At 65.5% G+C, this 115,343-nt stretch carries 81 protein-coding genes and 2 pseudogenes (2 of these 83 running past the window's edge); 45 read left to right on the forward strand and 38 right to left on the reverse strand.

The genetic code is table 11. The features are described 5' to 3' along the window. A protein-coding gene (locus ABCR88_RS22330) for a cyclase family protein (RefSeq protein ID WP_350403563.1) crosses the window boundary here: on the reverse strand, nt 1-53 show its start. 946 nt of this gene lie to the left of the window's left edge; 53 of the gene's 999 nt are visible here — the first part of the coding sequence; it begins with the start codon at nt 51-53; the stop codon falls past the left edge of the window. Nucleotides 54-151: 98 nt separating this feature from the next. Here ABCR88_RS22330 and ABCR88_RS22335 point away from each other — a divergent pair, with 98 nt between their 5' ends. Then, on the forward strand, nt 152-1,042 hold the full coding sequence (locus ABCR88_RS22335) for a LysR family transcriptional regulator (RefSeq protein WP_183001698.1): 891 nt from the start codon (nt 152-154) through the stop codon (nt 1,040-1,042). 3 nt (nt 1,043-1,045) lie between these two features. Here ABCR88_RS22335 and ABCR88_RS22340 read toward each other — a convergent pair whose 3' ends face one another. Next, the gene (locus ABCR88_RS22340) at nt 1,046-1,516 is read right to left on the reverse strand and encodes an Lrp/AsnC family transcriptional regulator (RefSeq protein ID WP_011062321.1); all 471 of its coding nucleotides are present in this window, start codon (nt 1,514-1,516) and stop codon (nt 1,046-1,048) included. A gap of 241 nt (nt 1,517-1,757) precedes the next feature. On the opposite strand from ABCR88_RS22340, the gene ABCR88_RS22345 reads away from it, so the two are divergent. Further along, complete coding sequence (locus ABCR88_RS22345) at nt 1,758-2,909, forward strand: MFS transporter (RefSeq protein WP_350022994.1); 1,152 nt, start codon at nt 1,758-1,760, stop codon at nt 2,907-2,909. 256 nt (nt 2,910-3,165) lie between these two features. Here ABCR88_RS22345 and ABCR88_RS22350 read toward each other — a convergent pair whose 3' ends face one another. The 4 genes from ABCR88_RS22350 to ABCR88_RS22365 form a co-directional block, all read right to left on the reverse strand. Further along, nucleotides 3,166-5,604 (reverse strand): TonB-dependent siderophore receptor, encoded by a 2,439-nt coding sequence (locus ABCR88_RS22350; RefSeq protein WP_350403564.1) that lies wholly within the window; start codon nt 5,602-5,604, stop codon nt 3,166-3,168. A 97-nt stretch (nt 5,605-5,701) separates the two neighbouring features. Beyond that, a complete protein-coding gene (locus tag ABCR88_RS22355; protein ID WP_350403565.1) occupies nt 5,702-6,685 on the reverse strand; it encodes a FecR family protein in 984 nt (327 codons plus the stop codon). A 43-nt stretch (nt 6,686-6,728) separates the two neighbouring features. Next, nucleotides 6,729-7,229 (reverse strand): sigma-70 family RNA polymerase sigma factor, encoded by a 501-nt coding sequence (locus tag ABCR88_RS22360; RefSeq protein ID WP_011062325.1) that lies wholly within the window; start codon nt 7,227-7,229, stop codon nt 6,729-6,731. Nucleotides 7,230-7,322: 93 nt separating this feature from the next. Next, a complete protein-coding gene (locus ABCR88_RS22365) occupies nt 7,323-7,475 on the reverse strand; it encodes a hypothetical protein (RefSeq protein ID WP_011062326.1) in 153 nt (50 codons plus the stop codon). Nucleotides 7,476-7,599: 124 nt separating this feature from the next. On the opposite strand from ABCR88_RS22365, the gene ABCR88_RS22370 reads away from it, so the two are divergent. The 3 genes from ABCR88_RS22370 to ABCR88_RS22380 all read left to right on the forward strand — a co-directional run bounded on the left by ABCR88_RS22370 (nt 7,600) and on the right by ABCR88_RS22380 (nt 9,179). Next, nucleotides 7,600-8,175 (forward strand): XRE family transcriptional regulator, encoded by a 576-nt coding sequence (locus ABCR88_RS22370; RefSeq protein WP_350022997.1) that lies wholly within the window; start codon nt 7,600-7,602, stop codon nt 8,173-8,175. Nucleotides 8,176-8,244: 69 nt separating this feature from the next. Then, nucleotides 8,245-8,691: a hypothetical protein gene (locus ABCR88_RS22375; protein WP_015636386.1), complete on the forward strand. Its 447-nt coding sequence runs from the start codon at nt 8,245-8,247 to the stop codon at nt 8,689-8,691. 41 nt (nt 8,692-8,732) lie between these two features. Beyond that, nucleotides 8,733-9,179, forward strand: coding sequence for a GNAT family acetyltransferase (locus ABCR88_RS22380; RefSeq protein ID WP_011062328.1), 447 nt, complete (start codon nt 8,733-8,735; stop codon nt 9,177-9,179). 17 nt (nt 9,180-9,196) lie between these two features. Here ABCR88_RS22380 and ABCR88_RS22385 read toward each other — a convergent pair whose 3' ends face one another. Both ABCR88_RS22385 and ABCR88_RS22390 read right to left on the reverse strand, forming a co-directional pair. Next, complete coding sequence (locus ABCR88_RS22385) at nt 9,197-9,613, reverse strand: hypothetical protein (protein WP_011062329.1); 417 nt, start codon at nt 9,611-9,613, stop codon at nt 9,197-9,199. 202 nt (nt 9,614-9,815) lie between these two features. After that, nucleotides 9,816-10,631, reverse strand: a complete 816-nt coding sequence (locus ABCR88_RS22390; RefSeq protein ID WP_011062330.1) for a helix-turn-helix transcriptional regulator — start codon at nt 10,629-10,631, stop codon at nt 9,816-9,818. A gap of 540 nt (nt 10,632-11,171) precedes the next feature. Here ABCR88_RS22390 and ABCR88_RS22395 point away from each other — a divergent pair. From ABCR88_RS22395 to ABCR88_RS22415, 5 genes are all read left to right on the forward strand, one after another. Then, the gene (locus ABCR88_RS22395) at nt 11,172-11,489 is read left to right on the forward strand and encodes a YXWGXW repeat-containing protein (RefSeq protein ID WP_350022999.1); all 318 of its coding nucleotides are present in this window, start codon (nt 11,172-11,174) and stop codon (nt 11,487-11,489) included. Between the two features lie 48 nt (nt 11,490-11,537). After that, the gene (locus tag ABCR88_RS22400) at nt 11,538-12,119 is read left to right on the forward strand and encodes an RNA polymerase sigma factor (protein ID WP_015636390.1); all 582 of its coding nucleotides are present in this window, start codon (nt 11,538-11,540) and stop codon (nt 12,117-12,119) included. After that, a complete protein-coding gene (locus ABCR88_RS22405; protein ID WP_011062333.1) occupies nt 12,116-12,547 on the forward strand; it encodes a hypothetical protein in 432 nt (143 codons plus the stop codon). The genes ABCR88_RS22400 and ABCR88_RS22405 overlap by 4 nt, the downstream gene beginning before the upstream one ends. Further along, nucleotides 12,544-13,023, forward strand: a complete 480-nt coding sequence (locus tag ABCR88_RS22410; RefSeq protein ID WP_232643506.1) for a periplasmic heavy metal sensor — start codon at nt 12,544-12,546, stop codon at nt 13,021-13,023. Before ABCR88_RS22405 ends, ABCR88_RS22410 begins: the two co-directional genes overlap by 4 nt. Before the next feature lie 90 nt (nt 13,024-13,113). Further along, complete coding sequence (locus tag ABCR88_RS22415; protein ID WP_011062335.1) at nt 13,114-13,332, forward strand: YXWGXW repeat-containing protein; 219 nt, start codon at nt 13,114-13,116, stop codon at nt 13,330-13,332. A gap of 3 nt (nt 13,333-13,335) precedes the next feature. Here ABCR88_RS22415 and ABCR88_RS22420 read toward each other — a convergent pair whose 3' ends face one another. Then, a complete protein-coding gene (locus ABCR88_RS22420) occupies nt 13,336-14,211 on the reverse strand; it encodes a LysR substrate-binding domain-containing protein (protein WP_232643507.1) in 876 nt (291 codons plus the stop codon). Nucleotides 14,212-14,438: 227 nt separating this feature from the next. Between ABCR88_RS22420 and ampC the strand changes: the two genes are divergently transcribed. The 3 genes from ampC (at nt 14,439) to ABCR88_RS22435 (ending at nt 17,449) form a co-directional block, all read left to right on the forward strand. Next, the gene (ampC, locus tag ABCR88_RS22425; RefSeq protein ID WP_232643508.1) at nt 14,439-15,611 is read left to right on the forward strand and encodes a class C beta-lactamase; all 1,173 of its coding nucleotides are present in this window, start codon (nt 14,439-14,441) and stop codon (nt 15,609-15,611) included. Nucleotides 15,612-15,907: 296 nt separating this feature from the next. Beyond that, a complete protein-coding gene (gene pcsA, locus ABCR88_RS22430; protein ID WP_011062338.1) occupies nt 15,908-16,624 on the forward strand; it encodes a phosphatidylcholine synthase in 717 nt (238 codons plus the stop codon). Nucleotides 16,625-16,753: 129 nt separating this feature from the next. Continuing rightward, a complete protein-coding gene (locus ABCR88_RS22435) occupies nt 16,754-17,449 on the forward strand; it encodes a hypothetical protein (protein ID WP_350403566.1) in 696 nt (231 codons plus the stop codon). A 9-nt stretch (nt 17,450-17,458) separates the two neighbouring features. On the opposite strand, the gene ABCR88_RS22440 is transcribed toward ABCR88_RS22435, so the two are convergent. Further along, the gene (locus ABCR88_RS22440; RefSeq protein ID WP_041119219.1) at nt 17,459-19,906 is read right to left on the reverse strand and encodes a PAS domain-containing protein; all 2,448 of its coding nucleotides are present in this window, start codon (nt 19,904-19,906) and stop codon (nt 17,459-17,461) included. A 203-nt stretch (nt 19,907-20,109) separates the two neighbouring features. On the opposite strand from ABCR88_RS22440, the gene ABCR88_RS22445 reads away from it, so the two are divergent. Next, nucleotides 20,110-20,730 (forward strand): LysE family translocator, encoded by a 621-nt coding sequence (locus ABCR88_RS22445; RefSeq protein ID WP_041119221.1) that lies wholly within the window; start codon nt 20,110-20,112, stop codon nt 20,728-20,730. Nucleotides 20,731-20,746: 16 nt separating this feature from the next. Here ABCR88_RS22445 and ABCR88_RS22450 read toward each other — a convergent pair whose 3' ends face one another. Beyond that, complete coding sequence (locus ABCR88_RS22450; protein ID WP_011062341.1) at nt 20,747-21,529, reverse strand: sulfite exporter TauE/SafE family protein; 783 nt, start codon at nt 21,527-21,529, stop codon at nt 20,747-20,749. 331 nt (nt 21,530-21,860) lie between these two features. On the opposite strand from ABCR88_RS22450, the gene ABCR88_RS22455 reads away from it, so the two are divergent. Then, nucleotides 21,861-24,458 carry a hypothetical protein gene (locus ABCR88_RS22455; RefSeq protein WP_350403567.1) on the forward strand — a complete coding sequence of 866 codons (2,598 nt, stop codon included), beginning with the start codon at nt 21,861-21,863 and terminating at the stop codon, nt 24,456-24,458. A 28-nt stretch (nt 24,459-24,486) separates the two neighbouring features. Here ABCR88_RS22455 and ABCR88_RS22460 read toward each other — a convergent pair whose 3' ends face one another. Next, nucleotides 24,487-25,017, reverse strand: coding sequence for a DUF3087 domain-containing protein (locus tag ABCR88_RS22460; RefSeq protein WP_011062343.1), 531 nt, complete (start codon nt 25,015-25,017; stop codon nt 24,487-24,489). A gap of 221 nt (nt 25,018-25,238) precedes the next feature. On the opposite strand from ABCR88_RS22460, the pseudogene ABCR88_RS22465 reads away from it, so the two are divergent. Next, nucleotides 25,239-25,679 (forward strand): annotated as a pseudogene (locus ABCR88_RS22465) (helix-turn-helix domain-containing protein); the annotation flags it as partial. Between the two features lie 14 nt (nt 25,680-25,693). Here ABCR88_RS22465 and ABCR88_RS22470 read toward each other — a convergent pair. The 3 genes from ABCR88_RS22470 to ABCR88_RS22480 all read right to left on the reverse strand — a co-directional run bounded on the left by ABCR88_RS22470 (nt 25,694) and on the right by ABCR88_RS22480 (nt 29,054). Beyond that, complete coding sequence (locus tag ABCR88_RS22470; protein ID WP_350403568.1) at nt 25,694-26,605, reverse strand: universal stress protein; 912 nt, start codon at nt 26,603-26,605, stop codon at nt 25,694-25,696. Nucleotides 26,606-26,697: 92 nt separating this feature from the next. Further along, complete coding sequence (locus ABCR88_RS22475) at nt 26,698-27,771, reverse strand: NAD(P)-dependent alcohol dehydrogenase (protein WP_026020156.1); 1,074 nt, start codon at nt 27,769-27,771, stop codon at nt 26,698-26,700. Between the two features lie 149 nt (nt 27,772-27,920). After that, nucleotides 27,921-29,054: an MFS transporter gene (locus ABCR88_RS22480; protein ID WP_350403569.1), complete on the reverse strand. Its 1,134-nt coding sequence runs from the start codon at nt 29,052-29,054 to the stop codon at nt 27,921-27,923. A 99-nt stretch (nt 29,055-29,153) separates the two neighbouring features. Between ABCR88_RS22480 and ABCR88_RS22485 the strand changes: the two genes are divergently transcribed. Beyond that, nucleotides 29,154-29,918, forward strand: coding sequence for a helix-turn-helix transcriptional regulator (locus ABCR88_RS22485; protein WP_041119235.1), 765 nt, complete (start codon nt 29,154-29,156; stop codon nt 29,916-29,918). A 351-nt stretch (nt 29,919-30,269) separates the two neighbouring features. Here the strand turns inward: ABCR88_RS22485 and ABCR88_RS22490 are convergent, their stop codons facing one another. The 3 genes from ABCR88_RS22490 to ABCR88_RS22500 all read right to left on the reverse strand — a co-directional run bounded on the left by ABCR88_RS22490 (nt 30,270) and on the right by ABCR88_RS22500 (nt 33,494). Further along, nucleotides 30,270-31,712: a mechanosensitive ion channel family protein gene (locus ABCR88_RS22490; RefSeq protein WP_015636404.1), complete on the reverse strand. Its 1,443-nt coding sequence runs from the start codon at nt 31,710-31,712 to the stop codon at nt 30,270-30,272. A 133-nt stretch (nt 31,713-31,845) separates the two neighbouring features. Beyond that, nucleotides 31,846-32,472, reverse strand: coding sequence for an isochorismate family cysteine hydrolase YcaC (gene ycaC, locus ABCR88_RS22495; protein WP_011062354.1), 627 nt, complete (start codon nt 32,470-32,472; stop codon nt 31,846-31,848). A gap of 146 nt (nt 32,473-32,618) precedes the next feature. Then, entirely contained in the window at nt 32,619-33,494 is an 876-nt protein-coding gene (locus ABCR88_RS22500) for a pirin family protein (RefSeq protein ID WP_011062355.1), read from the reverse strand. Nucleotides 33,495-33,591: 97 nt separating this feature from the next. On the opposite strand from ABCR88_RS22500, the gene ABCR88_RS22505 reads away from it, so the two are divergent. After that, nucleotides 33,592-34,500, forward strand: a complete 909-nt coding sequence (locus tag ABCR88_RS22505; protein WP_026020155.1) for a LysR substrate-binding domain-containing protein — start codon at nt 33,592-33,594, stop codon at nt 34,498-34,500. Nucleotides 34,501-34,721: 221 nt separating this feature from the next. Next, a complete protein-coding gene (dkgB, locus tag ABCR88_RS22510) occupies nt 34,722-35,525 on the forward strand; it encodes a 2,5-didehydrogluconate reductase DkgB (RefSeq protein WP_053152844.1) in 804 nt (267 codons plus the stop codon). Nucleotides 35,526-35,601: 76 nt separating this feature from the next. On the opposite strand, the gene ABCR88_RS22515 is transcribed toward dkgB, so the two are convergent. The 5 genes from ABCR88_RS22515 to ABCR88_RS22535 form a co-directional block, all read right to left on the reverse strand. After that, nucleotides 35,602-36,048, reverse strand: coding sequence for a response regulator (locus tag ABCR88_RS22515; protein ID WP_015636408.1), 447 nt, complete (start codon nt 36,046-36,048; stop codon nt 35,602-35,604). Nucleotides 36,049-36,375: 327 nt separating this feature from the next. Then, on the reverse strand, nt 36,376-37,092 hold the full coding sequence (locus tag ABCR88_RS22520; protein WP_015636409.1) for an MgtC/SapB family protein: 717 nt from the start codon (nt 37,090-37,092) through the stop codon (nt 36,376-36,378). Between the two features lie 204 nt (nt 37,093-37,296). Further along, complete coding sequence (gene mgtA, locus ABCR88_RS22525) at nt 37,297-40,062, reverse strand: magnesium-translocating P-type ATPase (RefSeq protein ID WP_350403570.1); 2,766 nt, start codon at nt 40,060-40,062, stop codon at nt 37,297-37,299. Between the two features lie 548 nt (nt 40,063-40,610). Then, entirely contained in the window at nt 40,611-41,948 is a 1,338-nt protein-coding gene (locus ABCR88_RS22530; protein ID WP_041119239.1) for a SidA/IucD/PvdA family monooxygenase, read from the reverse strand. Between the two features lie 149 nt (nt 41,949-42,097). After that, nucleotides 42,098-42,580 (reverse strand): sigma-70 family RNA polymerase sigma factor, encoded by a 483-nt coding sequence (locus ABCR88_RS22535; protein WP_026020154.1) that lies wholly within the window; start codon nt 42,578-42,580, stop codon nt 42,098-42,100. Between the two features lie 326 nt (nt 42,581-42,906). Between ABCR88_RS22535 and ABCR88_RS22540 the strand changes: the two genes are divergently transcribed. The 5 genes from ABCR88_RS22540 (at nt 42,907) to ABCR88_RS22560 (ending at nt 48,308) form a co-directional block, all read left to right on the forward strand. Beyond that, nucleotides 42,907-44,079 carry an efflux RND transporter periplasmic adaptor subunit gene (locus tag ABCR88_RS22540; RefSeq protein WP_011062362.1) on the forward strand — a complete coding sequence of 391 codons (1,173 nt, stop codon included), beginning with the start codon at nt 42,907-42,909 and terminating at the stop codon, nt 44,077-44,079. Next, nucleotides 44,080-46,053: a MacB family efflux pump subunit gene (locus ABCR88_RS22545; protein WP_350403571.1), complete on the forward strand. Its 1,974-nt coding sequence runs from the start codon at nt 44,080-44,082 to the stop codon at nt 46,051-46,053. 7 nt (nt 46,054-46,060) lie between these two features. Continuing rightward, complete coding sequence (locus ABCR88_RS22550) at nt 46,061-47,452, forward strand: efflux transporter outer membrane subunit (RefSeq protein WP_325985037.1); 1,392 nt, start codon at nt 46,061-46,063, stop codon at nt 47,450-47,452. Nucleotides 47,453-47,552: 100 nt separating this feature from the next. Continuing rightward, the gene (locus ABCR88_RS22555; RefSeq protein WP_041119246.1) at nt 47,553-47,852 is read left to right on the forward strand and encodes a DUF3349 domain-containing protein; all 300 of its coding nucleotides are present in this window, start codon (nt 47,553-47,555) and stop codon (nt 47,850-47,852) included. Nucleotides 47,853-47,870: 18 nt separating this feature from the next. Beyond that, nucleotides 47,871-48,308 (forward strand): SMI1/KNR4 family protein, encoded by a 438-nt coding sequence (locus tag ABCR88_RS22560; RefSeq protein WP_350403572.1) that lies wholly within the window; start codon nt 47,871-47,873, stop codon nt 48,306-48,308. A 10-nt stretch (nt 48,309-48,318) separates the two neighbouring features. On the opposite strand, the gene ABCR88_RS22565 is transcribed toward ABCR88_RS22560, so the two are convergent. Beyond that, on the reverse strand, nt 48,319-49,947 hold the full coding sequence (locus ABCR88_RS22565; RefSeq protein WP_350403573.1) for a twin-arginine translocation signal domain-containing protein: 1,629 nt from the start codon (nt 49,945-49,947) through the stop codon (nt 48,319-48,321). A gap of 207 nt (nt 49,948-50,154) precedes the next feature. On the opposite strand from ABCR88_RS22565, the gene pvdM reads away from it, so the two are divergent. The 3 genes from pvdM to ABCR88_RS22580 are packed head-to-tail and all read left to right on the forward strand — an operon-like array spanning nt 50,155 to nt 53,786. Next, the gene (pvdM, locus tag ABCR88_RS22570) at nt 50,155-51,528 is read left to right on the forward strand and encodes a pyoverdine-tailoring dipeptidase-like protein PvdM (protein ID WP_041119250.1); all 1,374 of its coding nucleotides are present in this window, start codon (nt 50,155-50,157) and stop codon (nt 51,526-51,528) included. A 21-nt stretch (nt 51,529-51,549) separates the two neighbouring features. After that, entirely contained in the window at nt 51,550-52,845 is a 1,296-nt protein-coding gene (locus ABCR88_RS22575; RefSeq protein WP_041119252.1) for an aminotransferase class V-fold PLP-dependent enzyme, read from the forward strand. A gap of 47 nt (nt 52,846-52,892) precedes the next feature. After that, nucleotides 52,893-53,786: a formylglycine-generating enzyme family protein gene (locus ABCR88_RS22580; protein WP_123472803.1), complete on the forward strand. Its 894-nt coding sequence runs from the start codon at nt 52,893-52,895 to the stop codon at nt 53,784-53,786. A gap of 54 nt (nt 53,787-53,840) precedes the next feature. On the opposite strand, the gene ABCR88_RS22585 is transcribed toward ABCR88_RS22580, so the two are convergent. Next, nucleotides 53,841-54,704, reverse strand: a complete 864-nt coding sequence (locus tag ABCR88_RS22585) for a formyltransferase family protein (protein ID WP_019094655.1) — start codon at nt 54,702-54,704, stop codon at nt 53,841-53,843. A gap of 200 nt (nt 54,705-54,904) precedes the next feature. Between ABCR88_RS22585 and ABCR88_RS22590 the strand changes: the two genes are divergently transcribed. Both ABCR88_RS22590 and ABCR88_RS22595 read left to right on the forward strand, forming a co-directional pair. Then, entirely contained in the window at nt 54,905-56,557 is a 1,653-nt protein-coding gene (locus tag ABCR88_RS22590; protein WP_325985038.1) for a cyclic peptide export ABC transporter, read from the forward strand. Nucleotides 56,558-56,652: 95 nt separating this feature from the next. Next, nucleotides 56,653-59,124, forward strand: coding sequence for a TonB-dependent siderophore receptor (locus ABCR88_RS22595; protein ID WP_325985039.1), 2,472 nt, complete (start codon nt 56,653-56,655; stop codon nt 59,122-59,124). 495 nt (nt 59,125-59,619) lie between these two features. Here ABCR88_RS22595 and ABCR88_RS22600 read toward each other — a convergent pair whose 3' ends face one another. Genes ABCR88_RS22600 through ABCR88_RS22610 form a run of 3 tightly spaced genes read right to left on the reverse strand, consistent with a single transcriptional unit; the run spans nt 59,620 to nt 90,593 of the window. Next, nucleotides 59,620-72,852, reverse strand: a complete 13,233-nt coding sequence (locus ABCR88_RS22600) for a non-ribosomal peptide synthase/polyketide synthase (protein ID WP_350403574.1) — start codon at nt 72,850-72,852, stop codon at nt 59,620-59,622. A 12-nt stretch (nt 72,853-72,864) separates the two neighbouring features. Continuing rightward, a complete protein-coding gene (locus ABCR88_RS22605; protein WP_350403575.1) occupies nt 72,865-79,446 on the reverse strand; it encodes an amino acid adenylation domain-containing protein in 6,582 nt (2,193 codons plus the stop codon). Next, the gene (locus tag ABCR88_RS22610) at nt 79,446-90,593 is read right to left on the reverse strand and encodes a non-ribosomal peptide synthase/polyketide synthase (protein WP_350403576.1); all 11,148 of its coding nucleotides are present in this window, start codon (nt 90,591-90,593) and stop codon (nt 79,446-79,448) included. Before ABCR88_RS22610 ends, ABCR88_RS22605 begins: the two co-directional genes overlap by 1 nt. 212 nt (nt 90,594-90,805) lie before the next feature. On the opposite strand from ABCR88_RS22610, the gene ABCR88_RS22615 reads away from it, so the two are divergent. Further along, nucleotides 90,806-91,774, forward strand: a complete 969-nt coding sequence (locus ABCR88_RS22615) for a siderophore-interacting protein (protein WP_350403577.1) — start codon at nt 90,806-90,808, stop codon at nt 91,772-91,774. A 181-nt stretch (nt 91,775-91,955) separates the two neighbouring features. Here ABCR88_RS22615 and ABCR88_RS22620 read toward each other — a convergent pair whose 3' ends face one another. Both ABCR88_RS22620 and ABCR88_RS22625 read right to left on the reverse strand, forming a co-directional pair. Beyond that, on the reverse strand, nt 91,956-92,696 hold the full coding sequence (locus tag ABCR88_RS22620) for an alpha/beta fold hydrolase (protein WP_015636428.1): 741 nt from the start codon (nt 92,694-92,696) through the stop codon (nt 91,956-91,958). A gap of 70 nt (nt 92,697-92,766) precedes the next feature. After that, complete coding sequence (locus tag ABCR88_RS22625; protein WP_350403578.1) at nt 92,767-93,939, reverse strand: MFS transporter; 1,173 nt, start codon at nt 93,937-93,939, stop codon at nt 92,767-92,769. A gap of 135 nt (nt 93,940-94,074) precedes the next feature. Between ABCR88_RS22625 and ABCR88_RS22630 the strand changes: the two genes are divergently transcribed. The 9 genes from ABCR88_RS22630 (at nt 94,075) to ABCR88_RS22670 (ending at nt 103,782) form a co-directional block, all read left to right on the forward strand. Further along, nucleotides 94,075-94,662, forward strand: coding sequence for a TetR/AcrR family transcriptional regulator (locus tag ABCR88_RS22630; RefSeq protein WP_350403579.1), 588 nt, complete (start codon nt 94,075-94,077; stop codon nt 94,660-94,662). A gap of 112 nt (nt 94,663-94,774) precedes the next feature. Then, nucleotides 94,775-95,575, forward strand: a complete 801-nt coding sequence (locus ABCR88_RS22635) for a glucose 1-dehydrogenase (protein WP_232644731.1) — start codon at nt 94,775-94,777, stop codon at nt 95,573-95,575. Continuing rightward, complete coding sequence (locus tag ABCR88_RS22640; RefSeq protein WP_350403580.1) at nt 95,568-97,394, forward strand: glycoside hydrolase family 15 protein; 1,827 nt, start codon at nt 95,568-95,570, stop codon at nt 97,392-97,394. The genes ABCR88_RS22635 and ABCR88_RS22640 overlap by 8 nt, the downstream gene beginning before the upstream one ends. A 66-nt stretch (nt 97,395-97,460) precedes the next feature. Continuing rightward, nucleotides 97,461-97,838, forward strand: coding sequence for a glyoxalase/bleomycin resistance/dioxygenase family protein (locus ABCR88_RS22645; protein WP_011062383.1), 378 nt, complete (start codon nt 97,461-97,463; stop codon nt 97,836-97,838). Next, a complete protein-coding gene (locus ABCR88_RS22650; RefSeq protein WP_041119266.1) occupies nt 97,835-98,296 on the forward strand; it encodes a cysteine hydrolase family protein in 462 nt (153 codons plus the stop codon). The genes ABCR88_RS22645 and ABCR88_RS22650 overlap by 4 nt, the downstream gene beginning before the upstream one ends. Nucleotides 98,297-98,415: 119 nt before the next feature. Next, nucleotides 98,416-99,321, forward strand: coding sequence for an alpha/beta hydrolase (locus tag ABCR88_RS22655; RefSeq protein ID WP_236184886.1), 906 nt, complete (start codon nt 98,416-98,418; stop codon nt 99,319-99,321). Nucleotides 99,322-99,397: 76 nt separating this feature from the next. Then, nucleotides 99,398-99,871: a hypothetical protein gene (locus ABCR88_RS22660; protein ID WP_325985047.1), complete on the forward strand. Its 474-nt coding sequence runs from the start codon at nt 99,398-99,400 to the stop codon at nt 99,869-99,871. A 15-nt stretch (nt 99,872-99,886) separates the two neighbouring features. Then, nucleotides 99,887-101,329 carry a TIGR01777 family oxidoreductase gene (locus ABCR88_RS22665; RefSeq protein ID WP_232644734.1) on the forward strand — a complete coding sequence of 481 codons (1,443 nt, stop codon included), beginning with the start codon at nt 99,887-99,889 and terminating at the stop codon, nt 101,327-101,329. Nucleotides 101,330-101,343: 14 nt separating this feature from the next. After that, a complete protein-coding gene (locus ABCR88_RS22670) occupies nt 101,344-103,782 on the forward strand; it encodes an alpha/beta hydrolase (RefSeq protein WP_350023020.1) in 2,439 nt (812 codons plus the stop codon). 9 nt (nt 103,783-103,791) lie between these two features. Here the strand turns inward: ABCR88_RS22670 and ABCR88_RS22675 are convergent, their stop codons facing one another. After that, entirely contained in the window at nt 103,792-104,775 is a 984-nt protein-coding gene (locus ABCR88_RS22675) for a helix-turn-helix domain-containing protein (protein ID WP_350403581.1), read from the reverse strand. A 92-nt stretch (nt 104,776-104,867) separates the two neighbouring features. On the opposite strand from ABCR88_RS22675, the gene inhA reads away from it, so the two are divergent. Further along, complete coding sequence (gene inhA, locus ABCR88_RS22680) at nt 104,868-105,554, forward strand: isonitrile hydratase (protein ID WP_350403582.1); 687 nt, start codon at nt 104,868-104,870, stop codon at nt 105,552-105,554. Between the two features lie 4 nt (nt 105,555-105,558). Here inhA and ABCR88_RS22685 read toward each other — a convergent pair whose 3' ends face one another. Both ABCR88_RS22685 and ABCR88_RS22690 read right to left on the reverse strand, forming a co-directional pair. Continuing rightward, nucleotides 105,559-105,903 carry an antibiotic biosynthesis monooxygenase gene (locus tag ABCR88_RS22685; protein ID WP_011062391.1) on the reverse strand — a complete coding sequence of 115 codons (345 nt, stop codon included), beginning with the start codon at nt 105,901-105,903 and terminating at the stop codon, nt 105,559-105,561. 24 nt (nt 105,904-105,927) lie between these two features. Continuing rightward, on the reverse strand, nt 105,928-106,560 hold the full coding sequence (locus ABCR88_RS22690; protein ID WP_350403583.1) for a LysE family translocator: 633 nt from the start codon (nt 106,558-106,560) through the stop codon (nt 105,928-105,930). An 87-nt stretch (nt 106,561-106,647) separates the two neighbouring features. On the opposite strand from ABCR88_RS22690, the gene ABCR88_RS22695 reads away from it, so the two are divergent. Then, nucleotides 106,648-107,973 carry a PLP-dependent aminotransferase family protein gene (locus ABCR88_RS22695; RefSeq protein WP_350403584.1) on the forward strand — a complete coding sequence of 442 codons (1,326 nt, stop codon included), beginning with the start codon at nt 106,648-106,650 and terminating at the stop codon, nt 107,971-107,973. A 334-nt stretch (nt 107,974-108,307) separates the two neighbouring features. Here ABCR88_RS22695 and ABCR88_RS22700 read toward each other — a convergent pair whose 3' ends face one another. Next, a complete protein-coding gene (locus ABCR88_RS22700; RefSeq protein WP_350403585.1) occupies nt 108,308-109,111 on the reverse strand; it encodes an aminoglycoside phosphotransferase family protein in 804 nt (267 codons plus the stop codon). 350 nt (nt 109,112-109,461) lie between these two features. Here ABCR88_RS22700 and ABCR88_RS22705 point away from each other — a divergent pair, with 350 nt between their 5' ends. Further along, the gene (locus ABCR88_RS22705; protein WP_325985055.1) at nt 109,462-110,913 is read left to right on the forward strand and encodes a tetratricopeptide repeat protein; all 1,452 of its coding nucleotides are present in this window, start codon (nt 109,462-109,464) and stop codon (nt 110,911-110,913) included. Between the two features lie 62 nt (nt 110,914-110,975). Here the strand turns inward: ABCR88_RS22705 and ABCR88_RS22710 are convergent, their stop codons facing one another. Then, entirely contained in the window at nt 110,976-111,434 is a 459-nt protein-coding gene (locus ABCR88_RS22710; protein ID WP_011062395.1) for an SRPBCC family protein, read from the reverse strand. Between the two features lie 133 nt (nt 111,435-111,567). On the opposite strand from ABCR88_RS22710, the pseudogene ABCR88_RS22715 reads away from it, so the two are divergent. From ABCR88_RS22715 to ABCR88_RS22725, 3 genes and pseudogenes are all read left to right on the forward strand, one after another. Beyond that, nucleotides 111,568-112,467: pseudogene (locus ABCR88_RS22715) on the forward strand (ADP-ribosylglycohydrolase family protein); the annotation flags it as partial. Continuing rightward, nucleotides 112,441-112,890 (forward strand): GFA family protein, encoded by a 450-nt coding sequence (locus ABCR88_RS22720; RefSeq protein WP_350404913.1) that lies wholly within the window; start codon nt 112,441-112,443, stop codon nt 112,888-112,890. The pseudogene ABCR88_RS22715 and the gene ABCR88_RS22720, both read left to right, overlap by 27 nt. Nucleotides 112,891-112,927: 37 nt before the next feature. Then, nucleotides 112,928-113,326 carry a lysozyme inhibitor LprI family protein gene (locus tag ABCR88_RS22725; RefSeq protein ID WP_236184875.1) on the forward strand — a complete coding sequence of 133 codons (399 nt, stop codon included), beginning with the start codon at nt 112,928-112,930 and terminating at the stop codon, nt 113,324-113,326. A 105-nt stretch (nt 113,327-113,431) separates the two neighbouring features. On the opposite strand, the gene peaD is transcribed toward ABCR88_RS22725, so the two are convergent. The 3 genes in view from peaD to peaB are tightly spaced (at most 23 nt apart) and all read right to left on the reverse strand, a layout consistent with a single transcriptional unit that may run on beyond the window. Beyond that, on the reverse strand, nt 113,432-114,550 hold the full coding sequence (gene peaD / locus ABCR88_RS22730) for a quinohemoprotein amine dehydrogenase subunit beta (protein WP_325985056.1): 1,119 nt from the start codon (nt 114,548-114,550) through the stop codon (nt 113,432-113,434). 23 nt (nt 114,551-114,573) lie between these two features. Continuing rightward, nucleotides 114,574-114,897, reverse strand: a complete 324-nt coding sequence (qhpC, locus tag ABCR88_RS22735) for a quinohemoprotein amine dehydrogenase subunit gamma (RefSeq protein WP_011062399.1) — start codon at nt 114,895-114,897, stop codon at nt 114,574-114,576. Nucleotide 114,898: 1 nt separating this feature from the next. Further along, a protein-coding gene (gene peaB / locus ABCR88_RS22740; protein WP_350403586.1) for a quinohemoprotein amine dehydrogenase maturation protein crosses the window boundary here: on the reverse strand, nt 114,899-115,343 show its 3' portion. The gene runs 989 nt beyond the window's last position; 445 of the gene's 1,434 nt are visible here — the last part of the coding sequence; its start codon lies beyond the right edge, outside the window — the gene reads right to left on this strand; its stop codon occupies nt 114,899-114,901.

Here is a 115,343-nt window from a genome sequence, read left to right on the forward strand (position 1 = left end):
AGGGACAGGGCTAGCGCCCCGGAAGCCATCTTCAACATTGCGCGATGAGCCATGACAACACTCCAGTGAAATGAAGTGGCCATGGTATTGAGTGGCAGATCAGAGATAATCAGCCATTTCGTGGATACATATTCAACCCGGGAGAAACAATATGGATGTGTTGTTGGCCATGCGCACCTTTCGCCGGGTGGCGGAACGCTCCAGTTTCAGCCAGGCCGCCGCCGACCTAGGGCAATCCACGGCGGCGGTGAGCAAACAGGTGCGCCAGCTGGAAGAACGCCTGGGCAGCCTGTTGATCCTGCGCACCACCCGGCGCATGAGCCTGTCGGAAGCTGGGCAGCGCTACTTCAGCGAATGCTGCCACCTGCTGGACGAACTGGACGCCCTGGAGCGGGCCACCCAGGCCGGCCTGCACGAACCCGGCGGGCGCCTGCGGGTGAATGCGCCGTTGTCTTTCGGGCTCAAGGTGCTATCGCCGATCCTGGTGGCCTTCATGCAGCGCTACCCGCAGTTGCAGGTGGACCTGACCCTCAACGACCAGGTGCTGGATGTGGTGGGCGAAGGCTTCGACGTGTCACTGCGGATTCGCCGGCAACTGCAGGATTCGTCGCTGATCGCCCGCCAGCTGGGCCAGGTGGAACAGGTCATCTGCGCCGCGCCGGCCTACCTGCAGGCCGCGGGCACGCCGACCAGCATCGCCGACCTGCATCAGCATCGCTGCCTGGCCTACCGGCTGGCGGAACACCCGGGGCGCTGGCAGTTGCAAGGCCCGGAAGGCCAGACCCGGCTGGAGTTGCCGGTGCATTTCTCCGCGGACAACAGCCTGCTGCTGGCCGACATGCTGGTGGCCGGCCTGGGCATCGGTGCCCTACCCGGCTTCCTCGCCCAGCCGTTGCTGGACAGCGGCCAACTGCTGCGGGTGCTGCCGGACCAGCACCTGCCCGGGCGCCAGATCTATGCGCTGTACCCCAGCCAGCGCCACCTGTCGCAGAAGGTCCGGGTGTTCGTGGACTTCCTGATGGAGGCGCTGCAGGCGCCCTGAGCCTCAGCCGGCCGTGGGCACTTCCAGGCCGACCTTGACCCGGTTCATCGCCACCAGGGTCTTGAAGCGCTTGACGTTGGGGTTGTCGAAGAACAGTTCGCGGGTCAGCTGGGTGTACTGGGCCATGTTGCGCACGCAGAAAATCAGCACGAAATCGCACTCGCCGGCCACGTAGTAGCACTGCTGGACCTGGGGGCAGGCCTGGAAGTTGCGCTTGAGGGCGTCGATCTGGTCGATGCGCTCACTCTCCACTTGCACCTCGACGATGATGCTCAGTTCGTGCCCCAGGGCATCCGGCGCGACGATGGCGCTGTAGCGCTCGATCACCCCCTCATCGCAGAGGCGCTTGAGCCGCCGGTTGACCGCCGCGGTGGACAGGTTGACCCTCAGCCCCAGCTCGCTTTGCGCGGTGCTGGCGTCACGTTGCAGCTCGGCGAGCAACTTCAGGTCGTAGGCGTCGAGGCTAGCATTCATGGGCAGGAAAACTCCGGGAAGGAACGGCACGCACTGCAACGTTTTTGTGCAAAGCCGCCGATTATGCGAAACAAACCGCCGGCCTGCGCAAATTTATTTCATCCGCAACCCGCTGCAGAAGCACTGCGCTGCGGATTTCTGCAACCTTCGAGGGCCAGATTTGTCACAATCCCCACCCGGCCGCCATCACGCCATGGGGGCATCAGGCGGCCGGCAGCGAGTTCGATCGCCAAGGATTTTTATGACTGCTAGCAACACCCACTTCCAGGCCACCCCCGGCCGCCTCGAACAGATGTCCACGCGCATCGCCTTTTTCATCGCCGGCTTCGGCATTGCCGCCTGGGCCCCGTTGGTGCCCTACGCCAAGGCCCGGGCCGGGCTCGACGAAGGCACCCTGGGCCTGTTGCTGCTGTGCCTGGGGGTGGGTTCGATCCTCGCGATGCCGATTGCCGGCGCCCTGGCCGGGCGCTTCGGCTGCCGCAAAGTGATGGCCGGCGGCACCTTGCTGATCTGCCTGGCCCTGCCCTTGCTGGCCATCCTGACCTCGATTCCGCTGCTGATGGCCGCGCTGTTCATGTTCGGCGCCGGGCTGGGCGGCGTGGATTCCACGGTCAACCTGCAAGCGGTGATTGTCGAGCGGGCCAGCGGCAAGACCATGATGTCGGGCTTTCACGGGCTGTTCAGCCTGGGCGGGATCGTCGGCGCCGCGGGGGTCAGCGCCCTGCTCGGCCTGGGCCTGTCGCCACTGGGCGCGACCCTGGTGGTGATCGCCCTGATGCTGCTGGCGCTGCTCAAGGCCGCGCCGCACATGCTGCCCTATGGCAGCCAGAGTTCGGGCCCGGCCTTTGCCGTGCCCCATGGCGTGGTGCTGTTCATCGGCTGCCTGTGCTTCGTGGTGTTCCTCGCCGAAGGCGCGGTGCTGGACTGGAGCGCGGTCTTCCTCACCGCCGAGCGCGACCTGGATGCCGCCTACGCCGGCCTGGGCTACGCCGCCTTCGCCCTGACCATGACCCTGGGCCGCCTGACGGGCGATGCCATCGTCCATCGCCTGGGCGCGCGCCGGGTGATCATCATCGGCGGCACCGCGGCCGCCGCTGGCCTGTTGCTGGCGACCCTGGCCCCGGCCTGGGAGGCGGCGCTGGTGGGTTATGCCCTGGTGGGCGCGGGTTGCTCGAACATAGTGCCGGTGCTCTACACCGCCGTGGGCAAGCAGAACGTCATGCCCGAAAGCATCGCCGTGCCGGCCATCACCACCCTGGGTTACGCCGGCATCCTGGCCGGGCCGGCGGTGATCGGCTTCATTGCCCATGGCAGCAGCCTGAGCGCGGCCTTCGGCCTGATCGCCGTCCTGCTGCTGGCGGTGGCCGCCAGCGGCAAGGTACTCAAGGTCTGAGCCACTTAAGCACAGCATTGCACCAGGGATTCGCCGCCCTCCCTGTAGGAGCTGGCTTGCCAGCGAAGGGGCCGCCAGCCATGGCCCATCCTCCAGAACCTGTGCCGCTCGGGGATTCGCCGGCAAGCCGGCTCCTACAGGCGCCACCCTCCCTGCAGGAGCTGGCTTGCCAGCGAAGGGGCCGCCAGCCATGGCCCATCTCCCAGAACCTGCGCCGCTCTGGGATTCGCCGGCAAGCCGGCGCCTGTTGCGGAGGTCAGAAGCCGACGCTGGCCTGGACAAAGAAGGTCCGGGGCGCGCCCACGTAGATCCCCGAGTTGTTGTCGCTGGAACGGGTGAAGTACTGGCGGTCGAAGACGTTCTTCACGCCGGCCCCCAGCTTCAGGTTCGACAACTGCGGCCCGAAGTCATAGCCACCACGGATGTTCCACAGCACATAACCCGGCATGTCGCCGTACCGGCCATCGGCGCTGCCATCGGTGATGTAGTTGCCGTTGAAGCTGCCGTTGGCGTTCACCCCGGTGCCCGGCGAGTGCTGCTTGGACTGGGCGAAGGCGTCGATGTTGTAGGTCCAGCGGTCAATGTCGTAGCGCAGGCCGACAGTGGCCACCTGGCGCGAGTAGAACGGCAGGTCGCGGCCCTTGAAGCCGGGGATCTCGCCTTCATAGCTGGCGCGGGTGTAGGTGAAGCCGGCGTTGGCGGTCAGGCCGTCAAGGCGTGGGTCCAGGGCGGCCAGGTCGTAATGCATCGAGGCTTCCAGGCCCTGGTGCTTGGTGGCCCCCAGGTTGGTCCAGCCCACGTCGTTGCTGATGTATTGCAGCTCGTCGTCGAAGTCGATGTAGAACAGCGTCACTTCACCGCCCCACACATCATCGTTGTAGCGGGTGCCGATCTCGTAGGTCTTGGCCTTCTCCGGGCTCAGGCCGTTGGCCGTCTGGTTGCCCTTGCCGCCCTGGCCCAGCTGGAAGTACTGCAGGCTGCCAAAGGAAGTCTCGTAGTTGGCGAACAGCTTCCAGGCATCGGACAGGTGATACATCACGCTCAGGGCCGGCAGCGGTTCGTTGCTGTCGATGCTGCGGCGCTTCTCCTGCACTCGCACGCCGTTGGTGCCCGGGACCGGCCGGTCGTGCCAGTTGGTGCTGATGTCCTCGAAGCGGATGCCCGGGGTGATGGTCCAGTTGCCGACGTCGATCTTGTCGTCGATGTAGTAGGCATTGGCCTCGGTGCCGCCGGTACGGTCCTGGTAGACATGGCCGTCGGAATCCGCGGTGAGCACCGGCTGGTTGTTCACCAGGGCCACGCGGCTGGCCTGTTCATGCATGCCTTCCTTGAGGTAGCGATAACCCACGCTGACTTCCTGGGTGGTGGGCCCCAGGTCGAACACATGGGACACCCGCGGCTCGATGCCGAAGGTGTAGTAGGTGCGCGGGTAGGAGACCAGGGTCTTCTGGTCGCTGGCGGCAATGTTGCTGCCGCGGAAGCTGTCGGAGTAGTAGGTCAGCACTTCGAACTGGGTGCGGTCGTCGACCTGGCGCTGGTACTTGAAGGACACATCCTTGCGCCGGCCGCTGAAGTTGTCCCAGTCGCGATCGGAGTCGTAGGGCTTGGCGTCGTACTGCTTCTGGGTCAGGCCGCCGGGCATGTCGGCGGTGGCGTCGTAGTAATGCAGGTTGAACCAGAACTCGTCCTGCTCGGTGGGTGCCCAGTGGGTCTTGAGGATCACGTCGTCGATGTCGTTGCCGTTGTTGCCCTCGCGGTAGCCATTGCCGTTGACCCCGGAATACAGCAGCGCCACCCCCAGGCCGTTGTCCGCAGTGCCGCCAAGGAAAGCCGTGTCGATGTGCTTCCAGCCGCCCTGCCGTGAGGTTTCCAGGGTGGTGCCGATTTCCCCGGTGGCCTTTTCCGGAATCGCCCGGGTCAAGAAGTTGATCACCCCGCCGACGTTCTGCGGCCCGTAGCGTACGGAACCGGCGCCGCGCACCACATCGATGCTGTCCAGGTTGCCGGAGGAAATCGGCGCCATGGACAACTGCGGCTGGCCATAGGGTGCAAAGGCCGCCGGCACGCCGTCGATCAGCACCGTGGAGCGCGGCGACAGGCGCGAGGTCAGGCCGCGCACGCCGACGTTCAGGGAAATATCGCTGCCACCGGTGCCGTTGGCATCCTGGACCTGCACCCCGGGCACCCGGCGCAGCACGTCACCGACGTTCATCGCGCCCTGCTCCACCATGGCCTCGCGGCGGATCACCGTACGTGCACCGGGGTGGTTCTGGACCTTTTGCACATCGGCATCGCCCAGCCAGTCGCCCACCACGCTGATGCTGCTGGTGCCCAGTTCCAGGGCACCGCCCGTGGCTGCCGGAGCCGGGCTCAGGGTCACCGAACCGCCGTCGATCCGGTATTGCAGGCCACTGCCCTGGAGCAACTGGCCCAGGGCCTGTTCCGGGGACAGGTTGCCGTCCACCGCCGGGGCCTGCTTGCCGGCCACCAGCTCGGGGCTGAAGAACACCTGCAACGAGGTCTGCAGGCCCAACTGGCTCAGGGCCTGGCCCAGCGGCTGGGCCTGGATGTGAATGGCGGCTTGCCCGGCCTGGGCCTGGGGCAAGGCCGCACTGACCGCCAGGGCCAGGGCCAGGGGCAGCCAGCGGCGCGCGGGCAACGGGGATACGGCGGGAGAAACGGCTATTTTTTTCACGTCGGCGGCAGTCCTGTCGATCACACAAAGGTGCGTCTGTTAATGCAAACCAGTTGCAGTTGGACAAGAAGACGATGAACTGAAAAAAAACCTGAATCTAACGTGAAAAAATTTCCTGGCTACCGTCGGCAAGGGTCCGCACCTCCACCGGCAGGATGCTCGGCAGGGCCTTGAGCAGGGCCTGGGTGTCGTCGGACTTGAACACGCTGGTCAGGCGCAGCTCACCCACTGCGGCGCTGGCTACCCGCAGGGGCTGTTCGCGATAACGCGAGACTTCGGCCACCACCTCGGCCAGGGAGGCGTTGTTGAATACCAGCTTGCCGCTGCGCCAGGCCGTGAGCGCCTCGGGGTTCACCGCGTAGGCATGAGCCACCTTGCCGTGCTCATCGACATGGGTGCCCTGGCCCGGGGTCAGGGCAATGAAATCATCCGCTGCGGCGTCGCGCCCCTGCACCTTGACCCGGCCCTGCTCCACCGCCACCCGGGTCTGGCGTTCATCGCGGCGTACATCGAAGCGGGTGCCGGTGACCGTGACCTTGCCCGCTCCCGCCGCCACCACGAAGGGCCGATCCGTGTCGTGCTCGACATTGAACAGGGCTTCGCCTTCCACCAGCTCGATCAGCCGCTGGTTCCTGGCATAACGCACCTGCAGGTGGCTGCGGCTGTTCAGGTCGATCTGCGAGCCATCAGGCAAGGCCACATGGCGGCGCTCGCCCAGGGCGGTCACGAATTGCGCAGTGTAGGAAACCGGCTGGTTGAGGCCACTGAACAGCCCCAGGCCTACGGCCAGCGCCGCCACCCCGGCAGCCAGGGCAAAGCGCAGCAGCGGGCGCCGCCGGGCCTTGGCCGGCGGATTGACGCACAGCGCTTGCAGGCGCGCCCTGGGCACCAGGTCGGTGGCCGCCCACAGGGCTTCGAGCAACTGGAACTCGTGCCGGTGCTGCGGATCCTCGGCCAGCCACTGCTGGAACTGCAGTTGCTGCTCCGGGCTCACCTCGGGCTCCTGCAACCGCGTGAACCAGGCCGCCGCCTCGTCACGAATCCTGGCCTGCGCGCTGGCGCAATCGCGGCTGTCCATCATGCAAATTCCTGTTTGGCAGAGGGTGAGAAATCGCCACGACTGATCATGGGGCCGACCCGTCCAGACGGTCGCGCAGATGCCGCAGGGTGCGGATCATATACTTTTCCACCATGTTCTTTGACAGCCCCAGGCGCTCGGCGATCTCGGCCTGGGTCAGGCCCTCGATCTTCTGCCAGACAAACACCTTGCGACAGTTCACCGGTAACTCGCCAAGCGCCCGTTCGATGGAATCGGCCAACTGGATCGCGTGCATGAAATGCTCCGGGTCGCCGCTGGGCGACACGCTGAGGTGGACCCCCTGTTCTTCCAGGGCACCGCGCCGGTCTTCTCGGCGAAATGCATCGACGGCGATATTGCGCGCGGTCTGATGCAGGTAGGCCCGCGGCTGCTGCACCGTGGCCGCATCGGATTCCAGCACCCGGACAAAGGTGTCGTGGGCCAGGTCCTCGGCCTGCTGGCGATTGCGCAAGCGCCGGGTCCAGGTGCCGATCAACTCTTCGTAGTGCTCGAAAAAGCCTGGTCTGCGGGGCGGCTTGGCTGTCATCGCGGGGCGCTGGGGAAGTGGGCCGTGAATAGTAATGCTTCGCATTAATGCAGGCAATGGATTCACCGCTCACCTCCCGCCCGGCGGTCGGCCCTAGCGGCTGTACCAGCGCGGCGACTCGACAAACAGGTGAGTCTGCCCCGCCACCAGCCAGTCCCCCAGGCACTGTTGCAGGTGGGCCAGGCAATGCACGGCCAGGTAGATTTCGTGGTACGGAATGACCATCAAGCGCAGGCTCAGGCCCATGGGTCCGCCTTGTACAATCGGTTCATCTCGGCGCCCTTTTTTTATTTATAACGAACAATTAACCGATATAATGAACAACGAAATTTATCTGCGTCAAGAGACTCAAGGATGATTTAATAGAGATATGAACGATAAAACGAACGACCCAACCTCCCTGTCGCCCATCGGCCTGCTGGCCATGGCCATCAAGCGCGAGCGCCTGAATGCTGGTTTCTCCGTTTCGGAACTGGCCAAGCGGGCCGCGGTGGCCAAGTCCACCCTGTCCCAGCTGGAAGCCGGGCTGGGCAACCCGAGCATCGAGACCCTATGGGCCCTGGCCCAGGCCATGGGCTTGCAGGTGACGCGATTTTTCCAGCAACCGGCGCATCAGCTGAAGGTCATCCGTGCCCATGAAGGCACCACTGCCCATGCCGAGGATGCCCACTACGCGGCGACCCTGCTCGATGACTGCCCGCCGGGGGCGCAGCGCGACCTGTATCGCCTGAAGGGGCAACCCGGCCAGGCGCGCCAGTCCAAGGCCCACCTGCCGGGCACCGTGGAACACCTGGTGATCTGCAGCGGGCGGGCCCTGGCCGGGCCTGCGGACAGCCCGGTGAGCCTGGAGGCCGGCGACTACATCCGCTACAGCGCCGACCTGCCCCACGTGTTCGAAGCCCTGGAGGCCGACACCACGGCGATCCTGGTCATCGAACATCGCTAGAGCCCGGGCATTTATCTGCAGGGCCAAGTCTGGAATCATGGCCCCCCGCCTCAACAGGAGTGAGCATCAATGCCGTATTTCTCCCGCCGCGCGCCCCTCCTCGGCCTGCTGCTGGCCAGCCTTGCCGCCCAGGCCGCCCCCAAGCAGGACCAGGACCTTCACATCTACTACAGCATGGTGCCCGGCCAGTTCATGCTGATCGGCAAGGAGCCCGATGGCGGGCCGACCTACTCGGGCACCGCGGTGATCCGCTACGAGAACCAGGCCCTGACCCTGGTCAAGACGATCGACGGCAAGACCACCACCGCCACCGGCAAAGTGGAACGGGCCACCATGGCCGAGGCCGATGTGCTGCGTTTCAGCTGGCCGGGGCACAACGCCACCTGCCTGGTGCGCGGCGACCTGGACAACTACTCACGCTTGAGCTGCTACTGGACCCGGGACGGGGTGGACCACAAGGAACCGGGGCTGGAGGCCTATTTCCCCACCGAAACCTGGCCCGGCCATCAGGACTGAAACCCGCCCTTCTGTGCTCCCACACTTTAGCGAGCCACGCCATGATCCAGATCGTCGAATACAGCAACCCCCACCATCGCCAGCCCGTGATCGACCTGTGGAACCGCAGCTTCGGCTACGACACGGCCCACAACACCCCGAGCCTGGCCATCGACCGCAAGCTCGCGGTGGATGACGCTCTGTTCTTCGTCGCCCTGGACCAAGGACAGGTCATAGGCACCCTGATGGCCGGCTATGACGGCCACCGCGGCTGGCTCTACGCCCTGGCGGTGGACCCGCAACAGCGCCGGCTCGGCACTGGCCGAGCCCTGGTGCGCCATGGCGAACAAGCCCTGCAGGGCCGCGGCTGCCTGAAGATCAACCTGCAGATCCTCAGCAGCAACGCCGCCGTGCAAAGCTTCTACCAGGCCCTGGGCTATCAGGTCGAACCACGGATCAGCATGGGCAAGGTGATCAGCGCCAACCTCCCCGAACACCTGCGTGGCTAGGGGCCGCCGCCCCGCCCTCACCAGTTGTGCCGGTTGCTGCGCGGTGGCGCCAGCAGTTGCTGGGCCAGGCTGGCGGCCGCCAGCGGCGAGGCACTGTGCAACAGCGGATAACCCCAGAACTTTTCATAGGTATCGGCAAAGGCCTCGACCCCGGCCTGGGCCTCGGGTTCCGGGGCGATGACGATCATGGCCTTGATCCAGCGACGGATCGCCGCCTTGTTGCGTTTCATCCATAACGCCCCCTGCTTGAGCAATGCCTTGCTCTGCTCGGTGTTGCGCTGCGCAGGATCGGGCATGGCATCGCTCATCAGGACGAAGGCCTGACCGCGCTGCATCAACGCCTCCAACTGCTGGAACGGCTCGACTCCCGGCTGCCCGGCGCCTTTGGCGGGGCGCATCCAGACCAGGGGAAAATGCTGATGATCGAAGTACATGGGAACACCTCAAGAAAGCTGACAAACAAGAATGGTTATCATCTTCCCGTATGAACCTGTCCGCATCAGTCGAGATTGACAAATTATTGATCAATCCGGCCAAACGACCGCAGTGATGGAGGTAGCCGTGGCGGTTTTGCAGGCGCTGGTGTGCGTCAAGCAAGGCCCTGCGAGCCTTTGCGCAGCCTCGCGGGCTCGGCGGCTACAGGGGTAGGTCGTGTTCCAGGGCCTGGCGGCGTTCGGCAAAGAAGCGCCCCGGCGGCTGGCCGACGGCTTTCTTGAACATGCGGATAAAGGCGCTGGCGCTGTCATAGCCCAGGGTCAGCGCGACCCGTTCCACCGAGTCGCCCCGGCCCAATTGCTTGAGCCCCAGAAGAATGTGCAACTGGCGCTGCCAGCGGCCGAAGCTCAGGCCGGTCTCGGCCACAATCAGACGGCTCAGGCTGCGTTCGCTGAGGCCGATCTGCTCGGCCCATTGCCCAAGGCTCAGGCGGCGTTCCGGCTGTTCAAGGATTTGCCCGGCCAGGCGCCGCAACTGTTCATGCCGGGGCATGGGCAGGTGGATCTGCTCCCGGGGCGCCGCCGCCAGCTCGTCCAGGGCCACGGCCATCAGCCGCCCCTCGGCACCCTGCTGATCATAGAGATAGGGCAATTGCGCGCAGCGTTGCAGCAGCTCCTGCAATAGGGGCGACACTGCCAGGGTGCAGCAGGCCTGCGGCAGTGAGCGGGCATGCTCGGGTTCGACGAACAGGCAATAGCCCAGGGCGTTCTCCAACCCCTGGACCCGATGGTCGGTGGCGCTGGGGATCCATACCGCGCATTGCGGCGGTGCCAGCCACAGGCCCTCGGCGCTCTCGCAACTGAGCACGCCGGACAATGGGAACAGCAGCTGGGCCTTGCGGTGGCTGTGCCACGGCCGCTCCCAGCGCTGTTCCTGAGTCGAGATGCGCAAGGCGCACACCGGGCGCGCAATCGCATCCGGATCCTGGGGCTGATCCTGTTCGTTCAAGACGGGCATCCACCTTCCTCCACGGCATCGGGCCATGCCCGCCATCCGTCTGACGGCCAGGCAAGCCCTGCAAGGTCGAGGATTGTGCCGGGCCCCTGGGGGTTAGCCAAGAACCGCGGGGCACACCGCTCTTCATCCCAGTGCCCTAGCGGTAATAGCCATAGCGGTAGCAGCAGCCGTGGTAGTGCCCGGGGTAAACCACGCAACCGCCCAGGGAGAGCATGGTGGCCATGACAATCAGCAGTGCAATGCGACGGGACATGGTGAATTCCTCATGGGTTCAGTGATACGACCGGCAAGCGCCACTGGCGACCATCGCCAGCCGTGGCTGCACGGTTACTGATTCAACGGCGCAGCGCGCAGAGATCCGTCGCCGCCCCTGCACAAGTATTTCCAGCCGCCGCTGCCCGCGCCCTGCCCCCGCCAGCTGAACCCGGGTTGAACCGGGCGCGGATAAAAATTTCATTTGCCCGCGACGGATTCCCAGCCCATCTATCGTTGAACCCATCAGCTGCGTTCATCAGCGAACGCAGGCCTGAAGGAGTCATCATGAAGCTTGTCCGTTCCCTGCTGCGTCTGCGCACGTTGCTGCTGATCCCCCTGGCACTGGGTGCGCTGGCAAGCACGCCCTCCTATGCCGAAACCATCATCATCCAGCAGGCACCCCCGCCCATGCGCTATGAGCCGATGCCGGAGGCCCGCCCCGGCTACGCCTGGGACCGCGGCAACTGGCGCTGGCGCGGGCACGGCTACGTCTGGGTGCCCGGCCACTGGCAACCGGTGATGCAGCGCGGGCGCTGGATGCCCGGGCATTGGCAGGCCCATGGCCCGCGCTGGTACTGGGTCGAAGGCCGCTGGGTGCGCTGATGCCGTGATGCCCTGGACTACCCCGTTAGCGCACCGAGACTTGCCCACTTGAACGAAACCGACCCGGATCTGGAGTTGCTCAAACGCATCGGCAACAACGACGCGCAGGCCGTGAAGGAAATGGTCACGCGCAAGCTGCCGCGCCTGCTGGCCCTGGCAAGCCGGCTGCTGGGGGATGCCGACGAAGCCCGGGACATCGCCCAGGAGAGCTTCCTGCGGATCTGGAAACAGGCCGCCAGCTGGCGCAGCGAACAGGCACGGTTCGACACCTGGTTGCACCGGGTGGCGCTGAACCTGTGCTACGACCGCCTGCGCCGGCGCAAGGAGCATGTGCCGGTCGATAGCGAGCACGCCTGCGAGGCACTGGACACCCGCCCGGCGCCCGATGAACAACTGGAGGCCAGCGCGCAGAGCCGGCGCATGGCCCAGGCCCTGGACCAACTGCCGGATCGCCAGCGCGAGGCGATCGTCCTGCAGTACTACCAGGAACTGTCCAACACCGAGGCCGCGGCGCTGATGCAGATCAGCGTCGAAGCCCTGGAAAGCCTGCTGTCGCGGGCCCGGCGCAACCTGCGCAGCCACCTCGCCGAGGCCCCCGGCGCGGACCTCTCAGGAAGGAGAAAACCATGACCCCCGAACGCTTCGTGCACCTGGCCGACGCCTATGGCGCCGACCTGCAACGCTGGCCCAGCGCTGAACGCGCCGCCGCCCAGGCCCTGCTCGACTGCGGTGATGCCCAGGCCGTGGCAGCCCTGCGCCAGGCGCACTGGCTCGACAGCCAGCTGGACCGCTACCAGGTGCCCGCACCGAGCCCGGCCCTGGCCCAGCGCATCATCGCCGCCGCGCAGCAGCCCGGCGCGCCGTTCTGGAGCCGCTACGCCGGCTGGCTGGCCTCCCTGGGCTGGGTCGGGGTCGGCCTTACCGGGGTTGCCGCCGGCATGCTTGCGGTGGCCCTGAGCCTGCCGCTGTCGACCTCCGCCGAGGCCCTGCCCAGTGTGTTCGACCAGAGCGACGCGGAATTCGTCCTGAGCATCAATGCCGAGGAGGCCGAACAGTGAGCCTGTCCATTCGTGCGCTGAAAACCTGCGTGGTGCTGTCGCTGCTGCTCAACGTGTTCCTGATCGGCGGCGTGGCCGGCGGCCTCTATCAGTGGCTTGGTCACCCCAAGCCGGCCCAGGCCCTGGCGGTACCCCAGCACGGCCTGCGCCAGGCCATGGCGCAGATGCCGGAAGAGCGCCGGCGCCAGTTGCGCCAGTTGCTGCGCCAGACTCGCATCGACAGCCAGCCGCTGATCATCGCCGGGCGCGAGGCGCGCCAGGCGGTGGTGCGTGAACTGGGGGCCGAACCACTGGACCGCAATGCCCTGGATGCCCAACTGGGCAAGTCCCGGGATGCCGACATCGCCCTGCGGGCCCGGGTCGACGAAGCCCTGGCCGACTTTGCCGGCAGCCTGTCGCTCAAGGAGCGCCAGCAACTGGTGGAGGCCATGTACCTGCGGGGTCCGGGGAAAAACCGCGCAGCCAATAGAGATTGAAGGCCCAGCGACGGATTTCGCCCCGGGCCACGTTCAACCCTCGACCGCCCGCGATGGCCGCGGGCCCACTGCCCCCTCAGGAAACCGCCCATGCTTCGCACGATCCAAAGCATTCTCATTGCCACCTTGCTTGGCACCACCCTGGCAGGCTGCGTGGTGGCCCCGGCCCATCCTCGCCGGCCGCCACCGCCGCCGCCCATTGTCGAGGTGATTCCGATGGCGCCGGCGCCGAGCTATCACTGGGTTGCCGGGCATTACCGCTGGCACGCCGGCCAGTGGGTCTGGACACCGGGGCATTGGCGCTATTGATGGCTAGCCGGCCACCGCTTCCAGCAGCCAGGCCTTGAACGCGCCCATGGCCGGGGTTTCGGCCCGGGATTGCAGGCGGGTCAGCCAGTAGCTGCCGGTGACAATGCCGATGTCGAAGGGCTGCACCACCGCGCCACTGGCCAACTGGCGCTGGAACATCAAGGGCGGCGCCAGGGCCACGCCCAGGCCTTGCAGCGCCGCTTCGAGCATGCCCAGGGACGAGTCGAAGACCACGCTCTGGGGCAACAGGCTGTTGGCCCCCAGCCCTGCCGCCTGGAACCACTGCGGCCATTCGTCGGTGCGATAGGAGCGCAGCAAGGTCTGCCCCAGCAGGTCCGCCGGGCTGTGCAACTGGCGGGCAAGTTCCGGCACGCACAAGACCGACAGTGGCGCCTGCAACAACGCCAGCGCCTCGATGCCGTGCCAGGCCCCGGTGCCAAAGCGGATGGCGTAGTCCAGGCCCTCGGCCGCCACGTCCACCCGGTTGTTGTTGGTGCTCAGGCGCAGGTCGACATAAGGATGGCGTGCCTGGAAGTCCTCCAGCCGCGGCAGCAACCAGCCCACGGCGAAGGTGCCCACCGCGCCCACCGTCAACACTTCACGATAGTGCCCGCCCTCGAATCGTCCCAGGGTCTGGGCGATGCGGTCGAAGCATTCGCGCAGCACCGGCAGCAGAGTCTCGCCTTCGCTGGTGAGCATCAGGCCCCTGGGCAGGCGCTTGAACAGGGTGACGTTGAGCTGGGCCTCCAGGCCCTTGACCTGGTGGCTGACCGCCGCCTGGGTCACGCACAGCTCAATGGCCGCACGGGTGAAACTCAAGTGCCGTGCCGAGGCTTCGAAAGCCCGCAGCGCATTCAGGGGCAGATGGGGACGGAGCATGGGCATTCCCTAGTTTTTCTAATGGCTCGTGCAAAATATGGTCGTTTGTCGATGCGCCGTAAACTGCCTACATTGGCCTCGCTCGCGCGGCACCGGCCACGCCCTCCTGAACCAGGAAGGCTTCGCGGGCAGGCCGCCCGAGGCGTTCCCGCGAAGAACGCCCAGGCCGCAAAGCCGCTGGGACAAACGCGGCGTACATAACCAGAACCCAGGGAAACCAACCAATCATGCGGCACACAACCTTGACCGGACTAAGCGTCATCAGCGCCTGCGCACTGCTACTGGGCGCCTCCAGCGCCTTCGCCGAGACCACCGCCGACAGCGCGCTGAAAACCACCGTGGACGCCACCATCCGCCCGCTGATGCACCAGCAGGGCATTCCCGGCATGGCGGTGGCGATCATCGCCAACGGCAAGCGACATTACTTTAACTACGGGGTCGCCTCCAAGGACAATCAACAGCCGGTGGACAACGACACCCTGTTCGAGGTGGGCTCGGTGAGCAAGACCTACACCGCCACCCTCGCCGGCTACGCCCAGGCCAGCGGCAAGCTGGCCCTTGAGGACCACGCCAGCCAGTACCTGCCGGCCCTGCGCGGCAGCGCCTTCGACGGCATCAGCCTGCTGCAGCTGGGCACCTACACCGCCGGCGGCCTGCCCTTGCAGTTCCCCGACGAAGTGCAGGGTGAAGACAAGACCCTGGACTACTACAACACCTGGAAGCCCACCTTCAGCCCCGGCACCCAGCGCCAGTATTCCAACCCCAGCATCGGCCTGCTCGGCTACCTGGCCGCCCGCAGCCTGGGCCAGCCGTTCGACCGGTTGATGGAGCAGACGCTGTTCCCCAAATTCGGCCTCAAGCACAGCTACATCCATCTGCCCAAGGACCAGCTGGGGCACTACGCCCAGGGCTACGACAAGCAGAACCGGCCGATCCGCCTCAGCCCCGGGCCGCTGGACGCCGAAGCCTACGGGGTCAAGACCAGCGCCCCGGACCTGCTGCAATTCATTGCCGGCAACCTGCAACCGGGCCAGTTCGGCCGCCCCCTGCAACAAGCCATGGTGGCGACCCAGAGCGGCTACTACCGGGTCGGCGACATGACCCAGGGCCTGGGTTGGGAGCGCTACGCCTACCCAGTGCCCCTGGCGCGCCTGCTGGCGGGCAACTCATCGGCCATGGCCCTTGAGCCGCACCCGGTGCAATGGCTGACCCCGGCCGCAGCCCCCAAGGCCGACGCGCTGTACAACAAGACCGGTTCCACCAGCGGTTTTGGCGCCTATGTAGTGTTCGTCCCGAGCCAGCAGGTCGGCATTGTCCTGCTGGCCAACAAGAACTATCCCAACGAGGAGCGGATCAAGGCCGCCCACGCCATCCTCACGGCCCTGGAGACCGGGAAGTAATCAACCCAGCAGCCCCTCCGATGCCTGCGCCTGCCCGCAACGCCACCTGATCTTCGGTCACGTGGCGTTTTTCCTGTTGCCTCGCCCAGAGTGGCGCCTAGACTCAAACCAGCCCCCTCGACCGCGCACTCGGGCCAGGCCAGCCACTGGCCCGGCGCTTGCGCCGCCGGGCCTGATTCAAGGTTCGCGCTGAACCTTCTGCCAGGCTTTCCGGTCGATAACTGCAACCTGGCCAGGCTTGCCGGCGCTGCTGCGCCGTTCATCGCCCAGGCACCACCGCCGCTGGAGAAACGTCCGTGATATCGACCCTGCAGATCGCCAGAATCAAAGCCTGGGGCGCCCATGGCTTCACCGCCACCGGAGTGGTCAGTGCCTTGCTCGCCACCCTGGCACTGTTCGACAACCAGCCCAAGGCCTGCCTGCTATGGCTGGGGGTGGCGCTGCTGGTGGATGGCGTCGACGGCTCCCTGGCGCGCAAGGTCAAGACCAGCTCGGTGCTGCCCAACATCGACGGCTCGGTGCTGGATCTGGTGATCGACTACCTGACCTATGTGTTCATCCCGGCGCTGTTCATCTACCGCTACATTCCCCTGCCGGAATACAGCGCACTGCTGGCCACCTCGCTGATCCTGCTGTCGTCGCTGCTGTGTTTCTGCAACGTCAACATGAAGAGCCACGACAACTACTTCCAGGGCTTTCCCGCGGCCTGGAACGTGGTCGCCCTGTGCTTCTACCTGATCGAGCCCGGCCCCTGGCTGAGCCTGCTGAGCATCTTCGCCCTGGCCCTGCTGACCGCCACCCGGGTGCAGTTCCTGCATCCGTTCCGGGTACGCAAGTGGATGGGGTTGAACATCATCGTGACCTTCGTCTGGCTGCTCAGCGGCGCATTGCTGATCCTCAGCCACCCGCTGCACAGCCCGCCGATCATGGGCTTGTGGCTGGCAGCCTCGGCCTACTTTCTCGGCGTGTGCCTGTGGCGTTCGGCCCAGGAATGGTTCAGCAAGGCCAGCTGAACCCGGGCCGCGCGAACCATTGCCAGGGCCCGGCAAGCATGCAAGACTCCTGCGTCCAAGCCTCTGCAACAGAGGCTTGGCGACTATTTGCCCGCCGCCCGCCGCGGATGAGTACCAGGCCAGCCCCCCATGACCCACCTTCCCTTGATCGACCTCTACCCCATCAGCGACAGCCCTCCGGATGAGCGGGAACGGCTGTATCACGAGGCCGCGTTGAAGAACAACTGGCCAACCCGGCCCTTGCGCGTGCAACAGACCGTGCGTAACGCCAGGGACTTTGTGCTGCACACCCTGGACCACTACGGCGGTTCGGGCGTGGTCAACGAATTCCGCCGCCAACTCCATGTGCACCCCCAGCTCAGGCAAGCCAAGGCGGCCATGCCCTACCTCAAGGATTCCGCACCGCTCAAGGAGTATCAAAGAGCATCTGGCAAGTTCACTGCGGGCACCTTGAATACCGAGGTCAGGCACTTCGGACGGTTTATCGCTCCCGGCCAGGTGCTGTTCCACGGTGGTTCCTGCCGCCCGAGCGAAGTAGCAACCTTCGTCACCAACAAACCGCTCTCGACCTCTTTGTGCCCTCAAATTGCCGCCTGGCATGCGTACAACGACCTGCTCCCGGCCCCCAACCCAGCCCCGGCGATCTGGATCCTCAGCGCGCCCTACGGCAACCGCAAGGCCGTGGTCTATCGCAAAGGCGGCGCCGGCATGGAACATGAACAGGAAGTGCTGATCGAAGCAGGCTCCACCATCAGCCCCACGCGTTGCTTCAACGTGCGCACCGCCAGCGCCAATGTCCTGGTGATCGAAGCCAGCCTGAGTTGAAACGGGTGCCTACGGCACCTCGGGCTGGCCGATCGCCGCGCTCAGGGCCAGGGCCAGTTCCGCCACCGAGTAGGGCTTTTGCAGGAATACGAATTCCCGGGTCTGGCCCTGGGCCAGGGCCGGGCTGTAGCCGCTGGTGAGGATGACCGGCAACCGCGGATAGTCGCAACGGATCCGGCTGGCCAGTTCGATACCGCTCATGCCCGGCATCACCACATCGGAAAACACCGCCTGGAATCGGGTCCGCTCCTCGCCCAGGCGGCGCAGGGCCTCCGCCGCGCTGGTGGCCCATTCGGTCTGGTAGCCCAGCTCGTTCAGGGACTGGGCCAGCAGCACGCCGACTTCGGGATTGTCCTCCACCACCAGCAGGGTCATGCCCTGGCCGTCGATCATGGGCACCACCGCCTGGGTTGGCGTCGGCAAGCCGGCCAGGGCCTCCGCGCGCGGCAGGTACAGGGTAAAGCACGTGCCCTGCCCCGGCTGGCTGTGCACCGCCAGGCCGCCGCCCGATTGCTGGGCGAAACCGAACACCTGGGACAAGCCCAGGCCGGTGCCCTTGCCCACCTCCTTGGTGGTGAAGAAGGGTTCGAAGATCCGTTCGATCTGCTGGGGGTCGATGCCGGCGCCGGTATCAGTCAGGGATACCGCGACAAAGTCCCCGGCCTGGGCACCCTGGCTGGCACTGGGGGGAATCTGCGCCACCCGCTCCACAGCCACCACCAGCAAGCCTTCGCCCTGCATGGCGTCCCGGGCATTGACCGCCATATTGATCAGCGCCGTGTCGAACTGGCCGGCATCGGCGTGGATGTAGCAAGGCTGCTGCGGCAACTCGATACGCAGTTCGATGCAGGCGCCGATCAGTGGATTGATCATCTGCGCCAGCAACTGCACGCTGGCGCCGACGTCGAAGGTCTCCGGGCGCAGGTTCTGCTGGCGGGCATACGCCAGGAGCTGGCCGGTGAGCTTGCTGGCGCGGTCGACGGTGTCGGAAATCGCCTTGATGTACAGCTGCCGGCGCTCTTCGCTGAGGTTGCGGCGCAACAGGTCGGTGGAAGAGCGGATCACCGTCAGCAGGTTGTTGAAGTCGTGGGCCACGCCACCGGTCAGTTGCCCCACCGCCTCCATCTTCTGCGCCTGGCGCAGGATGTCCTCGGTCTTGCGCAGCGCCTGGGCGGCCTCGCGCTCGGCCTGCATGTCACGGCCCACGGCGTGAATGTGGTGCGGATCCGGCACGGCGCTCCAGGCCATCCAGCGATAGGAACCGTCGCGGTGGCGAAAGCGGTTCTCGAAGCGCGAAAAGCTCTCGCCCCGGGACAGATCGGCCGCCGCCCCCGCCGCGGCCAGGCTGTCCTGGGGGTGGATGAAATCGTAGAAACTGCTGCCTTCCAGTTCCTCGCGCTGCCAGCCCAGGAGCTGGGTCCAGGCCGGGTTGACGGCGACGATGCGGCCATTGAAGTCGGCCACCAGCATCAGGTCCGTGGACAGCTGCCAGATCCGGTCGCGCTCCTGGGTACGCTCCTGGACCCGCTGCTCCAGAGACTCATTGAGCCGCCGCAGTTCCTCCTGCGCCTCGCGGGTGGCGCTGATGTCCCGGGAAATACAGAGGATCTTCTCCGGCTGGCCGGCCGCGTCGAGCATCGGCGTAACCTGCACATCCCACCATTTGGTACGCCCCTGGAGGGTATCGGCGGCGCCCTGAAACCGTGTCGAGCGGCCCTGGCGTGCGGCGGCAATGGCATCCCGGGCCTCCTGGTGGCCCTGGCCCTGCCAGAACTCCGGCCAGGGGCAGCCCCGCACCGCATTGAAATCACTGACCTCCATGACCCGCAGGCCACCTTCGCTCATGAACGACAGCTGGCCATCGAGGTCCAGCACCTTGATGCAGTCGTTGCTGGCGGCCAGCACCCGGGTATTGAGCTCGCGGGTTTCGCGCAGGTGCGCCTCGGTCTGCCGGGCGTGCCGGGCCAGCAGCACGCGATCGGTGGTCTCCACGGTGTGGCACAGCACTCCGAGCACCTGTTCGTCGTCCTCGTCATACACCGGGCTCATGGAGAACGACCACCAGGTCAGCTCTTCGCCAGGGTAGCGCTGCATGTTCACCGGCAGGTCTTCGTGGCGGCAGGAGTAACCGAGAAACGCCTGCTCCACCATCGGCTGGACATCCGGCCAGGCATCGGCCCAGAGGGTCTGGATGGTCTGCCCCAGGGCATTGGCCAGGCGCGGGCCGAGGACCGGGCGGTAGGCATCGTTGAAGAAGAACTGCATCTGCGGCCCCCACAGCAGGTACAGGCTCTCCGGGGACTCGAGCATCTGGCTCAAGGTACTGCGCAGCAGGCCGGGCCAGCCTTCACGAGGGCCCACCGCGGTCTGCGACCAGTCGAAGCGACGGATTGCAGCACCGATCTCGCCGCCGCGGGAGGTCTTGGGCGCTGCACCACGAGGTGGAGAAGTAGTCATGAACACATCACAGAAAAGGAAAAAGGCAACACTGCCATCCAATGGCCAGCGCAGGATAACTGACCCCGTGGATCCGCAGAAGTTGGCAAACGGCAAAGCTGATTCGACAACGGCGGCCAAAGTGCCCGGCGAATGCCTTTAAACCCGCGCCAGCCTGAGGCATTCTGCACCGGCATTGCCACCTGCCCGCCGAGAACCGCGCGATGAATACCACCACCTTGCTGCTCTACACCTCCAGCTGTTTTATCGGCGCCCTGATTCCCGGGCCGACCTCACTCCTGGCCATGGCCAACGGCACCTCGCGCAATCGCCAGCTGGTGGCGGTGGGCATGGCCGGTGCGGCGCTCTCGGATGTGCTGATCATCGCTGCCGTGGGCCTCGGGCTGGGGGCCATGCTGATGGCCTCGCAGCAGTTGTTCATGGCCTTGAAATGGCTCGGGGTGTGCTACCTGGCCTGGCTCGGCATCCAGCTCTGGCGCAGTGCGCCCCAGGCCCTCGGAGCCCAGCAGGTACAGGCCGAGTCACGGCGCGCAGAGGTGTTCCGGCGCAGCTTCTCGGTGGCCATGACCAACCCCAAGGTGCTGCTGTTCTTCACCGCGTTCCTGCCGCAGTTCGTCGACCCCACCCAGCCGGTCCTCATCCAGTACGCCACTCTGGCGCTGGTCACTGCGGTGGTGGAGGTGCTGGTAATGGGGCTGTACGCCGCGGGTGGCGTGCAGGCGGCGAAGTTCCTGACCGCCAGCGGCATGCGCCGGCTCAATCAATGCTGCGGTGCGGCGATGCTGGCGCTGGCGGGGTTTCTGGCGCTGTATCGGCGCAGCTGAAACGCCGCGCCAGGTTTCAGAAGGCCAGCTTGTAACCGATGGAAAACAGCATGACCGCCAGGCACGGGCGCAGGATCTCGTCGGAAATGCGTCCGGTCATGTGGCTGCCGATCCAGATCCCGGGCAACGAGCCCATCAGCAGGAAACCCAGCAGGTGCCAGTCCATGTTGCCCATGCTGGCGTGGCCCAGGCCTGCCACCAGGGTCAGGGGCACGGCGTGGGCGATTTCAGTGCCCACCAGGCGCTTGGTGGCCAGGAACGGATAGAGGATGAACAGCGCCACGGTGCCCAGGGCACCGGCGCCGATAGAGGTCAAGGCAACCATGGTGCCCAGGATCACCCCGGTGACCACGGTCAGGCCATTGAGCCCGCCGGGGCTGGGCTGGTAGTCGCTGCCATGGCGCTGGGCGAAGGCCATGAGTTTCTTCTTGAAGACAATGGCCAGGGCCGTGAGCAGCAGGACGAACCCCAGCCCCTGCTTGATCACCGCGTTCAGGGCCTGGGGGTCGGTGTCGAGATTCTTCAGGAACCACAGGGTCAGCGCCACCGCCGGCACGCTGCCCAGGGTCAGCCAGCCGGTGATGCGCCAGTCGATGTTGCGGTTCTTCTGGTGCACCAGCACCCCACCGGATTTGGTGATGGCCGCGTACAGCAGGTCGGTGCCCACGGCCGTGGCCGGGTTGATGCCGAACCAGAGCAGGATCGGGGTCATCAGCGAACCGCCCCCCACACCCGTCATGCCTACGATGAAACCCACTACCAGGCCCGCGACTACAAAACCGAAGTTACCCACATCCATCAATAAAGCCCTACAAATCACGCGGCCAGGTCAAAAACTGGCGGCAGCATAGCGGCTAAAGCTTATGTCCATTTATATGAATAAAATCTAACGTTATAACCAGGCCCACTTTTCTCATGCACAAGGCGCATGGCAGCCCCTGCGCAATTGCAGCCGCCACATGCCACGGCGCCCCTGGCACGCGGCTAAAAAAACACTTGCCGACAGACGCCGAACGCTCTGCGCTGCACATCAGGGCCGCGGCATCCGGTATTCTGCCGGTCGCTTGCCGGGGCACCCGGCCTGGCACTCCCCCTGGCTCGTGCCCCACACCCGATTCCAAGGAAGGCCCATGACCTCTGCCGATACCTCGTACCAGATCGAGCACCAACGCATCCGCTTCAGGCGCCTGAGCCTGCAACAGGAAGCCCCCGAAACCGGCGCCCCCGGCCGGGGCAACTGGGGGCTGGCACTGTCCGGTGGCGGCATTCGCAGTGCAACCTTCGGCCTTGGGGTGCTGCAAGCCATGGCCCGGGCTCCGGCCCCCGCCGAGGCGCAACCACAGCCTGCGGGCGCGCGCGAACACAGCCTGCTGTCGCGCATCGACTACCTGTCCACGGTCAGCGGCGGTGGCTATATCGGCAGTTTTTTCAGCAGCCTGTTCCTCCCCGGGCGCCTGCAGCCGCAGGCTCCCCAGGACCCGGTGGCCCATGCCGCCCACAACGCCTACCAGGCCCTGCGCTTCGAGCCGCCGGGGCGCATCAGCACCGGCGTCGACTACGCCACTCGGCCACCGGGCCAGGGCCCCGCGGCCTGGCTGCGGGAAAACGGCCGCTACCTGACCCCCACCGGCTCCGGCGACATGCTCTACGCCCTGGCCATGACCTGGCGCAACTGGCTGTCGCTGCAGGCCATGATCGGCCTGCCCATCGTGCTGCTGCTCAGCCTGCTGAGCCTGTTCCAGGTCCTGAGCCAGGCCAGCCTGCTGCTCTGGCCGCTGATGGCCGGCGTGCTGTTCGCCCTGCCCTGCGCCGTGGCGTACTGGCTGGTCATTCCCCAGGGCGACCTGGACCGGCCGCCGAGCATGGGCAACGCGGCGTACCGGATCATGCTCGGCATAGTCATCGGCCTGTGGCTCAGCGGCGCCCTGGCCTACTGGCTGGCCCAGTGGCAGGCAGTGGGCGCCCTGACCCTGGGCTGTGCCCTGGTGGGCAGTTGCGCCTTGCTGATCACCCGGCAACTGGTGCGGCGCCTGGCCGACAACCGCGACCCGGCCAAGGACAACGCCTGCGCCAACAGCGTGCGCAACTATCGGGTGCAGATCACCCGCGCCCTGGGCCGGGCGATGGCCGCGGTGGCGGTGCTGGGTTTTCTCGCCCTGCTGGTGACTGCGGCCCAGGCGCTGTACAGCTACCTGCACGACCTGAGGGCCCTGGGCAGCCTGCTGTTGCTGGTGGGCCTGGTGTGGCTGGTGCGGCGCCTGGCCCTGCTCAAGGATGAAAAACGCCTGCCGGGCTGGATGCACAAGCTGCCGCTGGACGTGCTCGCGCTGATTGCCGGCGGCCTGCTGCTGAGCCTGCTGTGCCTGTGCTGGGGCTTGCTGGTGCAGTGGATCGCCCACGACGGCGGGGTGGTGTCCGGCGACCACGCGGTGGCCTGGCGGCTGGCGGCGCTGAGCCTGCTGGCGGCCGTGCTGACCCACATCAGCGGGCGCTTCATCAGCTTCCTCAATACCTCATCGCTGCAGGCCTTCTACTCGGCGCGGCTGATCCGCGCCTACCTGGGCGCCTCCAATGGCCGACGCTTCAACGGCCCGGCCGCTCAGCGCCGCACCTACATGAGCGTGGCCGAGCCCATGTCCAGCGACGACCTGTCGCTGCAGCAGTACTACGCCAGCCCCAGTGCCGGCCCGGTGCACTTGATCAACGTCACCATGAACCTGACCGTCGACCCGGCCGAACAACTGGTGCAGCGCGACCGCAAGGGCAAGCCGCTGTGCATCGCGCCGAACTGGGCACCCGACAGCCCGGCCCCCAGCGCCGAATGCCCGGCAGAACGCTACATTCTCGATGGCACGGCCTATCGTCGCGACCTCGACCATGGCCCGGCCTCGGAGATCATGAGCCCGCTGACCCTGGGCCAGTGGATCGGCGTCTCCGGCGCCGCCTTCAGCACCGGCCTGGGTCGCGCCACCAGCCTCGGCATGTCGCTGGTGCTGGGGCTGGCCAACGTGCGCCTGGGCATCTGGTGGCCCAGCCACTTCCTCGACCCCGGGCAACAGCACTGGGTGCCCCGGGACCTCAAGCCCTGGACCCGCTACGGCACCCAGGCCTACCTGTTCTATGAACTGACCGCGCGCTTTCACGGCTACCGCCGCGACTACCAGTACCTGTCAGACGGCGGGCACTTCGAAAACACCGGTACCTACGAACTGCTGCGCAAGGAGCGCAAGGTGGAATTGATCGTCACCTGCGACGCCGGCTGCGACCCCGACTACCAGTTCGACGACCTGGCCAACCTGGTGCGCCTGGCGCGCATCGACCAGGCGCTGGAGATCCGCGAAGACCCGGGGGTTCTGAGCCATCCGCAGCTCAAGACGGTGTTTGCCAGCCTTGAGGAATTCCGCCAGCCACCGAGCGCCGAGAACCAGAAATGCGCCCTGCTGCTCAACGTCCATGCCCACTCCCCGGGCAGTGACGATGACCTGTGCCAGACGCCCCACTGCCGGATCCTGGTGCTCAAGCCCCGGCTGATCGCCGGACTGACGCCGGACGTGCTGAACTACGCCCGGACCAATCCGGGTTTTCCCAACCAGAGCACCGTGGACCAGTTTTTCGACGAGGCGCAGTTCGAGAGTTACCGGCAACTGGGCCTGAGCATTGGCCAGGCAGTCTTCGGCACCCAGTGCCAGCCCAGCGAGATTGCCCAGGCGTTGTGGCGGTATCTGTAATAGCCCCGGCAGCGCCGGGGCCTGCCGGTCAAGGGGTCTTGTGCCGCTTCACCGCTTCCAGCCATTGCGCTTCAAGGCGTTCCTGGTGCGGGTCGATGCCATGCTCGGCCAGCAGCGCCAGATGCCGCTCCACCTCACCGTGCATCTGCCCGTGGGCGCTGGAGTTGGCGTCCAGCTGGTGCATCTGGATCAGCCCCAGGTGATAGAAACGCAGCAGCTTGAGGGCCGCAGGATCCCCCGCCGCAACCCCGGCGGTAACCTGGTGCATGACGTTGGTCACCCGCATCAGGCTGCGCTTGAGGCGCCAGCCATAGACCGCCGCCGCCATCCACGGCTTGCTCCAGAACACACTGCGCAACAACGCCGCGCTGATCAGCAGGCCGGTGAACACACCTGCCGCGTTCCACAGCAGATTGTCTCCGCCGGGCTGGCCGAACAGCGCCACCGCCGCGCTGGAAAACAGCATGGCCAGGGCAATGAACACCAGCGCGATGATCAAGGTGCTGCGCCGGGTTTGCCGACGGTAAGTCTCAGGGTCCTGCGGGGTGATGACGAACATGGGCGCGACGGGCTCCAATGGCTGAACGTGAGTGGCTGGCGCGCATTATCACCGCTGGACCGGCCGCCGGTGGGTTAAACGGGAAAAATATCCCATTAGGCTGATCCAGGTCGGTGTATTCCCCTGCCCCCGCGTCAACGCCGCGGCAGTGCGGGAAAATGGCGGCCAGTACACTCATGCCGCGGTCTGGGCCAGCATGACCCGCGGCCCTGCCCGCGCAGGCCGGGCACGCCTTGCGCCTGCCCGGCCTGCGCCTCAAGGACGAATTCAACCGCCACGGCGAAATGCTCCTGCTGATGCTGCGCTACACCCAGTCGCTGATCACCCAGATGGCCCAGACCGCGGTGTGCAACCGCCACCACTCCATCGACCAGCAACTGTGCCGCTGGCTGCTACTGTCTTTGGACCGGCTGCCGGGCAACCCGCTGGTGATGACCCAGGAACTGATCGCCAACATGCTCGGGGGGCGTCGCGAAGGCGTGACCGAAGCCGCGGGCAAACTGCAGCGCCAGGGCATCATCGAATACAGCCGCGGCCGGATCAATGTGCTTGACCGGCCGCGGCTGGAACAGCACAGCTGCGAGTGCTATGGGGTGCTGCGCAAGGAAACCGAGCGCTTGCTGCCGTACCTGCCTGGCAGCAAGCGCGCCGATCCGGACTGAAACGGGCGTGGGTGTCAGGCCGCGCCAGACGCCTTCACCGCCAGGATGCTCCCCGGCATCGAGTACAAGGCGCGTTCGGTGGTGCTGCCGATCAAGCGGCCAAAGCCGGTGCGGTGCACCGTGCCCATCACCACCACGTCCACCAGGTATTCGTCGACGAACTGGGCGATGCCCGGCACCGGCGGGCCCATGACGAAGTGGCGGAATTCCTGAGGCACGTTGTGCTCATCCCCCAGGCGTTCGAATTCCTTGTGCAGGGAGTCGCGCAGCTCGTCCAGGCAGTTGACGCTCCAGGCGGTGGACGCCACCGGCGCCACGCCATCGAGCATCGGCATCAGGTCGTAGGCGTACAGCAGGTGCAACTGGGCGTCGCATTGCAGGGCCAGGGCGTGGGCGGTCTGGATGATCTGCGTATTGAGCCCGCGGATCTGGGTGTCGGACTGGGCCGGGTCCACCGCGGCAACAATCCGCCGGGGCAGCTTGTGCGGCGCGTCGTTGACCAGGTGCACCGGCACCGGCGCCTCGCGCAGCAGGTGGCAATCCAGCGGGGTGACGAACACGCGCTTGAGGGCCGACTCCAGGGTCACGTCCTTGATCAGCAGGTCAGGCCGGAACTCGTCGATGTAGGCGAGCATGTCCTTGAGCACCTGGGTGCTCCAGATCACCTGGGTGGTGACCTGCACGCCCTCCTCGGCCATCCACTGCGCTTCCACCTGCAACCAGCGCTCGTGGCGCTGCAGGTAGGCTTCGCGCTCGCTGTCTTCCAGGTGTTCTTCCCACAGGTAGGTGCGCGCCGGCGGTTCGACGAACACCAGGGCGTGCAGCGCCGCGCCGCTGGCCCGGGCCAGGGCAACGGCACGGCGCGCCGCGGGGGATTGGTGCTGCTGTGGATCGGCGATCAGCAACAGACGCTGGTACTGGCTCATGGTGCTCCTCCTTGGGCGATACGTGAGCTTGAGTGTGGAATGCCGTGCTGCCGGGCGCCTTGACCGGTATCAAGGGCGCCCAGTGGCAGGGGTCATGGGGTGATGGCGATCTTCATCACGCCGTCGCGCTGGCTGGCGAACAGCTCGTAGGCGGCCTCGATGTCGTCGAGCTTGAAGCGGTGGGTCACCAGCGGCTTGAGGTCCACCTGGCCACTGGCGACCACCTCCATCAACCGGCGCATGCGTTCCTTGCCGCCCGGGCACAGGGTGCTGAGGATGCTCAGGTCGCCCAGGCCGGCGGCATAGGCATCCAGGGGAATGCGCAGGTCGCTGGAATAAACCCCCAGGCTCGACAGCTTGCCCCCCGGACGCAGCACCCGCAGCGCCGACTCGAAGGTGCCCTGGGTGCCCAGGGCCTCGATCGACACATCGACCCCGCGACCGTCGGTGAGGTCCATGATCTGCTTGACCACGTCGCCCTGCTTGAAGTCCACCACATGGGTCGCCCCCAGCTCCCGCGCCACGCTCATGCGCGCGGCCACGGTGTCGACGCCAATGATGGTGGTGGCACCCTTGAGCCTTGCTCCGGCCACCGCGCACAGGCCGATGGGGCCCAGGGCGAACACCGCCACACTGTCGCCGATGTTCACCTCGGCACGCTCAGCGCCGGAGAAACCGGTGGACATGATGTCCGGGCACATCAGCACTTCTTCATCGCTCAGGCCGTCGGGGATCGGGCACAGGTTGGCCAGGGCGTCCGGTACACGCACGTATTCGGCCTGGCAGCCATCGATGGTGTTGCCGAATTTCCAGCCGCCCGTGGCGCGGAAACCGTGGCGGGTGTCCGGGCCGTCCTGGGAGCCGCAGCCGCAGAGGCAGGCGTAGCTCTGGCCGCTGGGGGTGATGGCCCCGGCGATCACTCGCTGGCCCTCGTGGAAGCCACGCACCTGGGAGCCCAGGCGCTCGATCACCCCCACCGGCTCGTGGCCGATGGTCAGGCCCTTGGCCACCGGGTATTCACCCCGCAGGATGTGCACGTCGGTGCCGCAGATGGTGGTGGTGGTGATCCGCACCAGGGCGTCCAGCGGACCGATTTCGGGGATGTCCTTGTCTTCCAGCACGATGCGGTTCTTCTCCACGAATACCGCTGCTTTCATCTTGGCCATGTTGCCGATCTCCATTGCCGGGAAGGGGTCTGCGCGAATCCGCAGGTCTGCTGACAGACTGCGCGGATACCCCGGGGAAGGGCTTGATCATGGTCAAACAATGGCCCCTTGGCGGCCGCTGGGGCGACCGTGTGTCGCAAACTCGCCCTTCAGCCCTGCTGCCGGCGCCGCACCAGGCACAACAACAGCGCCGCAACCCCGCACAGGCCCAGGGTCGGCCCCAGGGCCTGGCCCCAGCCCACCAGCAGCAACCCGGCGCCAATCAGCAGGTAGTAGAACAGGCCGAACCCGGCCCCGGCGCTGCCCAGCCGGTCGCTGTAGGCCGCCAGCGCCGAGCCGAGGATATTGGGGATGGCCAGGCCGAAGCCCAGCACCACGCCGAGCATGGGCAGCAGCAACCACAGGCTGTGCCCAAGCGCCGTCACCCCGAGGCCACCCAGGGTCACCGCCAGGGCCGCCAGCCGCAGCAGGGTGTCACCGGACCAGCCCCGCCCCAGCAGCCGACGATTGAGCCAGGCCCCCAGCCCCGAAGCCAGGGCCAGGCCCGCACCGCTGTAACCAAAACCCTGCTCGCCCCACCCCAGGTCGCGAAACAGGAACGGCCCGAGGCTGTAGTAGCTGAGCAAGGCTACATTGAACAGCGCCACCAGCAGCGCCGAGCGCCAGATGCCCGGGTCCCTGAGCATGTGCCACAAGGTCCCGGCCAGGGGCGCCAGGTGCTGCGCCGGCGCACGGGTTTCCGGCAAGGCCCGGGCGCACCAGCCGAGCAAGGCCAGGGCCAGCACCAGCAACCCGGCCAGTGCGCCCTGGTAGCCCCAGGCCCGCACCAGCCCGGCGCCACTGAACAGGCCAATGGCCGGGCTGGCCGCCAGGACCATGCCCACCAGGGAAAACACCCGCACCAGTTCACTGCCGCGAAACAGGTCGCGCAGCAAGGTCTGGGTCACCACCGAGCCCGCCGCCACGCCCAGGGCGGCGAGAGCCTGGCACAGCAACAGCGCGGTAAAACTCTGCACCTGCAATTGCAGCCCGATGGCCAAGACGTACAGCGTCAGGCCACCCAGCAAGGCCGGGCGCCGGCCCCAAAGATCGCTCAAGCGCCCCCACAGCAGCACCCCCGGGGCAAACCCCAGGACAAACACCGAAAGGCTCTGGGCCGCTTGCGCGGGGGCCACGCCAAAGGCCCGGCCAAGATCGGCCAGGGCCGGGCTGTAGAGGGTCTGGGCGAGCTGCGGGAACATCAGCAGGGCCAGCGCCAGGGGCAACAGGGAACGGGGATTCATCAGGCAGTGCTCGGCAAAAAAAACATGCCGGCGATTCTAGGCAGCGGCGCCTGGCGTATTATCGCAACCCTGCCAACAAACATCGGAAATACGTCAATCATGGCCTGGCTCGAACCACAGGCACTCTTCGACCCCGACCGCTTCGACGCCCCCTTGCTGGGCATCGCCGCGACCCTCGGCGACCACGACTCCGGCCTGCACCGCCACCGCCGCGGGCAACTGCTGTACACCCGCCAGGGCTGCACGCGGATTACCCTGGACCATCGCCTGTGCCTGCTGCCGCCCTCGCGGGCGGCGTGGATTCCCCCGGGGGTCACGCACCGCGCGCAAATGCAGCAGAGCGTGGACTACCGTTCGCTGTACTTCAGCGCCGAACTGAGCCGGCGCCTGCCGGCCGAAGTGGCGGTGATCGAGGTCAGCCCGCTGCTCCAGGCCGTGCTGGAACCCATGGCCCAGGCCGCCTTCGACTGCGACTGGAGCCAGGGCCGCTACCCGCACCTGCTGGGCCTGTGCATCGAGGAAATCCGCCAGGCCCTGCACCAGCCCCTGTCGCTGCCCCTGCCCCGGGACAAACGCCTGCAACCGCTGCTGGCGGACCTGGAGCAACTGCCACCGCAATTGCAGGTACTGGCCACCCGGGTCGGCGCCAGCAGCCGCACCATCGGCCGGATCTTCCAGCGTGAAACCGGCCTGAGCTACCAGCAATGGCGCCAGCAGTGGCGGCTGATGCGCGCCATCGAACTGCTCGCCACAGGCCGCGGCATCGGCTACAGCGCCTGCGCACTGGGCTTTGCCAGCGACAGCATCTTCATCGCCTTCTTCAAGGCCATGACCGGCACCACGCCGCGGGCGTATTTCAAGTAAGCCCGCACCTTTCATTCCTGGGGGATGTGGCGAAAGCCCACCGCTACAGCACGGGTCGAGGTGGGGCTACGTTACGTGCCGCGCGCACCCAGGCCCATGACCGCTATCGGGGAACTTGAGGAGACCAATGCCGTCGCGGCCCAGCGCCTTGGCGAGGCATGGCGGGAGATCGCCAGGCAAGGCCCTTCGGGCTTTGCGCAGCTTCGCAGGCTCAGCAGCGGCTACAGGGCCAGTGCCGTTCGGCGACTTTTGTAGCCGCTGCCGCAGGCTGCGAACGGCTGCGCGCAGACGCGGCGATGTCAGGGACATTGTCAGGCCAGGGCCGGGCCGGGGCTTGGGGTGGCCGGCGCCTCAGGTGCGGCTGCGCAGCCATTGCAGGAAACCCTTCCTGGGCACTGGCTTGGGCGCAGCCTGGGACAGGGTCTGGGCCATGTGCCGGCGAAAATCCAGGAGGTTCTTCATGGCCTCGTTGATGTCGTGGCGCGCATCCAGGCAGGGCTTGAGGAACTCGTTGTCGATGCGGTAGAGGCTGCAGAAGGTCTTGGCCGCAAACTGCGCCACTGTGGCTTGATCGGCCACCACGCCGGCTTCGCCGATGACCTCCCCCGGCCCCATGCGCCCGGCCTCGAAGGGTTTGCCGTCGCGTTGCATGGTCACCGAAACCACTCCGGATTCGATGATGAACAGGTGATCGCTGACCTCGCCCTGGGCCAGGATGGTCTCGCCGGCACGGTAGGTCTGCAGGTGCATGTTCTGGCTGAAGGTGTCCTTCTCATCCTGGCGCAGGGTGGAGAAGATGCTCGACGCGTCCAGCAGCGCCCGGGGCCGCGACAGGGGCGCAGGCCCGCTGGTCTCGCTGGCGGACAACAGGCCGATGCCGCTGGCCTGCAAATGGCGGAAGGCCAGGTCGAACAGCTGGTTGCGCACCTCGCGCTTGTGCCCCATGTCGGCGACAAAACCGCTGATCTCGTATTCCGCGCCACTGCTGCTGGTGCTCTTCATCGCCACGCTGGCCGCCGGGGTGCTCAACAGCAGGCGGCAGCCCAGGGTGGCCCGTTCCAGGGCCTCGATGACTTTCTGCGGGCGCGCGTGGGGGCTGACCTGCACGCTCACCGACAGGCCATGAACATCCACCGGCCGGCTGAAGTTGGTGATCTTGGCCTTGGACGCCAGGGAGTTGGGGATCACCACCATGCTGCCCTGGGAGGTCTGCAGCCGGGTGGCGCGCCAGTCGATGTCCAGCACCCGCCCCTCGGTGCCGTCGATGGCGATCCAGTCATCGATCTGGTAGGGCTTGGTGGTGTTGAGGACGATCCCGGAAAACAGGTCGCTGAGGGTGCTTTGCAGGGCCAGGCCGACGATGATCGCCAAGGCCCCGGAGGTGGCCAGCACGCCCTTGACCGGCAGTTCCAGCACATAGGCCAGGGCGGCGATGATGGCGATGAGGAAGATCACCGCGCCCATCAGGTCCTGCAGCAGGCGCCCGGTATGCCCCACCCGCTGCATCATCAGGGTGCCCAGCAACACCGTCAGGGTCCGCGCGCCAAACAGCCACCAGCCAATTTCCAGGCCGGTGGCGGCCAGGTGCAGGGGCACGTCGTCGGGCCAGGGCGCGGCCTGCATCGGGTTCATGCCCTGGTTGAACAGCATCAGGCTGTAGAGGGAAAAGATCAGCACCCGTACCGCCAGCTTCCAGTAGTCGCCACGGCTACCGATCAGGCGCCAGAGCAGCATATCCAGGAACAGCAGGAACAGCGCGGCCAACAACGGATGATCGCTGAACAGGGAAGACATCGAGGCACTCCGGCATGACGAAGACGGCACGATCGCACGAAAGACGCAGGAGCAGGTATAGCTGGAAAAGCCCGGGGCGTGCGCCCCGGGCCGGGATCGGGCGACGGGCGCAGGGCCCGCCGCGACTCAGGGATTACTGGCCCTGGGTCAGGGTGTTGTAGCTGGTCATCAGGTTGCGGTAGTCGGGGATGTGGTTGGAGAACAGGGTGCCCAGGCCCTCGATGTCGTTGCGCCAGTCGCGGTGCAGCTCGCAGGCCAGGCCGAACCAGGTCATCAACTGGGCGCCGGCATTGGACATGCGGTTCCAGGCCGAATCGCGAGTCAGGGCATTGAAGGTGCCGGAAGCGTCGGTAACCACGAAGACTTCAAAGCCTTCTTCCAGGGCCGAGAGCGCCGGGAACGCCACGCACACTTCGGTAACCACGCCGGCGATGATCAGTTGCTTCTTGCCGGTGGCCTTGATCGCCTTGACGAAGTCCTCGTTGTCCCAGGCATTGATCTGGCCCGGGCGGGCGATGTACGGCGCATCGGGGAACAGCGCCTTGAGCTCCGGCACCAGGGGGCCGTTGGGGCCGGTTTCGAAACTGGTGGTGAGGATGGTCGGCAACTTGAAGTACTTGGCCAGGTCGGCCAGGGCCAGCACGTTGTTCTTGAAACGATCGGGCTCGATATCGCGGACCAGCGACAGCAGGCCGGCCTGGTGGTCTACCAGCAGAACGGCGGCGTTATCCTTGTCCAAACGCTTGTATGCAGTGGTCATGTGAAGTCCTCGCTAATGATCGATGCCGGAAGACCCGGCTTGGATGAAACCCGTGGCACGCTCCGCCGGGGTAACGGCGGGCGTCGGGGAGTAGCACGCGACAGGCAAAGCCTGGTGGCCGATGCCCGCCGCGCCAGTGCAACCGGTCAGTGACCGGTTGCGTCCATCTGGCCGAAGCGTCCCGATTGGAAATCGACGAAGGCCTGATGAATCTCTTCTTCGCTGTTCATCACGAACGGGCCGTGGCCGACGATGGGTTCGTCGATGGGCTCGCCGCTGAGCAACAGCACGATCGCGTCGTTGTTGGCCTCCAGGCTGATGTCCTGGCCGTCACGCTCCAGCAGCGCCAGCTGACCTTCGCGCACCAGCTCCTGGCCATTGACCTGCACCGTGCCGCGCAATACCACCAGGGCGCTGTTACGCCCCGAATGCAGAGGCAGGTCCAGGTGCTTGCCGGCTTGCAGGCGGATGTCCCAGACGTCGATCGGGGTGAAAGTCCGTGCAGGGCCCCGGTGGCCATCGAACTCGCCGGCGATCAGGCGCAGGCTGCCGGCATTGCCCGGCAGCGGGACCTGCGGGATGTCCGCCGCAACGATGGTCTGGTAACCGGGCGCCGCGAGCTTGTCCTTCGCCGGCAGGTTGACCCACAACTGGACCATTTCCAGGTTGCCGCCACGCCGGGCGAAGTCCGTGGAATGGAACTCCTCATGGAGGATCCCCGAGGCCGCGGTCATCCACTGCACATCGCCAGGGCCGATCTTGCCGCCGCTGCCGGTGGAATCCCGGTGCTCCACCTCGCCGTCATAGACGATGGTTACGGTTTCGAAACCGCGATGGGGGTGCTGGCCGACGCCGCGCCGGGCGCTGGTGGGGCTGAACTGCGCGGGGCCGGCGTGATCCAGCAGCAGGAACGGGCTGATGTGCTGGCCGAGGTTGTCGTAGGAAAACAGGGTACGGACCGGGAAGCCGTCACCGACCCAATGGGGCCGTGGACTGGTGTAGATGCCAATGATGTTTTTCATGTCGTCCTCCAGAACTATCTGATGGACACACCTTAAAACTCAGACCTTTGCCGCGCTAGACTGCAAAAATCACCCTTAGCGTTCTATCTGGAGAACGATCTTGGAAGATCTGAACACCCTCTACTACTTCACCCAGGTGGTGGAGCACCGTGGCTTTGCCGCCGCGGGACGGGCCCTGGACATGCCCAAGTCCAAGCTCAGCCGACGGATTTCCCAGTTGGAGGAACGCCTTGGAGTGCGCCTGATCCATCGCACCAGCCGCCACTGTTCGCTGACCGAGATCGGCCAGGAGTACTACCAGCGCTGCCTGGCCATGCGGGTGGAAGCCGAGGGCGCGGCGGAGGTCATAGAACGCAACCGCTCCGAACCCCAGGGGCTGGTACGCGTGGCTTGCCCCACGGCCCTGCTCAATTCCTGGGTGGGGCCGATGCTTACCCGCTTCATGCTCAAGTACCCCCTGGTGGAACTGTTCATCGAGAGCACCAACCGCCGGGTCGACCTGATCCACGAGGGCTTCGACATCGCCCTGCGGGTGCGCTTCCCGCCCCTGGAAAACACCGACCTGGTGATGAAGGTGCTGGGCAACAGCACCCAGTGCCTGGTGGGCCACCCGGATTTTCTCCAGCGCCTGTCGGGCCCGGCAACACCGGCCGACCTCAGCGGTTTGCCGAGCGTGCACTGGGGTGCGGCGCAACGTGAATATCAATGGCAATTGCTGGGCCCGGACGGCGCCGAGGCACTGATCCGCCACCGACCGCGGATGGTCACCGACGACCTGCTGGCGCTGCGTCATGCAGTGTTGGCGGGCATCGGCATCGCCCACCTGCCCAAGGTGGTGGTGCGTGAAGACCTGGAGGCCGGGCGACTGCTGGAACTGGTGCCCGACTGGGCGCCAAGGTGCGGCATCGTGCATGCGATCTTCCCCTCGCGCCGAGGGCTGCTGCCTTCGGTACGCAGCCTGATCGACTTTCTCGGGGAGGAATTCAGCCACAGCGACATGGCCTGAGGCTCAGAAGCAAGCGCCTGGAACGGCCAGGTGGTGGCGGTTGGGCAACCTCCCTGTGGGGTTTCGTGCCTGGGTACGCGATTCGCCGGCAAGCCGGCGCCTGCAGGGGCAGGTGGATTCGTGAACGCGGGGCAATATTCCTTTGTGCCGGCGGCGGTTTTTCTCGGCAACGCAGGTACGGATACTGCCGGCCAATCCCACTGCAATGCCCGGAGTGACCCATGTCTGTACCCGCCTTTGGCCTCGGCACCTTCCGCCTTCAGGGCCAGGTGCTCATCGATTCCTTGAGCTGCGCCCTGGAACTGGGCTATCGCGCCATCGATACCGCGCAGATCTACGACAACGAAGCCGATGTCGGCGCCGCGGTGGCCGCCAGCGGCATTCCCCGCGACCAGCTGTTCATCACCAGCAAGATCTGGATCGCCAACCTGTCCCGGGAGCGCCTGATCCCCAGCCTCAAGGAAAGTCTGCACAAGCTGCGCACCGATTACCTGGACCTGACCCTGATCCACTGGCCCTCGCCAGACAACCAGGTGCCGGTGGAGGAGTTCATGCAGGCCCTGCTGGAAGCCAAGACCCAGGGCCTGACCCGGCAGATCGGCGTGTCCAACTTCAACAATGCCTTGCTGCAGCAAGCCATTGATGCCGTCGGGGCCGAGCAGATCGCCAGCCACCAGGTGGAATTGCACCCCTACCTGCAAAACCGCAAGGTGGTGGAATTCGCCCGCAGCCAGGGCATTCACATCACCTCCTACATGACCCTGGCCTATGGCGAAGTGCTCAAGGACCCACTGATCCTGCAGATCGCCCAGGCACGCCAGGCCACCCCGGCCCAGGTGGTGCTGGCCTGGGCCATGCAGTCGGGTTATGCGGTGATCCCCTCCTCCACCCGCCGGGCCAACCTGCAAGGCAACCTCGCAGCCTGCGCCTTGACCCTGAGCAGCGCGGAGCTTGAGAGCATCGCCGGCCTGGAGCGCGGCCAACGCCTGACCAGCCCGGCAGGCATTGCCCCGCAGTGGGACTGAAGCGCGAACGGCGCTGACAAAAACGCCAAACGGCATCCCTGGGGATTCCGTTTGGCGTGGGGTGCGAAAACCTCGCTCAGCTCGGGCTACCCCAATGGCCATGCGATTGCACCAGCCGCTGCCGGGAAGGCCCGGAGGCATCGGGCAATGGCGGGTCCACCCACAGCATCAGGCGCTTGATCGCCGCGCTGTCCGGCCATTCGGCCGGGCTGACATGCACCTTGCACCGCCGGCTGCCGGAAGTGGCGGCAAGATGCTGGCTGCCGTAGATCAAGGCTTGCTCGATATGCGGGTGGTCCAGGCAGAAAGCCAGCAGGTCGAAATCGCTGCGGACAGCCAGGTTGGCGTTGATGATCAGCAGGTCGAACGACTCGCAGGAATACTCCACCAGCGTCAGCAGTTCCTCCAACCTGTGCACCGGGGCCACTCGGTAATAGTTCAGTTGATTCAGGGGTCTTTCGATCTGCATGCGACGAAAGTGCTGATCATCGGCAATCAATATGCGCAATGCTCTGTTGGACATTTTTCTGATCCTGCTGACAAGACTTCGGCACTGCGAATACCGGCCCTACTCCCGGGCCGCTGGAAGGCTAAGCCAGTGGGTGGAAGTTGGCTCTAGGAACAACCTGAAAGTCGCTGCCAAGGCCCCCCCGGCGGACGGCGCTCGACCCCGGCCGCCTGGCGCTCGCGGCTCGCCCTCCGGCCCCGCTGTGCAACCGTGCCCTACCCTAACCACCGGCCACGGCTTTTAGCAGGGGTCAGGCCCTTGAAAGGTCTTGTTGTCAGGTAAGCACCTTCCGAGAAAAGCCGAGCCGTATCTCATGCCTCCCCTGACGGAGGCGAAAAATGCTCATTCGGTGGTGCTCGGGCTCCAGAACGCCTGCTGCACCCAGGGCGATGTGGACAGCCGGGCCACCAGCGCATCCAGTTCGTCACCGTCCACCGAGGTGGTCGCCAGGGTCGCCTCGATCTCCACATCCTCCGTACCGAAGGCGTGCACATCAACGTCGCTGGCGGGGTAGTTGCAGCGCGCCAGCTCCGCTTCCAGCAGGGCGAACACTGCCTTCTGCTTCGAGCGGTGGGCGATCACGTAGACGATATTGGTGACCTCGGCGGACACCACGTCCAGGGGCTGGCGGTTGATGTTGTTGACGATGGGCCGCAGCAGAGTATTGGCGGCCAGCACGAACAGGGTGCCCAGCAGTGCCTCGAGGATCAGGTCGGCACCGGCGCAGGCCCCCACCGCTGCCGAGGCCCAGAGGGTGGCGGCGGTATTCAGCCCACGGACGTTACCCTCCTCGCGCATGATCACCCCGGCGCCGAGAAAGCCGATGCCGGAGACCACGTAGGCCACCACCCGCACCGCCCCTTCGGCGCCCCCCAGGCGGTTGGCCATGTCGACGAAGATCGCGGCCCCCACCGCCACCAGCACATTGGTGCGCAAACCCGCGGTGCGCTGGCGGTACTGGCGTTCGAAGCCGATCAGGCCACCGAGGATAAAGGCGGCGCTGAGGCTGACCAGGGTATCGATCAGCGAGTCCAGGTTGATGTTGTGCAGGGCTTGCATGGCGACTGTCCTTGAGCGAAGGGCATGAATGGCACCAGAGGACTCTAGCAGCGGTCCATGAACGTCTCATGGCCTGCCGTGATGCACGGCTGACCGTAGGAGCCGGCTTGCCAGCGAAGAGGCCCGTAAGGGCGCCTTAGCCCGCCGGGGAGCTTTCGCTGGCAAGACAGCCTTCGCCAGCGAGCTGGCTCCTTCAGGGCAGCATTACTGCCAGCCGAAGCGCCGCACGTAGAAGCCCTTCACCGCCTGGGTCAGGGCCATGTAGGCCAGCAGGATCAGCGGCAGGAACACGAAGTACAGCGACGGCAGCGCCTGCAGCTTGAAGTAGTGCGCCAGCGGGCCCATCGGCAGGAAGATCCCCACCGCCATGATGACGCCGGTCATCACCATCAACGGCATGGCCGCGCGGCTCTGCAAAAACGGAATCTTCGGCGTGCGGATCATGTGCACGATCAGGGTCTGGGTCAGCAGCCCCACCACGAACCAGCCGGACTGGAACAGCGTCTGGTGGTCCGGGGTATTGGCGTCGAACACGTACCACATCAGAGCAAAGGTGGTGATGTCGAAGATCGAGCTGATAGGCCCGAAGAACAGCATGAACCGCCCCACATCCGCCGGCTGCCAGCGCTGGGGTTTTTTCAGCATTTCCTCATCGACGTTATCAAAGGGAATGGCGATCTGGGAAATGTCGTACAGCAGGTTCTGCACCAGCAGGTGCATCGGCAGCATCGGCAGGAACGGAATAAAGGCACTGGCCACCAGCACCGAGAACACGTTGCCGAAGTTCGAGCTGGCGGTCATCTTGATGTACTTGAGCATGTTGGCGAAGGTCCGGCGCCCTTCCAGCACGCCCTCCTCCAGCACCATCAGGCTCTTTTCCAGGAGGATGATGTCCGCCGCTTCCTTGGCGATGTCCACCGCGCTGTCCACGGAAATGCCGATGTCGGCGGTGCGCAGCGCCGGGGCATCGTTGATGCCGTCGCCCATGAAGCCCACCACGTGGCCGTTGGCCTTGAGCAGGCGGACAATGCGCTCCTTGTGGCTCGGGGTCAGCTTGGCGAACACGTTGGTGGTTTCCACCGCCCTGGCCAGTTGCTCGTCGCTCATGCGCTCGATGTCGTTGCCCATCAGCAGGCCCTGCTGCTCCAGGCCCACTTCGCGGCAGATCTTCGCCGTCACCAGCTCGTTGTCGCCGGTCAGCACTTTCACTGCCACGCCATGTTCGGCCAGGGCCTTGAGGGCCGGTGCGGTGCTTTCCTTGGGCGGGTCGAGGAACGCCACGTAGCCGATCAGGGTCAGTTCGCACTCGTCCGCCAGGCTGTAGGTATCGCGCCCGTCGATCATCGGCCGTGCGGCCACCGCCACCACCCGCAGCCCCTCTTCGTTGAGGTCGGCGGTCACCTGGCGGATCCGCGCCAGCAGGCTCTCGGTCAGGGCTTCCTCGGCTTCGCCATGGCGTACGTTGCGGCACACCGCCAGCACTTCCTCCACCGCCCCCTTGCAGATCAGCAGGTGCGGCCGGTCCTGTTCCGCCACCACTACCGACATGCGCCGACGGGTGAAATCGAAGGGGATTTCATCGACCTTCTGGAATGCCGTGCCGACCTTGAGCTCGCGGTGCACTTCGACGTGCTCCAGTACCGCCACGTCCAGCAGGTTCTTCAGCCCGGTCTGGTAGTAGCTGTTGAGGTAGGCCATTTCCAGCACGTCGTCGGAATCCTCGCCCCAGACGTCCACGTGCCGCGCCAGGAAGATCTTGTCCTGGGTCAGGGTGCCGGTCTTGTCGGTGCACAGCACGTCCATGGCGCCGAAGTTCTGGATCGCGTCCAGACGCTTGACGATGACCTTCTTGCGCGACAGGAATACCGCGCCCTTGGCCAGGGTCGAGGTGACGATCATCGGCAGCATTTCCGGGGTCAGGCCGACGGCGATCGACAGTGCGAACAGCAGCGCCTCCATCCAGTCGCCCTTGGTGAAGCCGTTGATGAACAGCACCAGGGGCGCCATGACGAACATGAAGCGGATCAGCAGCCAGCTGACCTTGTTGACCCCGCTCTGGAACGAGGTGGGCGCGCGGTCGGTGGCGCTGACACGCTGGGCCAGGGCGCCGAAATAGGTGCTATTGCCGGTGGTCAGGATCACTGCCGTGGCGGAACCGGAGACCACGTTGGTGCCCATGAACAGGATGTTGTCCAGGTCCAGGGGGTTGCTGGTGTCGGCGTCCTGCTGGCGGGGGAATTTCTCCACCGGCATGGATTCGCCGGTCATGGCCGCCTGGCTGACGAACAAGTCCTTGGCGCTGAGCACCCGGCAGTCGGCGGGAATCATGTCGCCGGCCGAGAGCACGATCAGGTCGCCGGGCACCAGTTGCTTGATCGGCAACTCGATGCGCTGAGCGCCCTTGACCTCGGCGGCGGCTCCCAGCAGGCGGCCGAGCATCGGCGCGGCCTGGGGCGCCGACCCTGGGCGCATGACCGTGGCGGTGTTGCTGACCATGGCCTTGAGGGCATCGGCGGCCTTGTTCGACTTGGCCTCCTGCCAGAAGCGCAGCAGGGTCGAGAGCACCACCATGGAGAAGATCACCGTGGCCGCCTTCATGTCTTCGGTCAGCCAGGAAATCACCGCCAGCAGGGTCAGCAGCAGGTTGAAGGGGTTCTTGTAGCAGTGCCACAGGTGGGTCCACCAGGGCAGCGCCTGCTCGTGCTCGACCTCGTTGAGGCCGTGACGCTCACGCAGGGCATCGGCCTCCTCGGTGCTCAGGCCGTCGGTGTGGCTGCCGAGCCGGTCGAGCAGTTGCGCGGCGTCGCTGTTGGCCGCCACCACCAGGGTTTGCGCCAGGGTCGGCGGCACGTCGCGGCTGACGCTGGCATCGCTGAAACTTTCCAGCAGTGCCAGGCGGCGGAAGTGCCGGGCGAAATGCCGGGTCCGCAGGAAGCCGGCAAAGAACTCTTTCAACAGGGTGAGCTTCATGGTGATGACTCCTGCAGCAACGGCGTAGAGAAAACCGCAGGCAGGTACGATCGGGCGTTGCCGGAGGGTAATCCTCCATGCATGCCTGATCCGCAGGTCCTGGACCTGCGCGTCGATGCCACCACGACACGGCAGCCGGCCGGGTCGAAGGGGAAATAGAAGTCGCCAGGAAGTGGCGTCGGGAAGCGAACCACAGAAGTTCGCGATCGGGATGCCGCATCTCGCTGGACGGCGAGACAGCGGCAGGAAAAAGGCTGCGCGCTATCTTGCCGGGACTGCGCCGGTTACTGAAACCGGCCGACTCCTGTCACTCGAACAAGTACCCACACTGGGCCTCCACTGATTGAAAACGCGCGCAGCTTACGCCGCACTATTTGCAGAGTAAACCGGAGGGAAACCCTGGCAGAGGGAATCGAAAAGTTCTTCAGCCAAGGTTCAGGAATGCCTTCGCCGGCAAGCCGGCTCCTACAAAAAACACCCGGGATAGCCCCGAATGGCAGGAACCGGCTTGCCGGCGAAGAGGTCCGCAAGAACGGAGGTGGCGCCGATCAGCTGGCGGTGGCCAGCAGCATGTCACGCACCGAACGGCTGTGACCGCGGCTCTTGCCGTGTTCGTAGAGCGAATCGGCAATCTCCTGGGCACGGATCGGCAGCACCGACAGCAAGGTGTCGCTCAGGCCATGGCTCGCCTGGCTGAAGCCCTGCATGTAGACGCCGGCCTTGCAGCGTTCGTCGGTCACCAGGCGGTAATTGCGGTCCACCTCGAAGTCGCCCAGGTAGGCCTGCAGCGGCGCCAGCAGTTGACGATGCATCTGCCGCTCGTAGCCGGTGGCCAGCACCACCGCATCGTAGTGACGCACTTCGCGCTCGCCGCTGGCACTGTTGCGCAGGATCAGCTCGATGCCCAGGTCGGTAGCGGTGGCCTTCTCCACCGTGGTCATGGTGCGGAAGGTATGGCGCGCGATGCCGGAAACCTTCTGCCGGTAGAAAATCCCGTAGATGCGCTCGATCAGGTCGATGTCCACCACCGAGTAGTTGGTGTTCTGGTATTCGCTGACCAGGCGCTCGCGCTCACTGCCGGTCTGCTGGAACACCAGGTCGGTGAAGGCCGGGGAGAACACTTCGTTGACGAACGGGCTGTCATCCGCCGGCTTGAGTGCCGAACCGCGCATGATGATGTCGGCCTGCACCGAAGGGAAACTGTCGTTGAGGTCGATGAAGGCTTCTGCCGCGCTCTGCCCGCCGCCGATGATGGCGATGTTCATCGGTTTGCCACTGACACAGGGCTGGTTGGCCATGCGTTCCAGGTACTGGGAATGGTGGAACACCCGCGCATCGCCCTTGAGCCCCTTGAAGGTTTCCGGAACCCGCGCCGTGCCACCGGCACTGACCACCACCGAACGGGTGGTGCGCACCAGTTCGCTGCCCTGGGCATCCCGGGAAATCACCCGCAACGCCTCGACCTGCTGGTTGTGCAGCACTGGCTCGATGGCCAGCACTTCTTCGCCGTAGCGGCTGTGTTCCTGGAAGTGCCCGGCCACCCAGCGCAGGTAGTCGTTGAACTCCATGCGGCATGGATAGAAGGTGCCCAGGTTGATGAAGTCCACCAGGCGCCCGTGGTGCTTGAGGTAGTTGACGAAGGAATAGGGGCTGGTGGGGTTGCGCAGGGTCACCAGGTCCTTGAGGAAGGAAATCTGCAGTTCGCTCTGGGTTACCAGGGTATTGCCATGCCAGCGATAGTCAGCCTGCTTGTCGAGGAACAACGCGTCCAGCGGACCGTGCTCCTGCCCGCGCTCCTCCAGCGCAATGGCCAGCGCCAGGTTCGAGGGGCCGAAACCGATACCGATCAAATCGTGAACGTGGGCCGATGCAATTGCCTGTGTCATTTCCAGTGTCCTCTGGATAAACCGCCTCAACGCGGGGGATAAAGTGTCACGGTGACCCGACTGGCCCATGCAGGACAGCAGATCGTCTGTTGAGTAGGGACGAGGACAATGAAAAAAAATTTAACTAAATACGTCTCAACGGCAACGGCTTATTGAGCATCCCACTGGCGCAGGCGCGACCGGCAATGCTTCATGGCATTAACGATGTGTTTCTCCACCAGGCTGCGGGAAATCCCCAGCTGTTCGGCGATCTGCGGGTGGGACAGGCCTTCGAGCTTGCGCAGCAGGAAGCTCTCGCGACACAGCCGGGGCAGCTCGGCCAGGGCCCGTTGCAGCATTTCCAGGCGCTGGCCGTGATCCAGGCTGGTCTGCGGCGAAGGGTTGAAGTAACGCTCTTCGTTGTCCAGCACCTCCAGGGGCTCGGACTGGCGCAAGGCATTGCGCCGATGGCCGTCGATCACCAGGTTCAGGGCCGTGCGATAGAGAAACGCCCGCGGCTGCTCGATGGGGGTATCGCTGGAGCGCTCCAGGACCCGCACATAAGCGTCATGCACCACATCCTCGGCCACCTGGCGATTGCCCAGCTTGGCGTTGAGGAAGCACATCAGCTCGCGATAGTAGTTTTCCAACAGGGCTCCCGAGCGCCCACTGGGGCGGTTCTGTCCTTGAGCAAGTCCGGCCATGGCCGATTGCACCCGGTAATTCGTGATGGCTGTTTAGTAGCGGCGTAATTTATAGTAATTCTCATATAGATTTAAAGTAGCGCAGCACCGCGGTGGGTTTATTTTCAGTGTTCCGACAGCTGTAACGCCATGTGTCGGCAGTTAAATTCCCCCCCCGGCATCTCGTTTACCTGACAGCTCCCCGTCTCTGCCGTTCCTGCGGCAGCCGCAAGCCTGGCTGCCCCTTGTGCAGCTGGCCGTTGTGACGGGCCGATATCCCCTGGCCGGAACCCTGCATGAAACGTCCTCGCCCTACCCGACGCGCCCTGCTTGCCGCACTGTGTGTGATCCCCGTTGTTGCCATCGCTGCCTGGAAGTTCATCCCGGCAGGCCGTGACCAGTTCACCACCGTGCAAGTGAGCCGCGGCGATATAGAAAGCAGCGTCACCGCCCTGGGCACCTTGCAGCCACGACGCTACGTGGATGTGGGCGCCCAGGCGTCCGGGCAGATCCGCAAGATCCACGTCGAATCCGGTGATCAGGTCAAGGAAGGCCAGTTGCTGGTGGAGATCGACCCCTCCACCCAGCAAGCGAAACTCGACGCCAGTCGTTTCTCCATCGAGAACCTGCAGGCCCAGTTGCAGGAGCAGTACGCCCAGAACCAGCTGGCCCGGCAGAAGTACCAGCGCCAGCAGAACCTCAAGGCCGGCGGCGCCACCCGCGAGGAAGACGTACAGACCGCCCAGGCCGAACTCAAGGCCACCCAGGCGCGGATCGACATGTACAAGGCGCAGATCCGCCAGGCCCAGGCCAGCCTGCGCAGCGACCAGGCCGAACTGGGCTACACGCGCATCTATGCCCCCATGTCCGGCACCGTGGTCGCGGTGGACGCCCGCGAAGGCCAGACCCTCAACGCCCAGCAGCAGACCCCGCTGATCCTGCGCATCGCCAAGCTCTCGCCCATGACCGTCTGGGCCGAAGTCTCGGAAGCCGATATCGGCCACGTCAAACCCGGCATGCACGCCTACTTCACCACCCTGAGCGGCGGCAACCGACGCTGGACCAGCACTGTGCGGCAGATCCTGCCGATCCCGCCCAAGCCCCTCAACGAATCCAGCCAGGGCAGCGGCAGCCCCAACAGCACCAGCAAGAGCGGCAGCGGCCGGGTGGTGCTCTACACCGTGCTGCTGGACGTGGACAACGCCGACAACGCCCTGATGGCGGAAATGACCACCCAGGTGTTCTTCGTCGCCAATCAGGCAAAAAATGTGCTCACCGCCCCCATCGCCGCCCTGCACGGCAGTACCGAGCCGGACCTGCAGATGGCTCGGGTAGTGGCCAAGAACGGCTCGATCGACGAACGCAAGGTCCGGGTCGGCATCAGCGACCGCCTGCGCATCCAGATCCTCGACGGCTTGAACGAAGGTGATCATCTGCTGATCGGCCCGGCCAACAGCAGCGGGGGTTGAATGCAGACGCCTCTGATCGACCTCAGGAACATCCGCAAATCCTACGGCGGCGGCGACAGCCCGCAGGTCGATGTCCTGCGGGGCATCGACCTGTCGATCCACGCCGGCGAGTTCGTCGCCATCGTCGGTGCCTCGGGCTCCGGCAAGTCGACGCTGATGAACATCCTCGGTTGCCTGGACCGCCCGACCTCGGGCGAGTACCTGTTCGCCGGGGAGAACGTGGCTCACCTGGACAGCGACGAACTGGCCTGGCTGCGCCGCGAGGCCTTCGGCTTCGTGTTCCAGGGCTACCACCTGATCCCTTCCGGCTCGGCCCAGGAAAACGTCGAGATGCCGGCCATCTACGCCGGCACCCCGGCCGCCGAACGCCACGCCCGCGCCGCCGCCCTGCTGGAGCGCCTGGGCCTGGCCAGCCGCAGCGGCAACCGCCCGCATCAATTGTCCGGCGGCCAGCAGCAGCGAGTGTCCATCGCCCGCGCCCTGATGAACGGCGGCCACATCATCCTCGCCGACGAACCCACCGGCGCCCTGGACAGCCACAGCGGCGCCGAAGTCATGGCCCTGCTGGACGAACTGGCCAGCCAGGGCCACGTGGTGATCCTCATCACCCACGACCGCGAAGTGGCGGCACGGGCCAAGCGCATCATCGAGATCCGCGACGGCGAGATCATCAGCGACACCGCCACCAGCGATCCCTCGGTACAACTGAGCGCCAACGCCGGCGCCCTGCAAGCCGTGGACCTGCGCCAGCGCCTGGCCGACGGCAGCGAGCCCACCGGTGCCTGGAAAGGCGAATTGCTGGAAGCCATACAGGCCGCCTGGCGGGTGATGTGGATCAACCGCTTCCGCACCGCCCTGACCCTGCTGGGGATCATCATCGGCGTGGCCTCGGTGGTGGTGATGCTGGCGGTAGGCGAAGGCAGCAAGCGCCAGGTGATGGCGCAGATGGGGGCGTTTGGCTCGAACATCATTTACCTGAGCGGCTACTCGCCCAACCCGCGCACCCCTGAAGGCATCGTCACCCTGGATGACGTCGCCACCCTGGCCAATCTGCCCCAGGTGAAACGGATCATGGCGGTCAACGGCGCCAAGGCCGGGGTGCGTTTCGGCAACGCCGACTACATGAGCTACGTGGGCGGCAACGACACCAACTTCCCGGAAATCTTCAACTGGCCCGTGGCCCAGGGCAGCTACTTCAGCGAGGCCGACGAACGCTCGGCGGCGGCAGTAGCGGTGATTGGCCACAAGGTCCGGGAAAAGCTCCTCAAGGACGTGGCCAACCCCATCGGCCAGTACATCCTCATCGAAAACGTGCCGTTCCAGGTGGTCGGCGTACTCTCGGAAAAAGGCGCCAGCTCCGGCGACAGCGATAGTGACGACCGCATCGCCGTGCCCTACTCCGCCGCCAGCATCCGCCTGTTCGGCGACCACAACCCGCAATACGTAGCGATCGCCGCCGCCGATGCCAGCCGGGTCAAGCAGACCGAACAGGAGATCGATGAACTGATGCTGCGCATGCACGGCGGCAAGCGCGATTTCGAACTGACCAACAACGCCGCGATGATCCAGGCCGAGGCCCGGACCCAGAACACCCTGTCGCTGATGCTCGGCGCCATCGCCGCGATCTCGCTGCTGGTGGGCGGCATCGGGGTGATGAACATCATGCTCATGACCGTGCGCGAACGCACCCGGGAAATCGGTATCCGCATGGCCACCGGTGCCCGCCAGCGCGACATCCTGCGCCAGTTCCTCACCGAAGCAGTGATGCTTTCGGTGGTCGGCGGCCTGGCCGGCATCGGCGTGGCCCTGATCATCGGCGGCATCCTGATCCTCAGCGAAGTGGCGGTGGCCTTCTCCCTGGCCGCAGTGCTCGGCGCCTTCGCCTGCGCCCTGGTCACCGGCGTCATCTTCGGCTTCATGCCGGCCCGCAAAGCTGCCCGGCTCGACCCGGTCACGGCCCTTACCAGTGAATGATCGATCTATGAAAGTGCACCTGACCCTCCTGACCGCCAGCGTCTTGCTGGCGGCCTGCAGCAGCCCGGCGCCGCGCCCGGAAAGCGGCCTGCAAGCACCGGCGTCCTGGCACTCTCCCGCCAGCCAGGGCGACCGGCAGCAAGACCTGCGCTGGTGGACCCGTTTCGGCAGCCCGGAGCTGGACCAACTGATCGCCGAAGCCCGGGCCGGCAGCCATGACCTGGCCGCCGCCATGGCCCGGGTCCGCCAGGCCCAGGCCAGTGCCATCGTCGCCGGGGCTCCGCTGCTGCCCAGCGTCAATGGCACCTTCAACGCCAGCCGCAGAAAACAGTTGCGCGGCAACAACTCCAGCCAGCTCGATTCCAGCAGCAACAGCACGGTCACGAACTCGTTCGACGCGGGCCTGAGCGCCACCTATGAAGTCGACTTCTGGGGCGGTCGCCGCGCCGCCTACGACAGCGCCCTGCTCGGAGTCCAGGCCAGCGAGTTCGACCAGGCCACCGTTGAGCTGACCCTGCTCAGCGGCGTGGCCAACAGCTATGCCCAGGTCCTGTCGTTGCGGGAACAGAGCCGCATCGCCGAACTCAACCTGGCCAATGCGCAGAACGTGCTGCAACTGGTGCAGACCCGCTATGACTCCGGCTCGGCCACCGCCCTGGAACTGGCCCAGCAGAAAAGCCTGGTGGCCGCCCAGCAACGCCAGGTGCCCCTGGTGCAACAGCAGGCCGAAGAAGCGCAGATCACCCTCGCCACCCTGCTGGGCCGGCCGGTACAGAGCCTGAAATTGAGCGACCAACCCTTTGCCCAATTGAGCTGGCCGACCATCGACGCCGGCGTACCCAGCGAACTGCTGACCCGCCGTCCCGATATCGCCGGTGCCGAGGCCCGGCTGGCGGCGGCCCAGGCCGATGTCAAAGTGGCGCGGGCGGCCATGCTGCCGACCCTGACCCTGACCGCCAACCTGGGCACGGGCTCCGACAAGCTGGGCGAGGTCTTGCGCAACCCCTTCTACAACCTCGCCTCCGGCCTGGTGGCGCCGATCTTCAACAACGGGCGCCTGGGCGCCGAACGGGACAGGGCCACGGCGCGCCAGCAAGAGCTGCTGGAGACTTATCGCGGGGCGATCATCAATGGTTTTGCCGATGTGGAGAAAGCCCTCAACAGCATTCGCGGCCTGGACCAGCAGCGCCAGTGGCAGAGCGAAGAACTGAACCAGGCGCAGCGCGCCTTCGAGATCGCCCAGAGCCGCTATCAGGCCGGCGCCGAAGACCTGCTGACCGTCCTGGAAACCCAGCGCACCCTGTACACCGCCCAGGACCAGAACGTGCAACTGCGGCTGTCGCGCCTGCAGTCGAGCATTGCCCTGTACAAGGCCCTGGGGGGCGGCTGGAGCCACTGACACGGCGGGAGTGCCCGGCCCGGTCACTCCCGCGCCCGGCGCAGCGGTCGAGCGTGAAATCGCTTAGAATCCCCTCCCGCCCCACCGCCAACAGAACCCCATGCCCCTCGAAAATGCGCCGCACGACCCACTGGCAGACCTGTTGGCCCTGCTGCGCAAGGTCTACCCCGACGGGCTCGACAACCGCGACTACAAGCGCCTTCTGGTGCTGCTGTACCCGCACTTGTGCGACCGCAATCTGGCACAGTTGATGGCGCAGCTCACCCACAGGGACGCGGACCTCATTCTCAACGACCTCTACGCCGCCGTGACCGGCCAGCCGCCGCCCGCCGCAGAGCTGGAAGCGTTGCAGGCGCTACTGGAGCGGCACGGCGCCCTAGCCCTCCTGACGGACGACTGACTGCGCAAGGAGCAAACAATGAACGTCGAGGACTTCAAGCAACCGCTGGACGAGCGCAAGCGCAGCCATCCGATCTGGTTCGAACTGCCGTCGGACCGCCTTGCCAGCCAAACCCAAATCCTGGAGGCGCAGCAGGCCTTGGGGCTGCAACTGCCAGCCGAATACGCCTGGTTCCTCAAGGAGTGCGGCGGCGGCTACTTTGCCCTGGGCACGCTCTACTCACTGGACAGCAGCAGTGATTTCCACCTGGTGCAGATCAACCGGGCGCACCCGGCCATCACCGGCCGTCACCTGCTGTTTTCAGAGAACTGTTGTGGTGACTTCTACGGGTTCAGGATCGAGAACCGGCACTGCCTGGCGCCGGTCGAGTTTTTCGACCACAGCTGCGGGCAATGGCAAACCAGCCGATACAACGGGCTCTTGAGCTTCCTCGCCGAAGTGGCCCTGAGCAACTGAATCCCCCGCCTCACAGCTTCAAGTGCTGGGCATACCAGGGCCGCCGCGGTGCCCGCTTGAGCAGGTCCAGCACCTCTTCGTCGCGGCTCAGGGCGATGCGCAAGGCCAGCTTCATGACCTCCTGATCCATCTCCAGGGACATTTCTCCCGGGGCATTGCCCAGGGGGCCGCAGCCATGGGTCGAGGCCCCCAGCCACGGGTCGTCGATCTCGACCCAGCGCCCGGGAGCGAACCAGGGCACGCCATTGACCTCGCGGCGCAACACTTCGCCGGGGTGGTAGCGCTCGTGAGCCCGGAACCAGTCGTCGATCCGGTCATCGATCCAGCCATGGAATTTCCAGAACATGGGGTGCACGTGGGACGAGAAGGGATCGCCGAGAAAGTCATTCTGCGGCTGGTACCAGCGCCCGGCGAAGTCCGAGGACAGGCGCGCTTCCATCACCGGCATGCCGTTGGAAGGATCGCGGGCGACATCCGCCCAGCGCATGTGCAGCCAGTCGTGCAGGCCCAGCTCGACCTCAGACCCGAACTGGCCCAGGGTCAGGCGGCTGAGGTACTCGGGGTCCTGGTACTGCGACTCCCAGACCTGGAAGTTGCCATAGAACGCCGCATCGCTTTTCAGCCCGTGCAGCCATTGGGTGAACTCTTCATCGTCGTCGGCCACCCAGGCCGGTGGCACCGAGCAGCCGTCATGGTTTTCGAAATAGCGGATAAAGGCCTGCCGGTCCTGCTCAAGACGGGCACAGGGCTGCGGCAACTGCTGCCAGGACACCAGGTCCGGCTGCAACGAGCGAGCGTGCAGCAACATGTGCCGGTGCATAAACAGAAAGTCGATACCCGAGGCATTGCGATGCTTGCGCCGCCCACGGGCATCACGCTCATGCTTGACCGGGCCCGGCTGCCAGCCGAGCCCCCGCAGGCTGTTGCGCTTGTCCTTGGGCAGGGTGTGCCAACGGTCCCGCGAGGCGTGCCAGAGTTGGTGGAACAGGCGGTGCTGCGGCGATACCAGCCACGCCAGCAAAGCGGGGCTCAGCCCGCTCTGGTCCCGGGCGGCAGGAAAGACTCGCTTGCGCGCCACAAAACGCGCCGCGGATACCGGCGCCAGTGGCGACGCCTGCAGCGACTGCAGGCTGCCACTGAGGGTGCCGCTGCCGGCATTGCCCCAACTGGCCCAGACCTCATCGAGCACCACCTGGCATTCATGGCTGGGGGCACCGGCGATGCGGCCACCGGCAAACAAGCGCCAGCGCAACCTGGCGGCGTCCACCGACGCCAGGTCGCCCTGCACCATGAACTCCACCGGGCCGTCGCCTCGCAGGCTCTGCGCACGCCCCAGGAGGCCACGCAAGCCGCGCCCGGTGGGGCCGGCATCCAGCAACAACTCACACCCTTTACGAGGCAGGGATTGCGGTCCGTTGGCGTCAAGGAACTCGATATCCCAGATGCCCCGCAGGTGATCGGCAAGGCGCACGCCAGGGTCCAGGGCCACCTCCAGCTTGGCTTCCCCGGGGGTGATCTCCTGCTCTTCCTTGCGGCGAACATCCTGACGCAGCAACTCCTTCTGGGTGTAGTACGCCACAGGGATAGCCGCTCCCGTCACCGCCAGACCGGTCAAAAATCCTCTTCTCGAAAACCTCATCGCTCTACCTTTATCCAGTGGCGCGTCACGCATCTAGCTAGAACGTTGGATTTGCAGGGAAATTTACCGGCCAGCGATTCCCGCAACGCTAAATTTGCTCTCGGCCAGCTCGTTTATCGCGGATAGATGTGCACAAAAGGTCGGACCCGGCAGCACTGAACCCCAGGGCCCGACCCCGTCATCAGCCCGCCTGCGACTGGGATAGCAATGATCAAAATATCTGGTAAGAAAACCCTCTATCTGAGCCTGCTTATACTCATCGTCGCCGCCCTCGGTGTCGGTGCCGGCGCGGCCTGGCACTACTACTGGAAGGACCGGGTGTCCTACCCCAGCGAGATCGTCAAGCACGCCAACGACCTGCAGGAGCGCATCATTTCCTTCGACAGCCACATCACCGTGCCCCTGGATTTCGGCACCGAAGGCAGCGAAGCGGACAAGGACACCTCTCGCCAGTTCGACCTGGTCAAGGCCGGTCGCGGCCGCATGTCCGGGGCCGCCCTGAGCATTCTGGCCTGGCCGGAAATGTGGAACGGCCCCAACGCGCCGCACCGCCCCACCGCTGGCTTCGTCGAGGAAGCCCGCCACCAGCGCGAGACCCGTTACCGGATCATCCAGGGCATGGTGCGTGACTTCCCCAACCAGACCGCGATTGCCTACACCCCCGCCGACCTGCGCCGCATTGCCTCCGAAGGCAAGGTGGCGGTGGTGATCAGCCTGCTCAACGCCTACGCCATGGGCGACGACCTGGACCAGCTGGACCAGTGGACTGCCCGGGGGATGCGCCTGTTCGGCTTCAGCTATGTCGGCAACAACGACTGGGCCGACTCGTCGCGCCCGCTGCCCTTCTTCAATGACACCCGTGACGCCCTCGGCGGCCTCTCGCCCGTCGGCAAGCAGGCGGTGCAGCGGCTCAATGACCTGGGGGTGGTGATCGACGTCTCGCAGATGTCGAGCAAGGCCCTGGACGACGTTGCGAGCCTGACCCGGGCACCGGTGGTGGCTTCCCACTCCGCCCCCAGGGCGCTGGTGGATATCCCGCGCAACCTCAGCGACCAGGAAATGCAACAGATCAAGGCCACCGGCGGGGTGATCCAGGTCGTGGGCTTCTCCACCTACCTGCGCCCCCTCAGCCAGCCGACCCTGGACAAGCTCAATGCCTTGCGCAAGCGCTTCGACCTCGGGCCGCTGCAAGGCCTGGAGAACGCACTGATGCCCGGCGACGCCGTGATCACGATCTGGCCGGAACAGCGCTTTGGCGAATACGCCAGTTCCCTGTACGGCATCCTCGATGAGGAACCCAAGGCCAGCCTCAAGGACTATGTCGACGCCATCGATTACACGGTGAAGAAAGTCGGCATCGACCACGTCGGCATCAGCTCGGACTTCAACGAGGGCGGTGGCGTCAATGGCTGGATGAGCGTGGCGGACAACCGCAACGTCACCGCCGAGCTGATCCAGCGTGGCTACAGCGATATCGAGATCGCCAAGCTCTGGGGCGAGAACTATCTGCGCGTCTGGGAACAGGTGCAGAAACTGGCCAAGCCTGCAAAACCCGCCCCTCAACCCGCCATCGCCGGCTAACCCATGACCACGAGCCTTCCTGTGACCAACCGTCGGACATTCCTCAAACAAGCAGGCCTTTTGGCCGCCGCCCTGCCCCTGGGCAACCTCGCCATCAGCCAGGCCCGGGCCGACAGTGCCACCGCCAGTGCTTCGCAGTGGACCCAATTGCGCCAGTTGTTCGACCTCGACCCGGACTACGTGCACCTGGCCAATTTCCTCATCACCTCGCACCCGAGGCCGGTGCGCGAGGCCATCGAAAAATACCGCGCAGTGCTCGACCGCAACCCGGCCATGGCCATGGACTACGACACCCAGTACACCTGGAAGCGCGAGGCCCAGGTGCGCGAAAGTGTCGGCCGCTACCTGCAGATCAAGCCCGGCCAGGTGGCCCTGACCGGCAGCACCACCGAAGGCCTGGCCCTGATGTATGGCGGCATCCACGTGCGCCCCGGGCAGGAGATCCTGACCACGGTTCACGAGCACTACTCGACCCGCAACGCGCTGAAGTACCGCACCCAGCGCGACGGCACCCAGGTGCGCACCATCGAACTGTTCAAGTCGCCCCACCGGATGTCCACCGACGAAGTGCTGGGCAACATCGACCGCAGCATCCGCGCCAACACCCGCGTACTGGGCATGACCTGGGTGCAGTCGGGCAGCGGCGTGAAACTGCCGATCGGCGAGATCGGCAAGCTGGTGGACCAGCACAACCGCAATCGCGATGAGCACGAGCGGATTCTCTACTGCGTCGATGGTGTGCACGGGCTGGGGGTGGAGGACATCACCTTTGCCGACCTGAACTGCGACTTCTTCGTCGCCGGCACCCACAAATGGATGTTCGGCCCGCGGGGCACCGGGATCTTCTGCTCGCGCTCGGAACAACTCGAACACCTGACGCCGATGGTGGCGACCTTCTCCGAAAACCAGAACTTCGCCACCACCATGACCCCCGGCGGCTACCACAGCTTCGAGCACCGCTGGGCCGTGGACCAGGCCTTCGACCTGCACATGCAGCTGGGCAAGGCCAACATCCAGTCGCGCATCCATGAACTCAACAGCTACCTCAAGCAGCGCCTGCAGGAGCACCCAGGCATCGAACTGGTCACGCCCCTGAGCCCGGAGCACTCCGCCGGCTTCACCTTCTTCCGCGGCCAGAACCTGGATACCGACGCCACCGCCGCCTGGCTGATCGAGAACCGCATCCTGGTGGACGCGGTGGACCGCGATGCCGGGCCGGTGGTGCGCATGGCCCCCGGCCTGCTCAACAGCGAGGCGGATATCGACCGGACCATGGACCTGCTGGGCAAGCGCCTGCGCAGCAGCAAGACCGCCTGAGCCGTTGCCACGCCCCCTGAACTCACATTGCACAAGGCTATTGACTGATGAAACCCATCGCCTGTTCCTCTCTGGCCGCCCTGGCCGGTTGCCTGATCAGCCTCAACGCACACGCGGTAGAACCGCCCAAGCCCGGCAGCGTGTTCAAGGACTGCAAGAACTGCCCGGAAATGGTGGTCCTGCCGGCCGGCAGCTTTGTCATGGGTACCCCGGAAGACGAAGTGGGCCGCGAGCCCGATGAAGGCCCGCAGCACAGCGTGACCTTCAAGAACGCCTTCGCCATGAGCCGCTTCCATGTCACTGCCGCCGAGCTTGATGCCTACATCCGCGAAACCGGTACCGTGATCAAGGACGGCGACGACCGCCCCGGCCGCCTGTGCCAGGCCAGCAAGCCACGCTATGAACAGGGGCCGCGCCAGCCGGCGGTCTGCGTCGACTACGCCGACGTGCAGGCCTATACCCAGTGGCTGTCGAAGAAAACCGGCAAGCACTACCGGATGGTCAGCGAGGCGGAACGCGAATACGCCGCACGCGCCGGCAGCACCGGTTCCTTCCCCTTCCCTTTCGATGAAGAAGGCCAGTACCAGATCACCAAGCACGCCAACACCTACGGCCCCAAGGACGGCTTCAGCTTCACCGCCCCGGTGGGCAGCTATCCGCCCAATGCCTTCGGCATGTATGACATGCACGGCAACGTCTATGAATGGGTCGCCGACTGCTGGCACCCCGACTACGTGGGCGCACCTGCCGATGGCCGGGCCTGGATGGAAGAGTCGGAAGGGGTATGCCTGGATGCCCAGATTCGCGGCAACGACTGGGGCGAGGCACCGGTATTCTCGCGTTCGGGCAACCGCAACAGCCGCAAGCGCGAAGTGCGCGGGGACTGGCTGAGCTTCCGGGTCGTGCGTGAGCTGGAACAGCCCGGCGCCAGCCACAAGTAGACACCCCGATGAACAGCGGCCCGGGGCAACAACCGCACCGGGCCACTGGCAGTATCAGGCGACGTCCCGGGCCTTGCCGGCCTGAGCCTGGCGAAGGTTCTCCAGCATCAGCCACAGGCCCTGGCGCAAGGCCGGGAACAGGCTGTTGTTGAAGTTGTTCCAGCGCAGTTCGAGGATGGTGTCCTCGGGGCCGATTTCGGTGTTGAGCACGTCATGCAGCACCTCGCCGGAGTCGATACCGTTGTCCACGTAGTGGAACGACGCCCCGGTCAGGTATAGCGGCGCGGTCGGCTCGGTTTCCTTCGTCGCCCAATCCACTACTTTCTGCCCACGGGCGCCGTACAGGGCATTCCAGGTGGCATAGGCCCCGCGACGCTCATAGGGCGATTCAATGCGGGTGATGCCCGGGTGGATGTTCATGATCCGCCGGGCGAAAGGCGCTCCCGGGCGCACCAGTTCATCGAGGATCACCAGCAGGCCGTCGAGCACCACGATATCGGCTTTGAGTTCCACCAGAGTGTCGTGCAGACGGCGTTCGAAATCCTGCTTGCCGGCGATGTGTTCGGCACTGCCGCGGGGATGGCGGCGATAGGTGGACGGCACGCTCAGCAGCAAGTCGTTGACCCGCTTGCCCTGCACTTCCAGGTCTGCCGGGTACAGCCACTGGCGGCCCGGCTGGTAGGCAAAGCCATAGTCACTGACCAACTGCTGGTCCCGTGGCGACTGCTCGTCATCGTCGTAGACCACGCCCACCAGTTCGTAGGCCTCGCCCAGGGGCGTCTGGTTCAGCGTCTGGACCAGAAATTCCAGCACCGATTTCATGTAGCGCTCGTGGTCCTTGTAAGCCACCGCCTGCCCGGCCTTGTCGGCGGCGGCATTTCGCAGGGACCAGACATACACCAGATTCTTCTTTGTCATTTGCTCGCTCTCGCTCAATGGTTCAGGCACTGCGTCGATACACGTGCGCCCACAGAACAAGAACGAACCACAGGCAGGGCAATTTATCCGCAGTGCCCGCCGGGCTGGCATGCCGAGCTAAATACTGGCGTCGGCGCTTCGTTTGTCAGGGGTAAGGGTCTGCGTGCTACGACCCTCTATCCACTCTCTGGGAAGTACTTATGACCGACCCCAAGCGCGGCGCCTTCAACGGTCTGCTCGCATTGCTCAGGCCCTTTCGCACCATCGTGGTGATCTCCGTTGCCCTGGGCATGGCCGGCGGCCTGGCCATCACCCTGTTGCTGGCCACCATCAACAACGCCCTGCACTCGGCGACCGGCATGACCCAAGGCGTGGTCCTGACCTTCGCCGCCCTGTGCGTGCTGGCCCTGGTCAGTTCCATCGTCTCGGACATCGGCACCAACTATGTGGGACAACGGATCATTGCCGCCCTGCGCAAGGACCTGGGTGAAAAAGTACTCTCGGCGCCCATCACCCAGATCGAGCGCTATCGCTCCCACCGCCTGATCCCGGTACTGACCCACGACGTCGACACCATCAGCGACTTCTCTTTCGCCTTCACTCCCCTGGCCATCGCCACCACCGTAACCCTGGGCTGCCTGGGCTACCTGGCGTACCTCTCGGTGCCGATGTTCCTGATGATGGTGGTGGCCATCATCATCGGCACCAGTGTGCAACTGGTGGCCGGCGGCAAGGGCATCAAGGGCTTCGATGAGGCTCGCGACCATGAGGACGAGCTGCAGCGCTACTACAACGCGATTGCCTCCGGCGCCAAGGAGCTGCGCATTCACCGGCCCCGGCGCTTTCGCATGAATACCCAGCGCATCCAGAAAACCGCGGATCGCATCAGCGATATCCAGGTGCGCTCGGTAAACATCTACATCCTGGCCAAGAGCTTCGGCTCGATGCTGTTCTTCGTGGTCATCGGCCTGGCCCTGGCCATGCAGGCCTACTACCCGAACCCGGACCCTGCGGTGATCACCGGTTTCGTGCTGGTGCTTCTGTACATGAAGGGCCCGCTGGAACACGTGGTCGGCTACCTGCCCATCGTCGGCAAGGCCAAGATCGCCTTCGCCCGGATCAGCGAACTGTCCGAACGCTTCTCTTCTCCCGAGCCGCACCTGCTGATGGACGACAGCGAAGCGCCGCAAGCGGTGGTGCACAACCTGGAACTGCGCGAGGTGCGCTACAGCCCGCCGCCGGTGGAAGGCAGCGAACCGTTCCACCTGGGCCCGATCAACCTGAACATCAAGCAGGGCGACATCGTCTTCATCGTCGGCGAGAACGGCTGCGGCAAGACCACCCTGATCAAGCTGTTGCTGGGCCTGTACCAGCCCCAGTCCGGGGAGATCCGTCTCAATGGCGAAGCGGTGACCGACCGGGCCCGGGATGACTACCGGCAGCTGTTCACCACGGTATTTGCCGACTACTACCTGTTCGACGACCTGGTCCAGGGCAATGCCGGCAAGTCGCTGGACGTCGCCACCCAGTACCTGAACCGCCTGGAAATCGCCCACAAGGTCAGCGTCAAGGATGGCGCCTTCACCACCACCGACCTGTCCACCGGCCAGCGCAAGCGCCTGGCCCTGGTCAATGCCTGGCTGGAAGAGCGCCCGGTGCTGGTGTTCGACGAATGGGCCGCCGACCAGGACCCGGCTTTCCGGCGGATTTTCTACACCGAGCTGCTGCCCGATCTCAAGCGCCTGGGCAAGACCATCATCGTGATCAGCCACGACGATCGCTACTTCGACATTGCCGACCAGTTGGTGCGCATGAAGGCCGGACGAGTCCTGACTGAACTGCAACCGGCGTGATTGTTTCCGGTTTATGGCAGCTGATGCGTCATACAGACAGAACTGAGAATTAATACCATTAACAGTCACTACATCTGCCGGATCTATAAGAGCATATGAGCATGCCCGCACAACACCGACTGACCCCTTTGACGAAAGCGCTGCTTCGCCAGGCCTTCTCGCCAAAACTGGCTTCCCGCACCCTGGGCCTGGCCCTGACCCTGCCACTGATGGCTCAGGTCCAGGCCCAGGAAATCCATTTCAACATCGTCTCGCAGTCCATGTCTGCGGCCCTGCAGGAGTTCGGGCGCCAAGCCAATATGCAGGTGCTCTACAACCCTGACGATGTGCAAGGCAAACGCAGCAACGCCCTCAGCGGCAGCTATTCGCCGGAGCGGGCCATCGCGGCCATGCTCAATGGCACGGGGGTGGCCTACACCCTCAAGGACAACTCGGTCACCATCCGCAACCATGGTGGCAACGGCTCGCTGGAACTGGGGACCAGCACCATCAGCGGCCAGGGCCTGGGCACCACCACCGAGGACACAGGTTCCTACACCACCGGGGCCATGCAGACCGCCAGCAAGCTGTCGCTGACGGCCCGGGAAACCCCACAGTCGGTCACGGTCATCACCCGCCAGCGCATGGACGACCAGAACATGAAATCCCTGGAGGATGTGCTCAAGGCTACCCCCGGGATTTCCATCACCAAGGACGGTCCGCAGCGGCCAACCTTCTATTCCCGTGGCTTTGCCGTCGAAAACCTGATGACCGACGGCTTGCCCAACGATTTGACCCACTACCTGAGCCGGGACATGAACTCCTCGGCTGACATGGCGATCTTCGACCATGTGGAAGTGGTGCGTGGCGCCACCGGGATGATGCAGGGCGCAGGTAACCCGTCGGCAGCGATCAACATGGTGCGCAAGCGCCCCACCGCCACACCACGGGTCACCGTCACCGGCAGCGCCGGCAGCTGGGACGACTACCGCACCGAGATCGACGCCTCCAACGCCCTCAACGAAAGCGGCACCCTGCGCGGCCGGGTGGTCGCCGCCTATCAGAGCAAGGGCAGCTTCCAGGACTTCGTCAGCAGTGAACGCAACGTGTTCTACGGCATCACCGAGGCCGACCTGAACGAAGACACCACCTTCACTTTTGGCGTCTCCAACCAGAGCGGCAGAAACAACACTTCCTGGGGTGGCCTGCCGGTTGCAGCCGACGGCAGCGACCTGCACCTCAAGCGCTCGACCTACCTGGGCAGCAAGTGGGAGTACTGGGATCAGAACAACACCACGGCGTTCAGCCGCCTGGAGTATCGCTTCGCCAACAGCTGGAAAATGCTCCTGTCCGCCAGCAAGAGCTGGTCGGACCTGAACATGCTCGGCTCCATTCCGGAACGCATGGGCGCCAACTACGATGAGTTCGGCCAGAATATCGGTCGCTACGACTACGAAGACCAGCAAAACAGCTACGACGGTTACGTCACCGGCCCCTTCTCCCTGTTCGGGCGTACCCATGAACTGGTGGTGGGCGCCAGCCGGCGCGACTTGACGTTCAAGGGCAAGGGCCTGCCCATCGACCTCGAGACCCATACCAACATCTACAAGCCCAGCGGCATTCCCAAGCCGGACATGAGTGCCAACCCCTGGACACAGCGCCGTACCAGCCAGCTGGAAGGCACCTACGTCACCACTCGGCTGAGCATCACCGATGACCTGAAGCTGATCCTTGGCGGGCGCCTGGACTGGTACGACTACGACGTGACCACCACCTGGAACGGCAAGCCTTCGGCCTCCAGCCTGCCGAACAAAGTGACACGCCACCTGACCCGCTATGCCGGAGCCATCTATGACCTGGACCAGAACCACTCGGTCTATGTCAGCTACACCGATATCTTCAAGCCACAGACCGAACTCGACGCCTCCAACGGCGCGCTCAAGCCGATCGAAGGCAAGAACTACGAACTGGGCATCAAGGGCGAGTACTTCGACGGCAAACTCAATGCCAGTGCGGCGATCTTCCGCATCGACCAGGAAAACCGTGCCAAGGCCCTCCACCCCGACCTGTGCAGACCCGGCACCGCCTGCTACGAAGCCGCGGGCCAGGTGCGCAGCGAAGGTATCGAGCTGGAAATCAACGGCACCCTAGCCCCGGGCTGGGAACTGGGGGCGGGTTACACCTATGCCTCGGTCAAGTACACCAAGGACTCCAACGAAGCCAACGTCGGCCGCCTGTTCGACACCGACATCCCGCGCAGCGTGTTCAAGGCCTTCACCACCTACCAACTGCCCGGCGACCTGAACCGCTGGACCATTGGTGGCGGGATCTATGGCCAGAACACCATCTACAACAAGGGCACCAACGACTACCTGAGTACCTTCGACTACCGCATCGAACAGAAGTCCTACGCCCTGGTGGATCTGATGACCAGCTACAAGGCTTCGGAGAATGTGAACATTCGCCTCAACGTCAACAACCTCTTCGACAAGCGCTACTACCAGAGCATCGGCACCAACACCGACTACGGCACTAGCCTCTACGGCGACCCGCGCAACGCCATGGTCACAGTCAGCTGGTCTCTGTGAATCACGTCCTCCCCCTGTAGGAGCCGGCTTGCCGGCGAAGGCGCCCTTAAGACTCGCGCACCTTCGCTGGCAAGCCAGATCCTGCAGCGCGATGAATTCCCCTCCCCTCCCACATCCCCTTCCGTAGGAGCCGGCTTGCCGACGAAGGCGCCCGCAAGTCATGCAGCGCCCCGGGTGACGTCTTCGCTGGCAAGCCAGCTCCTACAACAGTCGGATGCACGGTGCAGATCCCCGTAGGAACCGGCTTGCCGGCGAAGAGGCCCGCAAGTCATGCAGCGCCCCGGGTGACGCCTACGCTGGCAAGCCAGCTCCTACAGCAGTCAGATACACGGTGCAGATCCCCGTAGGAGCCGGCTTACCGGCGAAGGCGCCCTTAAGACCTGCGCACGTTCGCTGGCAAGCCAGCTCCTACAGAGCGAGGGCGAGCCGTTGATTTGCTTATGACGAAAACGACAAAGGCCTGGACCGTTGCCGGTCCAGGCCTTTGTCGGTGTCTCAGTTCAAGCAGGTCAGCAACTGCTCTGTGAAGCTCTCCAGCAAGGCTCGGCTGTCCACCATGGCTTCATGGCGGGCTTCGATATGATATGAAGCGGCTATCTCGCCACCCTGCACCTCGCGACCCATGGCCTGCTCCATGACCTGGATCCGCTCCCGGGCATAATCGCTGGACCACCATAGCCGCGGCGCAACCCGCAGGGGGCGATAGGCATAGGCCGCAGACAAGGCGCTCAAGTCATTGAACACCGCGCTGACCAGCGAGGCGTCGAACTCGGCCTTGAACAGCCCCACCACCCGATCCAGCTCGCCGGGAGCCAGGGGGATATTGCCAGCCACCCAGCCATGGATGCTCTGCCAGTCGAGCTCGGCTTCGCGCCTCAAGCGGCTCTCGATCATCTCCGCACTGCCCGGGAACTGCTGGCAGAGCTTGTCGATGATCGCCTGCCACTCGGACTCGGCCGTCACAGTGACTGGCATCTCCTGCGTCTGGATCTGATCGTCCCCGGCGCCCTGAGGCGGTGTCGGGTCGAGCAGGCCGAGGAAACGCACCGTCTCTCCCGCCGCCTCCAGTTCGCTGGCCACGTCCATGGCAATAGACCCGCCCAGGGACCAGCCCGCCAGATAGTAAGGACCTGTCGGCTGTACCTGACGGATGCTGGCGACATAGCGCTCGATCATGGCCTGCCATGAAACCTCGCTCCAGTCGGCTTGCAGGTAGGCCTGGTGCAGCACGCCATACACCGCGCAACGGTCGCGCAACTGCGCCACCAACGGCAGGTAGCCATACACGCTGCCCCCCGCCGGGTGGAAGCAGAACAGCGGCTGGCCGGAGCCGCCCAGGGCGATGACATTCTGTGCACTGTCGGGCTGACCGGCTGCGATCACACCAGCCAGTTGCCCCACGGTCGGCGCCGTGAACAGCGCATTGATGCTCAGTTGCACAGCCAGTGCCTGGTTGATGGCGCCGATCAGGCGCAAGGCATCCAGGGAGTGCCCACCCAACTCGAAGAAGTTGTCGTCCAGGCCCACCTGATCGACGCCCAGCACCTGGCTCCAGAGGGCGGCGACCTGCTGTTCCAGCTCGCTCTGTGGAGCGATGTAGGCCTGCTGCAACAGGCTGGCATCGGCCTTGGGCAGGGCCTTGCGGTCCAGCTTGCCATTGGGGCTCAACGGCAGCGCTTCGAGGAACAGCAGGTGCGCCGGCAGCATGTAGTCCGGCAGCACCTCCTTGAGGGCCGCTTTCAATTGCTCGCGCAGTTGCGCCTGGGCCTGCGGCGTATCGGCCGCCACCTGCGCGGCTGGCACTACATAAGCCACCAGTTGTGGCCCGCTCGCGCCGTCCTGGGCCAGTACAAGCGCCTCGCGTACTGGCGTCAGCTCCAGCAGCCGCGCTTCGATCTCGCCCATTTCGATACGGAAACCGCGGATCTTCACCTGGTGGTCGATGCGCCCGGCGTATTCGATCACGCCTTCGGCGTCATAGCGGGCCAGATCGCCGGAGCGATACAGGCGCCCACCATCGCTGCTGAACGGATCGGGAATGAAACGCTCGGCAGTCAGGCCTGGGCGGTCGTGGTAACCCCGGGCCAGCAGGTCGCCACCGATCATCAGCTCGCCAATCACACCGTTGAGCGGCAGGTTGCCGCTGCTGTCCAGCAGGTAGATGGAACGGCCCGGCAGGGCCTTGCCCAGTGGAATCACCGCCGGCAGCGGCTCGGTCCCCTTCAGGTAGGCACCGCAGTCATGGGCCGTGGCACTCACGGTGGCCTCGGTGGGCCCGTAGGTGTTGAGCAGGCAGGCGTGTTTCAGGCCGGCCTGCTTCCAGGCGGCCACGCCTTCCGCCGGCATGGCCTCGCCCCCCAGGTTGAGCTGACGCAGGCGGCCAAAGTCCCGCGGCCCCTTGGCGGCGAAGTCCTTGCCCAGCATGAACCAGTAGGCGGTGCTCAGATCGACGATGCTGATGCCCTGCTCGATCAGCTCGCGGTAGAAGGTTTCGCTGTCCCACAGCGCCTTGCCGCGGATCACCACCGAAGCACCACGGATCAGCGCCGGGTACAGCTGTTCTACAAAGGCATCGAAGTTGAAGGTGGAGAACTGCAAGCCACGGTCCGCAGCCGTCATGTTGAAATGGCTGGCGGTGGCCCGTGCGTGCTGGCTCAGGGCGTTGTGGGTAATACCTACGCCCTTGGGCCGGCCGGTGGAGCCGGAGGTGTACATCACATAGGCCAGGTTTTCCGCGCTGCTGCGCTCAGGCGGGTTGCCCTGCGCCATACCGGCCAGCCAGACGGGAGCCTGGTCCAGGCACAGGTACGGCACCGCGAGGCCATCCTGCAAACGCTCCAGCAGCGGCGACTGGGTCAGCAGCAACTGGATGCCGCTGTCCTGCATCATGTAGTGCAGGCGCTCCTGGGGGTACTCGGGGTCCAGCGGCACGTAGGCGCCACCGGCCTTGAGCACCGCCAGCAGGCCGACAATCATGTCCAGCCCGCGCTCCACGGCAATGCCCACCCGCACATCCGGGCCCACGCCCTGCTCGATCAGCTTATGGGCCAACTGGTTGGCCCGCTGGTTGAACTGGCCATAGCTCAGTTGCTCACCGGCGCACAGCAGCGCCACGGCATCCGGAGTGCGCGCGGCCTGGGCTTCGATCAACTGGTGGATATTCAGGCCCCGGCCCACTTGCCCGGCCGCCCGGCGGGACTCCTGTTCAACGGCCGTCCGTTGCCCGTCGCTGAGCAGCGAAAGATCCCCCAGGCACTGCCCGGGGTTGCCGATCATGGCCAGCAGCAGGTGCTGCAGGCCCTCGGCCAACTGCTGGATCGCGGCGGCACTGAAGTGCTGGCACGAATAGCTGTAGTCGAACGACAGGCGCTCAGCGACGAACACCGACAGGGTCAGCGGGTAGTTGGTCTGCTCATGATTGCCTACCGCGCCAAATTGCAGCTGTGCCGGCGAGCCTTTTTCCAGGGCTTCGGACACCGGGTAGTTCTCGAACACGAGGATGTTGTCGAACAGCGCCTCGCCCCCCAGGCCCGCCCAGCGCTGCACGTCGTACAGTGGCGTGTGTTCGAAGTCACGCAGGGCCAGGTTGCGCTCCTGCACAGCCTGCAACCAGTCGCTGACCGACAACTGCGGAAGTGGCGCGGCCACCACCGGCAAGGTGTTGATGAACAGGCCGATCTGCTGTTCCACACCCTTGAGTTCTGCCGGCCGGCCAGACACGGTGGCGCCGAACACCACAGTGTCCTGCCCGGTGCAGCGTTGCAGCAGCAACAGCCAGGCGGCCTGCACCAGGGTGTTGACCGTGACCTTCTGCTGGCGGGCAAACTCGCCCAGGCTGCGGGTCTGGGCCTCGTCGAGGGTGCAGCCATGGCTGCCATGGCCCTCCACCAGCGGCGCTCGTGCACCGGCAGCAATGGCCTGGGCCAAACGGGTCGGCTCATCCAGCCCCTGCAGTTGCTGTTTCCAGAAATGCTCACTGAGGGTTGCGTCCTGGCGTTGCAGCCAGGCGATGTAGTCGCGGTAGCGCCCGGTCAGGTGCTGCGGCAATTGACCGGCATAACGTTGCAGTACTTCACCGAGCAACTGCGAGTTGCTCCAGCCGTCCATCAGGATGTGGTGGTTGGTGTAGATCAGGTGGTAACGCTGCTCGCCAGTGCGCACCAGGGTCAGGCGCAGCAGGGGCGCAGCGGCCAGATCGAAGCCCCGTTGACGCTCGGTCGCCGCCAGGGTGTCCAGGGCTTGCGGGGCCTGCTGCGTCGAGCGCCAGTCGTGCTCGACACACTCCAGGCTGACCTGCTTGTACACCACCTGGATCGGCGCCGGCAGTTCGCCCTGCCAGAGGAAACCGCTGCGCAGGATGTCATGACGCTCGATGGTTGCCTGCCAGGCCTGGCGGAAGCGCTCGGGATCGAGCCCGTCTACATCCACTCGTAGCTGGTTGATGTAGTCGCCACCCTCCTCTTGATACAGGGTGTGGAATAGCATGCCTTGCTGCATCGGCGACAGCGGATAAAGGTCTTCGACCTTGGCCAGGGCCAGCGGCAAGCGGTCCAGCTGCTGCTGGCTCAGGCCGGCCAGCGGGAAGTCCGACGGCGTCGCGCCACGGTGCTCGGGCTGGCTGCAATGCTCGATCAGCGCCTTGAGTTCCCGAGCGTAGTCATCCGCCAGGTGCTCGATGGTGGCGGTATCGAACATCGCCCGGCTGAAGTTCCAGCCCAGGCTCAGCTCACCGCCATAGACCTGGCCATTGAGAGTCAACCAGTTGCCCAGGGGGGCGTGCAGGCTCTGGTCGTCGCCCTTGGCCTCATTGGCCGGGGCAAACCATGCCTGCTGGTCATCGAAACTGCCGTCGAACTGCCCCAGGTAGTTGAAGGTAATGCGCGGTACGGCTAGTGCGGCGAGGGCTGCCTGTGCTTGAGCATCCCCCAGGTAGCGCAAGGCACCGAAGCCGATGCCCTTGTTGGGCACGGCCCGCAGCTGTTCCTTGATGAGCTTGATCGAGTCGGCCAGGGCCGGCTGCGGCGTCAGCTTCACCGGGAACACGCTGGTGAACCAGCCCACGGTGCGACTCAGGTCGATGCTGTCGAACAGCTCTTCTCGGCCGTGGCCTTCCAGCTGCACCAGGGCGCTGCTGTCGCCGGTCCAGCGGGTGATGACCCGGGCCAGGGCGGTAAGCAGCAGATCGTTGATCTGGGTGCGATAGGCTGCCGGCGCGTCCTGCAACAGGCGTTGGGTATCACCCTTGCTCAGCCGGGTTTCGACACTGCTCGCGTGCTGGTTCTGCAACCCGTCGTGGCCGTGGTCGCAAGGCAGGTTCGATTCGACACCCTGCAACTGTGCCTGCCAGTAACCCAGCTCCTGCTGCAGCGCCGCGCTGCTGGCATAGGCCTGCAACTGCCCGGCCCAGGCTTGGGTCGAGCTGGACTTGGCCGGCAGTGCCTGGCCGCCCAGCAAGGCTTGCAGATCCTCCAGGAGAATCCGCCAGGACACCCCATCCACCACCAGGTGATGAACGATCAGCAACAGGCGCTGGCTCTGGTCGGCCAGGGTGAACAGCACGGCCCGCAGCAACGGGCCCTCCTGCAGGTTGAGACTGCTCTGGGCCTGCTCGGCAAACTGCTGCAACGCTTGGGCGTCGGCGACATTGGCCTGCCACAGCAGTTGCACCGGCTCCTCGGCATCGGCAAAGGCTGCACGCCACGTGCCCTGATGTTCGGTAAAGCGCAGGCGCAAGGCATCGTGCTGCACCGTCAGGGCCTGCAATGCGCTTTCCAGGGGCTGGGCTTGCAGCGCCTGTAGCGGCTTGAGCAGCACCGACTGGTTCCAGTGGTGACGTTCCGGTACCGGGGTGTCGAAGAACCACTGCTGGATCGGCAGCAGCGGCATCTGCCCACGCACCGGGCCCTGGTCGATCTGCAAACCACCCTCGCCCTGCTCCGCCACCGTGGCCAGCCCTTGCACTGTCTGGTGCTGGAACAGGTCCTTGGGGGTGACGCGGATACCGGCCTGCCGCGCCCGGCTGACCACCTGGATCGAGATGATCGAGTCGCCACCCAGCTCGAAGAAGTTGTCGGTGACGCCCACCTGCTCAAGCTTCAGCACATCGGCCCAGATCGCCGCGATCTGCTGCTCCAGGTCGTTTTGCGGCGCCACGTAGGTCTGCTGCATCAGCTGCGCATCGACTTTTGGCAGCGACTTGCGGTCCAGCTTGCCGTTCGGCGTCAGCGGCAGCGCTTCGAGGAACAGCAGGTAAGTGGGCACCATGTAGTCCGGCAGGCTTTCCCGCAGGCGAGCCTTGATGCTCTCGCGCAACTGCGCCTGGCGCTCGTTGCTCGACGCCACCTCGGCGTCCACCGGCACGATGTAGCCCACCAGCTGCTGGCCGCTCGGCCCTGGCTGGGCGATCACCGCCACTTCCAGCACCGGGTCCTGTTCCAGCAGGCGCGCTTCGATCTCGCCCAGCTCGATACGGAAACCCCGCACCTTCACCTGATGGTCGACACGGCCCACATATTCCACCAGGCCGTCGGTGCGGTAGCGGGTCAGGTCGCCGCTGCGGTACAACCGGGCACCGGTGGTGCTGTAGGGGTCAGGGATAAAGCGTTCCGCTGTCAGCCCAGGTCGATCCAGGTAACCCCGGGCCACGCCCAGGCCACCCAGGTACAGCTCGCCCGCCACGCCCACCGGTAACAGGTTGAGGTTGGCATCGGCCACGTAGGCGCTGCGGTTGCCAACGATATTGCCGATAGGCGCGTAGGCCGCATCACAGGGATCACCGACACGGGCCTTCCAGATCAACGGAGTGACCACAGTCTCGGTCGGGCCGTAACCGTTGAAGATGTACTTCGGACGCAGCACTCGCCACGCCAAGTCGTAACTGGCCTGGGGCACTGCATCGCCGCCAAAGCAGTAGACCCGCACCGCCGGCGGATTGCCGTCGCGCTCGGCGTGCACCGCCAGTTGTTGCAGATACACCGGCGGGAACACACCGACGGTGACGCCGTAGCGGTGCATCTGTTCGTAGGTGAATTCCGGCGACCACAGGCTGTCATCACGGATCAGCACGCTGGCCCCGTAGATCAGCGGGTGCATCCAGCCTTCGTGGGAGCCGTCGAAGGCGAAGGACATGAAGTGCAACTCGCAATCCGCCGGGCTCATTTCATAGCGCTCGCCGGTGGCCAGGCTGTGCATGGCCAATGGACCATGGGACACCGCCACGCCCTTGGGCAAGCCGGTGGAGCCGGAGGTGTAGATCACATAGGCGAGGTTTTCCTCGGCCAGATCCACTTGGGGGGCGCTGGCCGGGTAGCCGGCAAAATCTGCGGCCCGTTCCACCGACAAGGTCGGCAGGCCATCGGGGATCGGCAAGCGATCCAGCAGGTGGCTCTGGGTCAGCAGCAGCCACGCGCCGCTGTCTTGCATCATGTAGCGCAGGCGGTCCTGGGGGTACTCGATATCCAGCGGCACATAAACCCCACCAGCCTTGAGCACGGCCAGGAAGGCCACCATGATTTCCGCGCAACGCGGCATGGCGATGGCCACCCGCACTTCCGGGCCAACGCCCAGTTCGATCAACTTGTGCGCCAGTTGGTTGGCCTGAATATCCAGCTCGCGATAGCTCAGGCGCTGCTCGGCGAAGAACACCGCTGGTGCATCCGGAGCCTTGGCCGCCTGATCGGCAAACAGCTGGTGGACAAAACGATGGGTCGGGTAGACCACATCGGTGTGGTCCCAATCCTGGCGGATACGGTGCTGCTCGTCCTGCGTCAGCAATGGCAACTCACCCAGGCCGGTTTGCGCATGCTCCATCAGGCTCAGCAACAGGCCCTGCAAGTGCCCGCCCAACTGCACCATCGAAGGTTCAGAGAAGGACTCACGGGCATAGATGAACTCGAACGACAGGCTCGCCCCCAGGTTGACCGCGACCGTCAGGGGGTAGTTGGTCTGCTCGTGGTTACCCACAGCGCCAAAACGCAGTTGCGCCGGAGCGCCTTTTTCCAGGGCCTCGGACACCGGGTAGTTCTCGAACACCAGGATGTTGTCGAACAGCGCATCCCCGCCCAGCCCGGCCCAGCGCTGCACTTCGTACAGCGGCGTGTACTCATAGTCGCGCAGCGCCAGGTTGCGGTTCTGCACCGCCTGCAACCACTGGCTCACGGTCATGTCCGGGCGTGGCGTGGCCACCACCGGCAAGGTGTTGATGAACAAGCCCACCTGCTGCTCTATGCCCTTGAGCTCCGCGGGGCGCCCCGCCACCGTGGCGCCGAACACCACGCTTTCCTGCCCGGTGCAACGTTGCAGCAACAGCAGCCACGCCGCCTGCACCAGGGTATTGACGGTGACCTTCTGCTGCCGGGCAAATTCGCCAAGCCGTGCCGTCTGTGTCAGGTCCAGCTCGCGATGATGCTTGCCGTGGCCGGTGCCGGCCGCAATGTCCGCGACCCGGGACAGCGCCTGGGTCAGGCGGGTCGGTTCATCCAGCGTCTGCAGTTGTTCTTTCCAGAAGCTTTCACAGGCCTGGGCATCCTGGCGTTGCAGCCAGGCGATGTAGTCCCGGTAGCGGCCCGGAGCGTGGCTGGGCAACTGACCGGCATAACGTTGCAGCACTTCGCCGAGCAACTGCGAGTTGCTCCAGCCGTCCATCAGGATGTGATGGTTGGTGTAGATCAGGTGGTAGCGCTGCTCATCGATACGCACCAGGGTCAGGCGCAACAACGGCACGGCATCCAGCTCGAAGCCACGCTGGCGCTCGGCGGTGGCCAGGGTATCCAGGGCTTCCTGCTGCTGCGGCTGGCCGCGCCAGTCATGTTCGGTGCAGTCCAGGGCAATGTGCTTGTGCACCACTTGCAGCGGCGTCGACACCTCGCCCTGCCAGATAAAGCCGGTGCGCAGGATGTCATGCCGATCGATGGCCGCCTGCCAGGCCTGCTGGAAGCGCAGCGGATCAAGGCCGTCCACGTCTACCCGCAGCTGGTTGATGTAGTCGCCCGCCGCCTGCTCGTAGAGGGTATGAAACAGCATGCCCTGTTGCATCGGCGACAGGGGGTAGAGGTCTTCGACCGAGGCCATCGCCACCGGCAGGCGATCCAGTTGCTGCTGGTTCAGGCCCGCCAGTGGGAAGTCCGACGGGGTCGCACCCGCCTGCTCCGGTGTGCAGCAATGAGCCACCAGTGCCTTGAGCTCCTCGGCATAGTCGTCGGCCAGCCGCTGCACGGTGGCGGTATCGAACATCTGCTGGCTGAAGGTCCAGTTCAGGCTCAACTCGCCGCCATAGACCTGGCCATCCAGGCTCAGCCAGTTGCTCAGCGGGGCCAGTGGGCTCTGGTCGTCGCCCTTGGCTTCACCGCTGGGTTTGAACAGGGAATCCTGCTCGTCGAAACTGCCGTCGAACTGGCCCAGGTAGTTGAAGGTGATACGCGGCACGGCCAAGGCTGCCAGGGTCTGCTGCGCTTGCGCATCGCCCAGGTAGCGCAAGGCACCAAAGCCGATGCCCTTGTTCGGCACCGCCCGCAGCTGTTCCTTGATGAACTTGATCGAATCGGCCAGGGACGCCTGGGGCGTGAGCTTCACCGGGAACATGCTGGTGAACCAGCCCACGGTGCGGGTCAGGTCGATGCTGTCGAACAGGTCTTCGCGGCCGTGGCCTTCCAGTTGCACCAGGGCACTGGCTTCGCCGGTCCAGCGGGTGATGACCCGGGCCAGGGCGGTGAGCAGCAAATCGTTGATCTGGGTGCGGTAGGCCGCCGGGGCATCCTGCAGCAGGCGCTGGGTTTGGGCCTTGTCCAGGCGTGAACTCAGGCTGCTGGCGTGCTGGTTCTGCAACTCGGTCACCGGGCGGTCCAGCGGCAGGCTCGACTCGACACCCTGCAACTGGGCCTGCCAGTACTTGAGTTCTTCCTGCAACGCCGCACCTTGGGCATAGGCCTGCATCTGCTCGGCCCAGGCCTGGGTCGAGCTGGTCTTGGCCGGCAATGCCAGGGGCTGGCCGGCGCTGAGTTGAGCGTGGGCCAGTTGCAGATCCTCAAGCAGGATCCGCCAGGACACCCCGTCCACCACCAGGTGGTGGATCACCAGCAACAGGCGCTGGCTGCCGTCCTCCAGGCTGAACAGCACGGCCCGCAGCAGCGGCCCGTCCTGCAGGTTCAGGCTGCGCTGCGCCTCGATTGCCGACCGCTCCATGGCTTGGGCGCCATCCACTGCGACCTGCCAGAGCAGCTCCGGCCGCTGGCCGGCATCGGCAAAACGCGCCGACCAGCTATCCGCCTCCTGGCTGAACTGCAAGCGCAAGGCGTCATGCTGCACCCACAGGGCCTGCAAGGCGCTCTCTACCACCTCGGCGCGCAGCGGCTGGGCCGGCTTGAGCAGCACTGACTGGTTCCAGTGATGGCGTTCGCTCATGGGCAGCTCGAAGAACCACTGCTGCACCGGCAGCAGCGCAGTTGCGCCACGCACCGGGCCCTGGTCGATCTGCACCCCGCCCTCGCCCTGCTCGGCCACTGCCGCCAGCCCCTGTACCGTCTGGTACTGGAACAGATCCCGCGGGGTGAAGCGGATACCGGCCTGCCGCGCGCGGCTGACCACTTGGATCGAGATGATCGAATCACCGCCCAGTTCGAAGAAGTTGTCGGTGGCACCGACCTGCTCAAGCTTCAGCACATCGGCCCAGATCGCCGCGATCTGCTGCTCCAGTTCGCTCTGCGGCGCCACGTAGACCTGCTGCATCTGCTGGGCGTCGACCTTGGGCAGCGCCTTGCGATCGAGCTTGCCGTTGGGGGTCAGCGGCAACGCTTCGAGGAACAGCAGGTAGGCCGGCACCATGTAGTCCGGCACGTGTTCCTTGAGTGCCGTCTTGAGGCTTTCGCGCAGGGCGGCCTGGGCCTCGACGGTCGGGGTGGCCTCGCTCGGCACGATATAGGCCACCAGTTGCTGGCCGTTTTCGCTGTCATGGGCCAGGACAAAGGCTTCACGCACCGCCGCCTGCTGCACCAGCCGCGCTTCGATTTCACCCAGCTCGATACGGAAACCGCGGATCTTCACCTGATGGTCGATGCGGCCGATGTACTCGATCACCCCATCGGCGCGATAACGGGTCAGGTCGCCGGTGCGGTACAAGCGGCCACCGTCGCTGGAGAACGGGTTGGGTACGAACTTCTCGGCGGTCAGCCCTGGGCGCGCCAGATAGCCGCGAGTCACCCCGGCACCGGCCAGGTACAGCTCGCCGGCACTGCCCACCGGCACCGGTTGCAGGTCCGGGCTAAGGATGTAGCTCTGGGTATTGCTGATGGCCCGGCCGATATTGGCCTGGCCGCCGGCCTCGCGCCGGGTGTAGGTCGAGTAGGTGGTGTCTTCCGAAGGGCCGTACAGGTCGTAGACATGCACCAGCCCGGGCTGCTGATAAAGGCTATCCACCAGGGCCTGTTTCAGTGGCTCACCCGCCAGGTTGATGATCCGCACGCTGGGCGGAATCTGCCCGCTGCGGTGCAGCGCGGCAATCGCCGAAGGCACGGTATTGATCAAGCGCACCCGGTCGCGGTCCGCCAGCTCTGGCAGTTCCAGGGCGTTGCGGGCCAGGACGATGGAACCGCCGCTGGACAGGGTGACAAACAGCTCCCACACCGACAGGTCGAAGCAGATCGAGGTGGAAGCCAGCACCCCTTGCAGGTCTGCAGTGCTGTACACCCGGTTCGACCAGTCGATCAGCGCCAGCACGTTGCGATGGGCAATCGCCACGCCCTTGGGCAGGCCGGTGGAGCCGGAGGTATAAATCACATAGGCCAGATTGTCCGGGGTCGCGCGTGGCGCCGGGTCGTCTGTCGAGTAGCCATCCAGCCAGCCCGGCTGGGCATCCAGTTGCAGGGTCTGCAAGGACTCCACGGACGGCAGCAGCGACAGCAAGGCGCTTTCGGTCAGCAGGATCTGTGCCTGACTGTCGCGCAGCATGTGGGCCAGACGGTCCTGGGGATAATCCGGGTCCAGTGGCACATAGGCGCCACCGGCCTTGAGCACCGCCAGCAGCGCCACGACCATTTCCGGGGTGCGCTGCAAGGCCACGCCCACCCGCACTTCAGGCCCCACGCCCAGTTCGATCAGCTTGTGCGCCAGACGGTTGGCCCGGGCATTGAGTTCCCGGTAGCTCAGGCGCTGGCCAGCGAACAACAGGGCCTCGGACTCCGGGCTTTTCAGTGCTTGTGCTTCCACCAACTGCTGCACGCAACCATCGCCGGGGAACTCACCGGTGGCCGGGGTCCACTCGTGCAGCAACTGGTGCTGCTCGGCAGCGCCCAGCAGCGGCAGGTCCCCCAGGCGCTGCCCGGGTTGCTGGACAATGCCCTGCAGCAACTGCACCCAGGACTGGGCCAGACGCTCGATGGTGGACGCCTCGAACAGGTCGGTGGCGTAGGTCAGGGAGGCCCAGAGGCCATCTTCGGATTCGAAGGTATCCAGGGTCAGGTCGAACTGCGCGGCGCGCCCCTGCCAACTCAGGGTCTCGATGCTGAGGTCGTCCAGGCGCTGGCTCTGCCCGCCCTTCTTGACCGCGGTCTGGTGGTTGAACATTGCCTGGAACAGCGGGCTGTGGCTCAGGCTGCGCTCGGGGCGCAAGGCTTCCACCAACTGCTCGAAAGGCAAGTCCTGGTGGGACTGGGCCATCAGCGCGGTCTGCTTGACCTGCTGCAGGAAATCATTGAAGCCCAGTTGCCCGTCGACCTCGGCCTTGAACACCTGGGTATTGACGAAGAAGCCGATCAGGCGCTCGGTTTCCACCCGGTTGCGGTTGGCGGTCGGCACCCCGACGCGGATGTCCGCCTGGCCGCTGTAGCGGTGCAGCAAGACCTGGAACGAGGCCAGCAACAGCATGAACAGGGTCGCCCCTTCACGCTGGGCCAATTGCTTGAGGCCCAGGCGCAACTCTTCCGGCAACGGGATATCCAGCAACGCCCCCCGATAGCTCTGGATCGCCGGGCGCGAGTGGTCCAGCGGCAGCATCAGCAAGGGCTGCTCCCCGGCCAGTTGCTCCAGCCAGTAGCCCAGTTGCCGCTCACGCTCGCCGGCGTCCATCCACTGGCGCTGCCAGTTGGCATAGTCGGCGTATTGAATCGGCAGCTCCGGCAGGCTGACCGTGCGCCCCTGGCGGTAACCGGCATAGAGCTGGATCAGCTCGTCGACCATCACCCCCATCGACCAGCCATCGGAAACGATGTGGTGCTGGGTCAGGACCAGCACATGCTCGTCTGCCGCCACCCGCAGCAACTTGGCCCGCAACAGCGGGCCATTGCGCAGATCGAAGGGCGACTGGCTCTTGCTGTCGGTCAGGGCATGGACCTGGGCCTCATAGGACAGACCGCCGGCGTGCAGTTCGATGACCTCGATGTCCAGCGGTGCCGGTGGATGGACCACCTGTACCGCCGTGCCATCGTCTTCGGAAAAGGTAGTGCGCAGGGTTTCATGCCGGGCAATCAGGGTATCGAATGCATGGCGCAGCGCGTCGAGGTCCAGTTCTCCGGTCAAGCGCAGCGCCGTGGTGATGTGGTACGCGGTGCTGTCGGGCTCCAGTTGCCAAAGGAACCATTGGCTTTCCTGGGTATAGGAGAGAACCGGCGCCTCGTCGGCGCCGCGGCTGCAGATAGGAGCGATACCAAAGAGGTTGATGCCCTTTTCTTTAAGCAAAATCGCCAGGGCTCTTCTTTCCTTGGAAGAAAGCGTGCCTACCGAGTCGATTAAAGCTTGCATGTACTACCTCGCCTAAGAAATTATTTTTTCAAGATCATCGGGAGATAAACGTTTGAGGGCCTCCAAAGATTTAGCCAATTCATCCTGCAGTGAAGAAGTTGTCTGCCGCAGGGCCTGAACCTTCTCGATAAAGGCCGCGAGGCTCTCCGCGCCGAACAGCGACTTGATGGGCATATCCACGCCAAACTGCTGCTTGACCCGAGTCACCACCTGAGCCACCAACAGGGAGTGGCCGCCCAGCTCGAAGAAGTTGTCGCTCATGCCCACCCGATCCTGCTTCAGCACATCGGCCCAGATCGCCGCGATCTGCTGCTCCAGTTCGCTCTGCGGCGCCACATAGACTTGCTGCATCTGCTGGGCGTCGACCTTGGGCAGGGCCTTGCGATCGAGCTTGCCGTTGGGGGTCAGCGGCAACGCTTCCAGGAACAGCAGGTAGGCCGGCACCATGTAGTCCGGCACGTGTTCCTTGAGTGCCGTCTTGAGGCTTTCGCGCAAGGCGGCCTGGGCCTCGACGGTCGGGGTGGCCTCGCTCGGCACGATATAGGCCACCAGTTGCTGGCCGTTTTCGCCGTCATGGGCCAGGACAAAGGCTTCACGCACCGCCGCCTGCTGCACCAGCCGCGCTTCGATTTCACCCAGCTCGATACGGAAACCGCGGATCTTCACCTGATGGTCGATACGGCCGATGTACTCGATCACCCCATCGGCGCGGTAACGGGTCAGGTCGCCGGTGCGGTACAACCGGCCACCGTCGCTGGAGAACGGGTTGGGTACGAATTTCTCGGCGGTCAGCCCTGGGCGCGCCAGGTAGCCTCGGGTCACCCCGGCGCCGGCCAGGTACAGCTCGCCGGCACTGCCCACCGGCACCGGTTGCAGGTCCGGGCTAAGGATGTAGCTCTGGGTATTGCTGATGGCCCGGCCGATATTGGCCTGGCCGCCGGCCTCGCGCCGGGTGTAGGTCGAGTAGGTGGTGTCTTCCGAAGGGCCGTACAGGTCGTAGACATGCACCAGCCCGGGCTGCTGATAAAGGCTATCCACCAGGGCCTGTTTCAGTGGCTCACCCGCCAGGTTGATGATCCGCACGCTGGGCGGAATCTGCCCGCTGCGGTGCAGCGCGGCAATCGCCGAAGGCACGGTATTGATCAAGCGCACCCGGTCGCGGTCCGCCAGCTCTGGCAGTTCCAGGGCGTTGCGGGCCAGGACGATGGAACCGCCGCTGGACAGGGTGACAAACAGCTCCCACACCGACAGGTCGAAGCAGATCGAGGTGGAAGCCAGCACCCCTTGCAGGTCTGCAGTGCTGTACACCCGGTTCGACCAGTCGATCAGCGCCAGCACGTTGCGATGGGCAATCGCCACGCCCTTGGGCAGGCCGGTGGAGCCGGAGGTATAAATCACATAGGCCAGATTGTCCGGGGTCGCGCGTGGCGCCGGGTCGTCTGTCGAGTAGCCATCCAACCAGCCCGGCTGGGCATCCAGTTGCAGGGTCTGCAAGGACTCCACGGACGGCAGCAGCGACAGCAAGGCGCTTTCGGTCAGCAGGATCTGTGCCTGACTGTCGCGCAGCATGTGGGCCAGACGGTCCTGGGGATAATCCGGGTCCAGTGGCACATAGGCGCCACCGGCCTTGAGCACCGCCAGCAGCGCCACGACCATTTCCGGGGTGCGCTGCAAGGCCACGCCCACCCGCACTTCAGGCCCCACGCCCAGTTCGATCAGCTTGTGCGCCAGACGGTTGGCCCGGGCATTGAGTTCCCGGTAGCTCAGGCGCTGGCCGGCAAATAGCAGGGCTTCGGCGTCGGGAGTTTTCTGTACCTGGGCTTGCACCCACTGGTGTACAGAGTGCTCGCCGAAAAACTCGCCGGTGGCCGGGGTCCACTCGTGCAGCAACTGGTGCTGCTCGGCAGCGCCCAGCAGCGGCAAGTCCCCCAGGCGCTGGCGCGGCTGCTGGACAATGCCCTGCAGCAACTGCACCCAGGACTGGGCCAGACGCTCGATGGTGGACGCCTCAAACAGGTCGGAGGCATAGGTCAGGGAAGCCCAGAGGCGATCCCCGGACTCGAAGGTATCCAGGCTCAGATCGAACTGGGTCGTGCTGTCCTCGCCACTGAGCATCTGCACCTGCAACCCTGGAACCTCCAGGGTTGCAGCGTCCTGGCGGGCGGCAGCCTGGTGGTTGAACATCACCTGGAACAGCGGGCTGTAGCTCAGGCTGCGCTCTGGCTTGAGGGCTTCCACCAGTTGTTCGAAGGGCAGGTCCTGATGCTCCTGGGCCTCCAGCGCGGCTCTTTTGACCTGACTTAGAAAGTCGCTGAAGCTCAGTTGCCCGTCGACTTCAGCCTTGAGCACCTGGGTATTGACGAAGAAGCCGATCAGGCGCTCGGTCTCCACCCGGTTGCGGTTGGCGGTGGGCACCCCGACGCGGATGTCCGCCTGACCGCTGTAGCGGTGCAGCAGTACCTGGAACGAGGCCAGCAACAGCATGAACAGCGTGACCCCTTCACGCTGGGCCAGCTGTTTCAGGGCCCCCGGCAAGGCGCCATCCAGGCTGATGCCATGGCGCGCGCCCTTGTGGCTTTGCTGCAACGGCCGCGGATGGTCCAGGGGCAAATCCAGAACCTGAGTGCCGCCTTCCAGTTGCTGCAACCAGTAATCCAGTTGCCGCTCGCGCTCACCGGCTTCCATCCACTGGCGTTGCCAGGCCGCGTAGTCCGCGTACTGCACCTCCAGCGCCGGCAACTCGGCCTCCTGCCCCTGGCTATGGGCGCCATAGAGCCGGATCAGTTCCTCCACCATCAACTGCATCGACCAGCCATCGGAAACGACGTGGTGCTGGACCAGCACCAGCACATGCTCGTCCGCCGCCAGGCGCACCAGGGTGGCCCGCAGCAAAGGCCCCTGGCGCAGGTCGAACGGCTGACGTACCTGGGTGTCGATGACCTGCTTGATCAAGTCATCGGTGTTGCGGGCCTCCACCAGCAGAGACAAGTCCTGCTGGCTGATGGGCAAACGGGCCTGGGCCGCGATTACCTGGGTCAGGCCCCCGGCGCTTTCGACAAAGTGCGTGCGCAAGCTTTCATGGCGGGCGATCAAGGCATCGAAACTGCTTTGCAGGGCCTGGCTATCCAGAGCGCCACGCAGGCGCAGGGCCATGGGGATGTGATAGGCGCTGCTGTCGGGGTCCAGCTGCCAGAGGAACCACTGGCGTTCCTGGGCATAGGACACCGCCAGCGGCTGCTGCCGGTCCACCAGGGGAATCGGCTGGAGTGGCTGGGCAGTTTCCGGGCCCAGCAGGCGGACGAAATCTTCCAGCGACTCGCCTTCGAACAACAGCTTGAGGGGGGCCTCGATGCCCAGCTCCTGGCGGATGCGCGACATCACCTGGGTGGCCAGCAGCGAATGGCCGCCGAGCTCGAAGAAGTTATCGGTCAAGCCGACCTTTTCCAGTTTCAGCACCTGGGCCCAGATCCCGGCCACTTGCTGTTCGCGCTTGCTGCGCGGGGCCACGTGGGCCTGCTGCAACAGGCTGCCGTCGATGGCCGGCAAGGCAGCGCGATTGAGCTTGCCGTTGGCGGTCAGGGGCAGCGCCTGGAGGAACAGCACATGGGCCGGAACCATGTAGCCCGGCAGGTGCTCGCGCAGCCCGGCCTTGATGGCGTCGCGCAGGGGCAGTTGCTCGGCAAGCGGGTCCTGGCCGTTCCAGTCCAGGCCGGCGGGCACCACGTAGGCCACCAGTTGCGGGCCGTCGGGACCTTCCGGGGCCAGCACCACCGCCTCACGCACCGCAGGCAATTCCAGCAGCCGCGCTTCGATCTCCCCCAGCTCGATACGGAAACCGCGGATCTTCACCTGGTGGTCGATACGGCCGATGTAGCCGATCGAACCGTCGGCCTGATAACGCGCCAGATCACCGGTGCGGTAGAGACGCCCACCAGCCTCGCCAAACGGGTCCGGGACAAACCGCGCCGCACTCAAGTCGCCGCGGTTCAGGTAGCCCCAGGCCAGCCCGGCACGCCCGACATAGAGTTCACCGATGCAGCCCTTGGGCACCGGTTGCAGGTTGCTGTCCAGCAAATACCAGGACATGTCGGGGATCAGCTCGCCAATCGGGCTGGCCCCCGCCAGGCTCAGGTCCGCCACGGACAAGGGACGGTAGGTCACGTGCACCGTGGTTTCGGTGATGCCGTACATGTTCACCAACTGCGGGCGCTGATCGCCGAAACGCTGGAACCAGGGTTGCAGGGTATTGACCTCCAGGGCCTCGCCACCGAACACGATGTAGCGCAACCGATGCGCAGGCTCGGCGCTGCAGGCCACGTGCATCAACTGGCGGAACGCCGACGGCGTCTGGTTGAGCACCGTCACGCCCTCGCTGCAGAGCAGCGGGTAGAAGTCCTGGGCCGAGCGCGCCACCTCCTGGGGGACGATCAGCAGCCGCCCGCCATACAGCAGGGCACCGAAGATCTCCCACACCGAGAAGTCGAACGCATAGGAGTGGAACAGGCTCCAGACATCCTCGGCGCCGAACTGGAACCACTGCTCGGTGGCCGCGAACAGGCGCAGGACGTTGTGGTGTGGCTGCAAGGTGCCCTTGGGCTTGCCGGTGGAACCGGAGGTGTAGATCACGTAGGCCAGGTCTTCGGGCGTCACCCCGACCTCGGGGTTGTCTACCCGGTAGCCGTCCAGGGGTTGCTCCAGCAACCAGGTACTGCCGGCAAACGCCGGCAAGCCCTGCAGCAGATGCTCCTGGGTCAGCAGCAATGCGATGGCGCTGTCCTGCATCATGTGCTGCAGGCGGTCCTGGGGATAGGCCGGGTCCAGCGGCACGTAGGCGCCGCCGGCCTTGAGGATCGCCAACAGGCCGATGACCATCTCCAGGCTGCGCTCCACCGCCAGCCCCACCAGCACATTGGGCCCCACGCCCTGCTCGATGAGCTTGTGCGCCACGCGATTGGCCCGCTCGTTGAGCTGCTGGTAGTCCAGGCTCTGCCCGGCGAAGGTCAGGGCAATGGCCTGGGGCGCCCTGGCGGCCTGGGCCTCGATGAGCTGATGGACGCAGGCCCGGGAAGGGAATGCCTGCTGCTGCCGGTTCCACTGGTCGAGGATCTGCGCCCGCTCATCAGCCTCAAGCAAGGGCAACAGGCCGATGCGCTGCTGTGGCTGGCTGGCCACGCTTTGCAGCAACTGGCGCCAATGGGCGGCCAGGCGCTCGATGGTGGCGGCGTCGAACACATCGGTGGCATAGACCAGGGACGCGGCGATCCGGCCCTGGGTTTCCACGGTGTCCAGAGTCAGGTCGAACTGCGCCGACTGCCCCTGGGTGTCCAGGGCCTCGATGCTCAGGCCAGGCAGGTTCAGGGGTTTGCCTGCGACCGCCGCTTCCACCTGGTGGTTGAACATCACCTGGAACAGCGGGTTGTAGCTCAGGCTGCGCTCCGGCTGCAAGGCCTCTACCAACTGCTCGAACGGCAGGTCCTGGTGCGCCTGCGCCGCCAGGGCGGTCTGGCGTACCTGCTGCAGCAACTGGCTGAAGGACATCTGCCCGTCGATCTCCGCCTTGAGCACCTGGGTGTTGACGAAGAAGCCGATCAGGCGCTCGGTCTCGACCCGGTTGCGGTTGGCAATGGGCACACCGACGCGGATATCGGCCTGGCCGCTGTAGCGGTGCAGCAGGGTCTGGAACGAGGCCAGCAACAGCATGAACAGGGTCACCCCTTCCCGCTGGGCCAGGCTGCCCAGGGCTTCACTCAACGGCTGCTCCAGGGTCAGCTCCAGGCGCCCGCCCCGATGGCTCTGCACCGCGGGGCGCGGGCGATCCAGAGGCAGTTCGAGCAAGGGTTGCTCGCCGCCCAGTTGCGCTGTCCAGTAGGCCAGTTGCCGGTCCTTTTCACCGGCCTCCATCCAGTGGCGCTGCCAGAGGGCGTAGTCGGCATACTGGATCGGCAGCGCCGGCAACGACGCCGTCTGCCCTTGGCAGAAACCGATGTAGAACGCGATCAGTTCATCCACCATGACCTGCATCGACCAGCCATCGGAGACGATGTGGTGCTGGGTCAGGACCAGCACATGGTCATCCTCGGCCACCTGCAACAGGCCGACCCTGAGCAACGGCCCGGCCAGCAGATCGAACAGTTGCCGGGTCTGGGCCTGGACGAAGTCCTGCACGGCCGCATTGATCTGCTGCTGGCTCGCCTGGGCCGGCAGTGCCTGGCGCACCAGTTCCAGGCGCACCTCGGGGGCGACCACCTGCAGCGCCGTGTCGGCCTCCTCGACGAAATGCGTGCGCAGGCTTTCATGCCGGGCGATCAGGCTGTCGAAGCTGCGCTGCAAGGCCTCGACATTCAGTTTCCCGCGCAGGCGCAGGGCCTTGGGAATGTGATAGGCCGTGCTCTCGGGCGCCAGTTGCCAGAGGAACCACTGGCGTTGCTGGGCATAGGACAGCGGCAGGCGCTCCTGGCTCAGGCGCACCTCGGGAATCGGCAGGTTGGCCGGGGAGATGCCCTGTTCGAGCATCTTCTGCAGGTAGACCTTGCGCTTCTCCAGGGGCAGCAGGATGAAGCCTTTGACAATTTTCAGCGCGGTGGTGTTGTCCATTACACAGCCTCCATTTCGTCGAGCAACAGTTCCAGCGCACTCAGGTCGGCGCCTTGCACCTGGCCGGGCGTCTGTTGCAACTGGCTGACGAACAGCCCCAGGGTGGGAAATTCAAACGCCATCTGCACACTGACCTGGCGCCCAAGCTTGAGCTGGACTCGAGAGACCATCGCGGTTACCAACAAGGAATGCCCACCTAGTTCAAAGAAGTTATCGTTCATGCCCACTTGCTCGACCTCCAGCACCTGGGCCCAGATCGCCGCGACCTGCTGTTCCAGTTCGCTCTGTGGGGCGATGTAGGCCTGCTGCAACAGGCTGGCGTCGGCCTTGGGCAGGGCCTTGCGGTCCAGCTTGCCGTTGGGGCTCAGCGGCAGCGCTTCGAGGAACAGCAGGTGCGCCGGCAGCATGTAGTCCGGCAGCACCTCCTTGAGGGCCGCTTTGAGTTGCTCGCGCACCTGTGCCTGCTGTTCCGGGCTCTCTACCGCCACGCCCGCGGCCGCCACTACGTAGGCCACCAGCTGTGGACCACCGGCCGCCTCCTGGGCCAGCACCACGGCTTCGCGCACCAGTGGCAGCTCCAGCAGCCGCGCTTCGATCTCGCCCATTTCGATGCGGAAACCGCGGATCTTCACCTGGTGGTCGATGCGCCCGGCGTACTCGATCACGCCCTCGGCGTCATAGCGGGCCAGATCGCCGGAGCGGTACAGGCGACCGCCATCGCTGCTGAACGGATCGGGAATGAAACGCTCGGCAGTCAGGCCTGGGCGGTCGTGGTAACCCCGGGCCAGCAGCTCGCCCCCGATCATCAGCTCGCCGGTGGCGCCGCTGAGGGTCAGGTTGCCGCTGTTGTCCAGCAAGTAGATGGAGCGGCCCGGCAAGCCCTTGCCCAGCGGCATCTGGCTCGGCAAGGCTTGCCCGTCCTGCAGGTAACGGCTGCAGTCATGGGCGGTAACGCTCACCGTGGCCTCGGTCGGCCCGTAGGTGTTGAGCAGGCAGGCGTGTTTCAGGCCGGCCTTCTTCCACGCCGCCACGCCTTCTGCCGGCATGGCTTCGCCCCCCAGGTTGAGCTGGCGCAGGCGGCCAAAGTCGCGGGGTTCGCGGCTGGCGAAGTCCTTGCCCAGCATGAACCAGTAGGCGGTGCTCAGATCGACGATGCTGATGCCCTGCTCGATCAGCTCGCGGTAGAAGGTTTCGCTGTCCCACAGCGCCTTGCCGCGAATCACCACCGAGGCGCCACAGATCAGCGCCGGGTACAGCTGTTCGACAAAGGCGTCGAAGTTGAAGGTGGAGAACTGCAGGCCACGGTCTGCCGCGCTCATTTTGAAGTAGTCCCGGGAAACCTGGGCGTGCTGGGTCAAGGCGCGGTGGCTGATATCCACACCCTTGGGCCGGCCGGTGGAACCGGAGGTGTACATCACATAGGCCAGGTTGTCGGCTTGGGCCCGCGGCGCTGGATTGTTCAGGGAGTAGCCGTCCAGGCCCTGCTGATCCAGGCACAGGTGGGGTACCTCCACCCCGTCGCGCAGGCGTTCCAGCAGCGGCGACTGGGTCAGCAGCAGCTGGATGCCGCTGTCCTGCATCATGTAGTGCAGGCGCTCCTGGGGGTATTCGGGGTCCAGCGGCACATAGGCGCCACCGGCCTTGAGCACCGCCAGCAGGCCGACAAGCATGTCCAGCCCGCGCTCCACGGCAATGCCCACCCGCACATCCGGGCCCACGCCCTGCTCGATCAACGCATGGGCCAACTGGTTGGCCCGCTGGTTGAACTGGCCATAGCTCAGTTGCTCACCGGCACACAGCAGCGCCACGGCATCCGCAGTGCGTGCGGCCTGGGCCTCGATCAACTGCTGGACGCAGAGCGGCGACAGGTCTCGCGCCGGAGTACGGCTGCGTTGCTCCTCGATCAAGCGGCGCTCGGTAGCGCCAGTCAACGCCAACTCGCCGATGCTCGACTGCGGCTGCTCCACCAGCGCCATGAGCACCTGCTCCAGGTAGCCCGCCAGTTGCCGGATGTTCGCCTCGGCGAAATGCTCCAGGGCATAGCTGTAGTCGAACGCCAGGGTCTGCCCCAGGTACACCGACAGGGTCAGTGGGTAGTTGGTCTGCTCATGGTTGGCCGCCATGCCGAAGCTCAACTGCGCCGGTGCACCTTGGGCCAGGGCCTCGGACACCGGGTAGTTCTCGAACACCAGGATATTGTCGAACAGCGCCTCACCCCCCAGGCCCGCCCAGCGCTGCACGTCGTACAGCGGCGTGTGTTCGAAGTCGCGCAGGGCCAGGTTGCATTCCTGCACCAGTTGCAGCCAGTCACTGACCGGCATGTCCGGGCGCGGCGCAGCCACGACCGGCAGCGTGTTGATGAACAGGCCGATCTGTTGCTCCACGCCCTTGAGCTCCGCCGGGCGCCCGGACACCGTGGCGCCGAACACCACGCTGTCCTGCCCGGTGTAGCGTTGCAGCAGCAACAGCCACGCGGCTTGCACCAGGGTGTTGACCGTGACCTTCTGCTGGCGGGCGAACTCGCTCAAGCGTTGCGTCTGTTGCAGGTCCAGGTGCTGTTGATAGGCGGCGTAGCCCTTGCCGGCCAGGGCCTGGCCACCGCGGCTGATGGCCTGGGCCAGACGGGTTGGCTCATCCAGGGCCGCCAGTTGCTGCTTCCAGAAGGTCTCGCTGAGCTGGGCGTCCTGGCGTTGCAGCCAGGCGATGTAGTCGCGATAGCGCCCGGGTGCCTGGCTCGCGAACTGCCCCGCATAGCGCTGCAGCACTTCCCCTAGCAGCCGTGAGTTGCTCCAGCCGTCCATCAGGATGTGGTGGTTGGTGTAGATCAGGTGGTAACGCTGCTCGCCAGTGCGCACCAGGGTCAGGCGCAGCAGGGGCGCGGCCAGCAGGTCGAAACCACGCAGGCGCTCTTCTTCGGCCAAGCCATCCAGGGCGGCCGGCACGGCCTCGTTCGCCCGCCAGTCATGCTCGACAAAGTCCAGGCGGATACGCTTGTGCACCACCTGGATCGGCGCCGGCAGCTCGCCCTGCCAGAGGAAGCCGCTGCGCAGGATGTCATGGCTGTCGATGGCCGCCTGCCAGGCCTGGCGGAAGCGCTCGGGTTCGAGCCCGTCCACATCCACCCGCAGTTGGTTGATGTAGTCGCCCGCGCCCTGCTCGTAGAGGGTGTGGAACAGCATGCCCTGTTGCATCGGCGACAGCGGATAGAGGTCCTCGACCTCGGCCAGGGCCAGTGGCAACTGGTCCAGTTGCTGTTGGTTCAGGCCCGCCAGCGGGAAGTCCGACGGGGTTACCCCACGGTGCTCGGGCTGGCTGCAATGCTCGATCAGCGCCTTGAGTTCCCGGGCGTAGTCATCCGCCAGGTGCTCGATGGTGGCGGTATCGAACATCGCCTGGCTGAAGGTCCAGCCCAGCTTCAATTGGCCGCCATAGACCTGGCCATTGATGCTCAGCCAGTTGCCCAGCGGAGCCTGGGCGCCTTGATCGGCACCCTTGGCTTCGGCGCTGGGGGCAAACCAGGCATCCGGCTCATCGAAGCTGCCATCGAACTGGCCCAGGTAGTTGAAGGTGATGCGTGGCACCGCCAATGCCGCGAGGGTCTGTTGCGCCGCTTCGTCCCCCAGGTAGCGCAGGGCACCAAAGCCGATGCCCTTGTTGGGCACGGCCCGCAGCTGTTCCTTGATGAGCTTGATCGAGTCGGCCAGGGCCGGCTGCGGCGTCAGCTTCACCGGGAATACGCTGGTGAACCAGCCCACGGTGCGGCTCAGGTCGATGCTGTCGAACAGCTCTTCGCGGCCGTGGCCTTCCAGTTGCACCAGGGCGCTGCTGTCGCCGGTCCAGCGGGTGATGACCCGGGCCAGGGCGGTGAGCAGCAGATCGTTGATCTGGGTGCGATAGGCCGCCGGCGCATCCTGCAACAGGCGCTGGGTATAGCTTGGGTCCAGCTCGGTGCTGACACTCCTGGCATCCTTGATCACCACCTGATCCGTTGCCCGGTCGCAGGGCAGGCCCGAATCCACGTCCTGCAACTGCGCCTGCCAGTAACCCAGCTCTTGCTGCAGCGCCGCGCTGCGGGCATAGGCTTGCAACTGGCCGGCCCAGGCCTGGGAGGAGCTGGTCTTGGCCGGCAGCTTGATGGGTTGCCCGGCGGCCTGCTGTACCAGGGCCTGATGCAGGTCCTCCAGCAGCACCCGCCAGGACACCCCGTCCACCACCAGGTGATGGATGGCCAGCAGCAGGCGCTGGGTGCCATCACGCAACGTGAAGAGCACGGCACGCAACAAAGGCCCCTGTTGCAGATCGAGGCTGCGTTGCGCGGTATCGCACAGGGCTTGCAACGAATCTTCAGTGGCGTCGTCCGCCAGCCACAGCAGCGCATCGGCCTGCGTCGCCGCCAACGGTGCCGCAGTCATCTGCCCCAGCGGGGCATAAGTCGCGACCCAGGCTGCGCCTTCTTCGACAAACTTCAGGCGCAGGCCGTCGTGGTGTTCGAGCAAGGCTTGCAAGCCCTGCTGCAGTGCCTCGGCACTCAGAGGCTTCAGCGGCTTGAGCAGCACCGACTGGTTCCAGTGATGCCGTTCCGGCACCGGGGTGTCGAAGAACCACTGCTGGATCGGCAGCAGCGGCATCTGCCCACGCACCGGGCCCTGGTCGATCTGCAAACCACCCTCGCCCTGCTCCGCCACCGTGGCCAGCCCCTGCACCGTCTGGTGCTGGAACAGGTCCTTGGGGGTGAAGCGGATACCGGCCTGCCGCGCCCGGCTGACCACCTGGATCGAGATGATCGAGTCGCCACCCAGCTCGAAGAAGTTGTCGGTGACGCCCACCTGCTCAAGCTTCAGCACATCGGCCCAGATCGCCGCGATCTGCTGCTCCAGGTCGTTTTGCGGCGCGACGTAGGTCTGCTGCATCAGCTGCGCATCGACTTTTGGCAGCGACTTGCGGTCCAGCTTGCCGTTCGGCGTCAGCGGCAGCGCTTCGAGGAACAGCAGGTAAGTGGGCACCATGTAGTCCGGCAGGCTTTCCCGCAGGCGAGCCTTGATGCTCTCGCGCAACTGCGCCTGGCGCTCGTTGCTCGACGCCACCTCGGCGTCCACCGGCACGATGTAGCCCACCAGCTGCTGGCCGCTCGGCCCTGGCTGGGCGATCACCGCCACTTCCAGCACCGGGTCCTGTTCCAGCAGGCGCGCTTCGATCTCGCCCAGCTCGATACGGAAACCCCGCACCTTCACCTGATGGTCGACACGGCCCACATATTCCACCAGGCCGTCGGTGCGGTAGCGGGTCAGGTCGCCGCTGCGGTACAACCGGGCACCGGTGGTGCTGTAGGGGTCAGGGATAAAGCGTTCCGCTGTCAGCCCAGGTCGATCCAGGTAACCCCGGGCCACGCCCAGGCCACCCAGGTACAGCTCGCCCGCCACGCCCACCGGTAACAGGTTGAGGTTGGCATCGGCCACGTAGGCGCTGCGGTTGCCGACGATATTGCCGATAGGCGCGTAGGCCGCATCACAGGGATCACCGACACGGGCCTTCCAGATCAACGGAGTGACCACAGTCTCGGTCGGGCCGTAACCGTTGAAGATGTACTTCGGACGCAGCACTCGCCACGCCAAGTCGTAACTGGCCTGGGGCACGGCATCGCCGCCGAAGCAGTAGACCCGCACCGCCGGCGGATTGCCGTCGCGCTCGGCGTGCACCGCCAGTTGTTGCAGATACACCGGCGGGAACACACCGACGGTGACGCCGTAGCGGTGCATCTGTTCGTAGGTGAATTCCGGCGACCACAGGCTGTCATCACGGATCAGCACGCTGGCCCCGTAGATCAGCGGGTGCATCCAGCCTTCGTGGGAGCCGTCGAAGGCGAAGGACATGAAGTGCAACTCGCAATCCGCCGGGCTCATTTCATAACGTTCGCCGGTGGCCAGGCTGTGCATGGCCAGCGGGCCGTGGGACACCGCCACGCCTTTGGGCAGCCCGGTGGAACCGGAGGTGTAGATCACATAGGCGAGGTTTTCCTCGGCCAGATCCACTTGGGGGGCGCTGGCCGGGTAGCCGGCAAAATCTGCGGCCCGTTCCACCGACAAGGTCGGCAGGCCATCGGGGATCGGCAAGCGATCCAGCAGATGGTTCTGGGTCAGCAGCAGCCACGCGCCGCTGTCTTGCATCATGTAGCGCAGGCGGTCCTGGGGGTACTCGATATCCAGCGGCACATAAACCCCACCAGCCTTGAGCACAGCCAGGAAGGCCACCATGATTTCCGCGCAACGCGGCATGGCGATGGCCACCCGCACTTCCGGGCCAACGCCCAGTTCGATCAACTTGTGCGCCAGTTGGTTGGCCTGAATATCCAGCTCGCGATAGCTCAGGCGCTGCTCGGCGAAGAACACCGCTGGTGCATCCGGCGCCTTGGCCGCCTGATCGGCAAACAGCTGGTGGACAAAACGATGGGTCGGGTAGACCACATCGGTGTGGTCCCACTCCTGGCGAATACGGCGCTGCTCGTCCTGGCCCAGCATCGGCAGCTCGCCCAGGGCTTGCTGCGGTTCAAGCATGCCTTGCAGCAGATTGCGCCAGTGATCGGCAAGGCTCTGGACGGTGGAGACCTCGAACAATTCGCCGGCATAGATGAACGAAGCGTTGATCCCGGCGTCGGTCTCCAGGGTTTCCAGGGTCAGGTCAAATTGCGCGGTACCGCCCTGCAGGACCATTTCCTCGGCTTGCAGGCCCGGCAGGCTGGTGCCGTCGGTGCTTTCCCCGGCAATGCTCAGGTGGTTGTACATCACCTGGAACAACGGGTTCTGGTCCAGCGCACGCTGGGGCTTGAGGGCATCCACCAGACGATCGAACGGCAGGTCCTGATGGGCCTGGGCGGCCAGGGCCGTGGCCTTGACCTGACGCAGCAACTGCCCCACCGGCAGGCTCGGCGCCAGCTCGACGCGCATCACCAGGGTGTTGACGAAGAAGCCCATCACCCCTTCCATTTCCTGGTGGCGGCGATTACTCACCGGCACTCCGATGCGGATATCCGGCTGATCGGAGTAACGGTGCAGCAGCAACGCGAACGACCCCAGGAACAGCTGGAACAGGGTCATGTCATGTTCCCGCGCCACTCGCCGTAGCCCTTGCTCCAGGTCCGCCGGCAGGCGCAGACCCAGGCGTTCCTGGCGGTGGGAGACCAACGCCTGGCGTGGATGATCCAGAGGCAGCTCCAGAACCGGATGCTCCAGCCCCAGTTGCTGGCGCCAGTAATCCAGCTGGCGCTGTTGCTCGCCCTGCTCCAGCCAGCTGCGATGCCAGTTAGCGTAGTCGGCGTACTGCACGCTCAACGGCTCGAACTGCGGTGCCTGCCCCTGGATCAAGCCGCGGTACAGCGCGACGAATTCCCGGGCCAGCACACTCATGGAGGCGCCATCGGAAATGATGTGGTGCAAGGTCACCACCAGCAGGTAATCGCGCTCGGCGATCTGCAGCACCCGGGCCCGGCACAGGGGCCCGCGCTCCAGATCGAACAGTTGCTGGGTCTCCTCCAGGGCGCGGGCCTGGACGGCTTCGCGGGGCAGGCCCGGCGTCAATCGCTCCCAGGCCACGCTGATCGCGCCCTGTGCATGCACCACCTGGCACAGGCGTTCCTGATGCTGGGTGAAGGTGGTGCGGAACGCTTCATGGCGCTGGGCCAGGGCATCGAAGGTCTGCTGTAAGGCAGCCTGGTCCAGTTCCCCCTGCAAACGGACCACGATCGGCGTGTGGTAGGCGGTGCTCTGCGGATGCATCTGCCAGAACAGCCATTGCCGCTGCTGGGCATGGGAGGCCGGCAAGGGCCCATCACGCTCCAGCACCTCGATCTGCGGCAGTGCCGCGGCGCCCGCGCAGGCCTGTACCTGTTCGACGAATTCGTCCAGGCGCGAGGTTTCGAACAGCACCCGCAGCGGCACGTCCGCCCCCAGCAGGCGACGCACCCGGGACATGATCTGGGTTGCCAGCAATGAATGGCCACCCAGGGCGAAGAAGTTGTCGCCCAGGCCCACCCGCTCGACCTTGAGCACCGCCTGCCAGATCGCCGCGACGCCCTGCTGCAGCTCGCTGACCGGGGCCATAAAGGCTTCCACCGGCGCCTGCTGCTGCAATGGCGGCAGGGCCCGCAGGTCGAGCTTGCCGTTGGGGGTCAAGGGCATGCCGGCCAACGCCAGGAAATGCATGGGCAGCATGTAGTCGGGCAAGGCCACCGCCAGTTGCCGGCGGATCTCCTGCCACGCCGCCTCCGGTTCCTGAGCCTTGGCCAGTACCACATAGGCCGCCACTTGCGACTCGCCCGCCACACTGACCACCTGTGCCACGGCGTCTTCGACCTGGGGCAACTGCTTGAGGGCCGCGGTGATTTCCCCCAGCTCGATACGGTAACCGCGGATCTTCACCTGATGGTCGATGCGGCCCAGGTAGTCGATAACCCCGCCGTCCAGATAGCGCGCCAGGTCACCGGTGCGGTACAGGCGCTGCCCGTCGCCGCTGAAGGGGTCCGGCACAAAGCGCTCGGCGGTCAAGGCCGCGCGCTGGTGGTAACCCCGCGCCAGGCCGGCGCCACCCAGGTACAGCTCGGCCGGAGTGCCGGGCGCCACCGGTTGCAAGGATGCATCCAGCACCCGCGCACGGACGTTGGCCAGCGGCAGGCCCAGGGGCACCACCGCCCGCTCGTCCGCCAGCGTGGCGGCGGCCATGGTCAGGGCGCCGACCGTGGTTTCCGTGGGGCCGTAGTGGTTGAACACCGCGCACTCCGGTGCCAGGGTCGCGATCCTGCGGACCAGAGCCGCCGGGCAGGCCTCGCCGCCCAGCACCAGGCACTGGCGCGGCAGGGAGCGGGCCGGTTCTTCGCCACTCATCAGCGCCTGCAAATGCGACGGGACGATCTTCAATACATCAATCTGGTGGGTGTGCAGGTAGGCGCCGAAGGCGTCGGCGTCCAACCCGGTATCCAGGTCGATCACGTGCAGGCAACTGCCGGAGCACAGGGCGCCGAACAGCGTGGTGTGGCCAAGATCCGCGGCGATGGTCGAGACCACGGCCATAGTGCGCGCAGCCCCCAGCGGCAGGCGCTGGATGATCGCCTGCACATAGTTGGCCAGGGCTCCGTGGGTGATGCTCACGCCTTTGGCGGCACCGGTGGAGCCGGAGGTGTAGATCGAATAGGCCAGGTTCCCGGCAGCCATCCCGGGCAAGGCTGCCAGCGGATCGCTGTCCGGCGCCCAGGCCTGTGCCTGATCCAGCAACAGCACCTCGACCCGGGCCGCCACCGGCAGCCGCGGCTGCACCGCCGTCTCGCTCAGCAGCAGGCGTACGCCGCTGTCTTCAAGCATGTAGCTCAAGCGCTGTTCGGGGTATTGCGGGTCCAGGGGCACATAGGCACCGCCGGCCTTGAGCACCGCCAACAGGCCCAGCACCATCTCCAGGGAACGCTCCACAGCGATACCCACCGGCACTTCCGGCCCCACGCCACGCGCCACCAGCGCTGCGGCCAGACGGCTGGCACGCAGGTCCAGCTCGCGGTAGCTCAGGCACTGCCCGGCGAATACCAGGGCCGGTGCTTCGGGCTGCGCGGCGACCTGGCGGGCAAAGAGTTCGAGCACCGATTCGGCGCTGAACACCTCTTCTGCGCCAGCCCCCTGGGCCAGGAAGCCCCGGTGCTGCTGGGCACTGAGCAGCGGCAGTTCGGCAAGCGCCGACTGCGGCTCGCGCACCATCGCCCACAACAGGTTCTGCCAGTGGCCGGCCATGCGCTCGATGGTCTGCGCTTCGAACAACTGGCAGTCGTAGGTGAAGGCGGCCTGCAACTGGCCACCGCGTTCGAAAGTGTCCAGGGTCAAGTCGAACTGCACCGTGCGCTCGTTGCGCGGCAAGGCCTGCACTTGCAGCCCGGAGCGGCTGTGCAAGGTGGTCAGTTCGGTGACCTGGGGCTGGTGGTTGTACAGCACCTGGAACAGCGGGCTGTGGCTCAGGCTGCGCTCCAGGTGCAGGGCTTCCACCAGGCGTTCGAAGGGCAGGTCCTGATGGGCCTGGGCGCCCAGGGTAGTCTCGCGGATATCGGCCAGCAGTTGCTGCACTGTCAATTGCGGGCTCAGTTCGGTACGCAGTACCTGGGTGTTGACGAAGAAACCGATCAGCCCCTCGGCTTCCTGGCGCGTGCGGTTGGCGATGGGCACGCCGACCCGGATGTCCTGCTGGCCGCTGTAGCGCGATAGCAGCAGCTTGAAGCCGGCCAACAGCACGGCAAACAGGGTCACCCCCTGCTGGCGCGCCAGGGCGCCCAGTTGCTGGGCCAGGGGTTGTTCCAGGGCAAAATCCAGGCGGCGCCCCTGGCGGCTGGAATGGGCCGGCCGCGGATGGTCGGTGGGCAGTTTCAGCGGCGGATGCTCGTCACCCAGCTTGGCCTGCCAGTAGTCCAGTTGCCGCTCCTGCTCCCCTGCCTCCAGCCAGCTGCGCTGCCACAGGGCGTAGTCGCGGTACTGGATCGGCAGCGCCGGGACGTTCGGCACCTCGCCCTGGAGCAGGCTGTCGTAGGCGTGCAGGAATTCTTCGATCAAGACCCCCATCGACCAGCCATCCGCGACGATATGGTGCAGGGTCAGCAGCATCACGTGCTCCTGCTCGCCCAGGCCCAGTACGCAGACCCGCAGCAAAGGCCCCTGTTGCAGATCGAAGGGCCGGCGCGCTTCGGCGTCGGCCAACTGCTGCACCCTGGTTTCGCGCTGCGCCGGGTCGAGGTCGCAGAGCTCCCGATAATCGATGTCGACCCGCGCCTCCTGGATCACCTGCCGAGGCTCATCGTCCTCCAGGGCAAAGACCGTGCGCAGGCTCTCATGCCGCTCCAGCAGCCAGTCGAAGGCCTGCGCCAGCACTGCCCGGTCCAGCGGCCCGCTCAGGCGGACCGCGTTGGGCAGGTTGTAGGCCGCGCTCTGCGGATCCAGTTGCCAGAGAAACCACATGCGCTGCTGCGCATAGGACAGGGCCTGGCGATCAGGCACCGCAACCCCCGCCGGAATCGGCAGCAGAGAGAAGTCGACGCCTTCCTTGTCCAGAGCCTTCAAGAACAGCCGGCGCTTTTCCAGCGGCAGTTCAATGAATCTGCGGGCGAGCTTCAAGGAGTCTTCTGCATTCATCGGGAGTCATCCGTACTTACTTGTTGGGTATCGAGCATTGGCTCGGTCATCCCTACGGAACGGATGAAGGCCGGGGAAAATTAACCCCGCACAGCGCCAGAACAACCCGCTTGCGGGCCCCTCAGGGTGATTGGGCAGGCGCCGCCAGCAGTAAATCACCCCGCTCATCCTTCGTTCCTTCCTTATCCTCCCCTTGCAGCAGGTACCCGCCCATGTCTTCCGCTCAATCGCTGACCGGCCTCCTCACCCAAGGCTTGCGCAAACTGACCGGCATCGACCGGTCCAGGCCAAAGGGCTACCGGGTAATCAACGTCGAGCTCAAGCAGCGCATCCACCTCAGCCCGTCCATGGCCCGCCTGGTGTTCACCGGCGAGGACATCGCCCAGGCGCGTACCCTGGCACCGGACCAGCGCATCAAGCTGCTGTTTCCCGGGGCCGATGGCACGCCCTCGCAACTGCCGGTGGAAGGCGACTGGCAGGCGGCCCGGCGCAAGCTGCCGGCCGAGCAGCAACCGCCAATGCGCACCTACACCATTCGCGCCCTGCGCCTGCACCCTGCGCAAATGGATGTGGATTTCGTCCTGCACGGGGTCAACGGCCCGGCCTCCGCCTGGGCCACCCATGCCCAGCCCGGCGACCGCCTGCAGATGGTGGTGCCGAACAAGGCCTACAGCGGCGACCCCGGTGGTTATGAATGGCTGCCGCCGGCGGGGATCCGCAAGGTGCTGTTGATGGGCGATGAAACCGCGCTGCCGGCGATTGCCGGCATTCTGGAAGAACTGCAGGGTTATCCGGACCATCCGGATGTGCAGGCGTTTATCGAAGTGCCCTATGAAAGCGATTGCATCGACCTGCGCTGCCACCCGCTGGCGCGGATCAACTGGTTGCCCCGGGACCTGCTGGGCGCACGCCATGGCGAAACCCTGATCCATGCCGCCCGGGAGCTGGCCGAACTGCCGCCGGCCAACAGCCAGCGCCGGCCGATCAAGGTTTCCGAACGCAACGACGAACAACGCCTCTGGGAAACCGCCCAACCGGCGGACAACGATTTCTACGCCTGGGTGGCCGGCGAGTCGGCCACGGTGATGAACATTCGCCGCCACCTGATCAACGAGCGCGGCCAGGAGCGTCGCAACCTGACCCTGATGGGCTACTGGCGCCTGGGCAGCTCCCTGGGTTGAGCCCCACCAACCGCCCCACCCTCTTCCCTGTAGCCGCTGCTGAGCCCGCGAAGCTGCACAAAGGCCCGCCGGGCCTTGCTTGGCGATCGCCAGCCGAACCCCTGGCGAACCCGGGATTTTTGCGCCCCTGCGGGCCGTGCGCAGCCTGCGCCAGCGGCTACAGCAAGCAAGTGTGTAGCCGCTAGGAAACCGCGGCTACCGGTTGCAGGTGGCGGCGGCGATGCACCTCCAGATGGCCCTTGAGCAGGCTCAGCACCTTGGCCTCGTGCTCGTGGATGAAGAAGTGCCCGCCCGCCAGCATGTCCACCGAAAAACTGCCGTGGGTTTCCTTGCTCCAGCCGATCAGTTGCTCGGTGGTGGCGCGATCCGTCTTGCCGCCCAGCACATGCACCGGGCAATTGAGCAGTGGCCGTTGCACCGGGCGAAAGCGCCCGCACAAGAGAAAGTCGGCCCGCAGGATCGGCAAGGTCAGGCTCATCAGTTCCTGGTTGGCCAGCACTTCTTCACTGGTGCCGTTGAGGGTGCGCAACTGTTCGATCAGTTGCTCATCGGTCTTGGGCTCGGCAAACCCCCGGTCGTATTCGGTGCGCAGGGTCGGCGCAGCAGTGCCCGAGGCGAACAGCGCCACCGGCTCCGGGCACCCCAGCGCGCGCAGGGCATGGGCCAGTTCGCAGGCCAGCAAGGCGCCCAGGCTGTGGCCGAACAGGGCGTAAGGGGTACGCAGCGTGCCCCGGATTTCCAGGGCAAGCTGCCGCGCCAGCTCGCGCATGTCGGTGTGCAGCGGCTCGGCATAACGGGCGCCACGCCCGGGCAGCTCCAGCGGTTGCAGGTGCAGCCACTGCGGCAGCTTGCGGCGCCAGCGGCTGTAGACCATGGCGCTGGCGCCGGAATACGGCAGGCACAGCAGGTTCAACTGAGTCACGGTTATTCCCTCGACGGATGGACGCTAAAGAAACGCAGCACGAGGGGAACAAATTAGTCCATCGATCAGCTCAGCGCATGCGTCGATAGCTCTGCAACGCCGCCCCCAGTACCACCGCGCCGCCCGCCAGGGCCAGCCAGAAGCCGCTGCGGGCGCCGAACTGGTCCACCAGCGCTCCGGACCCCGCGGCCCCCAGGGCCACGCCGATGCTCAGGCCGGTGACCAGCCAGGTCAGGCCCTCGGTGAGCTTGGCCGGCGGCACGCTGCGTTCCACCAGGGCCATCGCGACGATCAGGGTCGGCGAGAAAAACAGCCCGGCAACGAACACCGCCAGGGACAGGCCGAGGATGTTGCTCGCCAGCAGCAGCGGCAAGGTGGTCAGCGCCGTGGCGATACCGCCGTACATGAACAGCCGGGGCAAGGGCGTGGCCAGTTTCAGGGCGCCAAAGGCGATGCCCGCCAGGCATGAGCCGATGGCGTACACCGAGAGCACGATGCTCGCCGCCGCCGGCTGCCCCTGTTGCTGGGCGAAAGCCACGCTGACCACGTCCACCACCCCGACGATGGTGCCCATGGCGGTCATCAGCAACAGCAGCAGGCGGATTTCCACCGAGCGAATGATCGAGCCAGCGTGCCCTTCCTCATGGGGATGGACCGGCGGCTCGGTGCTTTTCTGCATGACGAACACACTGACCCCCAGCACCAGCATCAGCAGCGCCGCCAGGGGCCCGGCTTCGGGAAACAGACCGACGCTGAGGCCCACCGACAAGGGCGGGCCGACAATGAAGCAGACCTCATCGAGCACCGACTCCAGGGCATAGGCGGTCTGCAGCTGCGGCTGGCCGCGGTACAGCTCGGTCCAGCGGGCACGGACCATGGCCGACATGCTGGGCATGCAGCCGGCCAGGGCGGCGCAGAGGAACAGGGTCCATTGCGGGGCCTGCAAGCGGGTGCACAGCAGCAGGGCCAGCAGCGCCCCGCCCCCCAGGCCGGCGGCCAGGGGCAATATCCGGCTCTGGCCGTAACGGTCCACCAGGCGCGATACCTGGGGCGCGCAGAACGCCGTGGCCAGGGCGAACGTCGCCGCCACCGAGCCGGCCAGGGCGTACCCGCCGTGCAGTTGAGCCAGCATGGTGATCAGGCCGATGCCGGTCATGGAGATCGGCATGCGCGCGATCATCCCGGCCAGCACAAAGGCCCGGCTGCCGGGGGCCTTGAACAGTTCGCGGTAGGGGTTTGCCATTTACAACGACTCCTTGGGGGGCTGCAACTTGCCACAAAGGGCAGGCACAGTAGAAACACATACGCCTCGTATGTTAAAAATCATGTAAACATACGCCTCGTATGTCAACCCGCCATTTGTTGGAGAACTGTGTCCATGAGCAGCCGCCCACGCGCCGCGATGATCGAGCAAACCCGCGCCAGGCTGATTGCCAGCGCGCGCCAGGCCTTTGCCCGCCTGGGCTACGCCAAGACCTCGATGGACGACCTGACCGCCGAAGCCGGGCTGACCCGGGGCGCGCTGTATCACCACTTCGGTGACAAGCAGGGGTTGCTGGCGGCGGTGGTGGAGCAGATCGACAGTGAAATGGATGAGCGCCTGGAGGCCATTTCCGCAGCGGCCAGTGATCCCTGGCAAGGCTTTGCCCAGCGCTGCCGGGCCTACCTGGAAATGGCCCAGGAAGCCGAAATCCGCCGCATCGTCCTGCAGGATGCCCGGGCCGTACTGGGGCAACGGCAGCCAGCCGAGGAACACTGCATCGACTCCCTCAGCCGCCGCCTGCAAGCGCTGGTCGAAGCCGGGCTGATCACGCCCGCGCCGAGCCAGGCCCTGGCGCGCCTGATCAACGGCAGCCTGGTGGACGCGGCGCTGTGGATCGCCGCCGCCGAACAGCCCGAGCAACGCCTGCAACAAGCCCTGCAAGCGCTTGAGCTGCTGCTGCGCGGGCTGCAACAACCGCGCTGAAATGAACTCCTGAACCGCGTCCGGGGTCAGCACAACAGGGGCCACTGATGCGTTGCGTGTCGCATGGGCACATCAGCCCCGGCCTTCGACAGCGGCGACAGGAGTGCAGTGCATGCAGATATCCCTCGACCAACAGGTAGCCCTGGTCACTGGCGCCAGCTCCGGTATTGGCGCCGCCACCGCAATCGCCCTGGCGGCGGCCGGCGCCAGCGTGGTGCTCAACTACAACTCCCAGGCCGCGCCGGCCGAGCAGTTGGCCGCGCGGATCAATGCCGAAGGCGGCCGGGCCATTGCCATTGGCGCCGATGTGGCCGATGAGGCCCAGGTCGAGGCGCTATTCGCCCAGGCCATCGAGGCCTTTGGTTTTCTCGACATCCTGGTGGCCAATTCCGGCCTGCAAAAGGATGGGCCGGCCGCCAGCCTGAGCCTGGACGACTGGAACCGGGTGATCGGCGTCAATCTCACCGGGCAGTTCCTCTGCGCTCGCGCGGCGCTGAACATCTTCCGGCGCCAGGGAGTGCGCGCCGAGGTGTCCAAGGCGGCGGGCAAGATCATCCACATGAGTTCGGTGCACCAGTTGATTCCCTGGGCCGGGCACGTGAATTACGCGGCTTCCAAGGGCGGCGTGGACATGCTGATGCGCACCCTGGCCCAGGAAGTCAGCCAGCAGCGGATCCGCATCAACGGCATCGCCCCGGGGGCGATCCGCACCGCCATCAACCGCGCCGCCACCGAGGGCGCGGCAGAGCAGGAACTGCTCAAGCTGATTCCCTACGGCCGGGTCGGCGACCCCGAGGATGTGGCCAATGCCGCGCTATGGCTGGCCTCGGACGCCTCCGACTATGTGGTCGGCAGCACCCTGTTCATCGACGGCGGCATGAGCCTCTATCCGGAGTTTCGCGGCAATGGCTGACCAGCATCCCACGGCACAACGCCCCATCGACGCCCACGGCATCATCGGCGACATGCGCAGCGCCGCCCTGGTCGACGACCAGGGCAGCATCGACTTCTTCTGCTGGCCGGAGTTCGACAGCCCGAGCATCTTCTGCTCGCTGCTGGACTCCCCCGCCGCCGGGATCTTCGAACTGGCACCGGTGCTGGCCGACGCCCGGCGCCAGCAGATCTACCTGCCCGACAGCAACGTCCTGCAGACCCGCTGGCTGGGAACCGAGGCGGTGGTGGAAGTCACCGACCTGCTGACCATCGACGACGACCCCGAGCAGCTGCCGCTGCTGATCCGCCGGGTACGGGTGGTCAGCGGCCAGGCCACGCTGCGCCTGCACTGTGCGCCGCGCCTGGACTATGGCCGGGGCGCCACCGGGGCACGACAGGAAGGCGACTCGGTGTGCTTCGAAGCCCCCGGGCAGCCCGGGCTGCGCCTGCTGAGCGACCAGCCGCTTTACCTTGAACGGGACTCGGCGCGGGCCGAGTTCGTGCTGCAACAGGGCCAGGGCGCCGAATTCATCCTCGGTGGCGTCGACGATCTGCGGGTGCGGCACGGCGATAGCGAGCTGCACCTTACGCGCACCCTGAAGTTCTGGCGCGACTGGATCGGCCAGTCCAACTACCGCGGCCGCTGGCGCGAGATGGTCAACCGTTCGGCCCTGGCGCTGAAACTGCTGACCTCCAGGCGCCATGGCGCGATCCTCGCGGCGGCCACCTTCGGCCTGCCGGAAAGCCCCGGCGGCGAACGCAACTGGGACTACCGCTACACCTGGGTACGCGACGCCTCGTTCACCGTCTACGCCTTCATGCGCCTGGGTTTCGTCGAGGAGGCCAACGCCTACATGGGCTGGCTGCGGGGCCGGGTCAGCGACTGCCATGGGCAACCGATGAAGCTCAATATCCTGTACGGCACCGACGGCCGCCAGGAGTTGCCGGAGACCGAGCTTGGGCACCTCTCCGGGCACGGCGGTGCGCAACCGGTGCGCATCGGCAACCAGGCCTACGACCAGGTGCAGCTGGATATCTTCGGCGAGCTGCTGGATGCGGTGTACCTGGTGAACAAGTACGGCGAGGCCATCTCCCACGAAGGCTGGAAACACACGGTACAGGTGGTGGACCAGGTCTGTGACAGCTGGCAGAGCAAGGATGTGGGCATCTGGGAGATGCGCGGCGAGCAGCACCACTTCCTGCACTCGCGGCTGATGTGCTGGGTGGCGGTGGACCGCGCCATCCGCCTGGCCTCCAAGCGTTCGCTGCCGGCCCCCTTCGCCCGCTGGGACCAGACCCGGCAAGCCATCTACGACGATATCTGGAGCCGGTTCTGGAACCAGGAGCACGGGCATTTCGTCCAGCACATCGGCAGTACCGCCCTGGACGGTTCGATGCTGCTGATGCCCCTGGTGCGCTTTGTCAGCGCCAAGGACCCGCGCTGGCTGGCGACCCTGGATGCCATCGAAAAGAGCCTGGTGCGTGACGGCATGGTCTACCGCTACCGCAATGACGACAGCCAGATCGACGGCCTGGCCGGCACCGAAGGCGCCTTCGCCGCCTGCTCGTTCTGGTACGTCGAATGCCTGGCCCGGGCCGGGCGCCTGGAGCAGGCGCACCTGGAGTTCGAGCAACTGCTGCGCTACGCCAACCCCCTGGGCCTGTACGCCGAGGAGTTCGACAGCCACGGCCGCCACCTGGGCAACACGCCCCAGGCCCTGACCCACCTGGCGCTGATCAGCGCGGCAAGTTTTCTCGACCGGCGCTTGAGTGGCGACAAGAGCGTCTGGCAACCTTGAGCCCGGCCCCGGTGCTGAGACCGGGGCGCTCTTCCCTTGGTGCCCGACAGAAATGGAACTCGCCCCATGCCCGACTCGCCGATCATCGCCGTGATGATCCATGCCGCCGACTGGCGTGCCGCCACCCATTGGTACGCCCAGGCCTTTCCCCAGGCCCGCCGGGTGCTGCACGAGCCGGATGATTTCGGCCATTTGCAGCTCGCGGGCCTGTCCCTGGAAATCGTCCCCTGCGACGCCAAGGTCGGCCAGGGGCCGGCGGGCACGGTGGTGTACTGGCAGGTCGCCGATCTGCCCGGCCAGGTGCAGCGCCTGACCGGGCTGGGTGGGCGCCTGTATCGCGGGCCCATGGTCATTGAAGGCGGCGACTCGATCTGCCAGGTGCAGGACCCCTGGGGCAACTGCATCGGCCTGCGCCAGCCGGCCCGTTTGGGGCAGGCGTCATGAACCAGGTGCTGCTGATCATCGACGTGCAACCCTGCTTCAACCCTCCGCAGTGGCTGGTGGACGGCATCAACCGCCTGCTCGGGCGCATGCCCTCGGTGGCCACGGTGGAGCGCCATGATGAAAGCCGCACGCCCTTCGCCCGGCAACTGGGCTGGCAGCCGGCGGTGGATGACCAGAGCCTGGTGGCCGCCGACAAGGTCTTCATCAAGCACGGCTACGGGCCGACGACGGAGATTCTCGAGCACCTCAAAAGCCTCGCCCCCGAGCGTGTGCTGGTGTGCGGTATCCAGACCGACACCTGCGTGCTGGCCGCAGGTTTTGCCCTGTTCGATGCCGGCTTGCAGCCGACCCTGCTCACCGACCTGACCGTGGGTTCGTCCCTGGACCGCAGCGGCGGCCTGGGCATCGACCTGTGGCGGCATCACTTCAGGCACCTGGCCCGCAGCGACGAACTCTAGGGGCCGGCTTGCGGGCCCCTTTGCTGGCGCGACGCCCACGGGCTGCATGCCGCTAAGACTTGAGGACAGCACGCAAGTTTTGCGCTAGCTTTTCCCGGCCCACCGGATCCGGAGTCGTCATGCCCAGCCCAGCCTCCCTGCACCAGGTCAGCACCCCCAGCCTGCATATCGCCTATGAGGAACATGGCCCGCGCAACGGCGAGCCGGTGATCCTGCTCCACGGGTTTCCCTACGACGTGCGGGCCTACGACGAGATCGCCCCGCCCCTGGCCGAGCGCGGCTATCGGGTCATCGTTCCCTACCTGCGGGGCTACGGCCCGACGCGCTTTGCCAGCGAACAGGTGATGCGTTCCGGGCAGCAGGCGGCCCTGGCCCGGGACCTGCTGGAGCTGATGGACGCCCTGCACCTGCCCCAGGCCACCCTCGCCGGCTACGACTGGGGTGGGCGCGCCGCGTGCATCGTCGCGGCGCTCTGGCCGCAGCGGGTCAAGGGCCTGATGAGCGCCGACGGCTACAACATCCAGGACATTCCCCGGGCCATCGAGCCCCGGGCGCCGGAGACCGAGCTGCGGCTGTGGTACCAGTACTACTTCAATACCCAACGCGGGGTGGACGGCCTGACGGCCAACCGCCGGGAATTCTGCGAGCTGTTGTGGCGCCTGTGGTCGCCAACCTGGAAACAAGGGCCGGGGCTCTATGGCCTGAGCGCGCCCTCCTTCGACAACCCGGACTTCGTCGCTGTGGTGATCCACTCCTACCGTCATCGCTTCGGCTATGTGCCGGGCGACCCGGGCCTGGAAAGCATCGAGCGGGCGCTGGAGGCGCAACCGCCGATCCGGGTGCCGACCATCGCCCTGTGCGGCGCTGACGACGGCGTCGGCCCGGCCACCGAACCGGACCCCGATGTCGGCCTGTTCAGTGGGCCCTATCAGCGGCGGATCCTCCCGGGGATCGGCCACAACCTGCCCCAGGAAGCGCCGCAAGCCACCCTCGACGCGCTGCTGGAGTTGCTCGGCAAGCCCTGAGATGGGCACCGGCGCGCGCCATGGGCCGGAAAAAATCGGTACACTTCGCGGCCTCGATCCCCCCACAGGACATGGAATGTTATCCGTCGCCGCTTCTCCCCGACCCGGCCTGCGCCGCGCCCTGGTGCTCTGGCTGTATGCCGTCGGCGCCGGCCACCTGCTGGCCGGGCTGCTGCTGACCTGGGCCGGCCACAGTGGCCTGTTCAACGATTACCTCGCGGGCATCGAACAGGCCTTCTGGGGCGCCGCCGCGCCGGCACCGGCCCGGGCCCAGCAGATCTGGTGGCTGGGGCTGTTCGGCGCCACCCTGCAAAGCTATTCGCTGTTCCTGCTGGGGCTGGTGCACCTGGGCAACCGCCTGCGGGCCCCTGCCGCCTGGGCCTGGCTGATGGCCGGGATTGTGCTGTGGGCGCCCCAGGACATGTGGCTGTCCTGGCAGATGAACATGACCGCCCACCTGTGGATCGACAGCTTCGCCCTGCTGGTGCTGCTGCCGCCGTTACTGTGGCTGCAGCGCCACGACCGCCGTACCTCTAGTCTTCCCTCGTAAAAGGACTTCACCATCGTGGCTGATTTGCCAATCCTGCAGTGGGCTATCGCCCTGTTGCTCGCCCAGGGCGTGCTCGGCGCCCTGGATACTCTCTACCATCACGAACTCACCGTGGCCCTGCCGCAGCGTCACAGCGCCCGCAAGGAACTGAGCATCCATGCCCTGCGCTCGTGCTTCTACGGCGTGCTGTTCATGGGCATCGCCCACCTGGCGTTCCAGGGCATCTGGGCCCTGGTGATCGCCCTGCTGTTCGCCCTGGAAATCGGCCTGACCCTGTGGGACTTCGTGGTCGAGGATCGCAGCCGCAAGCTGCCGGCCATCGAACGCATCATGCACACCGTGCTGGCGATCAACGCCGGGGCCTTCTTCGCCCTGTACGGCCTGCAACTGCTGGAATGGTCACGCCTGCCCAGTGCCTTGAATCCCATCGACCTGGGCTGGCAGGGCTGGGCCCTGAGCCTGTTCGCCGTGGGCGTCACCGCCTCGGGCATCCGCGACGGCCTGGCGGCGCTGCGCCTGCAACGCCAGGGCCAGGGCGCCAACCCCTTTGCCGGTGGCAGCGGCAAGCGGGTGCTGGTCACCGGTGGCACCGGTTTTATCGGCGAGACCCTGGTCAACCAACTGCTGGATGCCGGGCACACGGTCAGCGTGCTGGCCCGGGACCCGCTGCGCGCCGCCTACCTGTTCGACGGTCGCGCCCGTTGCCTGCGCTCGCTGAGCAAGCTGGGCCACGGCGAAGCCTTCGACGTGATCATCAACCTGGCCGGTGCCCCGGTGGCCGGGCCGCGCTGGTCGGCCAAGCGCCAGGCGCAACTGCTGGCCAGCCGGGTCGGCACCACCGAAGCCCTGCTCAACTGGCTGCAACACGCCCAGCACAAGCCGCAGCTGTGGATCCAGGCGTCGGCCATCGGCTTCTATGGCGTGCGCGACGCCAGCCAGAGCCTGGATGAAAACGCCGAGCGCGGCGAAGGCTTCATGGCCGATCTGTGCGCGCGCTGGGAATCCTCCGCCGAACCGGCCACCCGCTTCGGCGTGCGCCAGGTGGTGCTGCGCCTGGGGATCGTCTTCGGTCCCGGCGGCGCCCTGAAGCCATTGCTGATGCCCTTTCATTTCGGTTTTGGCGGACGCATGGGCGATGGCCGGCAGATCATGAGCTGGGTGCACCGTGACGACGTGTTGCAGGTGATGGCCCGGGCCATGAACGACCCGTCCCTGTCCGGCACCTACAACATGGTGGCGCCGGAAGCGGTGAGCCAGGGCACCTTCGCCACTACTGTCGGCAAGGTGCTCAAGCGCCCGGTGTGGCTGCACGTGCCGGCTGCGCCGGTACGGGCCCTGGCCGGGGAGATGGCCGAGCTGTTCTTCGATGGCCAGAAGGTAGTGCCGGCGCGCCTGCTGCAGGCCGGCTACCGCTTCCGTTACCCGACCCTGGACGCCGCCCTGCGCGACCTGACCTGAGCTGAGGAATGCCCATGAGCAAGCCCCTGTTGTACCTGCTGGCGGGCAATGGCAGCGCCGCCGACTGGTGGGACGATGCCCTGCCGCACTTCCAGCGCTATCAGGTGCAGCCCCTGGAGCTGCCGGGGTTTGGCGACAACCCGCTGCCGCCCTGCCAGGACCTGGGTGAATACGCCGAGGCCCTGCTGGGCATGACCGAGCCGGGCCAGGGGATTGTCGCGGTGGGGGTCAGCGCGCTGATCGTGCTGCACGCCTTGCAGCGCCGCCCGGGGCACTTCTGCCGCAGTGTGCTGTTGTCGCCGGTGGGGGCCTTTCTATGGCAACGGCGCTTGCCGGCGCTGATGTCGCCGCTGCCCGCGCGCTTGCTGATTCATGGCTTGCTCAGCCATAAACCGACCCTGTTCGCCGGCAAGTTCTCGCGCCAGCCGTGGAGCCAGGAGCAGTACCGGCGCATGGGCGCCGGCTATGCTCGGTGCCGGGCCTTCGTACCGCTGTGGGAGCAACTGCGGGCCGATACCGCGCTGCCGCTGCTGGAGTGGATCAAGGACCCGGTGCAACTGGTCTGGGGCGACCAGGACCGGCTGCTGGGGATTGCCCAGGCCGCAGCCTGGTCGGCCATCCTGGCCCGGGCCGACCTGCGGGTCAGCCTGCGGCCGGGCTGGGGCCATTACCCCTGGATCGACCACCCCGCCGAGTTCGTCGCCTGGCTGGAGTCCGCCGACAACGGCTTCGTCGCCCACACCAAGGGCGGCCGCCTGCGCCTGGCGGAGCTGGCCGGCCAACCGGTGCCCAGCGCCCTGTCCCTGGACAGCGCCAACGACCCGCAGCTGCCGGCCCTGCTCGCCAGCCAGCCTGCGGCGCTGTGGGCGGTGCGTTCCTCCAGCTACGGCGAGGACCAGGCCGACTCGGCCAATGCCGGCTTGAGCACCACTTACCTGCGGGTGGCCAGCGAGCAAGTGCCCGGGCGCATCAGCGAACTGCGCGATGCCGGGGTCGAGGAAGTGGTGGTGCAGCGCTTTATCCAGCCGACCCTGTCGGGGATTGCCTTCGTCCGTCACCTGGCGGTGGAACTGGAGTGGGTCGAGGGCCATCTGGAAAGCCTTGCCGACGGTCAGGTCAGCCCGCAGCGGGCGATCCTTTCACGCCTGGGCGCGGCCTGGGAAAGCGGCCATTTCGCCACCACCCAGGGCCTGAGCGCCAGCGCCCTGTGGGATTTCCTGCAAGGGGTGCTCAAGACCTTCCACTACGTGCCCGGCGATGTGGAATGGGCCTGGGACGGCCAGCAACTGTGGCTGCTGCAGTACCGCCCCATCAGCGACTACGGCTGGCGCCGGCACCTGACCGCGGCCAATATCGCCGAGATCCTGCCACCGCAACCCAGCCGTTTCGTCGAGTACGGCCAGCGCCGCGCGGCGGCGAGCATTCCGGCGATCATGGCGCGCTGGGACGCCCGTGTACTGCAGGACAACGAGCCCTTCACCGCAGTGTTCGGCGGTGCTTCCTATATCAACAATGACCTGTTCCTGGCGCGGCTGGCCGACTGGGGCCTGCCCTCCTCCAGCTATGCCGGCGAGGTGGGCGGCGCCACCCCGCAACTGCCCTTGCGGCCCCTGCGCCTGTTGCGCTCGCTGCCACGGTTCCTGCGCATGCAGCACATCGCCCGCGGCCACCTGCTGAGCCTGGAACCGGGCCTGCGGCGCTTCGACCGGGAACTGGCGCAGTTGCGCGCCGCCGGGGCCGACGGCCAGCAACTGGCAGACTGGTTCAGCCGCTTCTATGTGTTCGTGGTGCAGGGCAACCTGTGCATCGCCACCGCCCTGGCCAGCAGTGGCGGCGCGCTGCTGGGGCGTCCGCCCACCGCCTACGACAACCTGGACAACAGCCCCCATCGCCTGCCCTGGGAAACCGACCCCGGCACCCCGCGCCCGCAGTGCGCCGAGTTGCCGTTGCAAGCCTTCCCGCACTGGAGCCCGGCCATCACCCTGGCCCACCGCCTGGGCTTGCCGGGCATGCGCGGCTATTACCTGCAAGTGCGCGAGTGGTACCGGGACAACCTGATGCGGATCTTCTTCCGCTTGCACCACGCCGTGCCCGAGGCTGATCGCGGCTACTGGTTCGCCCCCCATGAGCAGGTGCGCAACCGTGGCGGCAGCTTCTGGCAGGACGGCCGCGAAGGCAGCGAGCAGGCGGCAGGGTTCATGATCTACCCGGGCCAGGTCCAGGGCGTGCTGGGGGTCGACATACTGCTGGAGGACACCCTCGACCCCGGGCGCCATGCCCACTATCAGCAGGCCAGGGCGGTGATTGCGCGCATGGGCGGGCGCCTGTCCCACGGTTCGACCCTGTTGCGCGAACTGCGCAAGCCCTCGGCGGTACTGCCCCAGGTAGACCCGGCCTGGATCGGCCGCGAAGTGCTGTATGCCGACGGCCAACTGAGCCTGGTAGAAGGCTGAAACCCGCGCTCAGGGCTGCGCAAGGCTGGCGAAGCGTTCGCGGTAGGCCTGGGGCGTCACGCCCAGGGCCCGCAGCACGCTGCGACGCAGGGTTTCCTCGCTACCGAAACCGCACTGGGCGGCGATGCGCTTGATCGGCAGGGTGCTGTCGGCCAGCAGGCGCCGGGCGCTTTCCACACGGATCAGTTCAATGGCCCGGGCCGGGGTCTGGCCGGTGTCGGCGCGGTAGTGACGGACGAAACTGCGCTCGCTCATTCCCGCCTGCTCGGCCAGCACCGGCACCGTCAGTTCGCGGTCCAGGTGCTCGGCGATCCAGGCGTGCAGCCGGTCGAAACGCCCACCCTGGTTCTGCAGCGACAGGGTTACGCTGAACTGCGATTGGCCCCCCGGGCGCTTGAGAAACACCACCAGTTGCCGCGCCACTTCCAGCGCCACTGCGCGCCCCAGGTCGGCCTCCACCAGGGCCAGGGCCAGATCGATGCCGGCGGTGACCCCGGCCGAGGTCCACACCGGGCCATCGTTGATGAAGATCGGATTGGCCTCCACCTGCAGTTGCGGATACTGCTCGGCCAACTGCTCGCAGCGGGTCCAGTGGGTGACCACCCGGCGCCCGTCCAGCCAGCCGCTGGCGGCCAGCAGAAAGGCCCCGGTGCAGACCGACGCCACCCGCCGTGACGCCGCAGCCCGGGCCGCCACCCAGGCCACCAGTTCAGGATCACGGGCCGCCTCGTAGACGCCCCAGCCACCGGCAACGATCAGGGTGTCGCAGGGCTCTTGCGGCAGCGGCAGCGGCTCGGCCAGCAGCGCCAGCCCCGAGGAGCTCAGGGTCGCCCCGCCCGGGCTGGCAATCACCCGCGGGTGGTAGGGCAAGGGCAGGCCCAGGCCGCGGGCCCGGTCATTGGCCGAGGCGAATACCTGCAGCGGCCCGCTGACATCCAGCAACTGGGCATTGGCGAAGGCCAGGACAAACACGTTTTTCGGCGCAGTGGGCATGGTTGGCGTAAATCGAGGGCTGGTTGGCGTATGCGCCAAATCCTAGAGCGCTAGAGTCAAGCCGTCCACTTCATCGACACAAGGAACAGGCAATGGCAGTGCAGATAGGTTTTCTGTTGTTCCCCGAGGTCCAGCAACTGGATCTGACCGGCCCCCATGACGTACTGGCCTCGCTGCCGGATGTGCAGGTGCACCTGATCTGGAAGGAGCCGGGGCCGGTGGTGGCCAGCTCGGGGCTGGTGCTGCAGGCCACCACAAGCTTCGCCGACTGCCCGCCGCTGGATGTGATCTGCATCCCCGGCGGTACCGGGGTCGGGGCGCTGATGGAAGACCCGCAGGCCCTGGCGTTCATCCGCCAGCAGGCCGCCCGGGCGCGCTACGTGACCTCGGTGTGCACCGGCTCCCTGGTACTCGGCGCCGCCGGACTGCTTCAGGGCAAACGCGCCACCACCCACTGGGCCTACCACGAACTGCTGGCGCCCCTGGGAGCGATCCCGGTGCGCGAGCGGGTGGTGCGTGACGGCAACCTGCTGACCGGCGGCGGTATCACCGCCGGCATCGACTTCGCCCTGACCCTGGCCGCCGAACTGTTCGACGCCGCCACCGCGCAGCGGGTACAGCTGCAACTGGAGTACGCCCCGGCGCCACCGTTCAATGCCGGCAGCCCGGATACCGCCCCCGCCAGCGTGGTGCAGCAGGCCCGCCAGCGCGCTGCGGATTCGCTGCACAAGCGCCGGGAAATCACCCTGCGCGCGGCCGCGCGGCTGGCAGCCGACTGAGCTTTCAGGCACGGCGCACCGGGCCCTGGCGGGCATTGCCCAGCAACTGGGTGATGGCGCCATCGCCATAGGTGCGCTCGACCCTGGAAATCACCACCTGATAACCGGCGTACCAGCGCCGGTACTGGCGCTTGGCTTCGATGTGCCTGGGGTGGCTGGCAAAGGCCTGGATCGAGGCTTCGTCCTCCCAGTAATAGCTGGCGTTGATCAGCCCCTGGTCGGCGCTGGTCCAGGATTGGGCGCCGACGAAGCCCGGCAGGCTGATGGCAATTTCGTCGATCAGCGCACTGAGGCGGTGGAACTCCTCGTCGCGCTGGCCCGGCTGGTAGATAAAGGCGGCGATGTACATGGTCAAACTCCATTGGCTGATGAATCAGAGCGGACGCGCCAGCAGCGCCAGGCGCAGGGCCAGGGCCAGCAGCACCGCCGCCAGCAGCCAGGATTGCCAGCGGGCCAGCCGCGAATCGCTGCCGGGCAAGCCACGGCGCAAGGCCGCGCCGAAGATCCCCAGGCTGGTATGGAAGACCCCGCTGACCAGGGTCAGCAGCAAGCCCAGGACCACCAGTTGCACAGCGATGCTGCCGTGCTCGGGGCGCACGAACTGCGGCAGGAACACCATGAAGAACAGCAGCGCCTTGGGGTTCAGCAGGCTGTTGCACAGGGCCCGGACAAACACCGTGGCCAGCGGCACCCGGGGTGTATCGGCAAGGTCCAGGCCCCCCCGCTGGCCCAGGGCCTTCCAGGCCAGCCACAGCAGGTAGGCAACCCCGGCATAGCGGATCAGGTCGAACGCCGGCGGCCAGCTGGCCACCACGGCGGTGACGCCTGTGGCCGTGAGCAGGGTCAGGCCGACATCCGCTGCGCCGATCCCCAGCCCCGATGCCACCCCACCGCGCCAGCCATAGGCTGCGCCGTGGCTGATGACGAAGGCCATGTTGGGTCCCGGCGACAGCAGCAACAGCAGCACGGCGCCGAGGAAGATCGACAGGGTAGAAAGGTCCGGCATGTGAGCGATCCTGCGCAAAAGCCGCTAGATTAGGGCCCCTACCTGATACAAACAAAAAAGTGTTCTAGATACATAAGGTGGCCGAGCATGCGCCGTACCCGCTACAAAACCATCGTCGATCACTTCGCCCAGCGCATCCGCGCCGGCCAGCTGTGCCCAGGCACTCAGCTACCGACGGTGCGGGCGCTGATGGCCAGCGAGCAGGTGGCGCTGGCCACGGCGCTGCGGGTCTATCACGAGCTGGAAGCCATCGGCCTGGTGGTGGGCGAGCCCGGGCGCGGTACCTTTGTCCGCGACACCAGCCTGCCCCGGGGCATGGGCCTGGAACAGCACCCGGCCAGCGCCGCCTCGGTGGACCTGGCGTTCAACTACCCGTCCCTGCCCGGCCAGGCGGAAAGCCTGCGCGAGGGGCTGCGGGCGATAGCCGCCTCCGGCGACCTGGATGCCCTGCTGCATTCCGCGCCCCAGGGCGGCCGCCCCCATGAGCGCCAGACCGCGGCGCGGCACCTGCGCAACCGCGAGATCCGCGTCGCCGCCGAGCAGGTGCTGATCGTCAACGGCGCCCAGCAGGGGCTGGCAGTGAGCCTGCTGGCGCTGCTCCAGCCCGGGGACATCCTGGCAGTGGACGCCCTGACCTACCCCGGCCTCAAGACCCTGGCCCAGGTCCATCGCCTGGACCTCGAAGCGCTGCCCCAACACAACGGCCAGATGGACCTCGACGCCCTGCAGGCCCTGTGCCGCCGGCGCCCGGTGCGGGCGCTGTACTGCATGCCGACCCTGCACAACCCCCTGGGCACGGTGATGCCCCTGGCCGAACGCCGGCGCCTGGCGCAACTGGCCCGCGAGCATGACCTGCTGCTGATCGAGGACGGCGCCTACGCCTTCCTCGCCGAACCGGCCCCGCCGCCGCTGCAGACCCTGGCCCCGGAGCGCACGCTGTATATTTCCGGGCTGTCGAAAAGCGTCGCCTCGGGCTTGCGCCTGGGGTTTATCGTCGCGCCCCTGGACATGATCCCGGCCCTGGAACGGGCGATCCGCGTGTCCACCTGGAGCACCCCGTCGCTGACCGTGACCCTAGGCTGCCGCTGGATCGAGTCGGGGCTGGTGGACAGCCTGGAAGAACAGAAGCGCAACGACGCCCGCAGCCGCCAGCAACTGGCCCGGAGGGTGCTCAAGGGCTGCGATTACCAGGCCTATGACTCATCGTATTTTCTCTGGCTGAAACTGCCGGAAGGACGGCGGGCCGATGCTGTGGTGGCGGCCCTGAAACATCAGGGGGTAACGGTGACCTCGGCCGAGCCCTTTGCCACCACCGCCCATGTGCCCCAGGCCTTGCGCCTGGCCCTGGGCTCCATCGGCCTGCCGCTGCTGGAGCAGGCTCTGAAAAAGGTCCGCAACGAAATCACCCGCTAAGCACACCTGCAGAAGCCCGCGCTTAGCGTCGGGCTGAAAAGAACCTGCCACGTCTATGTTCCACTGCGTGAAGTATCAAAGTGGCCACCGCACCCAGGCTGCAGGCACGAAATGCCGGACGAAAAAAAACCCGCCGAAGCGGGTTTTTTCCAAGACCATCATGACTTCCTGTCTGCAGCATCCGTGCTAATGGTCGACCTTCCTTGATCCTGAGCGCTTCCTGCGCTGCAGTTGTGGGAAAGAATATTAAACACAAAGCCCGGCCCGCAGAAGGCGCATTGAATTACAGCGCGTGTAGGAAATTCGCTATACCGCACTTACGCAAACCCCTAGTTCACCCCTCCAGTGCCTGGGCGGCCAAAGCCGCGAGCTTGAGCTGGTGCTGCGCCCCGGGCTGATGATCGTCCTGGAGAAACCAGGCAGCGGACAAACCACTGAAGGCCAGCACCCACTGCACCAGCCGGCGCGGCTCCAGTTGCGCGGCCCGGGCAATCACCTGCACCTGGCGGGCAAAGCGCACAGGGTCGGTGGCGCTGGGCAGGTCCGGGTTGCAGATCAGGTTGGCGAAATCGAAGGTGCGCTCGCCATGGACCCGCTTGGGGTCGATCACCCGCCAGCCACGCTCGGCGAAGTCCAGCACATTGTCGTGGTGTATATCGCCATGCAGCACCACCGGTTCCCGGGACGTGGCCAACAGGTGCTCGGCTTCGGCCAGGCAGCGCAGGAACAACCCGCCCTGCTGCGGCGCCGCCTCGCGCAGGTCGGCAAACCAGCGATCCAGCGACACCAGCGGCGGCCGCGGTTGTGCCCGTGGCCGGTGCAACTGTTGCAGGGTGGCGCAGACGATATGGCTGACCTCATCGTGCTGGCCCGCCAGGGCCATGCGCATCAGCGAACCCTTGCCCATGGCGCGCTCCATCAGCAGGGCATCGCCTTGCTGGGCATGAACCCGCGCCGCCCCCTCCCCGGCCCACCAGGCCATCAGCCGGTTGCCGGCCTGCTCGTGTTCATCCAGGGCAATCTTCAACATGGCCGGCGCACCGTCTTGCAGACGCACCGGCAACAAGCGGCTGCCCGGGGTGACGATGGGGTCGCCATCGGGCGTCAGGCGCCAGCGTTTCATATAGGTTGCAAACACAGAAGTAGCTCCCAGTAGTAAGCAGCAAGTTTCAAGCTACCGGATATGATTCGCAACTTATCGCTTGAGGCGGCCACTGACGACAGCAACCCAGCCCCGGCTATTGCGCGCCTTTCCTCCCGGTTGGATGAAGCTCTGCCTTACATCCAGCGCCTCCCCCCAAAATGCATGAACAAACCCGAGTCTGAAGTTGATCTAGCGCTCTACTCTCCTCCCTGTACACAAAACTCCAGCCCCTGTGTTAGGGTGCTCCGGCAAAAAATACTATCGGACCATCAAACTGCTCGTAGTACCCTGCTTACTCTTGCGATCGGCACACTTGAAAAGTAAGGAGTCAAACACTTTATGGAATGGATTCTAAGCAACAAGGAGTGGTTTTTGAGTGGTATTGGGATTGCGATACCCTTGGCGTTCATCACCCTGTTCTTCCAAAAAAAAAATCAAGCAAAGCAGGTCCAGAATCAACGCAGCGGAAACAACAGCAACAACCTGCAAGCAGGCCGAGACATAACCACCGACAAGAAGAACAGCAAAAAATAACTCAGACCCAGCAGTCCGGAGCTGGCAGCTATAACAATCAGGCTGGCAGAGACCTGACCATCAACCACATCGATTTGCCGCCCGAACTTCTTCAACAGTTCAATCACGCACTCAACAACATAAGAAATTCCGCAGACAGTGAGAAAAAGAACATTCTCCTGCTTCTTGAGCGCCAGGATTTCAGTAAGGCCGAAGCAGCACTGGACGCTTTGCTGACGGAGAGAAAGTCTTCATATGCTCAGGAGCTACTGGAAATTGCGGAGCTGTATCTGCCGTTGAACAAGGAAAAGTCCAAGCTTTGTTATGAACAGGCTGCGCAGGCAGGACAGGACAATCCCGAACTGTTGAACAAGTATGCAATCTACTTGATGAATACAGGCAAGCTTGACGAAGCCCACACGGTGTTCGACTTGTTGCTCGCAATGAGTCACTGCGACGACAAGGTCAGGGAGCTCGCCCTCGGCAATCGTGGCGTGCTTTATAAAAACCAGGGAAAATGGCAAGAGGCCATTAGCTATTTGCGTCAGGCTCAAGTGCTGTCCATCTGCAACAACAATAAAATCATTGAAACGTCGAACTTGAACAATCTGGGCGCCTGTTTCAACCACATGGGTGAGCTGGGAGAGGCCGACTCCTGCCTTCAACTGGCGCTGGAGAAGATCGAAAACCTGTTAGACCAACCTCAAACCGACCCCAATCTTGCCAAGCTGAAGTCCATACAAGCCAATGCTTTGAGCAACCTGTCCATAAACAAGAAAAAACTCTTCTTGCAAAGCGGTAGGAGTGCATACCTGGACGAAGCCGAACAACTCCTGAAACGCGCCATAGACATTGATCAGTCCAGCGGTAACAAGTCGTTTCTCATCCGCCACCACGGCAACCTAGCCAACATCTACAAGCTGCAAGAACAGTATGAAAAAATGCACAGACACTTGGAAAAAGCCCGCGTGCTTTCCATCAGCCATGGCACCTTGAAAGATAAATTGACGGTACAGGTCAACCTGGCCGAGGCCTACCAAAAAGAACACAACCATCGGCAAGCGTTGCAAACCTACAAAAACTGCTTTGCCAACGAAAAAATCTTAGAGTTTCGCCAGTTGACGGCAACAGCGCTGTCAGGACTGGCCGATGTCCACAGGGCTCTGGATGAAGAACCGCAAGCCAACCACTGTGCGGCACAAGCAAGTGCCTTGTTCGCGGAACTTGGCTTCAGCAGCGAAGTAGAGCGCATACGCAAGGATTTCCCTATGTCCCGGCCTTGAGGACCTTGCCCAGGTCCTCAAGGCCAAGGCCTTCGTTCTACAGCAATGCCGGGATGAGCGCTTCAACCCTGCTGCAGGTAGTTCTCGATATTGCTCATCTGCTCGTCCCAGCCCCGGCTGTTCATGCGAAAGGCCTTGAGCCGGCGCTCGGCGGGAATGCCGTCGAAGCCCGACTCGGTGACCCGCAGCAAGGTACCACCGGCGTGCTCTTCCAGCTCGAACCGGACCAGGGTGCTGGGCTCTGCCGAATAGTCCTGCGCGGGATCGATGGCGTAGGGGTGCCAGCGGAAGGAGAACAGCTCCTGGGGCAGCATCTGCTCCACCAGGACATCCCAGGTCAGGTGCTCATAGCCTGGGTAGGTCACCGCGCCCCGGGCCCGCTGGCCGGGTATGAACTGCTGGCCGGCCAGCGCCACGCCAAACCAGCGGCCGAAGCGTTCGGCCTCGCTCAGCGCCTGCCAGACCTGGGCCGGGTCGGCCTTGAGCAGAATCTTGCGTTCGATGCGATCTGAAGAATTCATGGGCCACCTCCAGTGATGAACACTAGACCTCTCTGAATCGAGCGCAACCTTTATCTGGTCGAAGGCCCCACTGATTGCCCAGAACGAAAAATGCTACTGTCGCCGGCGCCAATACCTCTGCAAAGGACCTGCCATGCCCCTCACCCTCACCGACCGTTACCGTGGCAGCCTGCTGGGCCTGGCCTGTGGCGATGCCCTGGGCACCAGTGTGGAATTCAAGCCACGGGGCAGTTTCCCCCCGGTCACCGATCTCTTGGGCGGCGGCCCGTTCAACCTCAAGGCCGGACAGTGGACCGACGACACCTCCATGGCCCTGTGCCTGGGGGAAAGCCTGTTGCGCAAGGACGGTTTCGACCCCGCCGACCAGATGGGCCGCTACCTCAACTGGTGGCAATGGGGCTACCTGAGCGCTACCGGCGAATGCTTCGATATCGGCATGACGGTGCGCCAGGCCCTGGCCGACTATCAGGAACACGGCCAGCCCTTGGCGGGTTCCAGCGACCCGCAGACCGCCGGCAATGGCTCGCTGATGCGCCTGGCGCCGGTGGTGCTGTTCCATTACCCCGACCTGGCCCAGGTCCGCGAGTTTGCCGGGGCCAGTTCGCGTACCACCCACGGCGCCGCCGAAGCCATCGAATGCTGCCAGCTGTTGGCCGGGCTGATCGCCAAGGCCCTGGACGGTGCCAGCAAGCAGCAACTGCAACGGCTCGACGCCCAGGGCTTTCGCGAGAGCAAGGTCGCGGCCCTGGCCCAGGGCAATTACCTGGATAAAACCCGCGACCAGATTCGCGGCAACGGCTATTGCGTCGACTCCCTGGAGGCCGCGCTCTGGTGCTTCCAGCACAGCGACAGCTATGCCGAAGCAGTGCTGGCCGCCGCCAACCTGGGGGACGACGCCGACACCACCGCCGCCATCGTCGGCCAGTTGGCCGGAGCCTTCTACGGGGCCCAGGGCATACCGCCGCACTGGCTGGCCAAGCTGCACATGGGCGAGGAGATCCAGGCCATGGCCGACGACCTGCTGGCCGCCGCCCGGTGTCGCGCGCCTACCCGGCCGCTGCATGGCAGTTGCCTGTGCAAGGCAGTGCAATACCGGGTCGAACGCCTGGACATGCCCATCGGCCACTGCCATTGCCAGACCTGCCGCAAGGCCCACGCCGCGGCCTTTGCCTCAACCGCCGGAGTCATGCGCGAACACTTCCAGTGGACCCGGGGCCAGGAACGCCTGAGCACCTACGAATCGTCCCCGGGCAAGCTGCGGCACTTCTGCTCGGTCTGCGGTTCTCACCTGCTGGCGGAGCGCCCGGGCCAGCCCCACGTGATCCTGCGGGTGGCGACCCTGGACGATGATCCGGGGCAGACGCCACAGGTGCATATCTGGACCTCCCACGATGTGCCCTGGCTGGCCGACGAAGCGCTGCAACGCTGGCCCGAGTGGCAACCCAGCCGCGGCTAGACTGTTTTTTCCTCATTGACCGATTGCGAGACTTTCCATGCGTCCGATCCTGTTGCTGGCCCTTGCGCCGCTGCTGCTGGCTCCATTGGCCCAGGCCTATGAGTGCAACAGCACCACCCAGACCGATATGAACCTGTGCGCCAACGTCCAGCACAAGGCCGCGGACAAGGAGCTGAACACCCTTTACCAACAGATCAACCAGCGCCTGAAAGACCAGCCACACAGCAAAAAGCTGCTGGTCAGCGCACAGCGCGCCTGGGTGGCGTTCCGCGATGCCGAGTGCAGTTTTTCCACCTCGGGCGTGCAAGGTGGCAGCCTGTATCCGGTGGCCTACAGCAACTGCATCACGGCCTTGACCAAGGCCCGCGTGGAGAGTTTCAAACAGTACCTGCAGTGCGAGGAAGGCGATTTGAGCTGCCCGGTCCCCAGACAGTAGGAGCGGGCTTGCCCGCGAAAGCATCGGTGAGGACGCCTCACCGCTTGCGGGCCTATTCGCCGGCCAGCCGGCTCCTACCACAGGAGCCGGTGGCGGGAGACGCAGTCAGCGGATGAAAATCTGCGTTGTGGTGGCCGCCATGTCGCCACCGGGCAAGGTGATCTTGCCCACCTGCGCCATGCTCTCGGCATCGAAGATCGCCACGTCGTTGAAGGTCCCCGTCAGATAGATCTTGCTCCCGGCCTTGTTGAACGAAATGCAGTAGTAGGAGTGTTCCAGGGTCGCGGCCTGGAGCAGTTTCTTCTGTTTGATGTCGTACTTGGCCAGACGGTTGAGCACGCCGAACATCAGGTTCGGGTCCTTGGGCGAGCGCATGCCGCTGAAGTAGATTTCGGTCAGCGGACCGAAGTCGGTGGTTTCCGTCTTGCCGGTCTTCAAGTCGATGCTGAACAGCCCGTACAGCGGCTCGGCGGTGGCCGGGTCCTGCTGCTTGTCCTTGAATTTCGCCGCGGTGTAGAGCAGCGAGAAATCGTGGCGGTAGGTCTGCTGGTTCCAGATGTAGAGCACGTCGGGAGCGCTGTAGTTGGGGCGTTTCCAGTGCCGGCTGGGGATCAGTACGTCGAACTTGCCGGTCTGTACGTTAACCTTGTACAGGTCCGGCCCGGCCACATACAGGCTGCCGTCGTCGCCGCTCTGCATGATGGTCAGCTGGCGCGGCGCGGGGAAACTGCGCAGCGGCTTGGCGTCGAGCCCGGCATCGGTGGCGTAGACATCCAGCCGCGGCTCCTTGACCTCGTAGCGATCATTAAGCAGCAAGGTCGGGTTGGCCACGGTGTACAGCTCCTTGCCGTCGTGACTGACGGTGAAGGCGAACATCGAGCGCGCCTTCTCCCCCGGATGCTGGGTGATGCTGGCGTGGAACACCTGCTTGCAGCTGTCGAGCTCGACGCCGTAGACATCCGCATAGTGGTTGTTCAGCACGTAGGCGATCTTGCGGTCCGGCGACAGTTGCACGGTGCCGGGGCCGAAGGCGTCAGGCATCTTGCAGGTTTTGTACAGGCTGTCGGTGACCAGATCGAGAACGTGCAGGTTGTTCGGGTAATTGGTGGTCACCAGGTACTCGTGGCCAGTGTTGAGGGCCAGGCCCTCGTCGGCCAGGGCGGTGAAAGAACAGGCGCTGAGAACCGCGAGTGCGACCAGGCCGCAGGCTTTGATGCTGTGCATGCTGGAATCCTTCTTCTTGTTCATCACTTGTCTTTCGGGAAGACAGTGCCGAGGTTGCGCCAGTTGTCATTGGAGGCCTGGGCGTCCTTGTTCCAGTCGGGGTAGGTGCTCATCATGTCCGGCACCTGGGCCGGCCACCAGCAAGGGTCGGAGCAACCGTAGAGGTCGGCCTCCATCGGCTGGCACAGCGACGAGACGCCGCCAAAGGCATCGATTTCCCAGCCCGGGTCGGTGGTCGAGGCGCAGCCGGCCACGGAGTTCATCGCCAGCACTTCTTCGATACGGTCCTGGGCCGCGGCCTCGGTCAGTTTCTGAGCTTTGTTGTTGATCGGCTTGAGATGTTTCATGTCAGTGAGCCTTGCGCGGAGTGATGTAGCTGCTGATGAACGCAGGGTTGTGCGCCATGATCCGGCTGTAGACTTCGATGCCGAAATCCACCCAGTCACGCATCAGTTCGCAATAGTGATAAGTCGGATGCGCCGGGTCGCCGTAGCGGGCATAGCTCTCGTGGTAGCAGCCACCGGAACACAGGTTGCGGATGCGGCAGCTGTCGCAGCCGGTGTTGGTGCGGTCCAGGCGCTGGGACAGGAAGTCGTTGAGTTCCACCTGCTTGACCCCGCCGTCGTGCACGTTGCCGAAGGTCGGCAGGGATGAGCCGGTGAAGCGGTGGCACAGGTTCAGCTCGCCCTTGTGGTCCACCGCCAGCATCTTCAGCCCGGCACCGCAGGGCAGCGCCTTCTTGTGGCCCTCGTGGATATCGGTGATCAGCTGATGCAGGTTGGAGAAGCCGATA

This window comes from Pseudomonas sp. W17, from assembly GCF_040268305.1.
Classification (GTDB): domain Bacteria; phylum Pseudomonadota; class Gammaproteobacteria; order Pseudomonadales; family Pseudomonadaceae; genus Aquipseudomonas; species Aquipseudomonas protegens.

Bases quoted from the DNA above. Each gene is read 5' to 3' on its own strand.
- ABCR88_RS22335 (WP_183001698.1), top strand. From the start codon at position 152: ATGGATGTGTTGTTGGCCATGCGCACCTTTCGCCGGGTGGCGGAACGC.
- ABCR88_RS22340 (WP_011062321.1), bottom strand. From the start codon at position 1,516: ATGAATGCTAGCCTCGACGCCTACGACCTGAAGTTGCTCGCCGAGCTG.
- ABCR88_RS22345 (WP_350022994.1), top strand. From the start codon at position 1,758: ATGACTGCTAGCAACACCCACTTCCAGGCCACCCCCGGCCGCCTCGAA.
- ABCR88_RS22355 (WP_350403565.1), bottom strand. From the start codon at position 6,685: ATGATGGACAGCCGCGATTGCGCCAGCGCGCAGGCCAGGATTCGTGAC.
- ABCR88_RS22360 (WP_011062325.1), bottom strand. From the start codon at position 7,229: ATGACAGCCAAGCCGCCCCGCAGACCAGGCTTTTTCGAGCACTACGAA.
- ABCR88_RS22365 (WP_011062326.1), bottom strand. From the start codon at position 7,475: ATGGGCCTGAGCCTGCGCTTGATGGTCATTCCGTACCACGAAATCTAC.
- ABCR88_RS22370 (WP_350022997.1), top strand. From the start codon at position 7,600: ATGAACGATAAAACGAACGACCCAACCTCCCTGTCGCCCATCGGCCTG.
- ABCR88_RS22375 (WP_015636386.1), top strand. From the start codon at position 8,245: ATGCCGTATTTCTCCCGCCGCGCGCCCCTCCTCGGCCTGCTGCTGGCC.
- ABCR88_RS22380 (WP_011062328.1), top strand. From the start codon at position 8,733: ATGATCCAGATCGTCGAATACAGCAACCCCCACCATCGCCAGCCCGTG.
- ABCR88_RS22385 (WP_011062329.1), bottom strand. From the start codon at position 9,613: ATGTACTTCGATCATCAGCATTTTCCCCTGGTCTGGATGCGCCCCGCC.
- ABCR88_RS22390 (WP_011062330.1), bottom strand. From the start codon at position 10,631: ATGCCCGTCTTGAACGAACAGGATCAGCCCCAGGATCCGGATGCGATT.
- ABCR88_RS22395 (WP_350022999.1), top strand. From the start codon at position 11,172: ATGAAGCTTGTCCGTTCCCTGCTGCGTCTGCGCACGTTGCTGCTGATC.
- ABCR88_RS22405 (WP_011062333.1), top strand. From the start codon at position 12,116: ATGACCCCCGAACGCTTCGTGCACCTGGCCGACGCCTATGGCGCCGAC.
- ABCR88_RS22415 (WP_011062335.1), top strand. From the start codon at position 13,114: ATGCTTCGCACGATCCAAAGCATTCTCATTGCCACCTTGCTTGGCACC.
- ABCR88_RS22420 (WP_232643507.1), bottom strand. From the start codon at position 14,211: ATGCTCCGTCCCCATCTGCCCCTGAATGCGCTGCGGGCTTTCGAAGCC.
- ampC (WP_232643508.1), top strand. From the start codon at position 14,439: ATGCGGCACACAACCTTGACCGGACTAAGCGTCATCAGCGCCTGCGCA.
- ABCR88_RS22435 (WP_350403566.1), top strand. From the start codon at position 16,754: ATGACCCACCTTCCCTTGATCGACCTCTACCCCATCAGCGACAGCCCT.
- ABCR88_RS22440 (WP_041119219.1), bottom strand. From the start codon at position 19,906: ATGACTACTTCTCCACCTCGTGGTGCAGCGCCCAAGACCTCCCGCGGC.
- ABCR88_RS22445 (WP_041119221.1), top strand. From the start codon at position 20,110: ATGAATACCACCACCTTGCTGCTCTACACCTCCAGCTGTTTTATCGGC.
- ABCR88_RS22450 (WP_011062341.1), bottom strand. From the start codon at position 21,529: ATGGATGTGGGTAACTTCGGTTTTGTAGTCGCGGGCCTGGTAGTGGGT.
- ABCR88_RS22455 (WP_350403567.1), top strand. From the start codon at position 21,861: ATGACCTCTGCCGATACCTCGTACCAGATCGAGCACCAACGCATCCGC.
- ABCR88_RS22460 (WP_011062343.1), bottom strand. From the start codon at position 25,017: ATGTTCGTCATCACCCCGCAGGACCCTGAGACTTACCGTCGGCAAACC.
- ABCR88_RS22470 (WP_350403568.1), bottom strand. From the start codon at position 26,605: ATGAGCCAGTACCAGCGTCTGTTGCTGATCGCCGATCCACAGCAGCAC.
- ABCR88_RS22475 (WP_026020156.1), bottom strand. From the start codon at position 27,771: ATGGCCAAGATGAAAGCAGCGGTATTCGTGGAGAAGAACCGCATCGTG.
- ABCR88_RS22480 (WP_350403569.1), bottom strand. From the start codon at position 29,054: ATGAATCCCCGTTCCCTGTTGCCCCTGGCGCTGGCCCTGCTGATGTTC.
- ABCR88_RS22485 (WP_041119235.1), top strand. From the start codon at position 29,154: ATGGCCTGGCTCGAACCACAGGCACTCTTCGACCCCGACCGCTTCGAC.
- ABCR88_RS22490 (WP_015636404.1), bottom strand. From the start codon at position 31,712: ATGTCTTCCCTGTTCAGCGATCATCCGTTGTTGGCCGCGCTGTTCCTG.
- ycaC (WP_011062354.1), bottom strand. From the start codon at position 32,472: ATGACCACTGCATACAAGCGTTTGGACAAGGATAACGCCGCCGTTCTG.
- ABCR88_RS22500 (WP_011062355.1), bottom strand. From the start codon at position 33,494: ATGAAAAACATCATTGGCATCTACACCAGTCCACGGCCCCATTGGGTC.
- dkgB (WP_053152844.1), top strand. From the start codon at position 34,722: ATGTCTGTACCCGCCTTTGGCCTCGGCACCTTCCGCCTTCAGGGCCAG.
- ABCR88_RS22515 (WP_015636408.1), bottom strand. From the start codon at position 36,048: ATGTCCAACAGAGCATTGCGCATATTGATTGCCGATGATCAGCACTTT.
- ABCR88_RS22520 (WP_015636409.1), bottom strand. From the start codon at position 37,092: ATGCAAGCCCTGCACAACATCAACCTGGACTCGCTGATCGATACCCTG.
- mgtA (WP_350403570.1), bottom strand. From the start codon at position 40,062: ATGAAGCTCACCCTGTTGAAAGAGTTCTTTGCCGGCTTCCTGCGGACC.
- ABCR88_RS22530 (WP_041119239.1), bottom strand. From the start codon at position 41,948: ATGACACAGGCAATTGCATCGGCCCACGTTCACGATTTGATCGGTATC.
- ABCR88_RS22540 (WP_011062362.1), top strand. From the start codon at position 42,907: ATGAAACGTCCTCGCCCTACCCGACGCGCCCTGCTTGCCGCACTGTGT.
- ABCR88_RS22545 (WP_350403571.1), top strand. From the start codon at position 44,080: ATGCAGACGCCTCTGATCGACCTCAGGAACATCCGCAAATCCTACGGC.
- ABCR88_RS22550 (WP_325985037.1), top strand. From the start codon at position 46,061: ATGAAAGTGCACCTGACCCTCCTGACCGCCAGCGTCTTGCTGGCGGCC.
- ABCR88_RS22555 (WP_041119246.1), top strand. From the start codon at position 47,553: ATGCCCCTCGAAAATGCGCCGCACGACCCACTGGCAGACCTGTTGGCC.
- ABCR88_RS22560 (WP_350403572.1), top strand. From the start codon at position 47,871: ATGAACGTCGAGGACTTCAAGCAACCGCTGGACGAGCGCAAGCGCAGC.
- ABCR88_RS22565 (WP_350403573.1), bottom strand. From the start codon at position 49,947: ATGAGGTTTTCGAGAAGAGGATTTTTGACCGGTCTGGCGGTGACGGGA.
- pvdM (WP_041119250.1), top strand. From the start codon at position 50,155: ATGATCAAAATATCTGGTAAGAAAACCCTCTATCTGAGCCTGCTTATA.
- ABCR88_RS22580 (WP_123472803.1), top strand. From the start codon at position 52,893: ATGAAACCCATCGCCTGTTCCTCTCTGGCCGCCCTGGCCGGTTGCCTG.
- ABCR88_RS22585 (WP_019094655.1), bottom strand. From the start codon at position 54,704: ATGACAAAGAAGAATCTGGTGTATGTCTGGTCCCTGCGAAATGCCGCC.
- ABCR88_RS22590 (WP_325985038.1), top strand. From the start codon at position 54,905: ATGACCGACCCCAAGCGCGGCGCCTTCAACGGTCTGCTCGCATTGCTC.
- ABCR88_RS22595 (WP_325985039.1), top strand. From the start codon at position 56,653: ATGAGCATGCCCGCACAACACCGACTGACCCCTTTGACGAAAGCGCTG.
- ABCR88_RS22600 (WP_350403574.1), bottom strand. From the start codon at position 72,852: ATGCAAGCTTTAATCGACTCGGTAGGCACGCTTTCTTCCAAGGAAAGA.
- ABCR88_RS22605 (WP_350403575.1), bottom strand. From the start codon at position 79,446: ATGGACAACACCACCGCGCTGAAAATTGTCAAAGGCTTCATCCTGCTG.
- ABCR88_RS22610 (WP_350403576.1), bottom strand. From the start codon at position 90,593: ATGAATGCAGAAGACTCCTTGAAGCTCGCCCGCAGATTCATTGAACTG.
- ABCR88_RS22615 (WP_350403577.1), top strand. From the start codon at position 90,806: ATGTCTTCCGCTCAATCGCTGACCGGCCTCCTCACCCAAGGCTTGCGC.
- ABCR88_RS22625 (WP_350403578.1), bottom strand. From the start codon at position 93,939: ATGGCAAACCCCTACCGCGAACTGTTCAAGGCCCCCGGCAGCCGGGCC.
- ABCR88_RS22630 (WP_350403579.1), top strand. From the start codon at position 94,075: ATGAGCAGCCGCCCACGCGCCGCGATGATCGAGCAAACCCGCGCCAGG.
- ABCR88_RS22635 (WP_232644731.1), top strand. From the start codon at position 94,775: ATGCAGATATCCCTCGACCAACAGGTAGCCCTGGTCACTGGCGCCAGC.
- ABCR88_RS22640 (WP_350403580.1), top strand. From the start codon at position 95,568: ATGGCTGACCAGCATCCCACGGCACAACGCCCCATCGACGCCCACGGC.
- ABCR88_RS22645 (WP_011062383.1), top strand. From the start codon at position 97,461: ATGCCCGACTCGCCGATCATCGCCGTGATGATCCATGCCGCCGACTGG.
- ABCR88_RS22650 (WP_041119266.1), top strand. From the start codon at position 97,835: ATGAACCAGGTGCTGCTGATCATCGACGTGCAACCCTGCTTCAACCCT.
- ABCR88_RS22655 (WP_236184886.1), top strand. From the start codon at position 98,416: ATGCCCAGCCCAGCCTCCCTGCACCAGGTCAGCACCCCCAGCCTGCAT.
- ABCR88_RS22660 (WP_325985047.1), top strand. From the start codon at position 99,398: ATGTTATCCGTCGCCGCTTCTCCCCGACCCGGCCTGCGCCGCGCCCTG.
- ABCR88_RS22670 (WP_350023020.1), top strand. From the start codon at position 101,344: ATGAGCAAGCCCCTGTTGTACCTGCTGGCGGGCAATGGCAGCGCCGCC.
- ABCR88_RS22675 (WP_350403581.1), bottom strand. From the start codon at position 104,775: ATGCCCACTGCGCCGAAAAACGTGTTTGTCCTGGCCTTCGCCAATGCC.
- inhA (WP_350403582.1), top strand. From the start codon at position 104,868: ATGGCAGTGCAGATAGGTTTTCTGTTGTTCCCCGAGGTCCAGCAACTG.
- ABCR88_RS22685 (WP_011062391.1), bottom strand. From the start codon at position 105,903: ATGTACATCGCCGCCTTTATCTACCAGCCGGGCCAGCGCGACGAGGAG.
- ABCR88_RS22690 (WP_350403583.1), bottom strand. From the start codon at position 106,560: ATGCCGGACCTTTCTACCCTGTCGATCTTCCTCGGCGCCGTGCTGCTG.
- ABCR88_RS22695 (WP_350403584.1), top strand. From the start codon at position 106,648: ATGCGCCGTACCCGCTACAAAACCATCGTCGATCACTTCGCCCAGCGC.
- ABCR88_RS22705 (WP_325985055.1), top strand. From the start codon at position 109,462: ATGGATTCTAAGCAACAAGGAGTGGTTTTTGAGTGGTATTGGGATTGC.
- ABCR88_RS22710 (WP_011062395.1), bottom strand. From the start codon at position 111,434: ATGAATTCTTCAGATCGCATCGAACGCAAGATTCTGCTCAAGGCCGAC.
- ABCR88_RS22720 (WP_350404913.1), top strand. From the start codon at position 112,441: ATGGCCGACGACCTGCTGGCCGCCGCCCGGTGTCGCGCGCCTACCCGG.
- ABCR88_RS22725 (WP_236184875.1), top strand. From the start codon at position 112,928: ATGCGTCCGATCCTGTTGCTGGCCCTTGCGCCGCTGCTGCTGGCTCCA.
- peaD (WP_325985056.1), bottom strand. From the start codon at position 114,550: ATGCACAGCATCAAAGCCTGCGGCCTGGTCGCACTCGCGGTTCTCAGC.
- qhpC (WP_011062399.1), bottom strand. From the start codon at position 114,897: ATGAAACATCTCAAGCCGATCAACAACAAAGCTCAGAAACTGACCGAG.